The sequence below is a fragment of the Pseudocolwellia sp. AS88 genome, assembly GCF_030551755.1.
Lineage (GTDB): Bacteria > Pseudomonadota > Gammaproteobacteria > Enterobacterales > Alteromonadaceae > Pseudocolwellia.
The window spans coordinates 1-83,399 of sequence record NZ_JAUPEC010000018.1 but is presented as its reverse complement, the minus strand read 5'-3'; the positions used below and the strand labels follow the sequence as shown (position 1 = coordinate 83,399).

The window sequence follows — 83,399 nt, the reverse complement described above, 5'->3', positions numbered from 1 at the left end:
GTGTACGTTTAGTGGGTGTCTTGTTTGGCTTGCACATAATAAGTCCTAAATGTGTAAACACATTTCAGGACGAGACATGTCGCTTATAAAAGCCCTGCTAACCTTTAGCAGGGCTTTTTTTTACTTAAAATTATGATCTCCTTATTTAACTAATAGCAATGGCTTCGTTCTTTGTATGCATTTAAAACAAGTCATGCTTACTGCTTTGATTAAGTGACTATTTCTAAATAAACAATTAGTTGTGATGTCATTATTGCATCTACTGTATGTGTCGCTAGGTAATGACTAAAGTTGCTGAGCTGGATAAAAAACTATCGCAAGTTATTAATAATATTAGCAAATGAGAAAAAAAACGATCTGGTATTAATTAGTCATATTGCCCGTGAGTTGTAATATGTAACCCAAGTACATAACCAATTAATGATAATTAAACTGAATTGGTTAACAGTGAACGTTTAAATTTTTCTAACCCATTGTTAATTTAACTTTATTAAAATTAAAACTGGACAGGCCAAACGGCTATTTGTAGTTAGATTTATGGTATAACCAATAGGTGTTCTTTGGTCATGCAGTGGCGGTATGTTTTGGTTGACAATTTATTGTTGGTCTGGTTATATGGCTAGTTAAGATATCTAATAATCAATTATAAAAATACCTATGTGGACAAATAGGTGAACAGGTATCAATGACATAAGAGTCATAAATAACTATATACATAACAATTAATCAGAGATTTTTGGCGATATCCAACAAAGATTTCTACTTCTTCTTACAATGAAATTAGGTGGTTTTTAATGTTTCTTAGAAGTGTCTTTCTATCGATGTTTTTACTGTCTTTTTCAGGGTTATCTATTCTCAGGTATTAATGCACCTTTGCATGCGGAGCGTGCAGATACTTTATACAAAATTGAGAAAGTAAAACCCAAAATAATAATAAGAAATTACAACAAGAGAAAATAGATAATGAAGCATTTTAATCCCCAAACAAATAAACCTTACCGTTATTTTCAGCAAAAAATGAACAAGGTTTTTGCATTATTCGCTTTTGCGTTACCTGTTTTTTGTGCATCACTCAATGCTCAAGCAGCTGAGACAAATACACCTATATCAAAATCACATAGTAATCTTGCTGAAGGCGTCTTATTGGGTGATTTAACAAAACTAGATCCCCTTAAAAAGCCAGGTGAGAATTTTGATTTACTTGATTGGTCGTTAACATTACCAACTGATATAAACAAAGATAAAAAAGCTGACACCGTTTATGAAAAATCTTTAGATAAAGGCTTCAACTTAAAGCCTTTTTTCTACACAGCTGACGATGGTGGTTTAGTATTCGCTTCTCCAAATGTAGGCGCCAAAACCTCAAAAAACACAAAATACGCTCGAAGTGAACTACGCGAAATGTTACGCAGAGGAAATAGCCGAGTTAAAGTTAAAGGTATGACCAAGAATAACTGGGTTTTTGGTGGTGCACATGGCTCGATGAAAGCTAAGTCTGGCGGAGTAGGTGGAAGTTTAGAAGGAACTTTGGCTGTTAATCGAGTTTCTACCACGGGTGATGACAAGAAGGTTGGACGCGTGATCATCGGACAGATTCATGCTACGGATGACGAACCAATTCGTTTATATTACCGAAAATTACCAGGTAACTCGAAAGGGGCTATTTATTTCGCCCATGAAATAAATGATGGTGATGATGTTTGGGTAAATATGATTGGTTCACGTTCTCATAAATTGTCAGACCCTGATGACGGTATCGCTTTAAACGAAAAATTCTCTTATAAAATTTCTGTAGAAGACGAAATGCTGTTCGTTACCATAATTAGAGAAGGTAAGCCTAATATTACTAAGCACTACGATATGAAAGATAGTGGTTATAGTGCTGGTAACCAGTATATGTACTTTAAAGCAGGTGTTTATAACCAAAATAATGGCGGCGCTGAAGGTGATTATGTGCAAGCCACTTTTTATCATATCCAAAATAAACATAAAGGATATAAGTTTTAGTACAGTTGGAACATCAATTTTTACGTTAAACTTTAACTTGCAACTTTAATTATTGGTTATGATTTTTGGTAAGTGCATTTCAATAAATTGGTTGACACTTTGGTTTGTGTTGCGTATGTTCAAATTGATATACCTCTAATAAAAATAAAATAATTTAGTATCGCTAATATACTTACAACAAAAATATAACAATTAAATGGCAGTAACATGCTAGCAAAAACATAAACGGAGAACTCGATATGTCCTTGATACAAGGGAAAAATACAAAATCCATCCATCAAATAGGTAGGTTTCGACTTTCACCTATAGCAAAATGGGTAAAAGCTACTGTTATTACTTCGGTAGCTAGTACTTTTGCATTTTCGGCAACAGCACAAGACGCGGAAGCTGAAAGTATAAAAGCTGACAAGAATATAGAAGTTGTTGAAATTGTTGGTACGCGAAGAACAATTCAAAACCAAATTGCAATAAAACGTGAAGCGACTACTGTTGTTGACGGTTTATCAGCTTCAGATATTGGTGATTTACCAGCGCTTTCAATTGGTGAGGCTTTAGAGACAATAACGGGTGCATCATCTCATCGTGAAAATGGTGGTGCTACTGAAATCAGTATCCGTGGTTTAGGTCCATTCCTAAGCGCGACACATATTAATGGCCGTGAAGCGACCAATGGCGGTGGTGACCGTTCAGTAAACTTCTCTCAGTTCCCTTCAGAATTAATGAAGAAAGTAGCTATTTATAAAACTCAAGATGCTTCTATGATTGAAGGTGGTGTTGCTGGTGTTATTACACTTGAGACGCTTAAACCTTTAGATTTTGGTGAGCGACGTATTCAAGGTGAAGTAAAAGGTAACTACAATCCTGACCAATCTAACATTGAAAATTCACTTCAAGGTGATTTAGGCTACCGTGGAACATTAAGTTTTGTTGACCAGTTTGAATTTGATAACGGTCAAGCAGTTGGTGTAAGTGTTGGTTGGCAACGTCAAGATATCAGCCAGCCAGAAGCTGAGTACAGAAGCTCAAGCCCGTCAGGATCATCTTTGTGGGCATGTTTAAATGATCCTACAAATACTAATGAAGGTTTTTACCGTAGCACAGCAGGTGATTGTGAAGATCAAGTTAGTGGTTCGTCTAATCAAGGTTACAATACTGAAATTGATCCAGCTACAGGTAAAGCAGTAGATGCTGGTACACCATACGCATGGACCGGTTCAAGCCGAAGCTTCCGTCAAAACGAAACGTCTGACGAAAGAGAAGCTTTATTTATTGCTTTACAATACCGTCCATCAGAGAGTTGGGATATAAACTTTGACGCCCAAATTTCAGATCGTACCCAAACAGAATCTCGCCATGATTTAATCTTCTTGCAAAAACGTGTTACTCCAGGTGTAACAGGGCAAAATCTTATCACAAACGATGTTGGTGGTATTTTGCACTGGGAAGGTTCAGACCGTATCGAATCTGCAGGTGAATATTTTGAGCGTGAAGAAAACTACACAGCTTACGGTTTAAATATTGAACATTATGCTACAGAAGATTTAACCATTACTGTTGACATTGGTTATTCTGAAACAAACCGTGAAGAGCTGCAAATATCTAACCGTGGAAGAACTAGCTCAGCTAACAACGCTTTTTCTTGGGATTTAGGGGAACATATTCCTCATTTCACATTATCTGATTTTGATGTTACTGATATCTCTAACTTTTCTAGTGATCTTCGTAGTCGTCTTGACAGAGAAAATGTACGTGACAACGAAATTATCGGTGCACGAGTTGATTTTGATTACAAACTAGACGGTGACGTTTTTACTAGCATTCAAGGTGGAGTTCGAGTTTCTGAACTTTCGTTTGTTCAATTTGGTGGTGTTAATAATAGTGGTAATGGTTCAAGAACAGAGTTTACTATAGATGACCCTGAGACAGGCCTTAGCATACTTGAAGGCTGTCAAATAAACTTCCCTGAGTCTAGCTTTTTATCAAGCGTTTCTGATGGCAATATTATCACTAATGTTGATAGTTCAGGAAATACTATAGACAGCGGTACAGGAGCATCGTGGGCAACATACAATAATGAATGTTTCGCTCAAGCAGTAGCTGCGGGTGCCAACGGCGACTTTGAATATCCAGAAGTTGTTTATGAAAATTCAGGTACTAGTGATGTAACAGAAAAGACGACAGCTGTTTATGCAATGGCTAGCTACGATACTGAAATGTTTGGTAAATTCATTCGTGGTAACTTTGGTGTTCGCGTAGTGAATACTGATGTTACTTCAATTGGCTTTAGAGAAGACTTTGACGTTGTTACTGATGCGTTAGGCGTAGTTAGCTTAGAAGGAAACGGTGAGATTGAGCGAGTTGTTGGTGGTGGTGATTACACTAAAGTACTACCAAGTTTTAACTTAGTAGTTGATTATGAAGAAAATATCATCTTAAGAGCTGGTATTTATCGTGGTATGTCACGTGCAGATCCATCTGATTTAGGCTTTGACCGCTCGTTTGTAACCGATGACAATAGTGATCCTACAACAGTTAATGACTTGTTAGTGGGGGCTGAAGGTTCTGGTAATCCAAATACTCAACCATTAATGTCATGGAACTATGATTTAGGTTTTGAATGGTACCCTAACGATGACTCTATTGTAGCGTTTGGTGTTTACTACAAACAGTTCAATGGCGGCTTTCAACAGCAAACAGTGTTAGAAAACTTTAACGTTGAAGGTGTTGATGTTTCTTTACCAATTACTAATTCAGTAACTAGTGATGACGAAAGTGAAATTATGGGCTTAGAAGCATCATTTTCATATCGTTGGGATTCTGGTCTTGGTGTGAAGTTTGGTTATAACTACGCAGATACAGACTTTGAGTTTGAAGATAGTCTTTACGGAGATACTTTTACTACTGATCTAGATGGTGTTACCACTCAGCTTACTGAAGGTATTGTAGCTCCAGGTTCTGTACCAGGGTTTTCAGAGCATGTATTTAGCGGACAGTTATATTACCAAGTTGGTGATTTTGATACTGCCCTAATCTACAAGTATCGTAGCGAATACTTCCAACCTTATACTTCTAACGGTACAAGATTACGTTATGTTGATGAGGCAAATGTTTGGGAAGCTCGTGCTTCTTACAAAATTAATAAACACGTTCGTGTTAAATTTTCAGCAATTAACTTGTTTAGCGAACCTCGTAGTGATGACTTCTTTGTTGAAGGTAACTTAGGTAGCGTGAGTGACTATGGTCCTCGAATATTCGCAGGCATCAGTGTTAAGTACTAAGCGAGCTTAGTACTTAATTAAAACAAGTTAAATTTGAAGAAATATAAAATTTTGGAGTAGAAAACATGTTTAAGAAATCACTTATATCTGTGATCATTGCTACAGCTTTAGCTGGTTGTGGCGGTGATGACAACGCTCAACTAGATAGTAATACTCGCGGCAGTATCGAAATAACTGGAAACGACTTTTTTGCTGGTGGTGAATTATCAGCATTGGCTACTGATGCCGACGGAATTCAAGCAGAAACACTTGTTTACGTTTGGTCAACGGGTGTTACTGGTCCTACCTACACAATTACTGAAGCTGATGAAGGTTCTCCTATCTCTGTTTCAGCAAATTATACTGATAATGCGGGCTTTACAGAAGGTGTTGGTGCTTCTACGGAAGATATTAAGCCAACGTTTGACGTATCAGCTAGCATTGTTAAAGGCCCTGTTGAGGGAGCCTCTTGTGAGATATACGAAGTTAATACAAGTGGACAAGCAGTTTTTCCTCAACAAGCAGATGCACCTTCTGATGCTTCAGGTAACGTTACATTTACAGGCGCTCATATTGCAAATAATGGCTTGCTTTCATGTACTGGTGGTTCTTACATTGATGAATCAACAGGTTTAACACTAGAAGCGCCTTTAATGAGATCCGTAGTAAAAGTAGTTGACGATATTGTTGAAACAGATGACGACGGTATTGAGACAATAATTGAAGCACCTGTATACGTAGTATCACCATTAACCGAAATTGCTGTTCAAAATACAGAGGCTGACTTTAATAACTTTGATGAAGTTGCTGCAGAAATTAATGCCCGTTTTGGTATTCGTTTTGACACAACTGAAGTTGCTCCTACTGTAGTTGGAACTGATGCTCTTGGCGCTGATGGCGCTGATAATAACGACAGATATGGATCTGTATTAGCGCTTATATCTCAACTTGATGCAGACAATACAGACGCTGATATATCAACGGTTATTTCAGACCTTTCTACTGATATCGCTGATGGAGATTTTGCTGATTCTTTAGATATATTTGAAGCAGCACAAGCTAATCTTCAGAGTACTTCACAAGTTGCTAGCTTTGCTGATTCAGATTTACTTGACATAATTGGTGCTTCTGTGGGTTACAACGACACTCAAGTAGTTGCGATTATTGAAGGTGAATTCGATGGAGTAGTGAGAAATACTGCTGAAGAGGCATTTACGGGTTCGTTAACCATTATTGACCCTAACTTTAGTGAAGATTCTTTTATTGAACAAACCGATGTCGTTCTAACTTATGGTAGCTTCAGCATTGATGCTGATGGTACTTGGTCATATACAGTTAATACTGAAAATGAAACTGTGGCTAGTCTTGAAGTGGGTGACTCTGTAACAGATTCAATCACAATAGCCTCTGTTGATGGCACTACTGCGGAAATTACAATTCGTGTTGCTGCATTGACTCAAGTTGTGGAAATAACCAATACTGCTGGTGATACAGGTGAAATTCTATTTAGAGTCGATAACCTTCGTCAAGGTAAACTTAGCGCATCTTTCTTAAAAGAAGTTGCAATAGGTAGTGATGGAAACAGTAAAGATGCTTATATTAAGCTTGGTGGTTCATCTGGTAGCAATAGTGAATCACTTATAGATTTACGAATTCAAGGTGATCAAACCTCAATTGACGCTAACGGTACTGAAACTCCAATAGCACCTCGTTTATTTGTTCGAAATACTGATAGCGATCTTTATCCTGGCGAAACACTGATTGAAGACTTTAACGAAAATCAATTTTACGACATAGACATTACATGGGACTTGGATGCATCTGAGCAAATTACCGTGTCGCTTGATGGTGAAATTATTTTTGGAGGTTCATTTTCTACTCCTGCTGTTGTAGATACTGACTTTGAAAATTTAGACCAGTGGTTCGCTGATGGTATTCAAACTATTCAATTCAGATTAGGTGATAACGGCACAACTATTCCTTTCGGCTCTTATTTTGTAGACAATATTGAAGTGTTTTCTGATACTGCTGGTACTACAAGCGTATTTTCAGATGACTTTGAAAGTTACAATGAAAGTGCTAGTTTAGCTGATGCAAGTTTATATGCTGCACTTGTTTACGCTGAAGTTGTAACCTTTGATGCAGGTGACGGAACAGTAGAGGCTACACCAGCTGTTTTCTTTGACCTTGGAGGCTCAATTGCTAGCGATGAAACTTCTGTAACAGGTGCTATTAGCGTACAGGATATCAATGAAGGCGAAGCGTCAATTACAGCTTCAACGACTGTTGGAACATACGGTACGTTCAATATTGAAGCTGATGGTTCATGGACTTATACACTAGATACTACCAATTCAACTATTGCTGCGCTAATTGTGGGTGAACGTGAAACTGATACTTTCACCATTACATCAATTGACGGAACCACTGCTGAGTTTAATGTTTTAATTTCCGGTACTATTGTTGTAGCTACAGGTGATAACAAGGTTGCTGTGATTGTTGATACTGATCCTAATGATACTGGTGAACTTCGTTATGAGCTCGGCGATAATGGTCCTCTTGCTCAGGGTAGAGTCGAAGCTAAAGTTAAGCGCCTTGATGATAGCTTCGGAAGCGGTGATGCATTTATTACTTTATATAATTCAAGTACAAATAATGGTGGTGCTATTTTAGACCTTCGAATTAAAGATGATAGCTTTGAGGTACGAGATTCTGATGTAGATACATCAGCGCCTACTGTTGTGCTAGATCAGTTTATGGATGTAGTAATTACTTGGGAATACCCGAACGGAGACACTGACTTAAATCCAGATGTGACAGTAGAAATTGATGGTGTGTCATTCACTCCTGCTAGTTTTACAACGACTAGTGCTCCTATAGGTGGTGTAACTCACGTTGCCTTTAGATTTGGTAGTAATGGTGATACTCCAGGAGCTGATGCTAAGTTCACAGTAGATGATTTAGCTATTTTCTCTGATACAGCTGGTACTACAAGTGTGTTTTCTGATGATTTTGAGTCTTATGTTGATGGTGACTCACTTGATACAGATAATGCAACTTCGAAATATCATTCAAATACTTCCGAAGCAACGGTTGAAACTATTGCTGGAGCTGCCGGAGGCCCAGGTACTGCAGGTAATAAATTCGCAGCAATTGCAGATACTTTAACAACTGATACTGGTGAGTTGCGATATAGTTTTGCTGAATCACAAACAACTGGTTCTGTATCTTTTAGCTTTAAGAAAGATATTACAACCAAAAACACTAATGCTGATTCGACTGGTACTGGTACTGCAAGTGTTACTTTATACGGTTCATCTACAAGTTCATCTGCAGAAGTCATACAAGTAGAAATGAAATCAGGAACTATCAGTATTGATGATGGTGATGAGATTCAATTTACTACAACATTTGTACAAGAGACCGAATGGGTAGATGTATCAATTGATTGGGATGCAACGAATGCAGCAGCTGATGGAGGTGTTACTTTAACTGTGACTGTTAATAACACTGAGAGTTACACGGTCATTTCTCCGAAAGGTCAGATTTTCGATATTGAAAATGTTCAATTCAAGTTAGGTGGTGGAGATGATACTTATCTTGGGAACTTCTCAGTTGATGATTTAATTATTATTGGTGCTGATGGTACTGAGATTTTAAATGATAACTTCGAAGGTCATGTAATTGGTGATTTATTAGATGGTACAGATGATAAATATCATTCTAACTCTAGCGAAGCTACTGTAAATGCTGAGTAATAGTTGTTAATGATTTTTTAGCAATGTAAGTTATTGTTAATAAATAAAAATATAAGCTCAAACTTTCCTAATTTATCTAATAGGTTAAGTTTGAGCTTTTTTTATTATCAGTATTAATTTTTACAGCTCGTTTAACAAAGGCTCTTGTACAAAACCCAATTATTAATAAGCAAATGCCAATTACTTTGATATATCAATAGTACTAGTTTCTTGCATTCTATTGAGATATCTATCAAGGAGTATTTGAACAAATAGATGAATGAAATAACAGAAGGGTATTAGAGCAACCTTTAATTAAATTGGTCTAAATCTTAACTTTAGAATCTCACTTTAAAAACTAAAAAGACTTTAACCCTTGCGAGTTAAAGTCTTTTTTAAACATTCTTTTTAAGTGATAAAACTTATACTTGAGACGCTAAGTACTCATTGTAAGTGCCAGCAAAGTCGCTGTAGCTATTTTCTTTAAGTTCAACAATACGTGTTGCTATACTTGAAACAAATTCACGGTCATGACTCACAAAAATAATGGTACCTTCAAATTGCTCCATCGCCATATTTAACGATTCAATTGACTCCATATCCATGTGGTTAGTTGGTTCATCCATTACAAGAATGTTAGGCTTTTGCATCATTATTTTTCCAAATAACATACGGCCTTGTTCTCCACCAGAAAGTACTTTAACCGACTTTTTAATATCATCAGCAGAAAACAACAAGCGACCTAAGTAACCGCGAACTGCTTGTTCGTCGTCTGTAGGCTGACGCCATTGGCTCATCCATTCAAATAAAGTCATGTCAGTTTCAAATTCGTGAGCATGGTCTTGTGCGTAGTAACCAATGTTCACGTTTTCTGACCAAGTTAACTCACCTGTGTCATTTGCATAGCCAGCATCATTCATTAGCATACGTAAAAAGGTTGTTTTACCCACGCCGTTTTCACCAATAACTGCAACACGTTCACCTACCTCTATCATCATAGATAAATCTTTTAGTACATGATTGCTATCAAAACTTTTGTTCACGTTTTCAAGTACTAGAGCATTTCTGAATAATTTCTTTTCTTGTTCGAAACGAATAAAAGGGTTCACACGGCTAGAAGCTTTAACGTCAGCCAATTGAATTTTATCAATTTGCTTAGCACGAGAAGTCGCTTGTTTTGCTTTTGAAGCATTTGCCGAGAAACGAGCAACGAAAGCTTGAAGCTCACCAATTTGCGCTTTTTTCTTGGCGTTATCGGCAATTAATTGTGCTCTAGCTTGTGTAGAAGCCAGCATGTATTCATCGTAATTACCTGGGAATACGTTTAATTCACCGTAATCTAAATCGGCCATGTGTGTACAAACAGAGTTTAAAAAATGTCTATCATGCGAAATGATTATCATGGTTGAATCACGTTCGTTCAAGGTTTCTTCTAACCATTGAATGGTATGAATATCCAAGTTGTTGGTTGGTTCATCGAGTAATAAAATATCAGGGTTAGAGAAAAGTGCTTGGGCTAGTAGAACACGAAGTTTCCAACCAGGAGCTACTTCACTCATTAAGCCATAATGTTGATCAACAGGAATACCAACGCCCATAAGAAGTTCACCAGCACGACTTTCTGCGCTGTAACCGTCCATCTCAGCATATTCAGATTCTAAATCACCAACGCGCATACCTTCTTCTTCACTCATTTCTGGTAAAGCATATATGCGGTCACGTTCTTCTTTAACTGCCCATAACTCTGTATGGCCCATAATAACCGTATCAACCACAGAAAACTCTTCAAAACCAAACTGGTCTTGGCGTAATTTACCAATACGTTCGTTTGGATCTAAACTTACGTTGCCAGATGTTTGCTCTAAATCGCCACCTAGTATTTTCATAAAGGTAGATTTACCACAACCATTGGCGCCAATTAAACCGTAGCGATTACCGCCACCAAATTTTTGTGAGATGTTTTCGAAAAGAGGTTTTGCACCAAATTGTTGGGTGATGTTGTTTGCGGCTAACACGTTTTATTCTTCCTTCAATTAAAAATTTTTACATACGTTTTATTTAATAGTTAAAAATAAAACGTATGGTTATTAAATTAGAGATTTATTAATTAGTTACTTCTAAGGTTTTTTATTCTTTGGTTTACGGTCGTTAAACTGATTCTCAGAAAAACGCGTTAAACCTTGTTTACCTTTTCCTGCTGGTTTTGGTTTTTTCCCGTAAGCTCTAGTTTGTCCAGGCGATGTTTTCTTACCGGTAGAGTTGTTCTTACCTTTACCATTATTTTTGTAGTGTTGTTTATTCAATTCACCACGAGTTTCTGCAGGTACTAAGCAGGTAGGTCCAGAACCAATAAGCTTTCTTAGCCCCATTTTTGTGAGTTCTTCTCTGATCATCGGCCAGTTAGCTGGATCATGATAACGCAATATGGCTTTATGCAAACGACGTTGAATAGTGCCTTTAGGTACGTTTACTTTCTCACTGTTTTTTCTAACATTTTTCAGTGAGTCAATTTCTGTATGGTATAACGTTGTCGCATTTGCTAATGGAGACGGGTAAAAGTTTTGTACTTGGTCTAATTTAAAGTCGTTTTCTTTTAACCATAACGCTAGGTTTACCATGTCTTTATTGGTTGTGCCTGGATGCGCTGAAATAAAGTAAGGGATCAAGTATTGCTTTTTACCGGCAAGTTTAGAGTAATGATCAAACATTTCTTTAAACTTGTCGTAGCTGCCCATACCAGGCTTCATCATTTTGTTTAATGGGCCTTCTTCGGTATGTTCTGGTGCTATTTTTAAGTAACCGCCAACGTGATGTGTTGCTAGCTCTTTTACGTATTCTGGCGACTCAATCGCTAAGTCGTATCGAACCCCTGAGGCGATTAATACTTTCTTAATACCTGGTATTTTACGAGCTTTACGGTATAGCTCCACGGTAGGTGTTTGGTCGGTATCTAAATGACCACAAATGGTTGGCCATACACAAGAAGGTTTACGACATGTCGCTTCTGCTTTTTCACTTTTACAACGTAGCTTGTACATGTTGGCTGTTGGACCACCAAGATCAGATATTACGCCAGTAAAACCAGGAACTTTAAGTTTTATGTCTTCAATCTCATTTAAGATAGATTCTTCTGAACGACTTTGAATAATACGACCTTCATGCTCTGTAATTGAACAGAATGTACAACCACCAAAACAACCACGCATTATGTTGATAGACGTTTTGATCATGTCGTAAGCTGGTATTTTTGCTTTACCGTAACTAGGGTGTGGTACACGTTGATAATTTAAATCAAAAACGCTGTCCATTTCTGCTTCAGATAACGGCTGAGCAGGTGGGTTCAACCAAATAATTCGATCACCATGACTTTGCACTAATGGTTTAGCTGATGTTGGGTTAACTTCTTGATGGAAAATTCGAGAAGCATGCGCATATAACATTTTGTTATCACGTACTTGCTCGTATGTTGGTAAATTAATATAAGTGGTTTCCCAAGGTTTTAATTTATCTTTCCAACTTTTGTTTTGGTATTCTTTTATCTCAATAACTTGCGGCGATTTAGTGACGTCTGTTGCTAACGCTGAGTTTTTATCATTTTCAGCTGCTTCAGCACTATTTGTTTCGCAGCTACTTTCAGTCATGTCTTGATAAGGGCTATAAATTGGATCGATTTTGCCTGGCTTGTCTATGTTTCTAGAGTCAATGCCTTCCCAGCCGGGTAGAGCGTGCTTAGCTAAAAATGCACTACCTCTCACATCAGTAATGCTTTTGGCTTCTTCGCCATTTGCAATTCTATGAGCGATTTCGATAAGAGGGCGTTCAGCATTACCGTATATTAACAAATCTGCTTTTGAATCAAATAATACTGAGCGGCGTACTTTGTCTGACCAATAGTCGTAATGAGCTACACGACGTAAGCTGGCTTCAATACCACCAATAATAACTGGTACACCTTTATATGCCTCTTTACAACGTTGGGTATAAACGTTTACTGCACGATCTGGTCTTTTACCACCTTCATCATTCGGGGTGTAAGCATCGTCGTGACGTATTCTACGCTCAGCTGTATAACGGTTGATCATTGAATCCATGTTGCCTGAGGTAACACCAAAGAATAAATTGGGTTGACCTAATTCCATGAAAGCGTCTTTTGAGCTCCAATCAGGTTGGGCAATTATACCGACACGGAATCCTTGTGCTTCTAACATACGACCAATAATAGCCATACCAAAGCTTGGATGATCAACATAGGCATCGCCGGTAACAATAATAATGTCGCAACTATCCCAGCCTAAAACGTCCATTTCTGCACGAGACATAGGTAAAAATGGAGCTGTGCCGTAGCATTCAGCCCAGTATTTTGGGTAATCGAATAATAGTTTATTCGTTTGGGTAACTCTGTCAGTAGACTTCACGTTGCAACTCTTAGTTATACTTGGGCAAACTTTGGCGCAATTATACCTAGTGCCCGATTAAATAGGAATTGCTTTACAATATTTAGAGGGCTTTTTGGTGATTAAAGTGGATTATTTATCCTCAACTCGAGTTAATGGATTTAATAACTCACTTATTTACTAAAGTAGCGTTTATCTTTATCTCGATTAAGAAAATAAAAATGTCTTAATTCTCTCTCAATGATGAAATTTATGTGATTATCAAAGAATTTATAGAAACCAATAGCTGGCTAGTGAGTGTAAAAGTGGGTGTTTCTATTCCCGGTAAAAACCAAGTACTTTCTATGCGAGCAACCTAGATAGGGGCTTAAATAGCATTATTGGGTAAAATAGCTACGAGCTGAGATTATTTAATAATTAGGGTAAAATTTAACACGAGTTAATTCATAGGTAAGAAATAGCTTTGTTTAATTAAATAAACAATCTGAAATATATAGATAAGTGAATTTGATTGTTTAAGCTATCTGTCGTCACTATCAACAGCTAGCTGTATCTTTTGATGGTATTCATCAATATGTAAATTGAAGTGAATATCTTTATAGCATGAGGGACATTCATCATAGTAGTCTTGGTCACCTCCTGATGTATCTAAGGAAACATGTAAGTAATGGCCGCAATGTGGGCAACTAATACGTTTATTGGTGATATCTTGGGGCATGGTAACTCCTCGACTTGTTGTGATTACTTCCTTAAATACTATCGTCCTGCTTTCTGTGCTGCTAAATCAGTCTTATCATTGAGTATGAACCAAATTTAATAAAATACACGAGGAAACTAGCTCAGTTTAACTAAGCTACTAAAGGTTAAGGGGATTTATATTTTGTAAGGAGAGCTTTAAGTTTTCAGTGTTAAATAGGTTTAATGTAGACACTTACTATATTTTTACCTAAAAAATAAAAGGCTAAAATCTAATTATTAATATAAAAGCTAACTATTCAAGGTTTTAGATTTAAAGCTTGATCTTTATAACGTATTTCTAGCTTTCATCTTCAATAAGTAAATGTTCTATTTTGTTCGGAACACCATCCCATTCTTTCGCATCAGTTGGAGGAGCTTTTACTTCTGTTATTCTAGGCCAAACTTGTGACAGTTCAGCATTGAGTTCAATAAAGTTTCTTTGATCTTCAGGTACTTCATCTTCTTGGAAGATTGCCTCGGCTGGACATTCAACAGGACACAAATCGCAATCAATACAATCATCAGGATTAATAGCTAAAAAATTAGGACCTTCATAAAAAGCATCAACCGGACATACAGCCACACAATCAGTATATTTACATTTTATACAATTATCAGTTACTACAAATGCCACAATTTACCCTATATTAATCAGACGAAATATTTTCAGGCGATCATACCTTGAACATAAACAAATTCAATTGCTGATTTCATTAATTCGATTGGTATCGCCAAGGTCTTGGGGTAAAATAGCGAGAATTAGTTGTTATTTTCCCGTCTGGGTATGTAGTTTTGGAAATTTTATGCTTCGTTTGACCAACCTTAAGTTAGATCTCAATCACCAACCTGAAGAATTAGAACAAGCTATTTTGCAAAAGCTTTCTATTAGCGCTGAGCAATTAGTCAGTTTTAATGTATTTAAACGCGGTTACGATGCACGTAGAAAAAATACCATTATTTTAATGTATACCATAGATGTTGAAACCACGGTTGATGAACAATTACTTGAACAGTTCGCAGACGATAACAACGTTAAAACAAGTCCTGATACTAATTACTATTTTGTTGGTAAAGCTCCTGAGGTTGTAGAACAAAGACCAGTTGTTATTGGTTTTGGTCCGTGTGGATTATTCATAGGTTTAGTTTTAGCTCAGATGGGCTTTAAACCGATTATTTTAGAACGCGGTAAAGAAGTGCGTGAACGTACCAAAGATACATTCGGTTTTTGGCGTAAAAAGATATTAAACACTGAATCAAATGTTCAATTTGGCGAAGGCGGAGCGGGTACTTTTTCGGATGGCAAACTCTATAGCCAAGTTAAAGATCCAAAACACTACAGTCGCAAAGTACTAAACGAGTTTGTTGAAGCAGGCGCACCCGAAGAAATTTTATACGTAAGTAAGCCGCATATCGGTACATTCAAACTTGTGACTATGATTGAGAAAATGCGTGCAAAAATTATCGAGCTTGGCGGTGAAATTAGATTTAGCCAGCGTGTTGACGATATTTTATTTGAAGACTGTGAAGCAAATACAAGTGAAACAAAAACTGATACTAATGAAAGTATTGAAGCCGATCGCAAGGTTGTAGGCGTAAAGCTTGCTACTGGAGAGATCATAAAAACTCAACATGTAGCTTTGGCTGTTGGGCATAGTGCTCGCGATACTTTTAAAATGTTAAATGATAAAGATGTTTATATGGTGGCTAAGCCATTTTCTATTGGCTTTAGAATTGAACATGAACAATCAGTTATTGATGACGCGCGATTTGGTAAAAATGCAGGCCATCCTATTTTAGGCTCAGCCGATTATAAATTAGTGCATCATTGTAAAAATGGTCGTTCTGTTTACAGTTTTTGTATGTGTCCAGGTGGAACTGTTGTAGCCGCAGCATCAGAAGAAGGGCGTTTAGTAACGAATGGTATGAGTCAGTACTCTCGTCATGAACGAAATGCGAACAGTGCGATTGTTGTTGGTATCGACCCTAAAGATTTCTCTTATGGTAGCGATACTGATGAAAGCGATAATATTTTAGCGGGAGTCGACCTACAAAGACGACTTGAAGAATTTGCTTATAAACTAGGTGGTGAGAACTACAGCGCGCCAGTGCAATTAGTAGGTGACTTTTTAGCAGGCAGAAAGTCTGGTGAACATGGTAGTGTTGAACCATCTTACAAACCAGGTGTGACTTATTGTGATTTAAGCGAAACGTTACCTCCGTACGCAATTGAAGCTATTCGTGAAGCCTTACCTGCTTTTGAAAAGAAAATAAAAGGTTTTGCTATGGAACACGCTACATTAACTGCAGTTGAAACACGCACTTCATCGCCTATTCAAATAACACGTAACAAAGACAGTTTAGAAAGCTTAAATGTTAATGGTTTATACCCAGCAGGTGAAGGTGCTGGATATGCCGGTGGTATTTTATCTGCAGGTATTGACGGTATTAAAGTCGCTGAAGCTATTGCGTTGAGTATGTTAAATAAGTAACTCAGCCTGTTAGATGTTTAGTTAAACGATTAGATGATTTAACATCATAAATATAAGCCTATTGTTCTTCTTGAACACTAGGCTTTTTTATTGCTTTATTTTCACATTTCATCGTATTAGTTTGTTTTCTATTAGTGTTGTTTTGCTACAATATAAGGCAGGGTAAGTGTTTGCCAATTTGATAAAGGCAGTTGTTCAGACATATCGTGCATGGTGTTCCACAAACTATTTAAAGAAATACGTTTCACTATCCAGCGTGGAATGATGCCTTTAGGATCAGCAATCACAGTGTAAGTAACATTAATATTACCATTATCCGCAGGTTCAATAAGCCAATGAGCTTTGATTACTTCCATTTTTATCATGTTGTTTTGTAAATAGATTTTATCATCTATATCTTCTACCTGTATCTCTACAGATAAATCATCATTCTGCCAATGGCGTGAATTAATTATCATATAGCGCTCTGATACGGGCCAAAAACTCTTAAAGTTAACAACAAAAATATTTTCTTGAGCAGATATATGTTCGAGCACTTTACTTGATTCTGCATTATCTAACCAAATAGGCATATTTTTTGTGTCTTGAATAAATAATAAAAATCCAGACAAGCTTGATTGCATTGTCGCGTTAACTTTTATTTCAATTAACGGGCTATTATTAGATTTATGATATGCCACATGAATATTGTGAGTTTGTTTCCAGGTTTTCCATAAGTGATCATTCAATACATTTTTGTTCAACAATTCTGTATTCGATATATCTGATTGAATAGCTGAACTAGACAAAGGAAATAATGCTGTTAACACTAAAGAAATATAGATACAAAAGTATACTAATGAATATGTGTTATCTACGGCATTTTTATTCACTGTTTTAATATCAAAAACCTTATATTTATTGCAATTACGGCCATATTACACTATATTCCCGTGCTCATTTATTCCTTCGTTGGAATAAAGCAAAAGATTTAGCAAGATAGGGTTTTATTTAATAACGATTATTCAATAAAACGGTGTCTACAAATAATAACATTGATAATACCAGCCTCTATAACAAATTATTGGGGGTTAGTATGAAACTAAAGCAAGCGGCACTTAGTGTGTGTCGCCACTGTATAAAGGATATTTCATGCCAGTAATAACTCTTCCTGACGGTTCTCAGCGTTCTTTCGATAAAGCAGTATCTATAATGGATGTTGCATTAGATATCGGCCCAGGTTTAGCAAAAGCAACAATCGCAGGACGTATCGACGGTAAACTTGTCGATGCGTGTGAATTAATTGAAAACGATGCATCATTACAATTAATTACCAGTAAAGACAGTGAAGGGCTTGAAATTATTCGCCATTCAACTGCCCATTTATTAGGTCATGCTATTAAGCAATTATGGCCAAATACTAAAATGGCGATTGGTCCTACTATTGATAACGGCTTTTATTACGATGTTGATCTAGAAGAATCTATCACAGAAGACGATTTAGTTAAGCTTGAAAAGCGTATGACTGAATTAGCAAGAACTGGTTACGAAGTTGTTAAAAAAACTGGCACTTGGCAAGATGCTTACGATGCATTTACTGAGCGCGGTGAAACATACAAGTTAGAAATTCTTGATGAAAACATTGATAAGTCTGATACACCGGCTTTATACCATCATCTTGAATACACAGACATGTGTCGTGGTCCTCATGTACCAAGTATGCGTCATTGTCATCATTTTAAATTAATGAAAGTTGCCGGCGCTTACTGGCGTGGTAATTCAGAAAATAAAATGTTGCAACGTATTTACGGAACAGCATGGGCTGATAAAAAACAACTTAAAGCATATATTCAACGTTTAGCAGAAGCTGAGAAACGAGATCATCGTAAAATCGGTAAAACGTTAGATCTATTCCATTGGCAAGAAGAAGCACCAGGAATGGTGTTTTGGCACAACGATGGTTGGACTATATATACAGAATTAGAAAAATTCATTCGTGAAAAACTTCATGAATATGATTATGACGAAGTTAAAGGTCCATTAATGATGGATCGCGTGCTTTGGGAAAAATCAGGGCATTGGGATAAGTATGCAGAAAACATGTTCACAACAACGTCTGAGAAGCGTGAATATGCTATAAAACCAATGAACTGTCCTGGTCATGTACAAATATTTAATCAAGGTTTAAAATCTTACCGTGATTTGCCATTACGTATGGCTGAGTTTGGTTGTTGTCATCGTAACGAACCATCAGGTTCTTTACATGGGTTAATGCGCGTACGTGGTTTTACTCAAGATGATGCACATATTTTCTGTACAGAAGATCAAGTTCAAGCAGAAGTAAGCAAATGTATTGAAATGGTCTATGATGTATATAAATCATTTGGTTTTGAAGATATTATCGTTAAATTATCAACGCGTCCTGAAAAACGTATTGGTAGCGACGAAATATGGGATAAAGCTGAACAAGGTTTAGCGCAAGCTTTAACTGATTTAGGTATCAATTTTGAGTATCTTCCAGGTGAAGGTGCTTTTTATGGTCCTAAAATTGAATTTACTCTACTCGATTGCTTAGGTCGTAACTGGCAATGTGGTACAGTTCAACTAGATTTTGCTTTACCAGAGCGTTTAGGCGCAACTTATGTTGGTGAAGATAATGAACGTTACACACCAGTAATGATTCATCGTGCTATTTTAGGATCTTTAGAACGTTTTATCGGAATTTTGATAGAAGAGTACACAGGTAAATTTCCAACGTGGTTATCGCCAAATCAAGTCACTGTAATGAATATTACGGACAAACAGAGCGAATATTGCGAAAAAGTAGTAAAAAAATTGAAAGAAAGTGGATTTAGAGCAAAACTAGACTTGAGAAATGAGAAGATAGGCTTTAAAATCCGCGAGCACACTTTGAAGCGTGTTCCATATTTGTTAGTTGTTGGTGACAAAGAAATGGAATCTGGCGAAATCGCTATACGAACTCGAAGTGGTGAAGATTTAGGTACAATGTCTGTTGATAGTTTTATCGGGAAAATAACAGAAGAAGTTAATACTCGAGTATAAACGGGCATAACAATATTTTATAATCCATATATTACAATTCAGTAATAAAATATGGGAACAAAGTTCTTTGGAGGAACATGGCTATTAAAGGTGGTCAACGAGGCGGGCAAAAAGAGCCAGCTCATCGTTTGAATGAATTAATTACAGGTACTGAAGTACGTTTGATCCGTTATGATGGCGAACCTGGAGGGATAGTTACTCTAGATGAAGCAATGAATCAATCTATCGAAGCAGGCGTTGATTTAGTAGAAATCAGCCCAACGGCACAACCGCCAGTTTGTCGAGTGATGGATTACGGTAAGTTCTTGTATGAAAAAGCCAAAGAACAAAAAGAAGCTCGTAAAAAGCAAAAACAAATACAGGTTAAGGAAATTAAATTCCGACCTGGTACAGATGAAGGCGACTATCAGGTAAAACTACGCAGCCTGAAGCGCTTTTTAGAGGACGGCGACAAGATCAAGGTAACATTACGTTTCCGCGGTCGTGAAATGGCCCACCAAGAACTAGGCTTAGATTTGTTAACTCGCGTTAAAAACGACTTAGCAGAACTAACAGTAGTTGAGTTTTTCCCTCGTAGAGCGGAAGGGCGTCAAATGGTGATGGTCTTAGCCCCTAAAAAATAGATAATAACTGGTAGTTAAAGTAATACGTTAGCTTGCTAACTTATTCACCACTATTATCGAAAACTGGTAATATAGGCTTACAAGTAAAATTAACATCCTAATTGTAAAATTAGGCCATGAGTTTTCGCCTAGATTGCTTAAATTTGGCATCCCAATGCGGAGTTATATATAATGCCTAAAATGAAAACCAATAAAGGTGCTGCAAAGCGCTTTAAAAAAACAGCTACAGGTTACAAGTTCAAACAAGCTGGTCTTCGTCATATTCTGACTAAGCGCCGTACTAAAGTTAAGCGTCATTTGCGTGCTAAATGCATGATCGCTGCTTCTGATATTAAATCAGTTAAAAAACTTTTACGTCACGGTTAATAGGAGATATAGAAAATGGCAAGAGTAAAACGTGGTGTACAAGCACGTGCACGTCATAAGAAGGTTCTAAAGCAAGCTAAAGGTTACTACGGTGCTCGTAGTCGCGTTTATCGCGTTGCTTTCCAAGCCGTAACTAAAGCTGGCCAATACGCATACCGTGACCGTCGTCAACGTAAGCGTCAATTCCGTCAACTTTGGATTGCTCGTATTAACGCAGCAGCTCGTCAAAATGGTTTATCTTACAGCCGTTTCATTAATGGTCTTAAAAAGGCTGCTATTGAAATCGATCGTAAGATCCTAGCTGACATTGCAGTATACGACAAAGCAGCATTTACATTCTTAGTTGAAAAAGCGAAAGCTTCTTTAGTTTAAGATTGAAATATTGTTTAGTATAAAGGACGCCTAGTGCGTCCTTTTTCTATTCTGTTAAATGATTAGTAAATAATAGTTTTAGCAAATGTTATCTCTTAAGTGAAGATAACATTCGCTACAATTATTTAATTTATGAAGGATGTATTGCCATGGGTCTTGCTGATAAAGTTTTAGCAGTGAATAACGATTTACCTATTCGTACAGATGCTCCGGTACATAGCGGTAAAGTACGATCAGTTTATTGGTTAACAGAAGCTGATAGCAAACGTTTAATTAAAGAAAAAGGCTACGATGTAGCAGAAGATACTGCATTAGCTATTATGGTGATCAGTGACCGTATTTCAGCATTCGATTGTATTTGGAAAGGTGAGGGTGGCTTAAAAGGTGTTCCTGGTAAAGGTGCTGCTTTAAATGCAATTTCAAACCATTGGTTCCAATTATTTAAAGATAAGGGATTAGCGGATAGTCATATTTTAGATATTCCACATCCTTTCGTATGGATTGTTCAAAAAGCTAAGCCCGTTATGATTGAAGCGATTTGTCGTCAATATATTACCGGTTCAATGTGGCGTTCTTACAGTAAAGGTGAACGTGAATTTTGTGGTATTAACTTACCTGAAGGCTTACAAAAAGATTCTAAATTACCTGAATTACTGCAAACACCTTCAACCAAAGGTATTTTAAAAGGTATTCCAGACGTACCTGAAGCTGATGACGTAAATATTACTCGTAAAAACATAGTGGACAATTTTGAAGCTTTTAATTTCAAATCAACGAGCGATATAAGCTTGTACGAGAAATTATTAACAGAAGGTTTTAATGTTATTTCTGATGCATTAGCTGAAATTTATCAAGTGTTTGTTGATACTAAGTTTGAGTTTGGTTATGTAAAAGATAAAGCGGGTAATGAAAAGCTCATTTATATGGATGAAGTTGGCACACCTGATTCATCTCGTATTTGGGATGCAGAGCAATACAGTGAAGGAAAAATTGTTGAAAACTCAAAAGAGGGATTTCGCCAATTATTATTAAACTACTTCCCAGATCCTGACATTCTTCTAAACAAAGAAAGAATGCCAGAAAGAGAAGCGTTAGCAAGAGACAATGAATTACCAGAGTCAGTGTTAATGGCTGTTTCAGAAACTTATATTGCGATAGCAGAAAAAATAACAAAGAGTAAAATTGTTATTTCTGATAATCCTAAACAAGAGATTATTGATATTTTAAAAGCAGAATATCAATTGATTGACTAATTAACCCATCGATTGGCTGAATTAGCTTGCTTGAAAATACAAAAACCACAGTTATCACACTGTGGTTTTTTATTGGGTTCATCTTTAAATGCATTTTAAAGTTTATGTAATCGACATTCTACCAATACTATTTAGCAAGCATTAAGCAACTAACTTTTCAACGGTTGTAAACTCAACAATAAATCTTCAGTTAACGCTAGGTTAGAACTGGAGTTATCAATGGCATCTTCAGACTCATTTACTAGGTTAGTAAAGCTTTCAAGTATTTGATTCGTTTGTCCTAATTGCCCTTGAATTTGTTCTATCACTGCTTCTGCCGCAGCACTGCTTTCTTGTGAATGTGAACATACACTGTTTAGTTCAGACTCAATACTTGAAGAAATTTGCAAACTTTCTTCAATACTATCTACAACAATTTTTTGTTGGGAAATAATATCGTCAGAGATACCCATAATTTTCCCCATACCTTCATGAATTTGTTCTGCTGATTCGTTTGATATACTGGCTAATGCTCTTACTTCATCTGCTACTACAGCAAATCCACGTCCATGTTCTCCAGCTCGCGCGGCTTCAATCGCTGCATTCAATGCTAGCAAGTTGGTTTGACTAGCAATACTCTTGATTGCTTCTAAAGAAACTGAAATGGTTTTGTTATTATTGGTTAAACCTTCTAATAGCTTAGTAAAAGCCGAGATGTTTTTTTCTGCAGTTGATATTTTTGCCGATAAACTTTTAAGTTGTTCAAGACTCATCGCGCTTTTAGAAGAGGTTTCTTTTGCTGAAGCAACAGACGTTTGAGACAAGTCAGCAATAATATTAGCTTGATCTGCCAGTTCATTCATTTGGCCAAAACTGCTTTCAATATAATTTAATTGATTAGAAGTATTGCTACTGATGAGTTGAGAGCTAGAAGTTAATGCCGATAGTTTTTGATGACAATTGTTTCTTAGTAATTCATCAACCATCGCTGCCTTAACCTTTAAACGTTCTAGTTCTGTTTTATCAATAGCGGTTTCATTATCAGAGAGTTTTTGTTTGTTTAAAAAAGAGAACATGTTTTACCCATTATTAATTATCAGTTTGTTATCATCGAGACCTTTTGATTAAAACAAAAAGTATATTGAAATATTAATCTTAATAACTACTTGATATTAATGATTAAGTGAATCTTATGTATTTGAAAATATAACCAGTAATAATTACTTAAAACATTGTTAAAGGTTTTATCTGTGGAGCTTTTTTGAAATTGATTTGCTTAAAATATTGAGTAAGAACTAGAACTTAATTTCAGTTTTTGCATCATCAGCACACCTAATATAATGAGCTATGTATTGAGTTTAGACTAGATTAGCCTGAATAGTTTATTTAAATATAAATTCTTTATTTACTCAGATTCGTTTTGTTTTACCAGTATCTTTTCGTTAATGATGAATTATTAAAGAGTTAATCGCTAAAAGCTGCTCTTTTCACTACATTTATTCGTACAAATTGTGTAGAATCAGTCTCCATTTTATTATTCGAATTAGTCTACCCAAAGCCTTAACTTTTAAGTAAGGTGCTTTAGAGGAAATCATGAATTTAGACGATATTATCTTGCAGGCAGAACAGGCAATTGCTGCTGCTACCGATCCTGCTACGCTAGATCAAGTACGAGTTAACTTTTTAGGTAAAAAGGGTTTATTTACAGAGCAAATGAAAGGGCTAAGTAAATTACCAAAAGAAGAAAAACCTAAAGCTGGACAAGTAATCAACATAGCTAAGCAACATGTTCAAAAGTTGCTAACTGAGCGTGGTGAATTATTACGTGCTGAAGTGATTAAGCAAAAACTAGCTGCAGAGTCTATTGATGTGACTTTACCGGGTAGAGGCAACGAAAATGGTGGTCTTCATCCTGTAACGCGAACTATCGAACGTATTGAAAGCTTTTTTGGTGACTTAGGCTTTTCTGTTAAAGAAGGTCCGGAAGTAGAAGATGACTTTCATAACTTCGATGCTTTAAATATTCCTGAGCATCATCCTGCTAGACAAGATCACGATACTTTCTATTTTAATCCTAAGCTTGTGTTACGTACGCAAACTTCAGGTGTACAAATTCGTACAATGGAAAAAGAAGCTCCACCATTAAGAATTATTTCTCCTGGTAAAGTATACCGTAACGATTACGATCAAACTCATACACCTATGTTCCATCAGGTTGAAGGTTTAATGGTAGATAAAGACGTGAGCTTTACTCATCTTAAAGGTATTTTACACGACTTCTTACATCACTTTTTTGAAGAAGAAGTTGAAATCCGTTTCCGCCCATCTTATTTCCCATTTACAGAACCTTCAGCAGAAGTTGATATTATGGGTAAGAATGGCAAATGGTTAGAAGTATTAGGCTGTGGCATGGTTCACCCTAATGTATTGAAATCGGCCGGTATCGACCCAGAAGTATACACAGGCTTTGCCTTTGGTATGGGGGTAGAGCGTTTAACTATGTTGCGCTACGGTGTGAATGATTTACGTTCATTCTTTGAAAACGATCTTCGCTTCTTAAAACAGTTCAAGTAGGAAAGCCAACAATGAAATTTAGTGAATCATGGTTAAGAGAGTGGGTGAATCCTGCTCTATCTTCAGATGAGTTGTCTCATCAAATTACAATGGCTGGCTTAGAAGTTGATGCTGTTGAACCTGTAGCTGGTGAATTTACCGGTGTACTTATTGGCGAAGTGGTTGAATGTGGACCACACCCTGATGCTGATAAATTACAAGTAACAAAAATTAATTTAGGACCAGATTTTAACGACGGTGAGTTAGTTGATATTGTTTGTGGTGCTAAAAACTGTCGTTTAGGTCTTAAAGTCGCGGTTGCTACAGTAGGTGCTGTATTACCTGGTAATTTTAAAATTAAAAAAGCTAAATTACGTGGTGTACCATCACACGGTATGTTGTGTAGCGAATCAGAAATTGGTTTAGCAGAAAGCTCTGATGGTATTTTAGAGCTAGCTCAAGATGCACCTATTGGTTTATGTGTGCGTGAATATCTTGATTTAGACGATGTAACCATTGATGTTGATTTAACAGCTAACCGTGGTGATTGTTTAGGTCTTAAAGGTTTAGCACGTGAAGTAGGTGTTCTAAATAGCTTAGCTGTAACTGAACCTGAAATTAATGATATAGCTGCTGTTATTACTGATGAACTAACTATTACATTATCAGCTGAACAAGCATGTCCGCGTTATTTTGGCCGTGTTATTAAAAATATCGACGTAACGGCTCAATCACCGCTATGGATGGTAGAAAAATTAAGACGTTGTGGTATTCGCTCAATAGACCCTGTAGTTGATGTAACAAACTACGTTTTATTAGAGCAAGGTCACCCAATGCATGCTTTTGATTTAGATAAAATCGAAGGTGGCATTAACGTACGTTTCGCGAATAACGAAGAAAAGTTAACTTTATTAGATGAAAATGAAGTGACGCTTTCAACAGAAACTTTAGTTATCGCAGATGACAACAAAGCATTAGCAATGGCTGGTATCTTTGGTGGATTAAATTCAGGTGTTACTATCGAGTCTAAAAATATCTTTTTAGAAAGCGCTTTTTTTAGCCCGTTAGCTATTTTAGGTAAAGCTCGTCAGTATGGTTTACACACTGATGCTTCTCATCGTTATGAGCGTGGTGTAGATCCACAGTTACAACTTGATGCGATGAACCGAGCGACTGAATTATTACTTGAAATTGTTGGTGGTGAAGCAGGTCCTATTACTGAAGCTAAGTCTGATGAAAATATCCCTCAAGAAAAGCAAATCAGTCTACGTAGAGTTAAATTAGACTCTCGTATTGGTCATCATATTGCTGATGAACAAGTTGCTGATATTCTAACGCGTTTAGGTTTCACTATTTCTTTCGAAAACGACGTATGGCAGGTAACTGTTCCAGCATACCGTTTTGATATTAAAATTGAAGTAGACTTAATCGAAGAAGTTGCTCGTATTTTTGGTTACAATAACATTCCTAATGTATCGCCAAAAGCAACATTAAGCATGTGTGCAAATAAAGAAGCTAACTTGAGTGTAAGTAAATTACGTAATGCTTTAGTTAACCGCGGTTATCAAGAAGCTATAACTTACAGTTTTGTTGATCCTAAAGTTCAAGCATTGTTACACCCAGGTCAAGAAGTGATGACATTACCTCATCCTATTTCATCAGAAATGTCAGTAATGCGTCTGAGCTTATGGACTGGGTTATTACAATCAGTTGCTTATAACCAAAACCGTCAACAAAACAGACTACGTTTATTTGAAACTGGTTTACGTTTTGTTCCTGACGAGTCTGCTGAAAATGGCGTAAGACAAGAAAATATGATTGCCGGTGTTATTACAGGTCAACGTAATGAAGAACATTGGGATATGGAAAAAGCTGCAACTGACTTTTACGATATTAAAGCTGATGTTGAAGCGCTACTTTCATTGACGGCTGATGCTTCTGCTTACGAGTTTTCAAAAGCTGAAGTTAGTGCGCTACATCCAGGACAAACAGCTGGAATCTACCGAAATGGTACTTTAGTTGGCTATGTTGGTACCTTACATCCTGAATTAGAACGTAAATTAGGTCTAAACAGTAAAACATTAATTTTTGAACTATTATTGTCTGAAATTTTAACAGCTAAAATTCCTGAAGCTGCCGCTATATCTCGCTTTCCTTCGAACAGACGAGACATTGCTGTAGTGGTAAAAGAAGAAGTTGACGCAAAAAATGTGTTACAACTTATTGAAAAGGTTGGCGGAAATTATTTAATTGATCTAAACTTGTTCGATGTATACAGAGGCGAAAGCATTGAAGAAGGCTCAAAGAGCTTAGCAATAGCCCTTATACTGCAAGATAATGATAAAACACTTGAAGAAAAAGACATTTCGGATGTTGTTAACAGAGTGATTGATTCATTAGAAACTCAATTAAACGCATCACTGAGGGATTGAGCAATGGCGCTTACCAAAGCAGAAGTAGCAGAACATTTGTATGAAAAAGTCGGTCTTAACAAACGCGACGCAAAAGATATGGTAGAAATATTTTTTGAAGAAATACGTGAGACGTTAGAAAGCGGTGAGCAGGTGAAACTTTCAGGATTTGGAAATTTTGATCTGCGAGTGAAAAGCGAACGTCCAGGTAGAAACCCTAAAACAGGTCAAGATATTCCAATCTCGGCTCGTAAGGTAGTTACATTTAGACCGGGTCAGAAATTAAAAAGTCGAGTTGAAAACGGTAACGGTTAGTAATACGTTATAATTGACTTATAAAAGGCTGCTTTGCAGCCTTTTTTGTTGCCTATTATTAATTGAGATACTTTAAGTGAAAATATCTAAAGGACTAGCCGGTTAGTTTGATAACTTAGGTAGGAAGCTAGTTATCCTTTAACATCCTAATATTTCGTCCGGTTAATTGAGATGACTTATATCGCCAATCTTAGGTGTTATTTTTAACTTCTCTTTATCGCTTTTATCTTTTGAAGTTAACTTTACCGGTTTTAATTTAACGGGTTTAATTACTTTTTGCGTTGACTCGGCTTTTACTTTTTTCTTAAAGGCTTTACGACAAACACTCTTAGAAGTGCGAAGAGAGAGATGAATAAATATAACAATACATAAGGCAAATAAGGTTCCGCTAATTAATGCATGTAAACTGAGAGGGATAGCGAGTTGATATTGTTGAATTGTCGCTTGCGCCATAGATTCATCAAACTCAGTAATAAAATAAAACACACGATTTATATATTCAGCATCTTGTAAATTAGTTAGATGACTTTGTAAATCTGTTACTCGCTCTGTTACTTTTGAAATGACATGGGCTGTTTCATTGATAGAAGGTTCGCTGTTAGTTAAATACTTGTCTACCATTAATTTTAAATTACCGTCAAAATGGCGGTCAGCTATTTCTTGATAGTCGCCTAATTGAAGTAAAGCCTCATTTAAATGACCTGATAACCTTTGTGAATACTGCTGAATAAATTCAGGCAGTTGTAAACCTAATATAAAGGTTAACGTAAACAAACATCGATCAAATAATGTCGATAATATTTTTAACATAGAAAAGTTTCCTAAATTCCATAGTTAACAAGTATTGAATTTATATAAACATAAGCTTGAGCACACATAAAGTTATTTACATTTTGCGTATATGTTTCTGATAATAACTTACTTCTTTAAGCTGAAAATCACTACGTAGCTCATGTTCTAAAGGGTTTGTACTAGAAAGTTAAACACTATATGGTTAGCCCACAATTAATGAAGGTCAATTAAGCATGCGTCCAACTCGTTTTACCGATCGTGAAGTCACTCAAATAAACTGGCAAGTAATTAAAATGCTAGTGCCATATATTATGGAGTTTAAAGTACGTATTGGCTTTGCATTATTATGTTTAGTATTAACTAAAGTTGCTAGCGTATATTTACCTTTTATTTTAAAAGATATTGTCGATTTATTAGATCAACAACAAGAAAACCGAGTGTATCTAGTACCATTTGGGTTGGTTGCTGCTTATGGTTTGATTCGACTTTCCATTGTTTTATTTGCTGAGATACGCGATACATTATTTGGTCGTGTTACTGAACGAGCGATAAGACGTATCGGCTTAAAAGTTTTTAATCACCTGCATCAACTCGACTTGAGCTTTCATTTAGATCGCCAAACGGGTGGTTTATCTCGTGATATAGATCGTGGTAATTCAGGTCTTAGCTTTTTAATGCGCTTTATGATTTTTAATATCATTCCTACTTTATTAGAAATTATTATGGTGGTAGGTATTCTATTTTTTAATTACGGTATATGGTTTGCGTTGATCACAGCGTCTTCAATTACTTGCTATATTCTTTATTCTATTAAGGCAACCAACTGGCGTACTGAATTTATTAGAGAGGCAAATAAGGCCGACTCTACTAGTAATACTCGTGCTATAGACAGCTTACTCAATTATGAAACAGTTAAATATTTTACAAATGAATCTTATGAAGCTGATGCTTACGATCGTCAATTAGAAAACTGGGAAAAAGCTAAAGCAAAAAATCGTTTATCGTTATTCGCCTTAAACGGTGGGCAAGCTATTATCATTTCTGTGTCTATGACCTTAATGTTAGGTTTAGCAGCATATCAAGTAACCTACGAGCAAATGACACTAGGTGATTTTGTTTTGATCAATGCTTTTATGATGCAGCTGTTTTTACCGTTGAACTTTCTTGGTTTTGTTTATCGTGAAGTTAAAGGTTCATTAGCTAACATTGAACACATGTTTGGATTATTGTTAAAGAAACCCAAAGTAACTGATGTTGAAAACGCCAAAGATTTAGAGATAAAAGGTGGAGAAGTTCAGTTTTCTAATGTCTCATTTGCTTATGATAGTAAACGACCTATTATCAAAAATATTTCTTTCTCGATAAAGCCAGGACATAAAATCGCTGTAGTGGGTGAAAGTGGTTCAGGTAAATCAACACTCGTTAAATTGTTATTTAGATTTTATGATGTAACGCAAGGTTCTATTTTGATTGATGGCCAAGCAGTTGATCAAGTCAGGCAACACTCCCTTAGACAGAATATTGGCATAGTGCCGCAAGATACCGTGTTATTTAATGATACGTTATTTGAAAACATAAAATACGGTAATACTAATGCCACAGATGAAGAAGTTCACAAAGCGATAGCATTATCTCATTTATCGGGTTTTATCGAATCTTTACCTGATGGTACTCAAACCCAAGTAGGAGAAAGAGGCTTAAAGCTTTCAGGCGGCGAGAAACAACGAGTGGCAATTGCACGTACCATATTAAAGAATCCTGCTATTTTAGTGTTCGATGAAGCAACATCGTCTTTAGATAGTCATTCAGAGCAGGCTATCTTAAAAGCTATTCAAACGGTAGCTCAGGATCATACCAGCTTGGTTATTGCTCATCGCTTATCTACCATAGTTGATGCCGATAATATTATTGTAATGAACAAAGGTGAAATTGTAGAAGAGGGCGATCATCAAACCCTTATCAAGAAACAAGGTCATTACTTTAAAATGTGGCAACTACAGCAATCGAGCTAACTCATTAAAGTTAACGTTTACTAAAACTACCCATACAAAATTTATAGATAAGAATATGACAACTGAAATAACGAGCACGACAGAATTAACAGAAGTAAGGCAAACCAGACAATGGATAGAACAGATAATTGTTGAACTTAATTTTTGCCCTTTTGCTAAAAAAGAATTAGTAAACAACACGATTCATTATTATCTTTCGGAACAGAAAAAGCTTAAATTGGCATTAGCCGAAGTATTTGAACAATGTCTGTATTTGAAAAACAATCCACAGATAGAAACCAGTTTGATCATATACAACCCAGGTTTTAAATCGTTTGAACAGTATTTAGAGCTTGTCGATTATGCCAATGAGTTACTGTTTGATTCAGAGTTTGAAGGTGTTTTTCAATTAGCGAGTTTCCATCCTGATTACTATTTTGATGGTGCAGATATGGATGATGCCGAAAACTATACCAATAGATCACCATATCCAGTTATTCACTTGTTAAGAGAAGCAAGCCTAACGCGTGTATTATCTACCTACAAAAATCCTGAAAATATCCCAGAAAACAATATTGCGTTAGCTCAGGAAAAAGGTAGTAACCACTTTGAGCAAGTGCTTAAAAATATTAGAAACAGTTAAGCTAAGGCAGTTAAAGTTACTAGCTGAAACAATTATTAAAACTCGGTATACTGCGTTGTTCTGACATCGCAGCTATAAAATAGGTATTCTTTTTCGTGGAAAATAATCAAATGGTCAATGTGGGTGGAAACATTGAAAGTGCAGTACAAGGTCAATACTCAATCGATATAAGATCTGTACTACAAGAAGCTTGGACTTTAACTAAAATATCAAGGTTATCAATTGTGATAGGTGCATTAATTTGCATGTTTTTATCAATGGTTATTGTTATGGTGGCTAGCCAATATTTAGGTGGTGTTGAGAACGCATTAAAAGATATGAAAGCTCAATACATTATTAATGTATTAGTTACTTTGGTTATTTCGCCTTTTATTGCTGGTATTGAAATGATGGGCGTATTTCATGCGGTTGGTTTAAAAACTCAGCCTAAATTAGTATTCGCGTTCTTAAGTAAAGGCGCCATTATTGCGATATGCGCATTGTTATCTTCAACCTTATCATCATTGGGTTTTAACTTACTAATTTTACCAGGTATCTTTTTATTAGTGACTTTATCGTTAACGGTTCCGTTAGTCGTTGAGAAAAATATGATGCCGATAAAAGCAATTATCTTAAGTGTTAAAGCGTTACGTTTCCAATTTTTCAAATTACTCGCTATTTATGGCATTTTAGCGATGATATTAATCTTTTCTATTTTCCCATTGCTTGCCATGATGAACTCAGGTTTTGAAATGATTGGCGTGGTGTTTTTATGTTTCGCACTTACATACTTAACTCCTCTTTTTTATAACACCAAAGGAATTTTATATCGTGAAATTTTTGGTGTTAAAGTGAATGCGTCAGAAGCACCAGCAGGAAGTCATTCAGATAATGATGATAGTGGTGATAACAATAGTAACAGCGGTAATGGAAATAACGGCAGCTTTACAGCTTAAAAAACTAAGGTTATTTTACTTTTAACTTTCTGATTAAGTTTTTGCAAATTAACAAGATATTGAAACAAAAAAACTATTTATGTAAAGGCATAAATAGTTTTTTTATTTAAGAGGCGTTATTTTGAGATTTTAACTGATGAGTTATGTAATCAGGCGACTCAGTGCTACTTATCTCGAACTCAGGTTACTTAACTTCTACTATATCAATTGTGTTAATAGATGACTCACTTGCAATGATATTGTCTACAGGAATCACTTCAGGAGCTTGTAGTGTTACATCTTCACGGTCAAACGCAATATCACCGCCATTAATAACACCAGAATCTTTTGAAATACTCTTAAAGTCAAACAGTTCACCGTCACACATATGAGAAGGTACAATATTTTTCATCGCTGTGAACATAGACTCAATTCGTCCAGGATGATTTATATTCCAATCACTTAACATCTTTTTAATGTTTTGACGTTCTAGATTTGGCTGAGAACCACATAAATTACAAGGAATAATAGGGAAATTTTTAAGTGCTGCATACTGGATTAATTCTTCTTCTTTACAGAAAGCTAAAGGTCGAATAACAACATGCTCGCCATTATCTGAAACTAGTTTAGCAGGCATAGATTTTATCTTTCCACCATGAAACATGTTTAGCATCATGGTTTCAATCATATCGTCTCTATGATGTCCCAAGGCTACTTTTGTTGCGCCAATTTCTTTAGCTGTTCTATATAAAATAGCGCGTCTTAAACGCGAGCATAAACTACACGTGGTTTTGCCTTCAGGTATTTTGTCGGTAACGATAGAGTAGGTATCTTCTTCTACAACTTGATACTCAACCCCTAAAGATTCTAAATACTCAGGTAAAATATGTTCAGGAAAGCCTGGTTGTTTTTGATCTAAATTAACGGCAACTAAATCAAATTTAATAGGCGCTAAACTCTGCAAGATCATCAGGATAGAAAGCATCGCGTAACTATCTTTACCTCCAGATAAACACACCATTATTTTATCGCCATCTTCAATCATGTTGTATTCGGCAATTGCTTGACCCACATGACGACGCAAACGTTTTTCTAACTTGGATAATTGCGTAGCTTGGGCAGCAGTTAATTGTTTAATGGGTTGTTGAAATGTAGTAGATAAAGGCTTCATAAATGATCTCGAGTTAATAACGGGCGCATTATACCTAAAGGTAAATGTTTTAGGAACTAGCGATAAAAACTATTGAAGTCTTGTGAAGAGAAGTGAGTATATTAAGGTTATAAAATTTAATGTGGAGTAACTCTAGTTAATGCAGGATTTTATCAACAAACCTAAGTACAGGTTAACTAGAGTTTAAATAAGGACAGTTTACTTTTTATCTATTTTTACTTTTTTAAACCAAAGTCCAAAAATAACAAAAACGAAAAACATGACATGTAACCAAAGCTTAGGCCCTATGGCTGTGTTTAATGGTGCTAAATCACTTAAAGGAGTAAAGGTTTCTGTAGTTACTAGCTTTACTACCCATTCGTTTGCAGGAGTCGCAATTAATGTTGTGAACCAACCTAATACAATCACTTGCGCGCTGCTGACCCATAAAGAATGATTGAAGTTAAAAATAACCGTAGAGATAACAGCATAAGCGATTGAAACACTGATATGCACAAACCAAGATAATATAAGTGCAGCAATTTCACTGTATCCACCAAAACTAACATATGCTGCAGCATGACGAGAGGTTAACGTTGCTAAACCAAATAGTGGCTGAAAAATAATAAAGGCAATGCTAGCAATTAAGCCAACAATAAAAGCGGTGATTAAGGTGTTTTTCATAGGTCTTTAATAAATTTATTAAGTTTGTATTCTTATAAGACAGAGTTGAGACTATTTAAATTTCCGAAGTATTTCTTATCTTTGTGCTTTAACACAATAAATAATAGCTAATATAACAATTTGTAGCGCTAAAAAATTCAACCAATAAACTAATGAAATAACACCAATGTTGAGCACAAATTTGAAAGACAAACACATTAGCAATACACCTGTTGCAAGCAGAATCTTGCTGAGCAGTTTACTAGGCGGTTGCCCAAAGCAAGCGCAAAAATGTTTATGCATAGATAAAGATAAGGTAATTAATGCGATTGTTTGTAGTGATAGGGTGACTAACATCAATATTACCCAGTGGTTACACGGTTTTTGCGTTTTAGCCATAACGCAGTTTTCAAGAAAGCTACGCCAGATAATATAATCATAATATTAAACATTAAATATGCACCGTTAAATTGTTCAACTGCATTTACTAAGCGTTGACTGTCTTGTAAAAAATCAATAAAAGGCAGCGATAAACACAATAAGGCACATATCATTAATTGCTCGAACCATGCTTTTTTAGCTGGCCTTAAAATACTGTGTAATAAGGTAGTTAACCAAACCCATAAAAATATGTTCACTTCTAACGAAGCTCTATTTGATACATCAAAGGCTAAAAATCTATTAGCATGAAAGTAAGATAAAACGGCTAACAATAGGCCAGCGAAACCTGCAACATTTAAACATTCAACAATATGATGACCTATATGACGTTGTTTCACTTTGGCTAAACGTTTGTTTAACCAGATTATGGAACCTGTTGCTATTAAGGCTGATGACAATAAACCTAAAATGAAGAACATCCATCTTAAAGGTACATCAGCAAAATGCGCTTCGTGTAACCCATAAAATATTCGTCTTACTTTCATTGGAGTACTTTGTTCTGGATAACCAGTAAGTGCTTTACCAGAAGTTGATGAAAACACTAAACGTTCAGCTTGATTTGATAATGTATTATGTTTTACTCGATTAACGATGATCCTACCGTTTTCACGATAGGGTTGTTCATAGGTAATATAGTCAATTTGATTTTTTCCTGTCCATTTCTGGTTTATTTGCTCTTCAATAATTGAAAAATCAGTTAAAGGTTCGGCAACAGGTGCTTGTTTATCAAGAGCAGGTAAGCTTGGAAAAACCTCTTTGTTAAACTGTTTTATATTGTCAGGATAAAAATGTTGAGTGCTTGAAGGAATATAGGTGGTTACGTATATCATTAACGCGCTGCTACAAATCATTAAACAAAAGGGCAAAGTAACAATACCCATTAAAGCATGTGAGTCAGAGAGGAGTTTGCTCAGCTTAGCTTTACGTAAGGTGAAAAAATCTCGGAAAAATCGACGATGTGTAAAAATACCGCTAAATAATGCTATCAACATCATCATGGCTGCAACACCTGCTATATATCTACCACCATAACCTCTTAACTGTAATGTGTAGTGAAAAGTTCGAAAGAAATCACCGCCTTTGGTGTCTCTTACCTCAATAGGAGAAACGTTATTTAACGATAGGTTTTCTACTTTTCTTTTACGTCCATTACTCCATTGAATGTATAAATGCTTACTGCGACTGTCTGGTAAATAAATACGCCAACGTTCAGCGTTAAGTTCACGTGATTTAAGGTGAGTAATAGATTTATTAATAATGTTTACATTAGGCGAATATTGATTTAGTTCTGGCTTCATCCATTGGCTGAGTTCTTGATTAAAATAGCTTAAAGTACCAGTAATAAATATAGCAAATAGTAACCAACCGATAACCAAACCAGAGTAGGTGTGAAGCCAAATCATACTTTTTCTAAAGTCAGGTTTCATGAGTTATTGCTATAAGTTAAGTTTAGTGTGTGAGAGTTAATCGTTGTAATGTTGTTACTGATAGTTTGGTTCGACATCATGCTTAATACAGATTCAGTCTTACTATTAACGTGGAGGTTGTTAGGTATAGCCATTTGATAACATGCAAGAAGTAGGGCGCAAAATATAAAAAGATTACGCCATAAACTTAAAAGTGTTGGCAGACAGAAACTTAATATGATCACAATGAAATAACACAAATAACTGAGCATAGTTGTAATTAATACACTCGTAGATAATGTGTAATTTAGCCAAACGGTTAATGCTGGAACCAGTGCAATACTAAAACCTGTGGAAATTGCATAACCGCCAACAGTAGCGGTTATGCAACGTAACCATAGCTGTTTCGAATGTGTCATATTAAGTCAATGTATTTAGCGTTAAGTAAAAGTTTTTAGCATTAAAAACGGTAAGTTGCCGTTACTTTTGCGTTTCTGCTTTCACCCGGTAAACCACCGGCATACATGGCTTTACTGTAATACGTAGTATCCGTTAAATTATTGATGTTTAGTTGTAAGTCCCAATCATTTAGCTGATAACTTACGGCTGCATCTACTACCGAATAAGATGGAATGTAAGCGTAAGGTAACCCGTAACTTGAAGCATACAAACTGCGTTCATCTTCATAAGTTACACCTAAACTAAACTTCATAGGAGCAGGTAATGCTTTAAATTGATGTTCGTAGCTAGTCCACAAACGCACATACTTTAATGGTACACCTTTAGATTGACCTTCTTCGGCATCACCTTGTACTGTCGTTGCATCTAGGTAAGTAGCATTGAAGTTCATCGTCCACTGTTCGTTGATTGCTAAGTTTAAATCAAGTTCTGCACCACGACTTCTATCCGATTCGTCATAAAAATACTGAGCAACATCTATATTGTAATCAGTAGCATCTTCGTTCTCGTTGTATAAAGGGTTGCTATATCTGAGGTTAGTTCTACTGGTTTCAAATAATACAAAAGACAATAATAGATCTTCATCAAAAGCTTTATATCTGAAGCCCAAATCAACAGATTTTGATTCAGAATCTTCACGATCATCACCGTCTGCATCTAAACTGCCTAAAATACTATAAGCCGTTCGACCACGTGAATAATTAATGAAAGCAGCAAATTGCTCAGATATTTGGTAATTCAAACCGACATTAAAAGATAAACCTGAATCATCGGTATCAAGTTCTTCGCCAATACCTGGAGCGCTATCAGTGCCTTTGTGTTGGTAATCTTGTTCGATAGTTGTATAAGCAAGCCCAAAACGACCAGTTAAAGCATTATCAAAGTAAATAACTTCTTGCGCACTTATTCCATAGGCACTGACTGTTTTATCGTAATTAGTTCTTAGGCTAGGGTCATAGTCTTCAAAACTACCTGTTGGCCAATTAGGGTTCCTAATATCCAAAATGTAAGGCAAGCTTCCACCACCATCTGCATCCCAAATTGACGACGATTGAACTGATGCTTCACGATGTTCATAGTTGGCGCTAATTAAATGTTCACCAGAGAAAAGGCCTGAAGACCAAGTGTTAGTTAAATCAACAAAGTACTGCCATGTTTTTTCATCTGCTACTTGTTGACGATACTCTTGTCGACGTGCGGCATATGGATATAAAACATCATCGATAACTAAAGGCGCTCTTGGATCTGCATTTATTTCACCATTTCTATTCCAGTAAATATAATTCAACCCACCTGTTTGGCGGGTAAAGTCTGAAGAATAATCACGGTATTGTAATTGATGAGTTAATAATAAATCGTTAGAGAAGTTAATATCGTGGCGAACTTTTATACGAACTTCCTTTCCATCATTAGGTGTAGATAGTGGAGAAATTAAACTACTGTCACCTAAATCATAAGGTGTTAAACCATCGCTTGGTAAAATTGTGCTTAATAGTTCGGTACGTTGTGCTTCAGTTAACTGAACGCCTGTAATTCCGTCGCCATCTGCATCTGTATCGTTAGCTAAATCATCAATGGTTAAATCAGCTACAGCAACATTGATATCATCTAAACTTAATATGCGCACAGGATCACCTACAGAATCAATTTGGATTGAATCTTTTATGTAAGCGGCGGAAAATAAGAATCTATTATCTTCAGATACGTCATAACTTAATGAAGCATATAGTTCTGCACGTTCTGAACTCAGGTCTCTATAGCCGTCAGACTCCTCGTAGTTAGCTACAATACGGTAAGCTGTGTTATCGGTTAATGCTGATGTAGCATCAAGCGTTAAACCAACATTATTCCATTGTCCAACGAGCGCTTTTATTTCATAGCTTTCTTTTTCTTGTGGCTTTTTCTCTATAAGATTGATAACACCACCAGCTGAACCCATACCATAAAGACCTGTTGCAGGGCCTTTTAATACTTCAACACTTTCAATATTGGTCATTGAGCGAGTAGGATTATAGCTATTTTCTAAATCAGCACCGCCATAAATGCCATCGTAGGTGTAATTTGCGCCTAAGCCACGAATAGATAAGTTATCTCCAATACCGTAATTGTTACCTGCTTGCGTTAAACCACTGATGTTACGCAAACTGTCTTGTAGAGTAGTGCTTGATTGCTCATTCAATAATAACTTGTCTACAACTACGATAGCTGCAGGTGTTTGCATAAGTGTCATGTTTGACTTTGTTGCCGTGCCTGACTCTAATATCAAACGGTTATGTAAAGCATAAACGCTAATACGCTCAACTTTATTGTCGTATTGTGTAATATTATTCGCAGGTATTGCTAAGCTCGCAGCTGATTCATTATTTGCTTTATCTTTTATAACTACAGTATTACTTTTTAACCAAACAGCTTCTAAATTGCTATCAGCCAATAGAGCATTAATCAATGCTTTATTTGATTTTATCGAGTTAGTTGCCTTAGCATTACCTTTGATAACAGAAGGCTTAGCATAAATGGTAATGTTTTGAGTTTTAGCAACATCACTGAGGACGTTAATTAATGGCTCATGTGTTGATAAAGGTGTTGTTTCAGCTAGAGAGCTAGCTGAAAAAGTCGCTAATATTATTGAAGTCAATAATGAAAGAGGTGCTATGTTTTTGTATTTAGAAGACATCAATGTTTACCCTAAATTTTGCATTAAATGGTGGTGTAGTTTTAATGTCGCGAATGGTAATGATTGTTATTTAGATTGTCAATGGTAAGGGTGATATTTAATGTTTTTTGTTAAACTTAAAGTTTTTTAGATAGGTTAGCTTTGATAAGAGAGAGGTTAAATGACTGTAATTAATTTCTTAAAAAGACGGGGGTAATCAAAATGCATCATTGTATTTACCTACTATAAACATTGTTGTTAAAAACTAAATGTTCAACTATTCATACATCATATCGTATTGAAATATTAACTAATTTCTGAATGTTGAAGAAATATGACTAAAGATGTAATCTAACGAAGTTCTATATCTTAATATTGCTATACTTAGATATATAAAGTACGTAAGTTAATATTACTCATGAATTAATACTCAAACTTTATAGAACATTTTCTGTTTATGAATAATAAATAGAACTAAACCTTTCTTCGCTATGAACTCAGATATGCAATGCATATAAAATGACGGGATGTATTTTGTTAGGATTAACAATGATATGAAAAACGACTTAAAATTTAAAATATTCCTTATTCTTATCAGTGTTTTCAGCTTTTCCCCTTCAGTTTATGCCGCAACTTGTGGCGCGGGTAGCGATGCGAATGTAAGTGAACTACAGGGTTATACCCAAATCTATCAGCTCGATATACCTTCTAATGCCAATTATGGTACTAACACTCCCGTCTATGGTATCGATAATTCAGCAACAACTATTGATAATGGTATCGCTCGTATTGGTTACTATTTAGAGCTACAAAAAGATGGTAGTTGTGAAACCGAATGGGTTTGGGTATCCATGAATGCGTTTACACAGAATCTAGGTGAAATTGGTGTTCCTGTTAGTAGTACTGGAGTTACTTGGCAACAGTCTATTGATAATATGAATGTAGAGTCAAATGTTGCAGGAGTTGTTACTGGAACTGATATATCTACTGGTAACATTGAATTTTGGCATCATTGTTATACTAGAGAGAATGATACATTTGTTCTTAATGCGAGTGATGATGTTTTTGATTTTGGAGATTCACTAAGAGCCGATAGAACGTCCTGTCATGGTTCTATGCAAGTACATAATTACAGCGAAGCACAAACACTATTTGCTTTTAATGCTTGGGATTCTAATAGAATCGACTCAATAGGTATAGGTAATAACACAGGTGGGAACCCAGATTGGACATTTGCAGATAATATAGATGATTACACTCTTAGAAGTATAGAAGTATGGGTTCAGCCACAAAATCTTGCCGTACTTGATTTAAATGCCAACGGTGGTATTAATCCAGATACAGGAAATGCTTGGCAAGTAGGAGATGTAGATCAAGTTTACGAGGTCGCCCGTTATGCCAGTAGCACTCAAGATGCTAGCGGTAACATAACAATAACAGATGCTAACTTAAGTTTATTTATTGAGGGTAATCTATGGCAAAAAATAAACTTCCCCTACACAGTCACAGAAAACACTGTTATTGAATTTGATTTTCAAAGTACTGAGCAAGGTGAAATTCATGCTATAGGTTTTGATGACGATTTATCTCAAAGTGAAGATCGTACTTTTATGCTTTATGGTACGCAATCTTGGGGTATATCAGATTTTGATAATTATAGCGGAAGTGGTGTTACACATTACACGATTCCAGTAGGGCAATTTTATACAGGAAATTTTGACCACCTATTCTTTATAAATGACGATGATGATAATCCTACGAGAAATAGTACTTTCAGCAATATTGTTGTGTATGAAGCCAGTAATATTGATCCTGAAATAGGTCAAGGCTGTGACGCTAATACAGGCCTTTTAAATGCTGTAGGTATAAAAATCAACAATGCTGGTACAGACGTACAGATAGATAACAGTACTGAAGCTTTAGCTATTCATGCTGCTTGGTTAGCTGCTGGATCACCATCAACTGGTTTAATCGATAATGAGAAGTATAATGTTTCGGCAAGTGGTTCAAGTACTGTTGAACGTATTGATTTTGGTGGTTCAGAACATGATTTTACAGGTACTTTAGCGTACCCAGGTAATAGTAATGGTGTAAATGGCAGCAATTTTGTTGTATATACTTCTGGAATACTTAGTTTACCAGCAGGCGATTACACCATTTATGTAGAGAGTGATGATGGATTTAGTTTTGTTATGGATACTATTGCTGGTGATAGTGTTTCATTCAACAAATTTGGGAGTTCAAACAGTGGCGATGCTAATGAGTTGAGATTTGAAGAGCCTACAGGTAACTCTAATACAGGTGGTTCTTTTACTTTAAGTCAATATTCATCTTTTGATATAGCCGCTATGTTTTTTGAACGAGGCGGCGGAGATTATTTAGAAATTTCTATCACTAATGATATACGAACTTCTGCCGCACCTTCGGGTTATGAAATTCTTAGTGCTGGCGCTCTTAGTGGTAAAGTTCAATTTGGAGGATGTTTAATAGACCATTATGAGATTATTCATGACGGTCAAGGTTTAACCTGTGCAGTTGAGCCGGTCACCATCAAAGCTTGTATGAATAGTGATTGTTCAACGTTAAGCTCTGATGAGATAACACTTGATTTGCAAGCAACTAACACATCGACCACGACGACTAAAAAATCTGTAACCTTTATTGGTAGTACTGAACTTGTTGGTGTTAACTTTAGTCATACGTTTGCAGAAACCCTTAGTTTATCTCTCGCTAATGCAACAGTCATAGCAACAGAGCCTCTTGTTTGTGATGATAGTAGCGGTACAAGTTGTAATATAGCCTTTTCAGATACTGGCTTTATTTTTGGGAATAACAATAACAGCTCGCCAATTATACCGACACAACTTTCAGGTAAGCCATCAGATACAGGTTTTAATGCGGAAAACTTATTTATACAAGCAGTAAGAACTGATGATAATACAGGTTCATGTACTGGCGTTTTTCCTGATGGTGGAGATGTTCCTATTAACCTTTCATACACTTGTCATGGTGATAGCAGTGCATGTACGAGTAATTTAGAGCTTACCAACAATGCCACACCTAAAAGTATTACAACAAACGTAACCGAACAGTCTTTACGTTTTGATAGTAATTCTACCGCTTATTTTACTCTTAATTACCCTGATGCAGGTAAACTTACTATTAACGCACAAAAAGATATTGATGTTGATGGTTTAGGAGATATTAAAAGCTTCAACTCATCATCAAATGCTTTTGTTGTTCGTCCCTTTGGTGTTCAATTAGACTTCAGCCAAGATACAAATAGTGCTAATGCATTAGCTTCTAGCACATCAGAGAGTGACTTCAAAAAAGCAGGTGAAACTTTTTCATTAAGAGCTATAGCGAAACAATGGGCTGCAGGTCAAGATGTCGATAATGATGGGGTTCCTGATGATTTCAGCGATTTAAGCGGTAATAGCACGGCTAATAATTTTGATAATGAACAATTAAGTGTGACCAGAACATTATTTTTACCTGATCCTACAACGGCAAATATTGGTGTACTCACAACTGAAACAAGTAACACTTTTAATGGCAGTATTTTAGATAATAATTATAACTTCTCGGAAGTAGGGATTATTCATTTATCTGCATCATTGACTGATAGTGATTATATTGGTGGTGGTGATATACAAGGCTATATTGCAAATGTGGGGCGCTTCACTCCTGCTTATTTTATTCAAACGGTTGAGAGTCATGGTAGTTTGAATGGTAACCATGGACCCGATGCTGCTTGTATTATTAATGACTGGGCATATTCTGGTCAAGAAACTGATAGTGATGGCAGTATAAGGTATGACTCATTATCAGCTCCTAAGGCTTTAATAACGCCATACAATACAGCAGGTACTATTACCGAAAACTATACAGCTTCAGGTTTTATGAAGTTAGAAGCTGGAGATATCAGCGTAGATCTTCCAACAGAAGACTTTGAACAACCTAGGATAGCTCCTGATGTTATTGATGAAAAGGTTAACATCGCAGCTCAGTTAAGCGAAGGTGATTTATCTGCAACTGCTGATGCTGGCGTATTAAATTATGAATTTAATTCAACAGATAACTTTATTTACGAGCATAATCAACATTCTTTATATGCTCCATTTCCTGCAAAAATTCCTTTTATTATTAGTCAAATAGAAGATGAAGATGGGATAAATTTATATGATGGTTCTGATACTGCAATCATAGCAACAGAATTAATTTTAACAGAAGGTGTTGAAGTACGCTTTGGCCGTTGGAGAATTGAAAATGGTTTTGGTCCAGAAACTTCGAACCTGTTAATGCCAATGTCTATTGAAGAATATAATGGCACGTCTTTTATTACAAATTCAGATGAGAGTTGTATTAGTGGAACCTTAGGTAATAAGTTCACTTCTGGTACTGTAGGTAGCGGTGGTTTATCTTTATGGGATTATCGTTTGGTAGATACAAATACTAGCGATAACTTACTTACCAGTGATAGTAGTGCAAGTATAAGTACAGGTACGTTTTTTCAAAACGGTATTTATCAAGAATTCTTTTTATCTGCTCCACAAGGAAATAAACAAGGTTCCTTTAACCTAGAGTATCAAGTTCCGGTATGGCTTCAGTTTGATTGGGATGGAGACAGCCTACATGACAATAACCCTTTTGCTACAGCAACGTTTGGAGTCTTTAGAGGCAACGATAGAATAATCTATACGCGAGAGGTTTTTAACTAAGTTGAATTTGGTTTAAACGATTATCATTTATTGTAATTATTACTAATAAAACTGTAACGTTAGCTCAATCGCTTTCTTACTTTAAGGGCATGTTTTGTATCAGTAGCTAGGTTTTTTAAGTCAATCTTACTATGAAGTAAGAAAAATAGCGGTTATAGAGGTATTGATTAAACCGAGTTAGAGTTAACTTAGGGGAATGTTTTTAAAATTATAATGCTAGCTAATATCGTGACCTTATATCATTAGCGCTAAAACAGATTAAATAAATTTAAACTGTTTTAGCCACACTTTTTTTAGCTATTAGTTTTGTTACTTGGTTAAAGGCGAAACATAACCATCAGGTTTTAAAGCTAAAACATCACAATTCAACCGATCAAGTACATGTTCTGCTGTATTGCCAATTAACGTTGCTGATAATCCGGTTCTGCCTATTGTGCCCAAAATCACTAACTCAGCATCAATTTTGTTGGCAACGTCTTCGATAACATCTTCAGGTAGACCTTCTTCAATATGAGTTCTGTCTTCCGCTATATTGTATTGTTCGCAATGAGAAGCCATAGCTTTCTTATGATGTGTCAACATACCCGTGTTGTACTCATTCGCATTAAATTCGGGTATCTCAATGGCAATATTAATTGGTGTGCCAGGAAATGAATTAACTAGATGGACATTTGCATTAATAACTTTAGCTAAGTGGTTAGCATGCGCCGTGATTTTGTGATTTAGTGAACGATGTTCATCTTCGTCACTACCTGCGTTAATTGCTGCAAGAATATTACCTTTTTCTGGCCACAAGTGATCTTTAACTAATAAAACAGGGCACGGGCATTTTCTAAGAATATGCCAATCAGTAGGAGTGAAAATAACAGACTTAAGTTTATCGTGTTCGTGAGTACCTTTAATAACAATATCGTGATCATGCTCAAGCACTTCATTAATAATTGATTCAAAAGGTCGATTATGCCAAACAACTTTAGTATTGATGGTTAAGCCATTGATGTTTAATTGACTAACAAGGTCATTCATCCATTCAAGTCGATCATCAATAACCGTTTGACGCATAGCTTCACGTTCATCGCCAGATAACATAGTGGTCATTTCATAAGAGAAATCAAATATTGATAAAAACGCAGTGATGCTAGCATTGGTATGCTGAGCAAGTTGAATACTGCGTTTTAAAGCTTTTTGTTCATCAGTGGTAGGATCAATAACTGCAAGTATATTTTGATATTTGTTCATAATAATAACTCCAAATTATCTACTTTAAGTTAAGTATAATGTAATTTTGATGTTTTTTTATTGTTTAAAATCAATCAACTTTCAATTGAGCAATTTCATTTAAGCAGTCAACATCTTTAATAGTAATTAACTTTCCTTCAACGCCTATTAAGTCGCTTTTATTAAAACGATTAAGTAAACGACTAATGGTTTCAACAGTTAGGCCAATATAATTACCAATATCACTACGTGTCATCGTTAAGCGAAACTCCGACGGGGAAAATCCACGCTTTTGAAACCGATTACTTAGAGTACTAATAAAGGTAGCTAAACGTTGCTCAGCATTTTTATGATTAAGCAACATAAGCATTTCTTGATCTGAACAGATCTCCATACTCATCATTCTTAACATTTGTTTTTTAAGTTTAGGCATATCATTTGAAAGTCCGTCTAAGGTGTTATATGGAATTTCACACACCATTGAAGTTTCTAATGCAGAGGCGAAGCTAGGATGAACAGAGTTCGCAATGGCGTCAAAACCAAGCAAATCACCAGCTAAATGAAAGCCTGTTATTTGTTGTTCACCTTTTTCATCTATCTTATATGTTTTGAATGTACCTGAACGAACGGCATATAACGATTTCATGTCGTCGCCACTTTGGAAAAGTTTTTCACCTTTATGAATAGGCTTTTTGCGGTCAATAATATTATCGAGAGAGTTTAATTCTTCTTCATTCAAAGAAAATGGGAGGCATAGTTCACTAATACTGCAGTTTTGACAGTGAATATGAGATTTGAATGCAGGTTGCTTACTTTCCATGTTTATCCATATTTAATACATGATCATTGATCAAATCATATTAGAACATGGAGAAATATGCAATCGATTAACCTAATAGGTATAAACTATAAATACCGTAAAATATAAGGCTTAACGCCATAAACTTTCTGAAAATAGGATGTATGAGTAAGGTTTTTGCTTTTATAAAACTGTACGACATAATCAATAAAGCAGGGAGTGTGCCTAAACCAAAAAAGGTCATGATTAATGCACCTCTAGCTACATCACCACTTGCAAGTGACCAGGTCAGCATTGAATAGATTAAACCGCAAGGTAACCAACCCCATAAAGCACCTAAACCCACAGCTTTAGCTGGAGAGTCTACCGGAATAAGCTTTTTAGAATAAGGTGATAGATAACGCCATATATATTTGCCCAAGCGTTCAATCTTATTTAGCCACATTAACCACTGACCAATATAAAGACCTAAAAAGATTAAGAATAGGGCGGACACCATACGTAAACCACTTAAAGGTACACCTATGTTTTTAGCGGCTACTGAGCCAGTAAAACCGACAATGGCACCAATAAGTGAATAAGAAAATATTCTGCCAAAGTTGTAACAAATAACTAATAGAGTTTTAGAGTAAGAAGAGTTTTTAGGTAAAGCAGAAGTCAGCATTGATGTTATACCACCACACATGCCTAAGCAGTGCCCTGAGCCTAATATACCTATAACAAATGCTGAAAAGTAGTCTATATCCATTAATTATCTTTTGATTGATTATTATGGTTTTGAGAAGAAGTCGTGTTACTTTCTGTTGTTCCTTCTGACTCAGTATCTTTCTCATCATCAAATAAAATACTAAGACCTTGCTTCTCAAGATCATCAAATTGTTCTGTTTTAACCGCCCAGAAAAAAAGATAAAGACCAATAGCAGTTAAAAGTACGGCAATTGGGATTAACACATAAATTATGCTCATTGATTATCTCTTATCACTAGTTTCATGTTTTTTACTTAACAAACGAAGGGAATTAGTTACGACTAATATCGAACTTGCTGACATACCTATAACCGCCATGTAAGGTGTTATATAACCACACATAGCCAATGGTAATACAATGGCATTATAACCAAATGCCCACAAATAGTTTTGCCAAATAATACGTTTGGTTTTCACCGCAATAGTTTTTAAAGCGTTTATATTACTTAAGTTACTATTAAGTAAAATAATATCAGCACCGTTTTTAGCTATATCGGTTCCGCTGCCCATCGCTATTGAAATATGAGCCGCACCAAATACAGGTGTATCATTAACACCATCGCCTGCCATAGCTACAACATGACTATGTTGTTTTGCTTTGAGTAATTCTACTTTGTTTTCAGCACTTAAATTACTATAAACCTCAGATAACTGTAAAACAGTTTGAGTTTTAGCACAGCCCGATTGATTATCACCTGACAACATCACCGTAGATATGTCTTGTTTGTGCAATTGGCTTATAAGGCTTAATGCATTTTCTCTAATGTTATCGTCTAAATAAAATGCTGCAATTAATCGGTTATTCTCTACAAGAACACATTGAGCAGTGATCACATTGTTAAGTTTGTCTGCTTCTGAAGAGTCTAGATTTTCTAATAACCAACTAGGTCGTCCAATTTGATAGGTTTTATCTTGATAAATACCTGAAACACCAGAGCTTGCCGTTACTTTAATTTGGGTAACATTTAGAGAGAAGTCTCTGAACTGAACAAAGGCTTTAGCGATTGGATGCTCTGAATGAGACTCTAATCCAGCAGCTAAAGCTAGCACTTGATCTTTACTTATTTGTTCATCAAATAACTCTATATTACTAATGGTGAACTCACCTGTAGTTAACGTTCCTGTTTTATCAAAAGCGAAGCAGTTAACATTTGGTAATGTTTCCATTACATGAGCTGACTTAATCAAAATACCTTTGTTATTTAGCGTTACTGTTGCACAAGTTAAAGCGGTAGGTGTCGCTAAAGATAAAGCACAAGGGCAGGTTGCTACTAATACTGAAAGTGTTATCCAAAAGGCTTCTTCAGGATGATGAATATTCCAATAAATAGCTGTTGCTATAGAAGTAAGTAAAATCGTAGCAACGAAATATTGGGCTATTTTATCTGACAATTGGGCAAGTTTAGGCTTGTGAGCTTGAGAAGATTCACTCAAACGAATCATTTGATTTAAAAAAGAATGTTGGTTTTCTTTTTTTACTTCAACCGTAATATTACCGTCACCATTAATTGTTCCAGCTAATACCGTATCGCCAACGTTTTTAGTTACGGGTGTTTGTTCACCTGAAAGCATTGACTCATTAATTTGACTGGTGCCTGAGATAACAATGCCGTCAGCTGGAACTGTTTCACCTGGCTTAACCAATACCAAATCAAATTTCTTTAAATGCTTAGCTGCAATCAATTCTTCTTTTTGAGCTTGGTCTACATCAGCTTTATTTAAGGTTAACTTAGTGGCTGTCATCGGCATAAGTTTGAGTAAGTTGGCAGAAACATGAGAAGCACGCATCCTAGCCCTGAACTCTAAAAACTTACCAATAAGTAGCAAGAAGGTGAACATAGCTACAGATTCAAAATAAACTTCGCCTTGTTGGCTTACTGTTGCCCAAACACTGGCAGAAAAAGCTAACGATATTGCGATAGATACAGGAACATCCATGGAAAGACGTTTCATCTTTAAGGTGTTTATTGCGCTTCTATAAAATGGAAATGCTCCATAAGTTACTATAGGTAGGGTTAATATTAAGCTCGCCCAGCGTAAATACACTGAATTGTATTCAGTCATATCTGAAAAGGCACCGAAATATAAACCTACTGCAATCATAAGTACTTGCATCATTAAAATGCCAGAAACACCTAAGCGTTTGATGAATGATTTACTTTGTGCTTTATTTAATTCTTCTACTCGGCTCGCTTTGAAGGGAAGAGCTTTGTAGCCAATGCTGTCGATACGTTTGAGGATATCGCTTAACTTAACTTTTTCATCTTGCCATTTTACTGTCGCACGCTGTGTTGTGGCGTTAACGGTAATAGAAAGAATTCCATCGGCTTTTGATAACTGCATTTCAATTAGCCAAGCACAAGCAGCACAACTAATGCCATCTATGGTGAGAATAGCTTCTTTGTATTCGTCTGTTTTGTAGGTGAATTCATCTTGTAAGCTTTCATCATCTAACAACATGTTACGTTTTAATTGTTGCGGTACAATTTGTTCACCTTTTTGTGCAGGTTCAGTTCTAAAACGATAATAATCAGTTAATTTGTTTTCAACAATAACGTTTGCTACGGCTTCACAACCAAGGCAACACATAGGTTGTGAAATATTATCAATTTTAACGAATAGGTTTATTCCTTTAGGAACAACCTCACCGCAATGAAAACATAGAGAAGACATAGAATTTTAACTTGCTTATATATTGAGCGCTAAGAATTACAGATAACTGTGTAACCTAAGTGTTAAAAGAGAATGCTATTAATATGAGCACAGAATATTAATTACGCTGTGTGTTATTAATAGCAATTTTTTAGCTCTCTTTTGGCATAGGCTTAATGGTTATAGCTGAAGATTGAGGTAAATAAATGGTGTTTTGAATTTTCCATTTATTATCAAATGTAGATAAGGTTACTTGCCATTTACCTTCAACATCTTGTGGAATATCTTGCCTGAAATTTCCGTCACCGTCAGGCGTTAGGGTCAAAGCAAAATCTTTAAATTCTTGAGTAGGGTGGTAGAAGTTAACATGTAAAAGTGAAAATTCTTTCTCTATCCCCGTTGGTACAATAACTAACTCATGATTTTTTAAGGTAAGCGAAAACTTCATACCTAATTTTTGTGCTTGTTTAATTTTATCTAACTCAAAATTAATGGCTTTACCCTTTTTATAGTAATTACCAACAACAAGCGGGTCAGGTTCGTGATTGGCAATGAAATAAGTACTTATACCAGCAACTACTGCGGTAAAAGGTAAGCCAAATACGAGATATGCCCATGGTTCTTTATACCAAGATGTACCCATTGTTACGCCTTTAATTAATAGAATGATAACTTTGCATTATTATACGTTTTTATTACGTTTGAACCAATAAAATCTGGGTGGAATTGAAACTAATTGTAATAAAAAAGCCTTATTAAAAATTTAATAAGGCTTTATATATTGTGCGTTTATGTTTTATTTAATCTTGAGAAAGACTATAAACATAAGCACTTATAACATGAATTTTTTCTTCACCTAAAATAGCATCCCATGCTGGCATAACACCGGCACGACCATTTGCTATAGAAGCTTCAATAGCTCGTTTAGAACCGCCATATAACCAAATGTCATCTGTAAGGTTAGGAGCGCCAAGAGGAATCCCCATAGCTAAACTACCTTTACCTTCTGGACCATGACAAGCAGCACACATTTGGAATTGAGGTTTACCCGCAGCAGCAAGTTCAGGATCAACTTCTCTGCCACTTAAGCTCATTACATATGCAGCAACTTCTTTAACGCCTTTTTCGCCGCCAAGAGCTGTTTCCCAAGCCATCATGCCTTGAGCTTTTCTACCATGTATTAAAGTCGCTTTAATCGCTTCAGGTGAACCACCATATAACCAATCTTTATCCGTTAGGTTAGGGAAGCCTGTTGTACCACCAGCATCTGAACCATGACATTGTGAACAGTTTTGTAAGAACAAACGTTGTCCAACTTTTAATGCTTCTTTATCAGCCGCTAAATCAGGAATAGAGCGAGCAGCATAAGCTTCAAAGATAGGACCATATTTAAGATCAGCAGCATGAACTTCTCGGTCATACTGAACTAAAACATTTGAACCTTCTTTAAGATACTCAGCTGTTTTAGCTTTAGATTCTTCAAGGTTCAAAATACCTTGGTTAGAACTCTGCCAGCCTAAAAGCCCTTGCCAATTACCTAAACCAGGGTAAAGCAATAAATAACCAAAACCCCAAATAATAGTCACTAAGAAAAACGTGCTCCACCATTTAGGAAGAGGGTTGTTTAATTCTTCAATGCCATCAAAGGTGTGTCCCATTGACTCACCTTCTGGAACTCCAGCAAAGTTCTTTAAACACATACGTAATAGGAAAAAACAACCTACTAAAGTGCCCAGGGAAAGAACTGAAACCCATATACTCCAAAAGCTAGACATTAGTTTTTGTCTCCTGCTTGTTTACTTTCAACATCTTGGTTAGATACATTTGTTTTTACATCGTCTTCTTCAAAAATTGAATTAGCAGCATCTTCAAACGCTGACTTTCTCTTTTTGCTGTATGACCAAACCACTATGATGATAAATAGTGCCAAAATTAGTAGGGCAAAAGCCCCTCGAAGCGTACCGTAATCCATAGCAATTATCTCAGTGCATGGCCAAGAGATTGAAGATAAGCAACAAGTGCATCTATCTCTTTTTTGCCTTTAACAGCGGCTTTTGCACCAGCTATTTCTTCAGGAGTATAAAGAGGAATGGCATTGCCATCGGCATCTTTATGGCTACGATTTCTTGTTAAAAAGTTAAATGTTTCTAATTTCTTAGCTGTTAAATCGCCATCTAAGTAATTTTCATCTAACCATTTAAAGCTTGGCATATTTGATTCAGGAACAACTGAACGTGGATCAATTAAATGTGCTTTATGCCAATCATCACTATAACGTTGACCAACACGAGCTAGATCAGGACCAGTACGCTTAGAACCCCATAAGAAAGGATGTTCCCATACTGATTCACCCGCAACAGAGTAATGTCCGTAGCGTTCTGTTTCTGCACGTAACGGGCGTATCATTTGGCTATGACATACGTTACAACCTTCACGGATGTAGATATCTCTACCTTCCATTTCAAGTGGTGTATATGCTCTTAAATTATCAACCGGTGTCGTTGTCGCTTTTTGGAAAAATAACGGGGTTATTTCAACCAAACCACCAATACTGATTGCCATAATGGTGAATATAAAGAAGCGACCAACATTTTTTTCTAAACCTTCATGTTTATTTTTCATCATAGCCCCCTTATGCCATTTCTACTTTTTTAAGACTACCGTCTTGTGCGTAAATTGTTTTGATCATGTTGAAAATCATCAAACCAAAACCAGCTACCACTAAAACACCACCAATAAATCGGATAAAGTAGAATGGGTATGAAGCTGTTAAGCTTTCTACAAAACTATACGTTAACGTACCGTCAGCATTTACCGCACGCCACATCAAACCTTGCATTACACCTGAAATCCACATAGCTACAATGTAAAGTACAATACCTGTAGTGTGCATCCAGAAATGAATGTTGATTAAACGAATGCTATACATGCGACCTTGGTTAAATAAGATAGGAATTAAGTGGTACATAGCACCAATTGAAACCATAGCAACCCAACCTAAAGCACCAGAATGAACATGACCAATAGTCCAATCGGTATAATGAGAAAGCGCGTTAACTGATTTAATTGCCATCATAGGGCCTTCAAACGTAGACATACCGTAGAAAGATAATGAAACAATTAAGAAACGTAAAATAGGATCATGACGAAGTTTATGCCATGCGCCAGAAAGGGTCATAATACCGTTAATCATACCACCCCAAGATGGTAAAAATAATACGATAGACATTACCATACCAACTGATTGAGCCCAATCAGGTAAAGCCGTGTAATGAAGATGATGTGGACCAGCCCAAATATATAACGATACCAATGCCCAAAAGTGAACAATAGATAAACGGTAAGAGTAAACAGGGCGTTCAGCTTGTTTTGGTACAAAGTAATACATCATACCTAAGAAACCAGCTGTTAATAGGAAACCAACGGCATTATGTCCGTACCACCACTGCATCATTGCATCAATAGCACCAGAATAAATTGAGTACGACTTAAACATGGATACAGGAATTACCATGCTGTTACCGATGTGAAGTACTGCAACCGTTAATATGAAACCACCAAAGAACCAGTTAGCTACATAAATATGTGATGTTGTACGTTTAACTAGCGTACCGAAGAAGACAATGGCATAAGAAACCCATACTACAGCAATCAAAATATCGATTGGCCATTCTAATTCAGCATATTCTTTACTACTGGTGTAACCCATAGGTAAAGTAATAATTGCTAAAACAATTATTGCTTGCCACCCCCAGAAAGTGAAAGAGACTAGCTTTCCACCAAACAATGCAACTTTACATGTCCTTTGTACTACGTAATAAGAAGTAGCAAACAGGGCGCTAGTACCAAATGCAAAAATTACCGCATTAGTATGAAGAGGACGTAAACGGGAGTAGGTAAGCCAAGGTGTTTCGAAATTTAAAGCTGGCCAAATAAGTTGAGCAGCGATAATCACACCAATTAATGTACCTACGAATCCCCAGATTACAGTCATAACAGTGAATTGACGAACAACATTCATGTTGTAATCAACTGCAGACGTATTACTTTGACTCATGTTTTGGTTCCACATATAAATTATTAATTATTTTAAAGTATCTGATCATGCGTAAATCGTAATTTTTACTGGTAAATATTATTTATAGACCAGCGAAACACATATTACACAATCCATAGAAAACAAGCGCGAAATGATAGACATTTAATCGACTAAAGTCATTACTCAAAAGCTGAAATATTGTTCTAAATCATAAAAAAAACGATTGACGATTAAAAACAGCGCTAAAATAGCGTAAATTATTAAGAATTATGATTAAAGGTAATTAAATATTGTTTAAAATTATAGCAGTTTATTCCACACTCGTGTTTATATTATGCCTGTGTTTGGGATGCGAAAAAAGTAAAGAAATAAAAGAAAAGGTTATTGAGCCAAAATGTATCTCAAGTCAGAGTAATTGTTTTATAAAATCTGCTTCTGGTGATTTTTCTCTTTTATTTAATCAAGAGCCAGTTATTACCGAAACACCATTTAATATTTCGTTAATTTCACAAACAAAAAATACAATAAAAAACATATCAGCTCATATGGAAGGCAAGAATATGTTTATGGGAAAAGTACCGTTATTTTTCCAACAAGCACTAGTTAATACCAAAGAACAAAAACAACATTATATAGCCGATACTATGCTAGGAAGTTGTAGTGAAGAAAAAATGCGCTGGGTAATTTATTTCAAAATTACACTCGAAGATCCAAATGGTGAATCGTTAATTGAGCATTTTACTGTGGAATTTGATAGTTTGAGATTTTAAAAGAAGTGTTAAGTGATACTAACTGACTATTATAAATGATGTTTATTATCAGTAATTAATGTGTAACGCGTTTCTTTTTTTGTGTCTTATATCTTATTTTATCTTTTTACACTAGCTCAACAACTTATGGTTTTAATTATTTAACCATCTAACACTTATTTAATCTTTATTATAAAAACAGGCTTCATTTTATATGAGTAATACACGTAAATTTGCTATCGAATATACTAGCCAGCATTACAAAATATCTTTTTTTGCAATGGCGAGCCCTTGTGAAGTTTTGGTAGAAATTCCAGAATTATTAGATAGTAAATCCTTGAATAAACCAACAAATAATAAACCAGTTCCAGAAATAATTAATCATTTAGCTCGATCTATTACTAACGAAGTTTGGCGCATTGAAGATAAGTACAGTCGTTATAATAAACAAAGTATTTGCAGCAAAATAAATGCAAGCGAAGGCAAAACAGTCTCATTAGATAATGAAACCGCATTATTATTAAATTTTGCTGATGTTTGCTACAAGTTAAGTGACGGTTTATTTGATATCTCTTCGGGCGTTCTCCGCAAAGTTTGGCACTTTGACTGCAGCGATAACATTCCATCACAACAACAAATTGATAAGCAATTAGTTCACGTAGGCTGGCATAAGGTTAATTTTACAGAACAGGGTATTAATTTACCTGCAGGAATGGAGATAGATTTTGGTGGGATAGGTAAAGAATACGCCGTAGATCGCTGTATTTTACTTATCAAAGAAATCACAGATGCTGCTGTACTTGTTAATTTAGGTGGTGATTTAGCTGCAACTAAACCTCCCTCTGAAAACAAACCTTGGGTGATCGGTGTAGAACATCCTGGTTTTGAAAACAAAACTGAGATGGTTGTTTCTTTATTTCAAGGTGCTTTAGCTACCAGTGGTAATGCTAAACGTTTTCTTGAAAAAGATGGCGTTAGGTACAGTCACATTCTTAATGCCAAAACAGGACATTCAATTTGTGATGCGCCAAGATCTATAACCGTTGCATCACAACAGTGTGTACAAGCTGGCATCTTAGCAACTTTATCCATACTGCAAGGTGAAAATGCTGAAGTGTATTTAGAAGAGCAAGACGTTAAGTATTGGGCTGTACGTTAATGTTTAATTCCCTTTAAACTCATACCAATCGTAATAACCAATTGATCATTTATACTTGTTTAAATGACCAACTACATCGTTATTTATTTAATAATTAGAACAACTAGTTATTAAAATAAATGCCTTGTATTTGACCATTTATTCTTCGTATAAAATAGGTCAATTTATTAATGCGTTTGGTATCACTTTAAGTATTGATGTTAAAAACAAAAAAGCGTTATTTAATTAAAAATAACGCTTCTTAAATTATTGCTCGGAGTCACCTAAGTAAAGGTGAAATTAAAACTTAGTAATCAAAACCAACATGTTGGTTTATACGAAGAATTAATTGTTCTTTATCACGAACCATTTCTAGTTTTTTCGCTAATGAGTCTAATGTATCTTCAACTTGATTCAAAAACTTACCGTAACCATGTGAAGTTTGATCAGCTCTTGTTGCAACAAATACAAATTGTACTTTTTCAACTAGCTTATTTGCATCCCACTGACATGAAAAACCACAAGGTTCATGCTCAGGGTTGAAACCTAAATTGATTAGCTCACCATTAACTGAAACAAATTCATCATCAGTCATTCTAACAATAGGCGTTAAACCATTTGCAATTACAGCACCGTTATTTAAGTTATTTTGCTTAGCTGAGCTTATAAAGGCATCAGAAATAAAACTATAAAGAGCACCATAGTTTTCTTTGTCTAATTCTTTTTTATCAACAAGTTGCTTAATTCTACGGTTAAAGCGGATATCTGCAACAGCGTAAGTTAATGCACTATCATCTTCAGGTAAATCAACGCCATCAGTTGCGTATCTTTTACTTAAAGGTCTAAGTTTGTGAACTTGTAAACCTTCGTCGCCTTTTTCTTTAGCGAAAAGGTCAAAAGTTAAATGCTGGTGATCACAAACACGGAATTTTTCTTTTTCGATACCTGCCTTTTCTGCAAACATGCTAACTGCTTTAAGTACTTTTTTGTGGAACTTAGCAGAGTCATGACGAATGTCTGTACCGTTAGATAAGAAAACTAGTGTGATCTTTTTAGCTCTTCTACTTACATTAAAATATGCATGTTCACTTTGGTGGAAACGAGAGTTATATAAAAACAATATTTGTTGTTTTGTTTGTACTGTCATCTTTTCAGGACTAAAACGAACACGAGTAAATTTATCATTACCCACAAACTGACCACTTTCGATGTGGAGTTCTTCATTTATGTCAAAAAATAACTTTGAAAGTTTTTTATAAAAAGATAAGTAAGGTTGATCTGAATATTTCTCTGAAGGGTCGGAGAATTTAGCAATTAATTCATCAGTAACTGGGAACTTAGCAAGTAAATATTGATTCTCGCGAGCTAAAGATGGAATAAATGCTTTGTGCTGAGCACTTCTCATACGAGATGAAGCCATGAAAAAAATCCCTTAAGTTGTTTAATTTTTACAATTATAGTGAATCTTTATGATTAACAGATGACAAAAGTATTAGTCAGCGCTAATTAAGATCCAACAAATGTTTTATCCCTATTCTAAGTTAAAATAGGTTCGAAATAGTTTTATTATTATAGTAAATCACTGGAATCATATTGATTATAAAGTGAATTTTCAATGTGAATATAATAGTGAATTTTTATTACTCTTATATTACATGATAATGTTTATACCCAATTTGTGTAAGGATGTATATAGCAGTCTTATAAATTGCTTAGCTAATCTTCTGTAGTTATGAAATAAACTATGTTTATAATGTTTTATATATTAAAGATTTATTGATTAATTTATGTTTATACTCAGAATTAAGGATGTTCTTACGAGTAATATATTCAGTAAAGTTTGGTTTTATTTATTAACCTTTATTACTGTTTTAATTATTGTTCTTCCATATCTTGCCTTTATCGAACTCATTCAGCTTTTTGAATATACGCTATATTTATCTCCTCGATGGATGTTTTTGATCCTCTTATTACCAATGTTCTTTTTTTGGAAATTTTTAACTAAGCCTTATCGTTATTTCTTAATAGCTTACGTTATTGTTTTGGTTCATTTCCAAGATATTAATATCAATATTCAATCAAGTGCTCAAGAATCATCATCATTGAAAATACTCTCATTAAATATGGGAGGCGGTAGTCGATCTAAATACTTAGAAACATTAATAGTACGTGAAAATCCCGATATATTTCTATTCCAAGAAACTTACCAAAACAATATAGATAATGTTTTTGATTCAACTTGGGAATATCAGTGCGACAAAGGTTTATGCATTGTGAGTAAATATCCTTTTAAAAAAGTAGGGGAATTCAGTAGAAGAATATTTGGAGGGTGGGGTAATTTTGCTACTTATTATGAACTTAATATAAATGGAGCAACTCTGCCTCTAATGAATGTTCATTTGGAGACTCCACGCCATCTTTTATCAGATCTGATGGGCTTGTCTATTACGATGAAAAATATTGAAAGATTTCGCGAAAACAAATCCTTAGAAGCTTCAATGCTTACTGCTTGGGCTAGTAGCCAGTCTAATTTCGTTATGGCAGGTGATTTCAACATGACAACCAATGAAAGTTTATACCGAGATTATTTCTCAGTTTATAAAAATGCATTAGATAGCGCTGGTTTCGGGATTAATTACACTAAATATACTTCGTGGCATGGTGTAAGAATAGATCACACCTTAACTTCTAATAATATTACTATTGAACAAGCAGATGTTATGCCTTCATTAGGTGGAGATCATAGAGCGATTATGACGGTTATTTCTTTACCCTAATGTTTTTCTAAAACTTGTTGTATAAACGTTTTAAGACGAAACAAGATCGAAGTTTTTAGCTGCTGCAATGGCTTTACCGTTTACGAGCAATTCAATTTTATGCTCACCAATATAATATTTACGTGTTGTAATTGCTTTAAATGAAAACGACTTACTTATCTTAACCCTTTCATTTGGCTGTAAAGTTACATTTTTCAGCTTAAATACCTTACCTTGTTGCTTTCCGTTAGCTTTAACAAAGTGAATTTCGTAATCAATAACAAAGTGTTGAGGCTTGTGGCTTACACTGTGAATATTCGTTTCAAAGCTTATCGTTCCACCGAGTTTTACAATAGAATTTGATAATACTATTTCATCAATACACACTTCAGGATTTTCTGTAAAGCCTAATAATGGGAATACCTCCGCACAGCCATTTTTAACTAATGTTCTGGTGGCATGCTTGATAACCCAATCTATTTCTTTTTTATTACTTTTGTTTTTATCATTTGTCCATTGTTTACATGTGTTGATGACAACGTCAGGATGATCTTTGGCAATATCATTTAAGTGATTTGCAACAGATCGCCTTACATATAAACTAGCATCTGATTTTAAACTTGTTAATAAAGGTAAGTTAGGCGTTGGATCTACAACAAATTGTTTCAGCTGTAATCCCCAAGGCAGTTTGGGGCGTGTGCCTTCTGATACTAAACGTCGCACATCTTCACTCTCATCTTTTACCCATAAGGTAAATTGTTGAAGGCAGTATTCTGGGTACTTAACGATAAATGCACGTATAGCGAATTCAGCTGAATGTAAATGAGTGAGTTGTTTAAGTCCTGATAAAGATTCTTCAGGATGTTCCAATCCATAAATGCTGAAATAATCGATAATTGGCCATGCTGCAAAGCTTTTAAGTGAATCCTCCGCATTTCCAAAATCCCATACGTCAGCAATACTTATAAGTATCTCAGCAGCTTTAGGAAAGTTTTCAGGTAAATAGTCATGAAGAATTGAAATAATATGGTTAACGCGTGCCTTTAACTCAAGTTCATTTAAGCCATTTAAGCAACTCTGCTCAAATGTTTGAGCATCAAAGTTATTTATTACTTTAGTTAAGGCATTACTTATTCTACTTATAGCAGGTTGCGCTAAGCCGTTCTTCATTAACTCCATGTTTTACCTTATCTGTCTTGATACCTGTTTATTTAACTAATCTGTTTAGAAATCTTAAATTAAGAACACCTGTTGTTAATGCCACGCCTGATAAAATAAGTGCAGCACCTAATAATGTCCATTGATTAATGGTTTCACCTAGAAATATCATCCCCCAAGCAATACCAAACACTGGGATCAAATAAGTAACTGAAATAGTTTTAGTTGGTCCTATAACAGCGATTAATCTGAAAAATATGGTGTAAGCGATGCCTGTACATAAAACACCTAATGCAATTACGGATAATATTGCTGGTGATGAAGGCATAGTATCGGGTAAGAAAAATAAGCTTATTGGTAATAAAAGTATTGTTGCGCTGATTTGGCTACCAGCTGCTAATGCTATAGGACTTATCCCTCCTAAATACATTTTGGTATAACTCGCTGATATACCATAGCACAAGGCGGCAACCATAACGGCGATAGTCGGTAGCAGCACATTAGAGTTTTCATCGATTATTTTATCAAACATTAAAAAGTACACACCTAAAAAGCCGATGCATATACCTAAAATAGCACTGAAACTTAATGTATCTTTTAACCAAAAGTAAGCTACTAAAGCACCAAACATAGGTGTTGTTCCGTTAAGTACTGCAGTATTACCTGCTGACAGGGTTAATGTTGCCCAACCAAATAATACAAACGGAATCGCTGTATTGAGAGAACCCACAATAAATATCTTCGCCCAGTAACCTGACAAAGCAGATTGCTTTTTAGCTATAAATAAAATTGGGATCAGAAATAGACTAGCTACCAGTGTACGCATTGCCATAAATAGAAAAGGTCCAAATTCAGGACTTCCTATTTTCATAAAGATAAATGAAGCGCCCCATATAGAAGCTAATAAAGGTAACTCTATTAATGGTCTAGTTGTCATTATTTACTTCATTGTCTATGTGGTTAATTACGCGGCTAATATTGATCACCGAGATTTCAGATAAACTAACAAACTGCCATTGGACATTTAAATCGTAAATCAACATGCCGTATATCTTATCGTCTTGTTTATTCTGTTTATAAGCAGGGCGGGGATCTTGCTCAAGTATCTGAGCTATGAAGTTTTCAAGTTCAGGGTATGTTTTGTTTAAATATTGAATTGAGCTTGTTGCTTCATCACTGAAACTAACCATAATTGTTTTTTTAGGGGTTTCTTGAGCATAGCTTGCTTGTGCATGTACCAAGGCATCAGAATAAGGAATATAAGGTTTTATATCTATTACAGGTGTGCCGTCTAACAAATCTAACCCTGAAATACTCAACACCACATTTTTAGATCTTTTAGGACAGTCTTTATTAGTAATAACATCAATGCTATCAAGCTTAACTACAGACATTCCTACAGGGTTGGGTCTAAAAGTAGAACGTGTAGCTAGCGCGCCAATTTTAGCATTACCACCTAAACGAGGCGGTCTTACTAGAGGTTTCCAACCTTGTTCTTGAGTACCATGAAAAATGAATATCACCCAGATATGACTAAAAGCTTCTAGCCCTCTCACAAGTTCAGGTGTATTTGCATCACCTAGCAATGTAATACTGCCTTTTGCAGCACTAACTAAACCCGGTTGTCTTGGTATCGCAAACTTTTCTTTGTAAGGAGAGGAAACCTTGCCAATGTAATTTAACGCTATGCTGTTTGGCATGTTTTTAATTCGTAGAAGTGGGTTTTAAGTAATAAGCTTGTCCGTAACAAACGGTTGTAGCAATACATTGTTTTGCTGTACTGCCACCGGTAAGCATAGTGCAACCACTGAATACAATTGCATTCGCTTTTAGTTCACTGGCTTTTTTTCTCGCATCTGTGCGAGCAATAATTTCGTTTGGTTTTGCATGATGGGCTTTAAGTTGACAATCTTCACCTTCAACTACACCTAGGTATTTATGTGGACCAGTAATATCAGCAGCAGACGCATAGATTTTAACTTTTGATGGCGCAAAGTAGTTAGTAAAGTTTTCAGCATCTAAATTGGTACTCGTATCAAATTTGCTACTACAGCTTGCTAACAATGATAAGGCGAGTAAGGCTAAAAGTGTGTTTTTCATTGCAGTTCCATTTAGGTGGTTGAAGAATTAAACCATTAGCGAATTACTAAGAGTTCTTTTTGATAATAAAGTACTAGACAGTCATGCTTGAACTGAACTGTTAAATATTAGCTGTCAAATACAAATAAGGCGAACACAGGTTCGCCTTATTATTTTACCTGTTATTAACTGGACTAAGGTTACTTAACTCGCATACCAGGTTGAGCTCCGTCTTCAGGATTTAATATCCATAAGTCTTCACCGCCAGGTCCTGCTGCTAATACCATACCTTCTGACATACCAAAGCGCATTTTACGAGGAGCAAGGTTAGCAACCATAACTGTTAACTTGCCAATAAGATCTTCAGGTTGATAAGCTGATTTTATACCCGCGAATACTTGGCGAGTTTCACCACCTTCAACTGAATCTAAAGCAAGTTCTAATCTTAATAGCTTATCTGCTTTTTCAACATGTTCAGCTTTAACTATTTTAGCAATACGTAAATCAAGTTTAGCAAAGTCATCAAAACTAATTTCTGGAGAAATAGGATCAGATGCTAACGGGTTATTGAAATCCATTGTAGGCTTTTCAACCGCTGCAGGTTTTTTCTTTTTCTCTTTTACTGGTTTTGCTTTTTCTTCTGTTACAGCAAGATTGTCTTTTGAAGCGTCGGTCATGGCATTAATTTTGTCCATATCAACACGCTGTAATAAAGCTTTAAACTTATTGATTTTATGATCTGTTAATAAAACTTTATGACCTTCCCAAAGCAATTCATCATTTAAGAATGCTTCAGTGCTTTCTGCAAGCTTAGGTAGAACCGGTTTTAAGTAGATCATTAATGTACGGAACATGTTAATACCAAGAGAACAAATATCTTGAACTTCTTGTTGCTTTGTTTCGTCTTTAACAAGCTGCCATGGTTCTTTAACTGCAATGTATTCATTCACTTTATCAGCAAGCGCCATTATTTCACGCATACCACGACTAAAATCACGATTTTCGTAATGTTGCGCAATACTGTCACCAGCATTCATTACTTCGTCAGCTAATGCTTGGTCATCAATATTGGTTGATAACATGCCGTCGAAACGTTTTGAAATAAAGCTAGCACAACGAGACGCGATGTTAACAACTTTACCAACTAAGTCAGAGTTTACACGCTGTGCAAAGTCTTCCAGGTTTAAATCTAAGTCATCAATACGACTAGTTAATTTAGCTGCATAGTAGTAACGTAAATATTCTGGGTTTAAATGATCTAAATACGTACGACCTTTAATAAAGGTGCCTTTTGATTTAGACATTTTAGCGCCGTTAACTGTAACAAAGCCATGAGCAAATACCGAAGTAGGTTTACGGTAGCCAGCGCCTTCAAGCATTGCAGGCCAGAATAGACTGTGGAAATAGATGATGTCTTTACCAATGAAATGATAAAGTTCAGCATCAGAATCTTTATTCCAAAAGCTATCAAAGTCGATGTTTGATTTATTACATAAGTTTTTAAAGCTGCCCATGTAACCAATAGGTGCGTCTAACCAAACGTAAAAGTATTTACCAGGAGCATTTGGAATTTCAAAACCAAAGTAAGGTGCATCACGACTGATATCCCATTGGTTAAGTCCAGATTCAAACCATTCAGCTAACTTGTTCGCCATTTCTTCTTGTAAAGCACCACTGCGGGTCCAGTTTTGTAGCATTTCTTCAAACGCTGGCAAATCAAAAAAGTAATGTTCTGAATCTTTTAATACAGGAGTTGCGCCTGAAACTACTGAACGCGGATTAATAACATCAGTAGGTGAATAAGTAGCACCACAGTTATCACAGCTATCGCCGTTTTCATCTTCGCTCTTACATTTAGGACATGTGCCTTTAATAAAGCGATCAGGCAAAAACATACCTTTTTCTGGGTCATATAATTGCGAGATAACGCGCGTTTTTATATGGCCATTGGCATGTAACGTATTGTAAATCTCATGAGCAAAGGTTTCATTCTCTTCACTGTGAGTTGAGTGGTAGTTATCAAAGCTAATATGAAAATCAGCAAAGTCTGCCATATGCTCTTCACGTACACCTGCGATCATTTCTTCAGGAGTAACACCTAGTTCTTGTGCTTTAAGCATGATAGGTGTGCCATGTGCATCATCGGCACAAACGAAATAAGTTTCGTGACCACGCATTCGTTGAAAACGTACCCAAATATCAGTTTGGATATGTTCAAGTAAATGGCCTAAATGGATTGAACCATTGGCATAAGGAAGGGCACACGTTGCTAATATTTTTCGTTTCTCAGTCGTTATCTGAGATGACTTTGATTCAGACATATAAAGTTTACATATTTTAGGTGGTAATTATGGGGAGAATGGTACAGAATTTAGAGATACTTTTCATTAATAATTCTTGCTAAGTGACCAATTAATTCACTTGATTGGCATTAGTTGGGTAAAAGTGCTTGAAATCCATGTTCTCTAAGTTTTTTTCTAATAAAACAGTTACTCAAGAATCACAAGATTCTATTATGAGTTTTTTAAATGTATACCAATCTGATTGCTTCCCTGATGGAATTCTCAATATAGGTTCAGCGCCTACTTTTGTGCTGGCTGACAACTGTATTGTGGTAAATATTGATTTACCTTTTCCATGTGATGGGGAATTAGACGATATCAGCGATGCACTGACTGAATTGCTCAACCAAAGCACCATTATTAAACCCGATTATCAAATAAAACCTGTTAGGCAACATAACCTTAAAGGTATTAGTAATATTATTGCCGTTACATCAGGTAAAGGCGGAGTCGGAAAGTCGACTACCGCAGTAAATCTTGCCTATGCGCTAATTGCTGAAGGTAGTAGTGTTGGTATTTTAGATGCTGATATTTATGGCCCATCTATACCCACTATGTTGGGTTTAAAAGGTCAGCATCCGTCATCCGACAATGGAAAATCTATCACTCCACTCGATGCGAATGGTTTAACTGCTATGTCTATTGGCTTATTAGTCGGTGAAGAAGATGCAACAGTTTGGCGCGGACCTATGGCAAGTAGAGCCTTCAGCCAGTTGTTAAATGAAACACTTTGGCCTGATTTAGATTACCTTATTGTTGATATGCCACCGGGTACAGGTGATATTCAATTAACTTTATCGCAAAGTGTACCTGTTGCAGCAGCGATTGTTGTTACAACACCACAAGATATTGCATTAACTGATGCCATTAAAGGCATTACTATGTTTGATAAAGTTAAAGTGCCTGTTTTAGGTTTAGTTGAAAACATGAGTTATCACTTATGTGAAAATTGTGGCCATCAAGCACACCTCTTTGGTGAGAATGGTGGAGTCAACACCGCGAAAAATAAAAACATTCCACTTTTAGGTCAACTTCCTTTAAATATAGAGATTAGACAAGACGCAGATAAGGGTCGCTCGCCAATTTTAGAAAATAGCACTAGCGATATAGCCTTGTTATACCGTAAACTAGCGCGCAATGTAGCATCTGAATTGTTTTATCAACTCGATGCAAGAAGCCCCAATACCGCAGATATATGTTTTGAGTCTAAGTAAATGAAACGATTAATTATTACTTTAACTCATTTAGCTGCAACCTAACTGGTAGAAAACAACGTATGAGACTCTCCGATCAAGATATAGAAAAATCACTTGCTGATGGTAACATTATCATAGAGCCAAAACCTGATGTTTCCATGATCTCAGGTGTAAGTGTAGATATAAGACTAGGCAACGAGTTTAGAGTTTTTAAAGAGCATACCGCGCCTTATATTGACTTAAGTGGCCCTAAGCCTGAAATGCAAAAAGCCATGAACTCAGTTATGAGTGATGAAATTACTATTGCAGATGGTGAAGCGTTTTTCTTACATCCAGGCGAGCTTGCTTTAGCAGTAACTTACGAATCGGTTACTTTGCCTGATGATATTGTAGGTTGGTTAGATGGACGTTCATCTTTAGCGCGTTTAGGTTTAATGGTGCACGTAACTGCGCACAGAATTGATCCCGGCTGGTCGGGTCAAATCGTTCTAGAATTTTATAACAGCGGTAAACTACCTTTAGCGTTGCGTCCTAAAATGAAAATAGCGGCGTTGAACTTTGAAACTATGTCTTCAAGTGCTTTACGTCCTTACAACAAAAGAGATGACGCAAAATACAGAGGTCAGAAGGGCGCTGTAGCTAGTCGTATTAGCCAAGACGAGTCATCTAAATAGTCGTTTTATAAATATTTATATAATACAAACAATTAAATGGACTTAAAGTAGAGCATTAAAAATGCTCTACTGTTTTTAGTTAACCTCAGTTCGGGTTAATGGGTTTTATATCCCATTGATTCATAATATCAACTATAGGTTATGCTCAAATCAAGGCCATATTAAAATGAAAACCTTATCTCGATGATGTGATTTAAGCATTATTGAGTAAAATAGCTTAACCCGAACTGGGCTTAATTAGGTGCTTCTTGAAATTAACATTTAAAATCTTAGGTTTATTCCTTATTACTAGTATTATTCTTATTAGTATAATTGGCCTTGTAGCGTTACAGTCAAAACCAAAATTTGAAAACAATAATACAGTAAATGTTCAAGCAGCAACCGAGAGTAAAGCTGCTGCTAAACGCTTTATTGATTCAATCAAATCAAAAAAACAACCTGTTCTTTTATCGTTATCCCAAGCAGAGCTGAATAGTTTAAATGCCCTAGTATATAGAGCGTTCCCTCAAGTCGTATCTGATGTCATTATTCAAAACGAAACCGCTAAGCTTAATATCTCAGTTGAACTACCTTTACCCGGCTTTATTAAATATTTGAATGTTTCTGGTGATTTATATCCGTCTGATAAGGGGTTAGAGCTAGGTAATGTTTCTGTTGGTAGCATAACCTTGCCAGGTAATAAATTAGTGTCCTTAACACGTTGGGTTGTCGATACTTTTGTTCAAGATGAGCTAGGTACTAAAATTGTATCTATGGTGCAATGGGTAACATTAAAAGAACAACATCTAAAAGTTAGCTTGCTAGTGCCAGATGATATGAACCATTTACAACAAGGAAAGTCAGGTCTTTTTGCCCTAAGAGATAATTTAGCGCTTTTTGGAGATGTTAAAAAAGTTAAATATTATCATAGCGCTCTTGTTGAACATTTAGAATTATCGCAAGACAGATCAGCTTTAAACACTGAACTGCCTTATTATCTTCAAACCATGTTTGCTTTGGCTAAAATTAGAACCTTTAGTGATCATGCTAACGGTGGTACAACTAGCGCTATTCAAGAAAATTATTCAGCCTTAATGGCATTAGCACTTTATTTTGGTTCTAACTCCTTTGAATTACTGGTTGGAGACGTATCAAACCTCACTTCAAGTCAGCGAAACACTCGAACATTTTTAAGACGAAAAGTTACTTTACGCAATCGCGTCGATCTGCAAAAACACTTCATGTATTCAGTTGCTTTACAATTATTTGGTAATAGTAAAGCCAGTGATGCTATTGGTGAACTAAAAGAATTTTTAGATAGTAACCCCGGAGGAAGTGGCTTTAGTTTTGCAGATTTAATGGCAGACAGAGCAGGAACTCGCTTTGCTCGACTGGCTACCGAATCAGAAGTAGCAGCACTTCAAATACAAAATACCATTACCAATAGCCTAACGGAAAATGACTTCATGCCACAAATACATGGTATTCCAGAAGGTATTTCGGCTGATTTATTTAATGAAAACTATCGTGATGTGGAATCAACTGAATATAAACAAATGATTTCTTTCTTAGATGATAGGTTGGCTGAACTTACGTTATATAGATAAAAGCGTAAGTTTACATAGCCTGATTTAAGCTTTTAACTTAATGTTAAATCAGTACCCATTTTTATCGGTTCATTTATTTAATTGGCTTTTATTGATTAGTTTTTAAAGCCAAGCTAAGCTCCGAATAACACTAACAATATTTTACTCTTTTATATTGTTAATTTTTACTTCCAGAGGTTATTTTTGAATATTCCTGACATCCCTAATAATCATGCACTGTTGATGTTAATCATCACAGTAGTTGCTTTATATTTTTTTAGAAGAGACGACATCCCTCTAGAAACATCATCTTTAGCGGTGTTAGTGGTTTTGTGTTTAGTTTTTTCTATTTTTCCTTTTGAAGGAAGCGCAGGGCACTTAGAACCTTCGTCATTATTCTTCGGCTTTGGTCATGAAGCTTTAGTGACTGTGTGTGCTTTGATGATCATTGGGCATTCACTTGTTCGGACAGGAGCATTAGAGCCAGTAGGGCGCAACCTAGCTAAAATATGGAAGATAAGCCCAACGTTATCTTTGTTACTTACCTTAATTATTGCTGGTTCGTTAAGTGCTGTTGTTAACAATACGCCGATTGTTGTGTTGTTATTACCTATATTGATCAGCGTTGCTATACGGACTAAAACAGACTCTTCACCTATGTTACTGCCAATGGGGCTTGCAACATTAGTTGGTGGCATGACAACAACCATAGGAACTTCAACTAACTTACTTGTAGTTAGTGTTGCTAGCGATATGGGCTTACCTCGTATTGGTATGTTCGACTTCATTGTACCTGCGTTAATTGCTGCAGCAGTGGCGATATCTTATTTATGGATAATTGCACCTAAGTTATTGCCTAAAAGAAGCCCAACGTTACCTGACACATCACCACGTATATTCACAGCGTATTTAAATATAAATGAAGAAAGTGAAGCAAATGGTAAAACTGTTGCTGAATTGATTAAGCTAACGGACGGTCAAATGAAAATTGAATCGATCCAGCGTAGCCCAGACAATAGAAATGTATTTCCTTTACCTGATACATTAATAAAAGTAGGCGATCGTTTACAAGTTAATGATTATCCCGACCAACTAAAAGAGTTTGAATCAGTTATTGATGCCACCCTTTACTCTGGCAGTCATAAAATGGATGAAGATCACCCATTAAAAGCCGACAAACAAATACTTGCAGAAATTGTTGTAATACAAGCTTCAGGTTTAGTGGGTAGAACTTTAAAACACGCTAACTTTGCTCATCGTTACGGTATTTCTGTTATTGCTCTACATCGAGAAGGTAAAGCAATGGAGATTGGCAGACAAAGCATTGGTAATGTAACGATCAGAACTGGTGATGTATTATTAGTGCAAGGCGAAGCTGAGCAAATTAATGAGCTTAAAGAGTCTCGTGGATTATTAATTATCGATGGTGCTGCTAACCTTCCTTATACAAAAAAAGCGCCTATTTCGCTTGCGGTACTGGCTTTTGTGGTTTTATCTGCAGCTGTTGGTTTAATTCCTATCGCAATAAGTTCTATGTGTGGGGTATTAGTATTATTAGCAAGCAAGTGTCTTGATTGGAGTGAAATATCTAACGCTTTAAGTACGCAGGTTATATTAATTGTGGTGGCTTCTCTTGCGCTAGGTTCCGCCATGATGCAAACCGGCGGAGCAGAATATATAGCACAAGTGTTTGTTGCTGCATCGTCTGGACTACCGCCAGCAGGTATTCTGTCAGCGTTAATGTTGTTACTTGCGGTACTAACGAATATTGTTTCTAACAACGCAGCGGCTGTTATAGGAACGCCTATTGCTGTATCCGTTGCTCAACAGTTAAATGTTCCTGTAGAACCTTTCATACTTGCTGTATTGTTTGGTGCTAACTTAAGTTATGCAACGCCTATGGCTTATAAAACTAACATCTTAGTGATGAACGCAGGTGGTTATCAATTCTCAGACTTCATGAAAGTTGGTATACCGTTAATCATCTTAATGTGGGTTGTTCTTTCCTTCTTATTGAGTTGGTTTTATCTATAGAGATAAACGCATAAATTAACTATTTAGTTAACCCAACTTACAAACGCTAAATTAAGCTTAACAACTAATTTAGCGTTTTTTTATCCACTAATTCGATACATTTCATACTTTTTAGAAATAGTTTAAATATATTCAATAAAAAAATACCAAAATTTAAAAGCTAAACTACACTTAAAAAATATCTGTTCATAAAAGCCGATTTAGATAAGTTAACCTATTAACTATCTTGACTATTATATGAATACTGAAGATAAAGTTAAGCGGGATGCTTAATGAACAGATTGACTATAAATTGACACACTTGTGATCAGTACGTATAAATAACAAATCAATCGCTTTTTGTTTTATGGAGTAACAATGATTAATTATGATGACAATCGCGATTTTTATCGCATGATGATAAACAGCCAAGTTACCGTTACAATTATAGACGACGAAGTAAACTCAACTGTAATAGCTGTATGTCGTGATTTAAGTGCCACAGGTATGGCGATTGAAATGCCACATCCTCTAGAATTAGAGACGGCTGTTAGAGTGCATGTAGATTCTTCTGGCGGAACTATTGCAGCGTTAGATGTAAAAGGAAAAGTGGTACGTTGTAGCCAAGAAAGTGAAGAATGTTATTTACTCGGTATTAATATCTCAGAAATAGACTAACTATTGCGATCTTACATTAATTATTTAAGTTAACGATAGCTCACTTGAACTATCGTTAACCGTAATTTTTATCACTTTCGACAAAAAATAATTACTGAGTTAAACTTATTTAGATGATTTATAAAAATCTAATAAACCGTAAGTAGAACTATCTAAATTATCACTTAACTCATCAGCAGAAAGCTCAGCTAATACCTTATTGGCTAAACCTTTACCTAGTTCAACACCCCATTGATCGAACGAACAAATCTGCAACAAAATACCTTGAACAAAAATCTTCTGTTCATAAAGAGCAATCAAACTACCTAACGTTTTAGGTGTAAGCTTTTGCATTAAAATAGTATTAGAAGGGCGGTTACCTTGATGTACTTTATGTACAGCAACTTTATCTATTTCTTCTACAGACATACCTTTCGCTGTTAATTCTTCTCTTACTTGCTCTTCAGTTACACCTTGCATTAAGGCTTGAGTTTGAGCAAAAAAGTTAGACATTAGAATGTCATGATGATTATTAACAGGGATTAAGCTCTCAACTGAACCAATAAAGTCAGCAGGAACAATGGTATTTCCTTGATGTAAATATTGGTAAAAAGCATGTTGACCGTTAATGCCAATCTCACCCCAAATAGCAGGTACTGTTGTATACGAAATACGTTCGCCTTCCCAAGAAACAGACTTACCATTACTTTCCATTTCTGCTTGTTGTAAATAAGCAGGTAAACGATGTAAAGATTGGTCGTATGGTAAAATTACTTGTGACTGTGAGCCTAAGAATGTGGTATTCCATACACTTAGCATTGCCATAATCACTGGAGCATTTTGCTCTAATGGAGCCGTACAAAAATGATGATCAATCTCGTAAGCACCTTCAAGTAATGAAACAAAGTTTTCAAAACCTAAATCGATAGCAATCGGTAAACCTATAGTTGACCATAAAGAAAAACGACCACCAACCCAATCCCACATATCAAAAATATTTTCTTCTTTGATACCAAATTCAGTAGCTTTTTCTTTGTTAGAAGATACCGCAACAAAGTGTTTTGCAATCGCGTTCTTATCAAAAGCTGCAGCTACTAACCATTGCATAGCGGTTGTTGCGTTAGTCATAGTCTCAGAGGTAGTAAAGGTTTTGCTTGAAACAATAAACAAGGTAGTTTCAGGGTTTAAGTGGCGTAAAACATTAGCGACTTGAGTTCCATCAACATTCGAAACGTAGTGCATTTGAATATCTTTAGAACCATATTCAGCTAAAGCTTCAGTTACCATTTCAGGGCCAAGGTTTGAGCCACCAACACCAATGCTAACAACATCAGTTATTGCTTCACCTGAATAACCAACCCATTCGCCGTAACGAACTTTATCACTAAATAATTTAACGTGATTTAAAGCAACTTGTACTTCTTCAATCACATTTACACCATCAACTATAATTGGCGTATTGTTACGATCACGTAATGCTGTGTGTAAAACTGCTCTATTTTCTGTTTTGTTAATCTTCTCACCAGAAAACATTTTAGTGCGCCAATCTTCAATATCACAATCTTTAACTAAATCTAAAAGTAGTTTAAAGGTTTCGTCTGACATTAAGTTTTTTGAATAATCAAATAAGAAAGCAGGGGTTTTAATTGAATATTTTGAAAAACGCTCACTATCATTAGCAAACAAATCAACCATGTGTTGCTGCTTCATTTCTTCGGCATGAGAGATTAATTTTTGCCAACTTGGCAGTGATGTACGTGACGTCATTTTTGGGATTCCTGTTTTGTAATTGCTTATTGCTAAACAACTAAGATAAATTTTAATACGCTAGGATTTATAAATTTTACAATGTGTATTTTCATTGTGGAGCTTGGCTATTTACATGAAATAAATAGGACGTAGGCGCTCAACAAATTATTTTTAACACATTTTATTTTCTTTAAACTCTGTTCAGCTAACCAAAAAGTACAAAGAAAATAAAACATCTATTATGTTGGCATTAAACCAACATAATAGAATGTGAACTAACTATTTAATCTGACTATGTAACCTAAACTTAGATTATTTAATTAAGTCAGCTACTAGGTCTTCTAAAAGGCGTTGATCAACAGCAAACTTACGAATACCTTCAGATAGTTTTTCTGTTGCCATAGCGTCTTCATTATGTTCCCAAGCAAACGTTGCATCAGTTAAAGGAACAATATCGTCTTTCGATTTAACTTCAATACCTTCAGCAGAAAGCTTAGTTTCTAATGTGCCTTCAGTATTTTGTAATTCAGTTAATAACGCAGGAGAAACTGTTAGCAAATCACAACCTGCTAATTCAATAATCTCACCCGTGTTTCTGAAGCTTGCGCCCATAACAACAGTGTTATAACCGTAAGTTTTGTAGTAGTTATAAATACTTGTTACAGAAATTACACCTGGATCTTCAGCACCAACAAAATCTTTACCTTCGCTTGCTTTGTACCAATCTAAAATACGACCTACAAACGGAGAGATTAACGTTACATTTGCTTCAGCACAGGCAATTGCTTGAGCTTTACTGAATAATAAAGTTAAGTTACAAGAAATACCTTCTTTCTCTAATTGCTCTGCAGCTTTAATGCCTTGCCAAGTAGAAGCAAGTTTAATTAAAACGCGATCTTTAGAAATACCAGCTTTCTCATATAATGCGATTAACTTACGGCCTTTTTCAATACTTGCTTGTGTATCAAAAGACAAACGTGCATCTACTTCACTTGAAATACGACCAGGGATAATTTTTAAAATCTCACAACCAAAGTTAACAATAAGTTGATCACAAACGTCATCAATATCGCTACCTGCTTTTGCAATAGCGTCGTCTATAAGACCTTTGTATTGAGGTAATTTAGCTGCTTGTAAAATTAACGAAGGGTTAGTTGTAGCGTCTACAGGGTTTAATGCTTTAATTGAATCAACATCGCCACTGTCTGCAACAACGGTAGTTACTTTTTTTAATTGCTCTAATAAATTCATGGGAACTCTACTAATTGATTATTCTGAATGATTACCGTGTAATCCAATCAGGATTTTAGGCATAGCTGATTTAGAACTATAACCCGTGAAAATAGTGAATACACATTATTGCTGATATTAACTTTATAGCAAATAATTATTTGGTCTATTTAACAATGTTTTATTCATATTAAATCAACTTAATTGATTTAATGGCGCTAAGTTTAACTTAGATGAACATCAAACCACAAGTTGCGAACATATTTTGCTCAATTTGATATAACCCAGTCTACTATCAATCACCAGTTAACATAAGTGAAAAGAAATTAGGTATGAAGTCATGAACTTCAAGGTAAATATAATTTCAAAATGTTCAAACAGAAATTATTTTAAAGTAAATATCAATTATCGATTTTATTACTTTGATCTTTAACGCTATTCATATAAATTGAGGTTAAGCAAACACTCAAATTAAATGGAAATAAATATGCATGTTGATAAAGCTAAAAAACGTATAGCCAAATTAGTGAAAGCAGGTGATAAAGGCTATCCAAAAATTTCCATCGAATACTTTGGTGAATCGTCAGACAGTGCAACTTTAGTGGTTGTTGGATTTACTTTAGAAGAAGGCGCTGCAGTGCAAGAAGAAAAGTTTAATAGCAAAGACAACGCCAGAGAAAGCGAAGTTATTCAATCAGCCTTAGTTAAAATTATTGAACGTGCTAATGCTAAATCAGTTCTTGAAGTGCCGGGCATTTCACTTTTATAGCCTTACTAAATATAAAGTGACAAACAACGTATAAGAATCGTTATAAATGAAAACGAATAAAAGCTGTGAATATGGCGTAGGTGATAACTCTTATAAAATGGCAGGGGAGTTAGCTGGCATTACTCAACTTGTGGAAGATTTTTATCACAACATGGCAACCCTTAAAGTCGCCGAAAATGTTAGAAATATGCATTCCAAAGATTTAATTCTTTCAAGCAAAAAGCTCGCTTATTTTCTTTCAGGTTGGTTAGGTGGTCCAAAACTCTATGCAGAGCATTTTGGGGGAATAAATATCCCATTAGCTCACAAACATCTAACCGTTGGCTTAGAAGAATCTGAAGCATGGCTACTTTGTATGCAAAAAGCTGTAGATAAACAAAATTATGAAGCGCCATTTAAGCTTTATTTGATGGAACAATTAAGAGTTCCAGCAGAAAGAATAAGACAAGTTTCTACAGGCTGAATCTGTATAATAAAAACTAGCTCTAAACTCTTGTGGTTAACGGTATAGCGATAAACCGATAAAACCATAATTAAACAAGATACAATGAGTTAAGTTAACAATAAAAACGAACATATATACAAATACACAATACACTTTAATAAACGGACACCTATGATTTTTGTAATTTTTTCACTTCTAATGTTGGCTCTTTCATACAAATTATATTTAGTAAAAAAAGAACCTTATTTTTCAGCGTTACTTTTTAGTATTCCACTAGCTATTGCTGGTTTAATTATGGGAAATCCACTAGCAGGTGTATTTATAGGAAGTGCGATATTATTTGCCTTAGGTTTCCTTTGTTTTTGGTTATTAGACAAAGTACCTAATGGAGCACCGCATTATTCTGTATTAGGTGTAACTGCTGCCATTGTGGTTTTTGTGGTATAAATTAACTCTAAAATAGCCATTTTTCAGGTAACTACGAGACTTTATGATCAGTTGTCACTTATACGACTATATTGAAATTGCCTGCATGCATCAATATCCCGTTAAATTAACAATGAAAAATGGCGAAATTTTTGAGTGCACAGCGCTTGATACTAGGTATAATGTTGCAAAAGAAGAATGTATCAAAGTACGTTTAAATAACTCTACACAAGGTTGTTTAGAGGAAGTGAATACGGATATTCAAAAGAGTGTTAACACGAAAACCCCAAGTAATAACCAAGAGGCAGAAACCTTGGTCCCTCTAGATGGTTTAGCAACACTCAATGTTCTGATTGAAAATCCACACTTTAAGTTTGTTTCTTTTACCTGAGTCTTCTTTTAAACTCAGGGTAGCAACACCTCAAAACAATGATTATTTCACATTAACGGCATTAATTTCTTAACCTTCCGTTAACCCAAAACTCTTTATAATATTTATAACGAGATAACTAACCATAAAGCTGGGAGCCTTGAATGTTAGTAGCAACAAATTCAAAGTTTTGGTCAGATTTAATTCTGATCTCCAGTATCGTATGCGTTATTTTTATGTCTTTATCGTTAATTGATACACGCCAAGAATGGTTTACAACTCGCGATGCTGCAACTTATATGCGTTATGGCGTATTAGCCGGAGTATTTATTATGGCTGCTTCATTAGTTGTTATTTATTTAGTGCGCGATAATATTCAATCTCTTGTTAAAAGTTTTTCCGCTTTATTTATCATTACCGTTTCGTTGCTTGTTGTTAAAGCTTATTTACCTGCTGGTACCAATCTATTTTCACACCAAGCACCTGTGCTTTCAGCATATAGACCAGACCTCAGTCATCCACCGCTAGCATTGGCTATGGTGTCGATCAAAGAGTTGTCGTCTAAAAGTATTAAACAACCAGAACACTCAGTTTTACTGCGTTCAGAAAATGATAAGCCAACAAAACCCGCTAAACATCATTCAATCGCAACAGAACTTGCGACACATTTCTCAGAAATTAACGCAATTAATTCATCTGCAACTAAATAAAAACAGGCCAAGTAAAGCAAGTATGGTAAGCATTTCTTTATAAAGCTTCTGTGTGAAATATCATTTTACAAAAGCATCCCATATCTCTTCTAAAACCAGTAACAAGATCACCTTCCATTGATTACAATAAGTTAACACCCGTTTTAACTTTAGTCATTTACCTATATGGAGATAATATGAAAAAAATAGTGTTGATCCTCGTTTCAGCTTTTCTATTTACTGCTTCAGCATTTGCTGAATCTGCGGTTAAATACAATAAAGAACTCGATGGTTTTGATTACCCATTTACAGTAAATACATTTCACTTCAATTCTCAAAATCAAGAACTGAAAATGCGCTATATGGATGTTGGTAATACAAACGCTGATAAAGTTATCGTATTGCTCCATGGCAAAAACTTTTCAGCTTATTACTGGGAACAAACAGCAAACGACTTAGTGAAGAAAAACTACCGAGTGATCATTCCAGACCAAATTGGTTTTGGTAAATCATCTAAACCAGAATCTTATCAATACAGCTTTCCTCAATTAGCATTAAATACCAAGTCATTGTTAGATAGTTTAAATATTAAAAAATATGATGTAGTGGGACATTCTATGGGTGGGATGGTAGCAGTAACTTTTGCTGTTAATTACAGCGCCTCAGTAGATAAACTTATCCTTATCAATCCTATTGGACTAGAAGACTACAGCAAGTATGTTGAATTTAAAGACACCAACTTCTTCTACAAAGGGCAACTTGCATCAACACTTGAAAAAGCCAGAAACTACCAGCAAAAGAATTATTATGATGGTAAATGGTCAAATGAATACGAACAACTTTTAGTTCCGTTAAAAGGCATGATTGCAGGTGGCGATTGGCCAATCATTGCTTGGAACAATGCGTTAACTTATGGGCCTATTTTTGCTGAGAATATTGTTGATAAATTTCCACAAATTACAAACAAAACCTACTTAATTATTGGTACAAGAGATAATACAGGTCCAGGTAGAGGCTTTAAAAAACTAGGAGTTACCAGAACACTAGGTGATTATAAAAACCTAGGTAAAAACGCACATAAACTTATCAAGAATTCAACTTTATATGAGCTTGATGGATTAGGTCACATGCCACACTTTGAAGATTACAGCGCATTTATCAAAGCGTTTGATAAAGCTTTAGCTGAATAGCTAGTAACGCAATAACTAAGGATTAGTGCGAGTTTCTGGTTTAATCGAGTAAACATAAGTCAGTGAGGTGCGAAACCTTACTGGCTTTATTTTTATCTACAGCCCTAAACCTACCTAATCAAACTATCTTTAAAACCAAATGAATTTAATGACATAAATCCGACACATTTCCATCATTAATTTGTCATAAAGCATCTCTAACATGCACCGCTTATCCTAAAGCTCGATATCCATATTTAGAATTATTGGGCTATCAAACCCAGTGATAGGTTGAATATTATAATGAAGGTTTTAACAAAAACAGCTCTAGTTATTGCTATTGCACAAACATTAAGTGCATGTAATAGCGATAGTTCAAATTCCGCTCCAGAGATCACGCCTGATATCCCAGAAGTAATTGTTGAAGAAGTCGTAGAGGATTCTTCAGGTGAAACAATCTCTTCAATCACCAAAGGCGCTAACGTACTTGCCGAAAATAATAACGATAAAGTTTGGAGATTTGCTGTAATTCCAGATACGCAAGGCCGCGATGATGACGATTACAAACAAACTATTACTCACACATACGACGATATCACCTTATCAATCGATATCGGTTACGACGTTAACAACGATGACATTTTTGATGGTGAAGGCTGGAAGATAGACGTTTCAGACCCCTACAATGCCTTCTTTGCCGATGAAAATGGTGATCCACTTGCTGACGGAGCTGCACCAGTAGCTATAGCAAGTAACGAACGTTCAGACACACCTTACGATTTCAAACACTTACCAGCACTTCTTGTTGATCCAATTGTTTCAAAAATCAAAGCTGAAGGTGTTTCTGTGGTGTTAGCTGTAGGTGACATGACAGACGTACGTACAGAAAACGAATACGTAGAGTGGATGAACAAAGTTGCCAATCCATTAACTGAGGCAGGAATGACAGTACTACCGGTTCGTGGAAATCATGAAATTGTTGACGGTTACGATTGGTTAAGCTGGTTTACTACAGAAGTAAACACAACCGATAACCGTTCAGTAAACAACATGGACAACGGTATCGATGCTTACACAGAAAATGACTCTTCAAACTTCGACCAAGGTTATAAGCTTTATCAAGAATATCCAGGCAGTTTATTAGCTCAAGGTTTAGCTGATGGCGAGATTGTTGGTTACGAAGAAATTGAAGACTTGATGTACTACACAGTGCAAAACAATACGTTATTTATTGCCCTCGATTTTTACGCCAGCGACCTTGTATCAGTTAACTACGAAGGCACATGGTTATTGATTTACGACTGGTTGAAAAATGTATTAGAAACTAAAGGTTCAACGGTTGATCATATTGTAATGTTTGGTCACGAAGCATTATCAACTAAAAAGCGCCCATCAGTTTATAACTACGATGAATATTTTGATTACATTAGTTCATTAAGTAATGCTGATAACGGTGAAAGCGAAAACGAAACAGAGCCAGGTATTTTAGGTTTAGACACGGGTCAACTTGGTTACTTAGAGCTACAAGATGAATCTTCACCAGGTTTATTAGACAACGTACTTAACTTACTGAGCGAATACAAAGTTAACTACATTGCAGGACACGATCATCAGTATTCACGTAGCTTAATACATCCAGACAATACCAATCCATCAGTAGGCTTTACGCAAATTGTTGCGGGTAATGCATCTTGGAAAGCTTATAACAATCGCTACGGTATTCACGACAAATACGAAACAGGTTTAGCGCAAGATAACTTCGCGCAAGTAGGTGATTACGAAGGAACAAACAGTCAGTACGATAAAGACTTAACCAAATACGAAAAAACCAACAAAATCTCATTTGTTATTGTTGAAGTAAATGGCCGTCAAATTACCTTCAAAAACTACTACGCTCCAGTTAACTTCTCAGAAGCTGACATGAACATGGGTACTTATTGGGATGAAGCGCAAAACGCTTGGATCCAATACGACAAAGACAGCTCAGGCGCTACAGTAGAAGAAATCATTCCAATTGAATGGAGCTTAGGCGATAACGCTAGTTACACTAATGACGCTTTACAACGTGTTGTATCTCCTTACGAATCTTACTGGACAACAACTAAAACGCCAGACGAAGAAGGTTACATAGGAACAGAAGCAGCAATACTTGACGGTTTTAACTTAACCTACAACAGTGTTGAAATGCTAACGACAGACACACAAGACAGCAAACAAGTGGGTGTTCACGTTAACTATGAAGATGAACTTGCAACCGGTAAAGGTGAATACACAAGCTTTGCCAATGTGTATAACATTCCACGCCAAGAACAAGCTATGAATGAACTACTGTCTTTAAGTTGGTTTACAGATAACGACGAAACAACAGTTTCAGATATTTTATTAATCAACGGTAACTTGAACCAAGACGGTACTTACAAAAATACCAATGGTTTTGTACAAGCTAGCTCGCCATCTGAATTATTCTTCGACAAAGATGCGGTAGAAACAACAAACCCAACCAATGTCGTTCGCGATGGGGTTATTACAGCAGACGACGAAGCTGATGCTATGACCATTGCAATGACAGCGCCTGAAGGTATCGACTTAACCACCTTAACCATAGGTCGTTACAATGAAGAAACGGGCGAATGGGAAGAGTTTCTTGCTGATAGCTGTTTTACAGAAACATCATACTCAGATGATTTCAGTGTTATGTTTAAATCTGGAGCAGGTAGCGCACCAAGTGACGTAGACAGCAGTTGTGGAACTTATTTATGGGGTTACAACCATAATAACAACACAGTGTGGGGATTCACCCATAAAGACGGACGTTTTGCACTTATTGAAAACACAGCAACCGCTGAGTAATAAGTAACAGTTTAAAGCAAAGGTTATCTGAACAGTTAATCAGGCTTTATATCGGTAAACCAAAAACAAAGCTGAAACTAAAAAAGCGATAACGATTTAAAACCGTTATCGCTTTTTTGACTTTTTGACTTTTTGAACCATGAAGCGAATCTACAAAAAGAAAATGTATAAACTCTATGAAGTTAAGCGATCTAAAATTTATCGAGTCAACTCACCACGTAAATTAGTCTGCATCAACGAACGTATTTCATCAGCAGGTAAATTCTTACTCAACAAGTAATGTAACTTAGTTAACGTCGCTTCAAGCGTCATATCAACACCACCAATCACTCCGCATTTACTTAACGCGTTACCTGTTGCGTATCCGTCCATGTTTACCGTGCCTTTAATACACTGGCTACAGTTAACAATAATAATACCGTTATCGCTGGCGGTTTTAATACATTCAAGCAAACCTTTATCTTGTGGAGCATTACCAACACCGTAACTTCTAATGATCAAAGCTTTAACAGGTTGTTGAATAATATTTTTTAAAACATCAGGGCTTATACCCGGATAAAGATGCACAACGCCGATAGGTTGAGGCGTAATATTACTTAACACTAAAGGTTGTATGTCATCTTTCTCGATTGTCGATAACTCACCTTCAATCACATTAATATTAATACCTGCTTCTAACAGAGGAGGTAAATTAGGCGAATCAAAGGCATTAAAACCATCGGCAAAAGCTTTAATACTTCTATTACCTCTGTACAGTCGGTTATTAAAATACAAACCTACTTCAGCAATAGGAAAGTTAGCGGCAATATATAACGAATTTAATAAGTTAACTTGCCCGTCTGAGCGTAATTGGCTTAATGGAATTTGAGATCCCGTAACAATAACGGGTTTAGATAAATTCTCAAACATGAACGACAAAGCCGAGCTGGTATAAGCCATAGTGTCAGTACCATGCAAAACTACAAAGCCATCATAATCGTGATAATGGGCTTTAATATCTTCAGCAATAAACTGCCAATCACTTGGCGACATGTTTGAAGAATCTATTAACGGTGAATATTCTTGAATCGTAAATTCAGGCATTTCATCACGTTGAAAATCCACATTAGCCAATATTGATTCTGTTAAATGGCCCGTTTCAGGGATGTAACCATTTTCACTGGCTTTCATACCAATAGTTCCGCCTGTGTAGGCAATATAGATGCGTTTTTTCATTGTGTGTTTTTATCCAAGACTGAAGTTTGTTCAAAGGTTAATTAAATTTTAACATTATATTGAACAAATCTTAACATGTTGATTTTATTATAAAAAATATATAAACAAATAGTCATATTTGAGCTATGCTAATTATAACGTAATAAATTAAATAAAGGGCTAATGAATGAAAAAACTTATAATCGCCACAGCTATTCTAGTGGCTTGTAATGTTCACGCTGATAGCAGTTCAATAAACACAGGCGCAGCAATGTCGTTAGGACCATCATCTTCGTCATCGTCACTTTCTTCAGCTTCCTATAATCCAGCTATGAATGCTTTAATTCTCAGCGAAGGTGATAGTTTTAGAATGTCGTATTTTCCAACGTTTGGTTTTAACGTTGAAGTAGGGGAGTTAGACAACTTTTCTGATGATATTGAAGAACTTGCAGATATTATTGATGACCCTAGCTTAACTACCGATGAACCAAGTGCAGTGTTAGACCGCTTTAACGATGTAATCGACCGAGCTGGTGAAAGTGGTTACGTAAAAATTAATGCAGGAATGAACGCACCTTTATTACCACTTTATTTTTATTCAGAAACGCTACAAGGCACAATCGGCTTCGACTATTCAGTTAACGTTCAAGCGGGTTTAAGTTTCCTATCTTCAGAATTATCTTACAATAATCAAAACAACTCGTTTGCTACAGCATCAGCCTTGTATTTAAAGTCAGGTATCGAACAAACTTTTGCCATAAGTTACGGCCGCGAAGTGTTCAATCATCATTTAGGTAAACTTTATGCTGGCGGTAAATTTAAATACATCACTATGGAATTAAGTAAACAAGTTCTTCCTATTATCGAACTTGCTGGCGAAGACGTAAGTGATTTAATTCGTGATGAATACGACCAAAATCAAGACTCAACCAGCGACTTTGGCGTAGATATTGGTTTAGTGTGGGATGCAGAATCTTATCGTATAGGTTTAACCTTCGAAAACATCAACTCACCAGAGTTTGAATACGGCGAAATTGGTACTAACTGTGAAAGCATTGCTGAAAACACCTCATCAAGAAGTAACTGTGAATCAGCTAAATATTTCACTCAAACTGTAGGTCAAATTAGTGCTAACGAAGTGCATACAAAAAATGCTACAGCTCGACTTGATGGCTTATACAAAGTATCAAACGAAGTTGAAGTTTCTGCAGCACTCGATCTTGCTAAATACGACGATATTATTGGCGACGACAACCAATGGCTTCACACTTCGGTAGCTTATCATTCTGATGGATACATTATTCCTTCAATACGAGCTGGATATCATAAAAACTTGGCAGGCTCTAAAATTTCAACCATTACAGCAGGAGTTACATTGTTTGATATTGTAGCGCTTGATTTTGAATATGGCTTAGACAGTGTAGAAATTGATGACTCATCAAGTCCACGCCGCTTAGGGTTCTCATTAAGTATTCAAGAACAATTTTAATTAAAGCGACTTAGACTCGCTATAATTTATCAGCATTAAGGTAAACAGAATGAAAAATTTAATTAACTCACAATTACAATTAAGCTTTAAGTCAAAATCAAAGATTACCGTTGCTTTATCTACCGCTATTTTATTGAGTGCTTGTGGTGGAACAGACCAAGATGAAGGTACACCAACAACTACAGAGCAAGTATTTAGTGGACAAGCCATTGATGGTTATGTGGCAAGATCAACAGTCTATTTAGACACCAACAACGACGCAACTCGTAACGCATGGGAAGCTTATGCATTTACCGATAACCAAGGTTACTTTTCATATAACCCGAACACCGCTACAGACTATTGTGCCGACACAGCTACCGCAGAACAAAACCAATATTGTTTAAAAAATGTTGGTGTGCTCGATACAGCCGTATTGCGAATTGACGGTGGTTACGATGTGTTAACTGGCGAACCTTTCCAAGGTCAACTAAGCCGAAGAATTTCAGCTATTCCAGAAGCTGGAGTAACAGAAACAGTGCTCACACCAATCACATCACTATTAACAGGTATTGAATCTGACACTGAACGTGCAACTGTTTTATCAGCTTTAAGTATTCAAGAAAGCGATCTTGATATTGATTATTTAAATACAGATGGCGCAGGAACTATCGACAGTTCACTGCTAAATACAGCACTTAAACTACATAAAGTGGTATCCATTTTATCAGACCGATTAACAGATACTTACGATGAAATTGGTGAAGAACTAGGAACGCCTAACGATGCTTCAAGCGCTATTTACACTCAACTGGCCAATCAAATTGTAACGTCAGCGAATGACTTAGATACAGTACTAGCTAACACAGATGATCTCATCCATATTTTAGATAACGCTGAAAGCGAACTTCAAGAAATATATCAGCGTAAAGATATCTTCTTACCAGCAGATATTGGCAGTTTAGCCAGCCCTGAATATCTTAATCGCGCTGCTAGCGTAGCAAGTTCAATGTCATCAGTTATCGACAGTTTAATTATTCGTGATGTTTCAATATCTGACACCACAACCTTAGGTAGTGTACGAGCTATAGAAAGTTTACTGATCAAATCGATAAACGAACGCGCAACCGATACTAGCATAGATAACGCGATAACCTTTCTAACTAATCAAGATAGAACGTTACCAGACGCATTAGTTATAAGCTTAGCTTCAGCCAATGCTGATATTGCAAGTTTAGCCGTTAATGATTTTACCGGTGACGACTTCGACTCACTTGAAGATTTAGCTGCAGCGAGTACTTTAGCAACTGATGCAGAACCATTCACACAACTAGGTGGTTACACATTAAAAGTTTCGGATCTCGATTTAGGTTTTAGCCCAAATAATTTAGATGATAAAGAAGTAGAATTCTATTTTGATGGTGCAGCAACCGACACAGAAGGCTCGTTTTCAGCTTGTGTTAAATACATAGACAAAGCATCAAGCGATGGTACTTTAGGCGAAGGAAATACCCGAGGTGATCTGGTAGATGGTTATTGGTCATTACTTGGCGCGTCTGAAACCACTACAGAAACTTACAGCGCTTTATTAACCATTAATTTCTTAGGTGCAACTTATCAAGCAATCTTAAAACCTGTAGGTAATGAAACTATCGCGAATATTGATTACGAAAAAGTACGCTTCGATTTTGATGGCGACTTAAATGTTTATCACAGCGAAGATGGTTTAACAGATAGCACAATAGTTCCTACTTCAGCGGCACAATGCCAAGAAAGACTACCGTCACGTATTGGATTGTAGAATTAGCAGTATGTCCCGTCCTAAGATACGTTGACGGTTTAATGAAAGGCCAGTAGCTTTTGCTTCTGGTCTTTTTTGTGCACTTGGT

65 protein-coding genes are annotated in these 83,399 nt (G+C 35.9%); 33 read left to right on the top strand and 32 right to left on the bottom strand.

Annotated elements, in window-relative coordinates:
* Positions 1 to 963: 963 nt before the first annotated feature.
* From Q5N69_RS13135 to Q5N69_RS13125, 3 genes are all read left to right on the top strand, one after another.
* The gene (locus Q5N69_RS13135) at positions 964 to 2,007 is read left to right on the top strand and encodes a polysaccharide lyase family 7 protein (RefSeq protein ID WP_304369430.1); all 1,044 of its coding nucleotides are present in this window, start codon (positions 964 to 966) and stop codon (positions 2,005 to 2,007) included.
* Positions 2,008 to 2,246: 239 nt separating this feature from the next.
* Positions 2,247 to 5,285, top strand: a complete 3,039-nt coding sequence (locus tag Q5N69_RS13130; protein WP_304369429.1) for a TonB-dependent receptor — start codon at positions 2,247 to 2,249, stop codon at positions 5,283 to 5,285.
* A gap of 65 nt (positions 5,286 to 5,350) precedes the next feature.
* Positions 5,351 to 9,022 carry a VCBS domain-containing protein gene (locus Q5N69_RS13125; protein WP_304369428.1) on the top strand — a complete coding sequence of 1,224 codons (3,672 nt, stop codon included), beginning with the start codon at positions 5,351 to 5,353 and terminating at the stop codon, positions 9,020 to 9,022.
* A 401-nt stretch (positions 9,023 to 9,423) separates the two neighbouring features.
* On the opposite strand, the gene Q5N69_RS13120 is transcribed toward Q5N69_RS13125, so the two are convergent.
* The 4 genes from Q5N69_RS13120 to fdxA form a co-directional block, all read right to left on the bottom strand.
* Positions 9,424 to 11,016, bottom strand: coding sequence for an ABC-F family ATPase (locus Q5N69_RS13120; protein WP_304369427.1), 1,593 nt, complete (start codon positions 11,014 to 11,016; stop codon positions 9,424 to 9,426).
* A gap of 102 nt (positions 11,017 to 11,118) precedes the next feature.
* Positions 11,119 to 13,320: a YgiQ family radical SAM protein gene (locus Q5N69_RS13115; protein ID WP_304369431.1), complete on the bottom strand. Its 2,202-nt coding sequence runs from the start codon at positions 13,318 to 13,320 to the stop codon at positions 11,119 to 11,121.
* Positions 13,321 to 13,915: 595 nt separating this feature from the next.
* The gene (locus Q5N69_RS13110; protein ID WP_304369425.1) at positions 13,916 to 14,113 is read right to left on the bottom strand and encodes a CPXCG motif-containing cysteine-rich protein; all 198 of its coding nucleotides are present in this window, start codon (positions 14,111 to 14,113) and stop codon (positions 13,916 to 13,918) included.
* Between the two features lie 318 nt (positions 14,114 to 14,431).
* Positions 14,432 to 14,767 (bottom strand): ferredoxin FdxA, encoded by a 336-nt coding sequence (fdxA, locus tag Q5N69_RS13105; protein WP_304369423.1) that lies wholly within the window; start codon positions 14,765 to 14,767, stop codon positions 14,432 to 14,434.
* Between the two features lie 169 nt (positions 14,768 to 14,936).
* Here fdxA and Q5N69_RS13100 point away from each other — a divergent pair, with 169 nt between their 5' ends.
* Positions 14,937 to 16,622, top strand: coding sequence for an NAD(P)/FAD-dependent oxidoreductase (locus Q5N69_RS13100; RefSeq protein WP_304369422.1), 1,686 nt, complete (start codon positions 14,937 to 14,939; stop codon positions 16,620 to 16,622).
* Between the two features lie 131 nt (positions 16,623 to 16,753).
* On the opposite strand, the gene Q5N69_RS13095 is transcribed toward Q5N69_RS13100, so the two are convergent.
* A complete protein-coding gene (locus tag Q5N69_RS13095) occupies positions 16,754 to 17,494 on the bottom strand; it encodes an START domain-containing protein (protein WP_304369421.1) in 741 nt (246 codons plus the stop codon).
* Between the two features lie 259 nt (positions 17,495 to 17,753).
* Here Q5N69_RS13095 and thrS point away from each other — a divergent pair, with 259 nt between their 5' ends.
* The 5 genes from thrS to Q5N69_RS13070 all read left to right on the top strand — a co-directional run bounded on the left by thrS (position 17,754) and on the right by Q5N69_RS13070 (position 22,278).
* Positions 17,754 to 19,664: a threonine--tRNA ligase gene (gene thrS, locus Q5N69_RS13090; RefSeq protein WP_304369420.1), complete on the top strand. Its 1,911-nt coding sequence runs from the start codon at positions 17,754 to 17,756 to the stop codon at positions 19,662 to 19,664.
* Positions 19,665 to 19,741: 77 nt separating this feature from the next.
* Positions 19,742 to 20,287: a translation initiation factor IF-3 gene (gene infC, locus Q5N69_RS13085; RefSeq protein WP_304369419.1), complete on the top strand. Its 546-nt coding sequence runs from the start codon at positions 19,742 to 19,744 to the stop codon at positions 20,285 to 20,287.
* A 171-nt stretch (positions 20,288 to 20,458) separates the two neighbouring features.
* Positions 20,459 to 20,653: a 50S ribosomal protein L35 gene (gene rpmI, locus Q5N69_RS13080; RefSeq protein ID WP_304369418.1), complete on the top strand. Its 195-nt coding sequence runs from the start codon at positions 20,459 to 20,461 to the stop codon at positions 20,651 to 20,653.
* Positions 20,654 to 20,668: 15 nt separating this feature from the next.
* On the top strand, positions 20,669 to 21,025 hold the full coding sequence (gene rplT, locus Q5N69_RS13075; protein WP_076418046.1) for a 50S ribosomal protein L20: 357 nt from the start codon (positions 20,669 to 20,671) through the stop codon (positions 21,023 to 21,025).
* Between the two features lie 149 nt (positions 21,026 to 21,174).
* Positions 21,175 to 22,278: a phosphoribosylaminoimidazolesuccinocarboxamide synthase gene (locus Q5N69_RS13070; RefSeq protein WP_304369417.1), complete on the top strand. Its 1,104-nt coding sequence runs from the start codon at positions 21,175 to 21,177 to the stop codon at positions 22,276 to 22,278.
* Between the two features lie 149 nt (positions 22,279 to 22,427).
* On the opposite strand, the gene Q5N69_RS13065 is transcribed toward Q5N69_RS13070, so the two are convergent.
* Positions 22,428 to 23,333, bottom strand: a complete 906-nt coding sequence (locus tag Q5N69_RS13065) for a methyl-accepting chemotaxis protein (protein ID WP_304369416.1) — start codon at positions 23,331 to 23,333, stop codon at positions 22,428 to 22,430.
* A gap of 517 nt (positions 23,334 to 23,850) precedes the next feature.
* Here Q5N69_RS13065 and pheS point away from each other — a divergent pair.
* Genes pheS through Q5N69_RS13050 form a run of 3 tightly spaced genes read left to right on the top strand, consistent with a single transcriptional unit; the run spans position 23,851 to position 27,536 of the window.
* Positions 23,851 to 24,831, top strand: coding sequence for a phenylalanine--tRNA ligase subunit alpha (gene pheS / locus Q5N69_RS13060; protein ID WP_304369415.1), 981 nt, complete (start codon positions 23,851 to 23,853; stop codon positions 24,829 to 24,831).
* Between the two features lie 11 nt (positions 24,832 to 24,842).
* On the top strand, positions 24,843 to 27,242 hold the full coding sequence (gene pheT / locus Q5N69_RS13055; RefSeq protein ID WP_304369413.1) for a phenylalanine--tRNA ligase subunit beta: 2,400 nt from the start codon (positions 24,843 to 24,845) through the stop codon (positions 27,240 to 27,242).
* A 3-nt stretch (positions 27,243 to 27,245) separates the two neighbouring features.
* Positions 27,246 to 27,536, top strand: a complete 291-nt coding sequence (locus tag Q5N69_RS13050) for an integration host factor subunit alpha (protein ID WP_304369412.1) — start codon at positions 27,246 to 27,248, stop codon at positions 27,534 to 27,536.
* A 162-nt stretch (positions 27,537 to 27,698) separates the two neighbouring features.
* Here Q5N69_RS13050 and Q5N69_RS13045 read toward each other — a convergent pair whose 3' ends face one another.
* On the bottom strand, positions 27,699 to 28,346 hold the full coding sequence (locus Q5N69_RS13045; protein ID WP_304369411.1) for a DUF2937 family protein: 648 nt from the start codon (positions 28,344 to 28,346) through the stop codon (positions 27,699 to 27,701).
* A 215-nt stretch (positions 28,347 to 28,561) separates the two neighbouring features.
* On the opposite strand from Q5N69_RS13045, the gene Q5N69_RS13040 reads away from it, so the two are divergent.
* The 3 genes from Q5N69_RS13040 to Q5N69_RS13030 all read left to right on the top strand — a co-directional run bounded on the left by Q5N69_RS13040 (position 28,562) and on the right by Q5N69_RS13030 (position 31,897).
* Positions 28,562 to 30,340, top strand: coding sequence for an ABC transporter ATP-binding protein/permease (locus Q5N69_RS13040; protein WP_304369410.1), 1,779 nt, complete (start codon positions 28,562 to 28,564; stop codon positions 30,338 to 30,340).
* 55 nt (positions 30,341 to 30,395) lie between these two features.
* The gene (locus Q5N69_RS13035) at positions 30,396 to 30,962 is read left to right on the top strand and encodes a DUF1415 domain-containing protein (RefSeq protein WP_304369409.1); all 567 of its coding nucleotides are present in this window, start codon (positions 30,396 to 30,398) and stop codon (positions 30,960 to 30,962) included.
* Between the two features lie 95 nt (positions 30,963 to 31,057).
* Positions 31,058 to 31,897 carry a hypothetical protein gene (locus tag Q5N69_RS13030; RefSeq protein ID WP_304369408.1) on the top strand — a complete coding sequence of 280 codons (840 nt, stop codon included), beginning with the start codon at positions 31,058 to 31,060 and terminating at the stop codon, positions 31,895 to 31,897.
* Positions 31,898 to 32,081: 184 nt separating this feature from the next.
* On the opposite strand, the gene ttcA is transcribed toward Q5N69_RS13030, so the two are convergent.
* From ttcA to Q5N69_RS13000, 6 genes are all read right to left on the bottom strand, one after another.
* A complete protein-coding gene (gene ttcA / locus Q5N69_RS13025; protein WP_304369407.1) occupies positions 32,082 to 33,047 on the bottom strand; it encodes a tRNA 2-thiocytidine(32) synthetase TtcA in 966 nt (321 codons plus the stop codon).
* 198 nt (positions 33,048 to 33,245) lie between these two features.
* A complete protein-coding gene (locus tag Q5N69_RS13020) occupies positions 33,246 to 33,710 on the bottom strand; it encodes a hypothetical protein (protein ID WP_304369406.1) in 465 nt (154 codons plus the stop codon).
* Between the two features lie 75 nt (positions 33,711 to 33,785).
* The gene (locus Q5N69_RS13015; RefSeq protein ID WP_304369405.1) at positions 33,786 to 34,046 is read right to left on the bottom strand and encodes a DUF3325 family protein; all 261 of its coding nucleotides are present in this window, start codon (positions 34,044 to 34,046) and stop codon (positions 33,786 to 33,788) included.
* 5 nt (positions 34,047 to 34,051) lie between these two features.
* On the bottom strand, positions 34,052 to 35,533 hold the full coding sequence (locus Q5N69_RS13010; RefSeq protein WP_304369404.1) for a PepSY domain-containing protein: 1,482 nt from the start codon (positions 35,531 to 35,533) through the stop codon (positions 34,052 to 34,054).
* Positions 35,534 to 35,553: 20 nt separating this feature from the next.
* Positions 35,554 to 35,955, bottom strand: a complete 402-nt coding sequence (locus Q5N69_RS13005; protein ID WP_304369402.1) for a hypothetical protein — start codon at positions 35,953 to 35,955, stop codon at positions 35,554 to 35,556.
* 41 nt (positions 35,956 to 35,996) lie between these two features.
* The gene (locus Q5N69_RS13000; protein ID WP_304369401.1) at positions 35,997 to 38,669 is read right to left on the bottom strand and encodes a TonB-dependent siderophore receptor; all 2,673 of its coding nucleotides are present in this window, start codon (positions 38,667 to 38,669) and stop codon (positions 35,997 to 35,999) included.
* Positions 38,670 to 39,202: 533 nt separating this feature from the next.
* On the opposite strand from Q5N69_RS13000, the gene Q5N69_RS12995 reads away from it, so the two are divergent.
* Positions 39,203 to 43,369 carry a DUF6701 domain-containing protein gene (locus tag Q5N69_RS12995; protein WP_304369400.1) on the top strand — a complete coding sequence of 1,389 codons (4,167 nt, stop codon included), beginning with the start codon at positions 39,203 to 39,205 and terminating at the stop codon, positions 43,367 to 43,369.
* 309 nt (positions 43,370 to 43,678) lie between these two features.
* Here the strand turns inward: Q5N69_RS12995 and uspE are convergent, their stop codons facing one another.
* From uspE to ccoN, 10 genes are all read right to left on the bottom strand, one after another.
* Complete coding sequence (uspE, locus tag Q5N69_RS12990; RefSeq protein WP_304369399.1) at positions 43,679 to 44,608, bottom strand: universal stress protein UspE; 930 nt, start codon at positions 44,606 to 44,608, stop codon at positions 43,679 to 43,681.
* A gap of 70 nt (positions 44,609 to 44,678) precedes the next feature.
* A complete protein-coding gene (gene fnr / locus Q5N69_RS12985) occupies positions 44,679 to 45,407 on the bottom strand; it encodes a fumarate/nitrate reduction transcriptional regulator Fnr (RefSeq protein ID WP_304369398.1) in 729 nt (242 codons plus the stop codon).
* Between the two features lie 67 nt (positions 45,408 to 45,474).
* Positions 45,475 to 46,134 (bottom strand): sulfite exporter TauE/SafE family protein, encoded by a 660-nt coding sequence (locus Q5N69_RS12980; protein ID WP_304369397.1) that lies wholly within the window; start codon positions 46,132 to 46,134, stop codon positions 45,475 to 45,477.
* Positions 46,134 to 46,352 (bottom strand): cbb3-type cytochrome oxidase assembly protein CcoS, encoded by a 219-nt coding sequence (gene ccoS, locus Q5N69_RS12975; protein ID WP_304369396.1) that lies wholly within the window; start codon positions 46,350 to 46,352, stop codon positions 46,134 to 46,136. The genes Q5N69_RS12980 and ccoS overlap by 1 nt, the downstream gene beginning before the upstream one ends.
* A 3-nt stretch (positions 46,353 to 46,355) precedes the next feature.
* Positions 46,356 to 48,806 (bottom strand): heavy metal translocating P-type ATPase, encoded by a 2,451-nt coding sequence (locus tag Q5N69_RS12970; protein WP_304369394.1) that lies wholly within the window; start codon positions 48,804 to 48,806, stop codon positions 46,356 to 46,358.
* A gap of 130 nt (positions 48,807 to 48,936) precedes the next feature.
* Positions 48,937 to 49,428: a FixH family protein gene (locus Q5N69_RS12965; protein WP_304369393.1), complete on the bottom strand. Its 492-nt coding sequence runs from the start codon at positions 49,426 to 49,428 to the stop codon at positions 48,937 to 48,939.
* A gap of 157 nt (positions 49,429 to 49,585) precedes the next feature.
* Entirely contained in the window at positions 49,586 to 50,560 is a 975-nt protein-coding gene (gene ccoP, locus Q5N69_RS12960) for a cytochrome-c oxidase, cbb3-type subunit III (protein WP_304369391.1), read from the bottom strand.
* A complete protein-coding gene (locus Q5N69_RS12955) occupies positions 50,560 to 50,757 on the bottom strand; it encodes a cbb3-type cytochrome c oxidase subunit 3 (RefSeq protein ID WP_304369390.1) in 198 nt (65 codons plus the stop codon). Before Q5N69_RS12955 ends, ccoP begins: the two co-directional genes overlap by 1 nt.
* A 5-nt stretch (positions 50,758 to 50,762) precedes the next feature.
* A complete protein-coding gene (gene ccoO, locus Q5N69_RS12950) occupies positions 50,763 to 51,407 on the bottom strand; it encodes a cytochrome-c oxidase, cbb3-type subunit II (RefSeq protein ID WP_304369388.1) in 645 nt (214 codons plus the stop codon).
* A gap of 10 nt (positions 51,408 to 51,417) precedes the next feature.
* Entirely contained in the window at positions 51,418 to 52,842 is a 1,425-nt protein-coding gene (ccoN, locus tag Q5N69_RS12945; RefSeq protein WP_304369387.1) for a cytochrome-c oxidase, cbb3-type subunit I, read from the bottom strand.
* A 272-nt stretch (positions 52,843 to 53,114) separates the two neighbouring features.
* Here ccoN and Q5N69_RS12940 point away from each other — a divergent pair, with 272 nt between their 5' ends.
* Together Q5N69_RS12940 and Q5N69_RS12935 are read left to right on the top strand one after the other, a co-directional pair.
* Positions 53,115 to 53,594, top strand: a complete 480-nt coding sequence (locus Q5N69_RS12940; RefSeq protein ID WP_304369386.1) for a hypothetical protein — start codon at positions 53,115 to 53,117, stop codon at positions 53,592 to 53,594.
* Positions 53,595 to 53,787: 193 nt separating this feature from the next.
* Positions 53,788 to 54,732 (top strand): FAD:protein FMN transferase, encoded by a 945-nt coding sequence (locus tag Q5N69_RS12935; protein ID WP_304369385.1) that lies wholly within the window; start codon positions 53,788 to 53,790, stop codon positions 54,730 to 54,732.
* Positions 54,733 to 55,018: 286 nt separating this feature from the next.
* Here Q5N69_RS12935 and Q5N69_RS12930 read toward each other — a convergent pair whose 3' ends face one another.
* Positions 55,019 to 56,131: a DUF3083 family protein gene (locus tag Q5N69_RS12930; protein WP_304369384.1), complete on the bottom strand. Its 1,113-nt coding sequence runs from the start codon at positions 56,129 to 56,131 to the stop codon at positions 55,019 to 55,021.
* Between the two features lie 367 nt (positions 56,132 to 56,498).
* Between Q5N69_RS12930 and Q5N69_RS12925 the strand changes: the two genes are divergently transcribed.
* Positions 56,499 to 57,488: an endonuclease/exonuclease/phosphatase family protein gene (locus Q5N69_RS12925; protein WP_304369383.1), complete on the top strand. Its 990-nt coding sequence runs from the start codon at positions 56,499 to 56,501 to the stop codon at positions 57,486 to 57,488.
* A 30-nt stretch (positions 57,489 to 57,518) separates the two neighbouring features.
* Here Q5N69_RS12925 and Q5N69_RS12920 read toward each other — a convergent pair whose 3' ends face one another.
* From Q5N69_RS12920 to metG, 5 genes are all read right to left on the bottom strand, one after another.
* Entirely contained in the window at positions 57,519 to 58,646 is a 1,128-nt protein-coding gene (locus Q5N69_RS12920) for a DNA alkylation repair protein (protein ID WP_304369382.1), read from the bottom strand.
* A 28-nt stretch (positions 58,647 to 58,674) separates the two neighbouring features.
* Positions 58,675 to 59,562, bottom strand: coding sequence for a DMT family transporter (locus Q5N69_RS12915; RefSeq protein ID WP_304369381.1), 888 nt, complete (start codon positions 59,560 to 59,562; stop codon positions 58,675 to 58,677).
* Entirely contained in the window at positions 59,552 to 60,325 is a 774-nt protein-coding gene (gene tsaA / locus Q5N69_RS12910; RefSeq protein WP_304369380.1) for a tRNA (N6-threonylcarbamoyladenosine(37)-N6)-methyltransferase TrmO, read from the bottom strand. The genes Q5N69_RS12915 and tsaA overlap by 11 nt, the downstream gene beginning before the upstream one ends.
* A gap of 4 nt (positions 60,326 to 60,329) precedes the next feature.
* Positions 60,330 to 60,725: an Rcs stress response system protein RcsF gene (gene rcsF, locus Q5N69_RS12905; RefSeq protein WP_304369379.1), complete on the bottom strand. Its 396-nt coding sequence runs from the start codon at positions 60,723 to 60,725 to the stop codon at positions 60,330 to 60,332.
* Between the two features lie 179 nt (positions 60,726 to 60,904).
* Positions 60,905 to 63,025, bottom strand: coding sequence for a methionine--tRNA ligase (gene metG, locus Q5N69_RS12900; RefSeq protein WP_304369378.1), 2,121 nt, complete (start codon positions 63,023 to 63,025; stop codon positions 60,905 to 60,907).
* Between the two features lie 194 nt (positions 63,026 to 63,219).
* Between metG and apbC the strand changes: the two genes are divergently transcribed.
* The 5 genes from apbC (at position 63,220) to Q5N69_RS12875 (ending at position 69,172) form a co-directional block, all read left to right on the top strand.
* On the top strand, positions 63,220 to 64,260 hold the full coding sequence (gene apbC / locus Q5N69_RS12895) for an iron-sulfur cluster carrier protein ApbC (RefSeq protein ID WP_304369377.1): 1,041 nt from the start codon (positions 63,220 to 63,222) through the stop codon (positions 64,258 to 64,260).
* A gap of 62 nt (positions 64,261 to 64,322) precedes the next feature.
* Positions 64,323 to 64,916 (top strand): dCTP deaminase, encoded by a 594-nt coding sequence (gene dcd, locus Q5N69_RS12890; protein ID WP_304369376.1) that lies wholly within the window; start codon positions 64,323 to 64,325, stop codon positions 64,914 to 64,916.
* Between the two features lie 248 nt (positions 64,917 to 65,164).
* Complete coding sequence (locus tag Q5N69_RS12885; protein WP_304369375.1) at positions 65,165 to 66,502, top strand: hypothetical protein; 1,338 nt, start codon at positions 65,165 to 65,167, stop codon at positions 66,500 to 66,502.
* A 183-nt stretch (positions 66,503 to 66,685) separates the two neighbouring features.
* Positions 66,686 to 68,515 (top strand): SLC13 family permease, encoded by a 1,830-nt coding sequence (locus tag Q5N69_RS12880; protein ID WP_304369373.1) that lies wholly within the window; start codon positions 66,686 to 66,688, stop codon positions 68,513 to 68,515.
* Positions 68,516 to 68,872: 357 nt separating this feature from the next.
* Complete coding sequence (locus Q5N69_RS12875; protein WP_304369372.1) at positions 68,873 to 69,172, top strand: PilZ domain-containing protein; 300 nt, start codon at positions 68,873 to 68,875, stop codon at positions 69,170 to 69,172.
* A gap of 105 nt (positions 69,173 to 69,277) precedes the next feature.
* Here the strand turns inward: Q5N69_RS12875 and pgi are convergent, their stop codons facing one another.
* Both pgi and tal read right to left on the bottom strand, forming a co-directional pair.
* Positions 69,278 to 70,918, bottom strand: a complete 1,641-nt coding sequence (pgi, locus tag Q5N69_RS12870; RefSeq protein WP_304369370.1) for a glucose-6-phosphate isomerase — start codon at positions 70,916 to 70,918, stop codon at positions 69,278 to 69,280.
* A 294-nt stretch (positions 70,919 to 71,212) separates the two neighbouring features.
* The gene (gene tal / locus Q5N69_RS12865; protein WP_304369368.1) at positions 71,213 to 72,151 is read right to left on the bottom strand and encodes a transaldolase; all 939 of its coding nucleotides are present in this window, start codon (positions 72,149 to 72,151) and stop codon (positions 71,213 to 71,215) included.
* A 466-nt stretch (positions 72,152 to 72,617) separates the two neighbouring features.
* Between tal and Q5N69_RS12860 the strand changes: the two genes are divergently transcribed.
* The 7 genes from Q5N69_RS12860 (at position 72,618) to Q5N69_RS12830 (ending at position 78,848) form a co-directional block, all read left to right on the top strand.
* Positions 72,618 to 72,899 carry a hypothetical protein gene (locus Q5N69_RS12860; protein ID WP_304369367.1) on the top strand — a complete coding sequence of 94 codons (282 nt, stop codon included), beginning with the start codon at positions 72,618 to 72,620 and terminating at the stop codon, positions 72,897 to 72,899.
* 46 nt (positions 72,900 to 72,945) lie between these two features.
* Positions 72,946 to 73,362 carry a group II truncated hemoglobin gene (locus Q5N69_RS12855; protein WP_304369365.1) on the top strand — a complete coding sequence of 139 codons (417 nt, stop codon included), beginning with the start codon at positions 72,946 to 72,948 and terminating at the stop codon, positions 73,360 to 73,362.
* A gap of 153 nt (positions 73,363 to 73,515) precedes the next feature.
* Positions 73,516 to 73,791 carry a hypothetical protein gene (locus tag Q5N69_RS12850; RefSeq protein ID WP_304369364.1) on the top strand — a complete coding sequence of 92 codons (276 nt, stop codon included), beginning with the start codon at positions 73,516 to 73,518 and terminating at the stop codon, positions 73,789 to 73,791.
* 43 nt (positions 73,792 to 73,834) lie between these two features.
* Complete coding sequence (locus Q5N69_RS12845; protein WP_304369363.1) at positions 73,835 to 74,161, top strand: Rho-binding antiterminator; 327 nt, start codon at positions 73,835 to 73,837, stop codon at positions 74,159 to 74,161.
* Positions 74,162 to 74,304: 143 nt separating this feature from the next.
* Positions 74,305 to 74,850 (top strand): hypothetical protein, encoded by a 546-nt coding sequence (locus tag Q5N69_RS12840; RefSeq protein WP_304369362.1) that lies wholly within the window; start codon positions 74,305 to 74,307, stop codon positions 74,848 to 74,850.
* Positions 74,851 to 75,026: 176 nt separating this feature from the next.
* Complete coding sequence (locus Q5N69_RS12835; protein WP_304369361.1) at positions 75,027 to 76,019, top strand: alpha/beta fold hydrolase; 993 nt, start codon at positions 75,027 to 75,029, stop codon at positions 76,017 to 76,019.
* Positions 76,020 to 76,301: 282 nt separating this feature from the next.
* Complete coding sequence (locus Q5N69_RS12830; protein ID WP_304369360.1) at positions 76,302 to 78,848, top strand: metallophosphoesterase family protein; 2,547 nt, start codon at positions 76,302 to 76,304, stop codon at positions 78,846 to 78,848.
* A 198-nt stretch (positions 78,849 to 79,046) separates the two neighbouring features.
* Here the strand turns inward: Q5N69_RS12830 and ansA are convergent, their stop codons facing one another.
* Positions 79,047 to 80,063 carry an asparaginase gene (ansA, locus tag Q5N69_RS12825; protein ID WP_304369358.1) on the bottom strand — a complete coding sequence of 339 codons (1,017 nt, stop codon included), beginning with the start codon at positions 80,061 to 80,063 and terminating at the stop codon, positions 79,047 to 79,049.
* A gap of 166 nt (positions 80,064 to 80,229) precedes the next feature.
* Between ansA and Q5N69_RS12820 the strand changes: the two genes are divergently transcribed.
* Both Q5N69_RS12820 and Q5N69_RS12815 read left to right on the top strand, forming a co-directional pair.
* Positions 80,230 to 81,531: a conjugal transfer protein TraF gene (locus Q5N69_RS12820; RefSeq protein ID WP_304369357.1), complete on the top strand. Its 1,302-nt coding sequence runs from the start codon at positions 80,230 to 80,232 to the stop codon at positions 81,529 to 81,531.
* Positions 81,532 to 81,580: 49 nt separating this feature from the next.
* Positions 81,581 to 83,311, top strand: a complete 1,731-nt coding sequence (locus Q5N69_RS12815) for a hypothetical protein (protein WP_304369356.1) — start codon at positions 81,581 to 81,583, stop codon at positions 83,309 to 83,311.
* Positions 83,312 to 83,399: the final 88 nt, after the last annotated feature.

Coding starts and splice junctions, on each gene's coding strand:
- Q5N69_RS13135 (WP_304369430.1), top strand. CDS start 964: ATGAAGCATTTTAATCCCCAAACAAATAAACCTTACCGTTATTTTCAG.
- Q5N69_RS13130 (WP_304369429.1), top strand. CDS start 2,247: ATGTCCTTGATACAAGGGAAAAATACAAAATCCATCCATCAAATAGGT.
- Q5N69_RS13125 (WP_304369428.1), top strand. CDS start 5,351: ATGTTTAAGAAATCACTTATATCTGTGATCATTGCTACAGCTTTAGCT.
- Q5N69_RS13115 (WP_304369431.1), bottom strand. CDS start 13,320: ATGTCTCGTGCAGAAATGGACGTTTTAGGCTGGGATAGTTGCGACATT.
- Q5N69_RS13110 (WP_304369425.1), bottom strand. CDS start 14,113: ATGCCCCAAGATATCACCAATAAACGTATTAGTTGCCCACATTGCGGC.
- Q5N69_RS13100 (WP_304369422.1), top strand. CDS start 14,937: ATGCTTCGTTTGACCAACCTTAAGTTAGATCTCAATCACCAACCTGAA.
- thrS (WP_304369420.1), top strand. CDS start 17,754: ATGCCAGTAATAACTCTTCCTGACGGTTCTCAGCGTTCTTTCGATAAA.
- infC (WP_304369419.1), top strand. CDS start 19,742: ATGGCTATTAAAGGTGGTCAACGAGGCGGGCAAAAAGAGCCAGCTCAT.
- rpmI (WP_304369418.1), top strand. CDS start 20,459: ATGCCTAAAATGAAAACCAATAAAGGTGCTGCAAAGCGCTTTAAAAAA.
- rplT (WP_076418046.1), top strand. CDS start 20,669: ATGGCAAGAGTAAAACGTGGTGTACAAGCACGTGCACGTCATAAGAAG.
- Q5N69_RS13070 (WP_304369417.1), top strand. CDS start 21,175: ATGGGTCTTGCTGATAAAGTTTTAGCAGTGAATAACGATTTACCTATT.
- Q5N69_RS13065 (WP_304369416.1), bottom strand. CDS start 23,333: ATGTTCTCTTTTTTAAACAAACAAAAACTCTCTGATAATGAAACCGCT.
- pheS (WP_304369415.1), top strand. CDS start 23,851: ATGAATTTAGACGATATTATCTTGCAGGCAGAACAGGCAATTGCTGCT.
- pheT (WP_304369413.1), top strand. CDS start 24,843: ATGAAATTTAGTGAATCATGGTTAAGAGAGTGGGTGAATCCTGCTCTA.
- Q5N69_RS13050 (WP_304369412.1), top strand. CDS start 27,246: ATGGCGCTTACCAAAGCAGAAGTAGCAGAACATTTGTATGAAAAAGTC.
- Q5N69_RS13045 (WP_304369411.1), bottom strand. CDS start 28,346: ATGTTAAAAATATTATCGACATTATTTGATCGATGTTTGTTTACGTTA.
- Q5N69_RS13040 (WP_304369410.1), top strand. CDS start 28,562: ATGCGTCCAACTCGTTTTACCGATCGTGAAGTCACTCAAATAAACTGG.
- Q5N69_RS13035 (WP_304369409.1), top strand. CDS start 30,396: ATGACAACTGAAATAACGAGCACGACAGAATTAACAGAAGTAAGGCAA.
- ttcA (WP_304369407.1), bottom strand. CDS start 33,047: ATGAAGCCTTTATCTACTACATTTCAACAACCCATTAAACAATTAACT.
- Q5N69_RS13020 (WP_304369406.1), bottom strand. CDS start 33,710: ATGAAAAACACCTTAATCACCGCTTTTATTGTTGGCTTAATTGCTAGC.
- Q5N69_RS13015 (WP_304369405.1), bottom strand. CDS start 34,046: ATGTTAGTCACCCTATCACTACAAACAATCGCATTAATTACCTTATCT.
- Q5N69_RS13010 (WP_304369404.1), bottom strand. CDS start 35,533: ATGATTTGGCTTCACACCTACTCTGGTTTGGTTATCGGTTGGTTACTA.
- Q5N69_RS13005 (WP_304369402.1), bottom strand. CDS start 35,955: ATGACACATTCGAAACAGCTATGGTTACGTTGCATAACCGCTACTGTT.
- Q5N69_RS13000 (WP_304369401.1), bottom strand. CDS start 38,669: ATGTCTTCTAAATACAAAAACATAGCACCTCTTTCATTATTGACTTCA.
- Q5N69_RS12995 (WP_304369400.1), top strand. CDS start 39,203: ATGAAAAACGACTTAAAATTTAAAATATTCCTTATTCTTATCAGTGTT.
- uspE (WP_304369399.1), bottom strand. CDS start 44,608: ATGAACAAATATCAAAATATACTTGCAGTTATTGATCCTACCACTGAT.
- fnr (WP_304369398.1), bottom strand. CDS start 45,407: ATGGAAAGTAAGCAACCTGCATTCAAATCTCATATTCACTGTCAAAAC.
- Q5N69_RS12980 (WP_304369397.1), bottom strand. CDS start 46,134: ATGGATATAGACTACTTTTCAGCATTTGTTATAGGTATATTAGGCTCA.
- ccoS (WP_304369396.1), bottom strand. CDS start 46,352: ATGAGCATAATTTATGTGTTAATCCCAATTGCCGTACTTTTAACTGCT.
- Q5N69_RS12970 (WP_304369394.1), bottom strand. CDS start 48,806: ATGTCTTCTCTATGTTTTCATTGCGGTGAGGTTGTTCCTAAAGGAATA.
- Q5N69_RS12965 (WP_304369393.1), bottom strand. CDS start 49,428: ATGGGTACATCTTGGTATAAAGAACCATGGGCATATCTCGTATTTGGC.
- ccoP (WP_304369391.1), bottom strand. CDS start 50,560: ATGTCTAGCTTTTGGAGTATATGGGTTTCAGTTCTTTCCCTGGGCACT.
- Q5N69_RS12955 (WP_304369390.1), bottom strand. CDS start 50,757: ATGGATTACGGTACGCTTCGAGGGGCTTTTGCCCTACTAATTTTGGCA.
- ccoO (WP_304369388.1), bottom strand. CDS start 51,407: ATGAAAAATAAACATGAAGGTTTAGAAAAAAATGTTGGTCGCTTCTTT.
- ccoN (WP_304369387.1), bottom strand. CDS start 52,842: ATGAGTCAAAGTAATACGTCTGCAGTTGATTACAACATGAATGTTGTT.
- Q5N69_RS12935 (WP_304369385.1), top strand. CDS start 53,788: ATGAGTAATACACGTAAATTTGCTATCGAATATACTAGCCAGCATTAC.
- Q5N69_RS12930 (WP_304369384.1), bottom strand. CDS start 56,131: ATGGCTTCATCTCGTATGAGAAGTGCTCAGCACAAAGCATTTATTCCA.
- Q5N69_RS12925 (WP_304369383.1), top strand. CDS start 56,499: ATGTTTATACTCAGAATTAAGGATGTTCTTACGAGTAATATATTCAGT.
- Q5N69_RS12920 (WP_304369382.1), bottom strand. CDS start 58,646: ATGGAGTTAATGAAGAACGGCTTAGCGCAACCTGCTATAAGTAGAATA.
- Q5N69_RS12915 (WP_304369381.1), bottom strand. CDS start 59,562: ATGACAACTAGACCATTAATAGAGTTACCTTTATTAGCTTCTATATGG.
- tsaA (WP_304369380.1), bottom strand. CDS start 60,325: ATGCCAAACAGCATAGCGTTAAATTACATTGGCAAGGTTTCCTCTCCT.
- rcsF (WP_304369379.1), bottom strand. CDS start 60,725: ATGAAAAACACACTTTTAGCCTTACTCGCCTTATCATTGTTAGCAAGC.
- metG (WP_304369378.1), bottom strand. CDS start 63,025: ATGTCTGAATCAAAGTCATCTCAGATAACGACTGAGAAACGAAAAATA.
- apbC (WP_304369377.1), top strand. CDS start 63,220: ATGAGTTTTTTAAATGTATACCAATCTGATTGCTTCCCTGATGGAATT.
- dcd (WP_304369376.1), top strand. CDS start 64,323: ATGAGACTCTCCGATCAAGATATAGAAAAATCACTTGCTGATGGTAAC.
- Q5N69_RS12875 (WP_304369372.1), top strand. CDS start 68,873: ATGATTAATTATGATGACAATCGCGATTTTTATCGCATGATGATAAAC.
- pgi (WP_304369370.1), bottom strand. CDS start 70,918: ATGACGTCACGTACATCACTGCCAAGTTGGCAAAAATTAATCTCTCAT.
- tal (WP_304369368.1), bottom strand. CDS start 72,151: ATGAATTTATTAGAGCAATTAAAAAAAGTAACTACCGTTGTTGCAGAC.
- Q5N69_RS12860 (WP_304369367.1), top strand. CDS start 72,618: ATGCATGTTGATAAAGCTAAAAAACGTATAGCCAAATTAGTGAAAGCA.
- Q5N69_RS12855 (WP_304369365.1), top strand. CDS start 72,946: ATGAAAACGAATAAAAGCTGTGAATATGGCGTAGGTGATAACTCTTAT.
- Q5N69_RS12850 (WP_304369364.1), top strand. CDS start 73,516: ATGATTTTTGTAATTTTTTCACTTCTAATGTTGGCTCTTTCATACAAA.
- Q5N69_RS12845 (WP_304369363.1), top strand. CDS start 73,835: ATGATCAGTTGTCACTTATACGACTATATTGAAATTGCCTGCATGCAT.
- Q5N69_RS12840 (WP_304369362.1), top strand. CDS start 74,305: ATGTTAGTAGCAACAAATTCAAAGTTTTGGTCAGATTTAATTCTGATC.
- Q5N69_RS12835 (WP_304369361.1), top strand. CDS start 75,027: ATGAAAAAAATAGTGTTGATCCTCGTTTCAGCTTTTCTATTTACTGCT.
- Q5N69_RS12830 (WP_304369360.1), top strand. CDS start 76,302: ATGAAGGTTTTAACAAAAACAGCTCTAGTTATTGCTATTGCACAAACA.
- ansA (WP_304369358.1), bottom strand. CDS start 80,063: ATGAAAAAACGCATCTATATTGCCTACACAGGCGGAACTATTGGTATG.
- Q5N69_RS12820 (WP_304369357.1), top strand. CDS start 80,230: ATGAAAAAACTTATAATCGCCACAGCTATTCTAGTGGCTTGTAATGTT.
- Q5N69_RS12815 (WP_304369356.1), top strand. CDS start 81,581: ATGAAAAATTTAATTAACTCACAATTACAATTAAGCTTTAAGTCAAAA.